This window comes from Paenibacillus sp. FSL K6-2859 (assembly GCF_038008265.1).
Classification (GTDB): Bacteria; Bacillota; Bacilli; order Paenibacillales; family Paenibacillaceae; genus Paenibacillus_AQ; species Paenibacillus_AQ nitricinens.
In genome coordinates this window covers 5,070,209-5,185,551 of the sequence record NZ_JBBOYU010000001.1, presented here as the reverse complement: position 1 = coordinate 5,185,551, position 115,343 = coordinate 5,070,209, and the positions used below count along the sequence as shown (strand labels likewise).

Sequence of the window (115,343 nt, the reverse complement as noted above, 5' to 3'; positions counted from 1 at the left end):
CCACGATTACCGATATTAACACCTTCACGGATGCGGGCACCGATGCCCGCGGGCTCAGACCCGGAACCTTTGGGGCTGAATATGCTCGGATGATCAAGCTGGCGAACGGGGATTGGCTGGCGGTGGCCGCCATTTACGACAACAACGGCTACACCAAAGTCTCCTGGGGCGGCACCCGGCTACAGGTCTTCCGTAGTACAGACAACTGCCGCACCTGGTCGCTGATGTCCACTCTATGGGAGGACGGGCGTGACCTGGACAACGGGCAGTTTGTACAGTTGGCAAATGGCGACCTTCTGCTGGCGATGCGTTCTGTCCGCTGGCAGGAATCGTATAAGCTCAGAGTGTATAAGAGTGTGAATGGAGGCGCGAATTGGAGCTTCTTGAGTACAATCGACGAGAATAACGGCACCGCAGGTTCTCTTGGAAACCCGGATAAGGGTGTATATGAGCCGCATATGCAGCTACTAAATGACGGCTCGGTAGCTGTCATGTATGCGAGTGAGAGGCATGTAACTGAGAATCCTTCCTACAGCCAGATCCTCTCCGAGAAAATTTCCACCAATGGCGGAGCCAGCTGGGGGAATGAGATTTATGTAGCCTGGGACCCATCTAACGCCGGAGCGCGTCCAGGTATGCCGGTTTGGAGCAAGATGACAAACGGACAGTATATTGTCGCTTTTGAAGTCTGCGGAACGCAGAACTGCAAAATTTTCACTAAGAAAAGTACGGACGGCAAGACCTGGTCCAGCGGCATCGGCACCCAGGTATCGACCAATCAGCAGGGCGGGCCTTATCTCCTCTCCTTAACTGATGGCCGTCTGCTGCTCAGCTCCAACTCCAATGTGCTGTCTTTAAGCAACGATTACGGCAATACATGGGTGGATAACGATGTACCGGCATTCGGGAATTCGTGGTGGACTGCAATGTACCAGACGGGTGCAAATGAAATTGCGATGGTTGATTCTGTGGAGCGGAGTGTCGGCGGGCATAATGTCCAGGTCCGTTTCGGTACACTCAGCGGTGCGTACAGCAATGATTTTTCTGCGAATGACAGCGGATGGGTTCGTTATGGGGGAACGTGGGCTGTGAGCGGCGGAACCTACAACCTGAGCTCGGTCAATGCGGATAAATCGGTCCTTACCCCATACCCTTCCAAAATGAACTACACGTTGGAGGGCGACATCAGGCTGAATAATGCGGGCCAGGGCAGTCTGATCTTCAATCTGACCAATCCGGGCACTGGAGCCGATTTGCAGAAAGGCTACGCCGCAGGTATTGATTCCGCAGGCCAGGTCTGGCTGGGACGCTTCAACAACGGCTGGACACCGCTGCAGACGGTAGCAACACCTATTGCAGTAAACACCTGGTATCATATGAAGGTGGTTGTGAACAGCGGGAACATTAAGTTATACGTCGGAGATATGACCACGCCTAAGATCAACATGAACGATGCAGTATATACCTCTGGTACCATCGGGGTGCGGGGCGGCTTTAACAACAGCGTCAGCTTCGACAATATTACAGTGAACTAATCTGAAAATTTTGGAGCCCTTAAGGGCTTCTTTTTTTTTGATAACGCAAGTCTATCTCTGCACCGTACGATTCTCCACCTGCCATACGATCGTCTACCTTTTGGGGTTCCCCTCGTTATTAATATCTTTCGTTTGTTCACCAATGAGCGGCGGTTTGTCGGTTCAACACATGCGGTATTCCCTGTAGAGTAAGAGTCAAGAAAGCCCTTACATAAACGCAGAGGGGCTCTCGCATACAAACTTTTTTGACGAGAGGGTTGTTCAAATGAGGATGAATAAGAAGTTCACAAGTTTGCTGTCGGCCGGGCTGACGCTGGCCCTGATCCTGCCGGGATGCTCATCCGGTAACAAAGAGAACGGTGAGCAGGCCAAGGCGGTAAATGAACCGGCAAAAACAGAGAATGCAGGCGGCAGTCCGGTAGAGATATCTTTCTGGAACATGTTCGGGGGCGGGGAAGGGGATTTCGTAGACCAGATCATCAAGGGCTTCAATGACTCCCAGCAGGAAGTAACGGTCAAGCAGCTCCGTCTGGAATCCAACGAGTATTATGCGAAGCTAAGTACGGCGCTGTCTTCCTCCAAAGGCCCTGATGTTGCCATTGCCCACGTGGATCGGATCTCCCCGTTCGTGAAGGCACAGCAGATTGTGTCTGTAGATGAGCTGGCTTCCAAGGTCGGCTTTGACCTGAAGGAGATCTCTGAATCCAATATTAAGAGTGTGACCTACGATGGTAAACCTTACGCTGTCCCGCTGGATACTCACTTCCATATGTTCTACTACAACAAGGATATTCTGCAGAAGGCGGATCTGCTGAACGAAGACGGCACCCCTAAGCTGGGCGAAATGACACCGGCGGGCTTCGAGCAGACGCTGGCGGATATTCAGGCCAAAGTGCCGGATGTTCAGGCGATGGCGATTAACACTCCTTATTTTCAAGAGCCGTTCCTGAATATGTACTATGAAGCCGGCGGGGATATCCTAAATTCGGATATGACCAAAGCAAGCATCAACAATCCGCAGGCACTGGATGTCCTCAAATTCTACCTGGACATCTATAACAACAAATACTCCGATCTTAATGATAAAACGCCTTGGGATACCTTCCATAACGGCAAAGCTGCCTTCTGGTTCGGAGGGGTATGGGAAGCGGGACTGTTACTAGGAGATGAGTCACTGCATATCGGCGCTATGCCGCTTCCTCCGATCTTCGGCAGCCAGACGCATTGGGCCAGCTCCCATACGCTTGTAATCCCGTCTTATGTAACTGCTGAGAAGCAGGAGGCCGCAGCCAAGTTCATGAAGTATTTCTCTGAAGTTGGTGGAGAGATCTGGGGACAGGCAGGACATGTGCCTGCGAATAGTAAAGTAACCACCGGCGATGCTTATAAGAGCCTGCCTTACCGCAGTGAATTCATCGAAGCGCAGAAGACCGTGAAATTTGCTCCGCCGACAGATAAATACACAACAATCATTACTACTATTTCCGAAGAACTGCAGAACATTATTTTCGGCAGCGAGACTCCCGAAGACGGGTTGGCAAAACTGGAGAAACAGATTAACGAAGTGCTGGAGAACTAACTCATTCTGCCGGAAAGGGGAGGTCCCTGCCCGTAAGGCGGGGGCTGCCTCCAGGCATAAGCGCCATTTTGATTGAAGGAGAGTATGACCGATGGAGCGGACTTTAAGAGAGAATAAGGCTGCTGCGCCTCTTCGCAGGGCAGAGCCTATACACCTACTGAAGGAACTGAAAGCCATTTTGTACCTGATTCCGTTCCTGGTACCATTTGCGGTGTTCTATCTGTGGCCGGTAATCCGCGGAGCCTGGATGAGCCTGCATGTTTGGGGCATTCAAGGGATGCAGAAGTACGCCGGTTTGGCTAACTATAAGAAAATTCTGGGGAATTCGGATTTCTATTCGTATTTGTGGAACTCTTTCTACTTTGTATTGCTATGCGCACCTACCGTACTCGTACTGGGACTCATACTGGCACTGATTATCAATCAGAGAATTTGGCTGCGGACCCTGATACGCTCCGTGTTCTTCCTGCCGTATGTCCTGTCGGTCTCCGTGGTCAGCTTCATCTGGCTGAAACTGTTCGACGCGAAGAACGGTCCAGTGAACGCAGCTCTGGATGTACTGGGCATCCATGCAGATATCAACTGGCTCACCGATCACAGATTTGTGTGGTGGGCGATTACGATTGCGACAGACTGGTGGAGCGTGGGATTTGTGATGGTGCTGTTCCTTGCCGGACTGCAGGAAATCCCCACCGATCATTACGAAGCGGCGAAGATTGACGGCGCCAATGCCTGGCAGCGATTCTGGAGCATTACACTGCCGGGGCTGTCGAGCGTAATGAAGATCCAGATCTTTTATCAGATTATCAACTGCCTTAAGCTGTTCGGACAGGTGCAAATTATGACCGGAGGCGGGCCGGGGGATTCCACCAATACCATGATCCGGTATATTTACGTTACAGGGTTCAAGAAAGACATGTTCGGCCTGGCCGCAGCGCAGTCGATGATCTTCTGCTTCATCATGCTGTTGATCGCCGTGGTTCAATTTAAAATCACAGACCGGAAAGACGGATAGGAGGGAGACATTCATGAAAAAGCTCGCTTTAAATATCGCTGCTGTTCTGCTTGCGCTGCTGTTTATTTTCCCGCTAATCTGGATGTTCCTCACCTCCCTGAAGCCTGATGGTGTGAACGTATATACGCTGGCTGATTGGGTGAAATGGTCAGATCTGAATACCGATAACTATGTCAAAGTCATCCGGGACTCGCAAATTCTGCACTGGACATGGAACAGTCTGGTCATTGGTGTCCTCACGACCGTAATCTCCCTTCTGCTTAGCTCGCTGGCTGCATTCTCGTTCTCCAAGCTGCCATTCCGGACACGGGGAATATTCTATGTGCTGATCGTTTCAGGTCTGCTGATTCCGACGGAAGCAATACTCATTCCGCTTTATGAAACTGCGCTGCATCTGCAGCTGATTGATAACATCTGGGCGATTGTCCTGCCTGGACTGACCAACCCTATCGGCATTCTGCTGCTGAAGCAATTCATGGACGGGGTACCCAAGGATTACATTGAAGCCGCGCAAATCGACGGTAGCCGCAGCTTCCGGTTATGGTGGAGCATCTGTCTGCCGCTTACACGCTCAGCCATGGTTTCTGTGGGAATCTTCTTCTTTATCCTCTCCTGGAATAATTTCCTATGGCCTTATCTGGCCATTACTTCTGAGGAAAATATGATTCTTTCGGCAGGGCTGCCCACCTTTTTGTCGAATAATAACATGTCGCTCAATCTGATTATGACGGCAAGTACAATCGCGGCGGTTCCGACAATCATTGTCTTTATTCTGCTGCAGCGGCATATTGTCCAGGGCGTGGCGATGTCCGGCGTCAAGGGTTAATCTTTAAGATTTCCAGTCTCAAGACTCTACAACGAGAAAGGATATAGGGCATGCTTAAATCTCCAGAGAGTACTGCCAGGCCCTTGCGCTTCCGCTTGATATCCTGGATCAAAATAATGAAGAGCAGCATGCGCTATAAGTGGATGCTGCTTCTCGTTCTCTTCTCCTTGACACCGCTGGTGGTCATGGGGATTATTTCATTTTCGATCTCCAAATCAACGATTAATCACAAAGTAACGGAGTATTCCGAGCATCTGCTGTATCAAACCGCCGACAATCTGGATACGCGGCTGGGTGTCTACAAGGACATGATGATGCAGGTGCTGAACAACAACGAGATTGTGGGTATGCTGCGGACTCTTGATCGGACAGACGCGGCCAGCTATGATGTGGATAGTCTGTCGCTGACGACAAAGCTGTCCACGATTGTAGCGATTAATCAGGATGTGCAGTCCATTTCTTTTGTATCCGGGAAACATTATATCAAGGGAATCTACCGCTGGAACAAGCGGATCCCTGCCGAGGTGGAGCCGTTCCTGCAGACCCTTGAGGGCGGCAGTAATTTCCGCTGGTATCCGACCCGTTACGGGACCTATGTGGACAGTTTGAATTCCCAGAGTACACACGTCTTCTCGGTAGCCAAGCAATTGTATAAAATATCCGATGACAGCCCACTGGGAATTGTTGCTGTCCTAGATATCCGTGAAGATGTCATAAAGGAGCTGATCTCGAAGGCGGTGAGCAACAACCGGGATCTGCAAAGCTTTGTAATGGACGGGCGCGGTATGCTGGTCTCGTATCCGGACAGCCGGCTGATCGGCAAAAGTGTGACTGAGGTGCTGGGTCAGGCGGGTTACGAGAGGCTCATTCATTCTGGACCGGAGGAAACGAGATTCCCGCTCACTTACAACGGCGACAGCCTGATCGTGAATGCCAAGAAGCTTCACACCAATGATTGGGTGGTTGTGAATGTCATTTCTAAGGCTGCGCTGTACCAGGATTCGAACCGTCTGCTGCAGATCTTTATCTTCGTCGGGCTGCTTTGTATATTTTTCTCGGTTATTGCCGCGCTTGTGCTGGCGAATTCCATCACCAATCCGATTCTGAAGATGATCCGTTTGATGCGGCAGGTGATGTCCGGCGAACTCAGCGTCCGCTACAAAGCCAAAAGCCGGCATGACGAATTCGATATCCTTGGTGATAATTTCAACTATATGGTTGCGCGGATAGATGAACTATTGAAAGCGGTATATCTAGAGCAGGACCAGAAACGGATGGCCGAGCTCAAGGCACTGCAGGCGCAGATTAACCCGCATTTTCTCTACAACACGCTGGATATTATTAAATGGACGGCCCTGATTCAGAAAGCCAACAACGCGGCAGAGATGGTCAGCTTATTGTCACGGCTGCTGCGGATCAGTCTGGGCAAGGGTGAAGAAACCGTTACGCTGGAAGAGGAAATTGAGCATGTGCAGTGTTATCTGGGCATTCAGAGATTCCGCTTCAATTTCAATATTGAGACATTCGTTGAAATGGACGATGAAGTCCGCCACCTGCGGACGCCCAAGCTGATCTTGCAGCCGATTGTCGAGAACGCGATTATCCATGCTTTTGGGGATATGGGGTCCGGCGGCAGCATCCGCATATCCTGCCGCAAAGCGCCGGGAAACCTTGTATGGTTCGAGGTGGCAGATAACGGTAAGGGGATGGACCCCGCATTTGCCCGCAGTCTGCTGACCGAGCAAGCGCCGGATGAGGATAAATCGGGAGGCATAGGATTGGCGAATGTGGATGAACGAATTAAGCTCATTTGCGGAAAAATGTACGGTATCGAGATCCAAAGTGAGCCCGGCACAGGAACGTCAATACGGATCAAGCTGCCTTTGATGACAAATGACATAAGGGGGAATCGCTGAGATGCACCGGGTCATTATCGTAGAAGATGAATTTATCGTGAGATATGGTATCCGGTCGATGATTAATTGGGAGACCATCGGGATGGAGGTCACCGGTGAAGCGTCGAATGGCCAGGAAGCGCTGGCGTTGATGGCAACCGGACTGCCTGATATCCTGATTACCGATATTAAAATGCCGGTGATGGACGGCATTGAGCTGATAGCCGAGGTGCGGAGGCTCTCAGCGGATATTAAGATCATCATCCTCAGCAACCTCGAAGATTTCCAGTATGCGAAGGAAGCAATTAAACACAGTGTATCCGAATATATGATCAAATCGGATATGATGCCCCGTGACTTTGAGTTAGTATTGCTTAAGCTGAAGGAAAGTCTGGAGGCAGTGCAGAAGAACACGGCAGTCCATTCTCAGGGTGTTCACCCGGAGCCGGTACATAAGGAAAGTTTCCTGATGGATCTGATTGATCGGGGGCCGGTTCAGGGTCAGATAGACAGACATAAACTCACGCAGGCGGGACTCACTGATTCACGGCCGCTGTATTTGCTACATATCAGCCTGAGCAGCGGCGTTGAGCCAAGGTATGGGCAAGGACAGACCGTGATCCGCAGTATGCTGGAGCAGATTTGGAATGAAAATACCCTCGGCTACGAAATTTTCCCTGACAGGCAGGGTGAACTCAATATTATAGTTACCACAGACCTCACGGCAAAGCCTGCAGTTGCTGATCGGATAGACCTCTTGCGCAGCCGCAGTGAAGAGCTTATTCAATGCTTATCCAGACGATGCGGCTGGACGGCGACTATAGGCATTAGTGGTGTAACCAGGCAGTGGACAGAGGTGAAGAATGCCTATGCTCAGGCCGTGGATGCAGCCAAGCAAAAGCTGTTTATGGGAAACGGGCGTGTCCTGATTCACGGGAGCGATGAGCTGCTGGCGCAGGTGGCGCCGCCTCATGCGCTCCAGATCAGCAGCCACCAGATTCAATCCATGGTGTACGCTTTCCAGTCCAGAGAGCTGACGGAATATCTGGAGCAGCTGTTCGGACAGCTTGCCGTGCGCAGGGATGCAGATCTTGTGCAGATTATTTCACTTGAGTTGCTGATGATATTAACGACCCTATGGCCCGATGTATCCAGGGATGCTGAGCAGGTTCTGGAGCTCAAGAAGCAGTATTTTGACGAGCTGGCGATGCTGGAAACGCTTGAACAGAGCCGGTTATGGTTCATGCAGGCGTTCGAAGCGCTGGTACAGCATATGAAAGATATGTATCATAGCGACCGGAACAGCATTATTAAGGCAACCCAGTATATCCAGCAGTATTACTATCAGGAAATCACGCTGCAGTCGATCAGCCGGCTTGTACATCTGAGCAAGAACTATTTCGCCAATCTGTTCAGGAAGGAGGTAGGGGAGAGCTTTCTGGAGTACCTGACCCGGATTCGGATTGAGAAAGCCAAGAACTTGCTTACTGGAGAACTGAAGGCAGGGGATGTTGGAACCTTAGTCGGGATTCAGGACCCAAAATATTTCTCCAAAGTGTTCAAAAAAATCACTGGCGTGTCCCCGTCGGAATATCGTGGGCTGGTTCGGAAGATCAGCAAATGAACTTCGTGGAAGCTTCTGTAAACGCTTACGTATATTAGCCGAACTGGATTTGAACTAAAGGGGGTGAAGTGGGATGAAAAATATGGGTCGGATGGTACCGGTTCTGCTACTGTGTCTGATCCTGCTGCCGGGCTGTGCGGATCTCTCTCCCGGGAATCAAAGCCTGCGGGAAAGTCCGGTACCTGTTGAAGTGTCCTTCTGGAATCCTTTTGGAGGCGGAGAAGGTGAATTCGTAGAGAAAATCATCAAGGATTATAATTCTTCCCAGGAAGAAGTATTTGTGAAGCAGCTCAGACTGGAATCTAACGAATATTATGCCAGGCTCAGCACTGCTCTGTCCTTCGGCAAAGGGCCGGATGTAGCCGTAGTCCATGCGGACCGGTTGTCGCCGTTTATTAAAGCCAAGCAAATCGTACCACTGAATGCTCTGGCGGAACAGGGCAGGCTCCAATTCAATAAAATCGGTGAACAGAACCTTCAGAGCGTCAGTTACGGCGGACAATATTATGCGGTACCGCTGGATACCCATTTTCATATGCTCTATTACAACAAGGATATACTGGCCAAGGCCGGATTGCTAACTCCCGAAGGAACGCCGAAGCTCGAAATGAACACCCCCGAAGGGTTCATCCGCTTGCTGCGGCAGATTGCTGCGCGGGTTCCGGGAGTACAGCCTATGGCGGTCAATACCCCTTATTTTCAGGAATCTTTCCTGGATCTGTATTATGAGTCAGGCGGGGAGCTGTTCAGTCCCGACATGAAACAAGCGGTGATTTATAATGAGAAGTCGGTGCGAGTCCTGACCTTCTACCAACAGCTGTTCGAAGAGGGATTAAGCGATCTGAATGACAATACGCCATGGGATTCCTTTTATAACGGCCAGGCTGGTTTGTGGTTTGGCGGGGTATGGGAAGCCGGGCATCATCTGAGCAATAATGCGCTTGACATAGGAATTATACCTATCCCGCCGATCTTCGGCAGCTCAGCCCACTGGGGAAGCTCACATACGCTGGTTATTCCGGCTTACGTCAGCGAAGAAGAGCAGGAAGGCGCCATGGACTTCGTGAAGTACTTCTCGGAGGTTGGCGGTAAAATCTGGGGGGAAGCAGGTCATGTCCCGGCGAATCTTGATATCGCAGAGAGCCGGGCTTACCGGGAGCTGCCTTATCGGGATCGGTTTATTCAATCTAGGGATCAGGTGAAGTTTGCCCCCAAAACCGATAAATACGCGACGCTGTTCACGGCAATGTCTGAGGAGCTTCAGAATATTGTCCGGAACCGGATCGAGCCGGAAGCAGGACTGAAAGTGCTGGAGAAGAGTCTGAATCTAATTTTGGCGAATTAATAGTTGGTGAATGGCGCCGTGCCTTCTTAGTCTCGATTCAGTATCTTTAGGTTTCCATTCTTTTATCTGTTTTTTCAGTATATGGTATATTGAATTAAATGAAAAAATAACTAAAGGAAGGTTCTCGAATAATGAATTCAGATATTAACAATTTGGTTATCGTAACAGAAAAATTAGAGCAATTCGGCATTAACTATTCCTTGGGTGGGAGTGGTTTATTACTAAGTTTGGGTCTAATCAATTCCGTTCATGACTGGGATATTATGACTGACGCACCTAAAGAAACTGTCATAGATGCTCTACGAAACTTCAAAGTTGAGGAACTAAAGAGTGGGGATTATCCTTTCGGAAGTGAGTATAAACTATTAATTCACAAAAGAAACCCTCCGGTTGAAATATTAGGAAACTTCTCGATTCATTCTACTAAAGGGCTTTGTAAAATGCCAACAGTTCCGACTTCGAGTTGGAATAGTGTTCAAGTGTCTGCTCCTGAAGTATGGTTTGTTGCCTATGCTCTAATGAATCGTACGGATAACGCAAACCTGCTATTCTCATTTTTGAAAAACAACGGAGCAAGGAATGAAATACTTAACAAACTAATGAAAGAGCCACTACCTGATGAATTATTGCACAACTTAAAGTCTCTTTTACATTAAGCGCAATGAAGGATTCCAATATGGAAAAAACTATTTCTCGAAGTGAATTTACTCATATTTATATTGAGCCAAACTTTTTAAGATCTTCAATAATCACGTATGAAAATACTCTTTTTCAGTGCTTGGCAATTCTCAAGTTCTGGAGAAGAGTTTTTTAATATGTAATATTTCATGAATCATCGTATATCGAATGGGACGTACAGTGGTGTGAGAGATTGGAGATCACTGTCGAATAACATCTTAATTTGTTGTATTATTGATTGAGCTAGTTTTCAAGATTCAAGGAGGGTTATAGTTTGCTTACACTGAGAAGAGCCGAGCCGCGTCAAAGTAAAAAGCTCAGTCTCACATCGCTGCTTACGGGCTTGGTTACGCTGGTGGTTCTACTAACCTCAAACATTCTTCTGATCGGTTCTTACGAGTCCAAGAAACAATCATTGATGGAGACTACGCTCCATTTGAATTACTACAATGCTGACCGAATGACCAAGACAATGGATTCCTTATTTCAGTCCATGCGCAGCAGTTTGGAATACAGCGCTGCCACACTTTCCGAAGACGGTGGCTCAACGCCGAAGCAAGTAGATGATAATTTGGAACTGATGCGCAATAGTAGCAATTACTTCAATTCTATCGCCGTGGTCGATGCCGACGGGCTGGTCCGCAACGTAGTACCGACTAGTTTGGGGACAACAGGCGACCATATTACTTCTAAAGTCGGTTTGGAAGCTCTGGCGTTCAAAAAACCTTACATATCCTCCCCCTATATGACCCAAACCACCAAGAGACTAATCGTTTTTATGAGTCAGCCTATCTTCAGCAACAAGGGTGCATATCGCGGTATTTTGAGCGGCACATTTTATTTGCAGGAGAACAATATTTTGTCTATGATTTTTGGCGACAACAACGTGGACGATTCTGGTTCTTATTATTATATTGTGGATGCAAGCGGGCATCTGTTGTACCACCCTGATAAACAGCTTATTGGGAAGGATGTCAGCAGTAATAAGGTTGTGCAGAAACTTATGAAAGGGGAAAGCGGAGAACAGCAAGCGCGCAACACCCGCAGCATTGAAATGCTTGCCGGGTACTCCAGCGTTCCGGCCAACGGATGGGGGATAGTAGTCGTTTCGCCGATTAGTGTCATCCATCATCAACTGATGGGCCACCTTCGGACAATTCTCGGGTATTCGTTATTTCCCTTCATTATACTCCTGATGGGCGTCATTCTCGTAGCGCGCAAGTTGGCCCGGCCTTTTGTCTACCTGGCAAACCTGGTTAGCAGGATGGGCAAGGAAAAAATTGTATTACCAGAAGCAAAGCCGCAATGGAGCCGAGAGGCAGATCTGCTGACCAAGGCTGTGTTGCTTGCCGTGACGGATATTCAGAAGCAGACGGATCAACTGACCCAAGAAGCAGTGACCGATGCTCTGACCGGTTTATTGAACCGTAGATCGTTAGAGTATACGATGAACCAGTGGATTGCCGCAGGTCAACCGTTTTCGCTCATTGTGCTGGATGTAGACAAATTTAAACTGGTGAACGATACCTACGGCCATCTCATTGGCGACGAAGTGCTGAAACATGTAGCCAAAGTTATCGTTGCCTCGTTTCGCCCAGACGATGTTTGCTACCGCTACGGCGGCGAAGAGTTCGTCATCTTACTGGCCCACACTAGACCTGAGGAAGCTTTCAACGTAGCTGAAAGAGTCCGGCGGGCACTGGAACAAAGCGGGGGTCCAATCCCGACACAGGTTACGATCTCCCAGGGAATCGCCCATTATCCTTTTCATGCATTGGAGCGGGAGGGGCTGCTGGAGAAGGCCGATCAGGCGTTATACCTGGCAAAGAGCAGGGGAAGAAACCAGACGATGGTCGCTGATGTTTGAAATAATTGCTTGGCAGCACAGTGAAAACCTTGAGAAATCAAGTTTTTTTGTTTTATATGGAGCATGTAGAAGTTGAAGTCCTGTAAAAAAATATTACTCTCAAGTATAGATTGAGGAGAAATTGACGAGATACAATAATAAAAGCTATAATTTCTCTAATGCGCAAAAAATTTCCTGAAGATAGGAGGGAGAGCAAATTAAACTAAAAGAAATTGCGAAAAAGGCAAACGTGTCAATTAGCACGGTGTCCAGGATCATGAACAATCAGGGGAATTTCAGCGAAGAGACACGCAGGAAAGTACTGGAAATTGTTAATGAACACCTAAAACCAGGTGTCGCTCCCTCCAAACTGGCAAACATATCTTATAATATAGTCGTCATCGTTCCAGGGAATAATGACTTCTTCGACAATGATCCGTCTACCTCTGCCGACTTAAATCATTTAAAGGAAGAATTTGAGGATTATGGTCATCAGATTCATATTGTGAAGCATAATACGGACTTGCAGTCCTCGCCAGCGTATAAGCTGTTAAGTGAGGAAAAAGTGGATGCAGCCATCATTTTTGATCCATTTGTTAATGACAAGGTGTTTGAAGAGTTTGAGAAACTCGGCATTCCGTATTTGCTTACGAATGGAAGAACCTATAAGATCGGTCATAACTATATTGACTATGATAACCGTAAAGGCGCTTATAATGTGATTCGATATCTGCATGAATTGGGGCATCAAAAAATTGGAATCATTGCCGGGCCTAAGCAACATCTGGTGAATTTAAACCGGCTGGACGGATGCAAAGATGCATTTCGCGATTTTAAAATGCCATGGTCCGACACTAATGTCCTAATGGGTGCATTTGATCCTGCACATGGATATGAGGCGGTGAAGCAATTGATGAGTGAGGATCCGTCCATAACCGCAATATTTACGTTTAACGACATCATTGCTTTTGGTGCGATGAAAGGATTGGCTGAGATGAACATCCGTATTCCAAAGGATGTCTCGTTAGTTGGTTTTGATGATTTAAAGCTATCGGAGTTTATGGTTCCGCCATTAACTACTGTCCGACGGTTTAGATACGATATTAGCTCTATCATTGTAAAAGTGCTGACCGAGCTGATTATGAACAAGAATATAGCGGAAGTCCAAATCAGCCTGAAGACAGAACTAATTGAGCGGGAATCATGCGCAAAAGTGGCAAATAGGGGGTAGAGGCAGGCACTCTACGCTCGATCTGAACTAGCCGTTCTTTAAATGACTACAATTTGAGGACGGCTATTTGGCGTGTCTAGAGCACACGAAAGTTGCGAAGTTGTTGCGCGAAAAATTGCCTTAAATTTTTATCCGAACGGAGGGGAACAAAGTTGGCGACGTGAAAGAAGACCGGCCTGCAGTTCTGCGAGCCGGTCTTCATAATATTACTTACTAGGATGTTTGAACATGTTGTGTGCCGTTTGGGGAGGTTGTTGTAAGAGATTGGCGGAAGAGCTTCATGTCTATAACGGCGCCCTCCCTTCGTCTCGATTCCTCAGCGGCGAAGGCCATGAGATGACTTTCCAGAGAGGCTTCCGCAGAAGTCAAGGTATTCATATATCTTTCATTTCGGAGGTCGGAAAGGAATTGTTGCATGATCCCATCGTCGCCTCCTTGATGACCACCGTCACTGGTTGGGGTATGAATGATAGACTGTGTCCCTGATGAAAATTCGAATAGATCGATACAGCCGCTTAGTAAATCACCGCGAATTTCCCCTTTGGTCCCCATGATTTGAATGGTGCGATTTATATCGCGCGTAAACCCGCACATGCTGAAAATCACGGTAACTCCATTCTCGAATTCCATATTTACCGTTTGATGATCCACTACATTATTATCCGTCCGATAGACACATTTTCCATAGGGACCATTCAATATCGCGTTCATTCTATTCGTTTCGGTAGGCGGATCTGTTATGAGTGCTGCAAAGTGATTTAATGTAGGGTCTTTCATATAAAAGCGTAATGCTGAATAAGGACAAGTGGATTCCACCTCGCACCCATCCGTACATCGGTTGGTTGATCCAGCAGGTGCATTTTCGACACGAAAGTGGCCTAAAGAACCAAAGGAACTAACTCTCTTGCAATCTGCATCGGCAATCCAACGGATTAGATCCATGTCGTGACAAGACTTGGCCAGTATCATTGGACTTGAGTGTACATCATTCCTCCAATTACCTCTGACAAAGCTATGGGCATAATGGAGGTACCCCACGTTTTCGTTATGTTGAATGGACATTAGGTTTCCGATGAAACCTTCATGAATGAGTTGCTTTATTTTTTTCCAAAAAGGGATATACCTCGAGACATGACAGATTGAAAGCAACCGCCTTTCTTCACGTGCGATCCTCTCCATTTCAATGCACTCAATCGGGTTGTTGGACATAGGTTTTTCCAGAAGAACATGATATCCCTTCCTGAGAGCGGCAACTGTGGGCAGGTAATGATTCTGATCCTGTGTGCAGATAAGGAGCGCATCACAAAGCTTAGGCCCGTTCAATAGATCTTCCCATGTTGAATAAATTTGCTCCGGGATTAGGTTGAATGCTTCCGCAAATCGCGTTCTTCTCTCGTCGTTTGGTTCGGCAACTGCGACTACCTCCGCCTCGTGGGGAAACCTCTGGACATAAGGCATGTAGGATAAAAAACCTCTTGCTCCTGCCCCTATTACAGCTAATTTGATTTTTTTCATAGAATTATCTCCTGAATGTAAGTATTTAGATTTTTCGATACCATGGCAATCGGGAAAGCGGGGCATTCACTTCGACCTGAGCCGGGCCTTCAACGATGCTTCCGTCATCACCCAGCCATTGGCCGTCCGGGAATTGTATCCTTCTAGCTGTTTGACCTTTATTCATAACTGGGGCTACCAGAATGGTCTCGCCAACCATGAATTGATCTTGAATCGTATGGAAGCCTTGATGCGGAAAGACGAATTCCAGACTACGCAGAATTGGAAGCCCATCCTCTGCAGCTTGGCTGGCAAGTCCGGATAGCAGAGGCCCTAACTCTGATCGTATCCGTACGGCGTCCATACACCAGGACAATTCAGCACCATTCAAAACCCGCCAGGGCGCCATAGAAAACTGCATCACGGGAAATAAAGCGGAGCATTGAACAAAACGGATAAAAAGTTCAGCATCAAAACGGAAATCGGGTGAATTAATGTCCCCATCCATTCCTCCGCCTACCATATCAGGGCAGTTGTAGGCATATCCCATCAGGCCCTGGGCAATAGCATTAGGGATAAGTCCGCCCAGCCCGGTCGTAGCATTCCATGTGTGCGTTTTATCGCGTTGCCGCTGAATGAGCGCCTGTCCCCCGAGTTTCCAGCACATGCGCAGTTCACTAAGCGCGTATCCGATTCCTAATCTGGCATATGACTCACAATCTTCCATTGGGCGAACAGGACGTGACCAAGCGATCTCTTTTGTAATGTCATCCATTAGGTCAGGTAATAGAGGTTCTCCTGCATCGAGTTTGAATCCGTCAACTCCATAATCTTCAATCAGCCTGTCTAACTGCTGCCTGAACCATGCCGAGCCTTCTGTGCTTGTATAGTCAACGATTGCGCTGTACCCATTCCACCATCTCCTCAGGACAGGGGCACCATCAGCATGCTTCATCAAGATGCCGAGTTCCAGTAATTGACGGAATTTAAGGCTATCGGGACTTACATACGGGCACACCCAAAGCATGATCTTAAACCCTAATTCGTGTAAGGATTTGATCATTCTAGCAGGATCGGGGAATCGGTGTTTATCAAAGTCCCATGTTCCATAGTCTTGCATCCAATTATCGTCAATGATTAACACACCAGGGGGCATGCCATTTTGAATAATGGATTTTGCGTAATTGAGGAGCTTTTCCTGTGTCGGTTCGTAAAACATTTCCACCCAGGTACAATATTGCGGTGCCGTGAAGGCTAGTTTGTCAGGTGTAACGCCGGAAGGGGGAAAATGGTTTTTAGATGCATGCTGGTACGCACCTTGAAGGGTTTCGTGTCCATCTTCAAGGCATAGCTTCTGTTTGTGATCGATGGTAAGACTGCTCTCATTAAACGAAAAGGCAAACGGCTCTTCGCACCAAATATACCTTCCAAGATTAGAAATTAATAAGGGAGAAGCTTGATTATCATCCGTCAAACGTAAGTCACGTGTATGTGGCTGGTCGCCAAATGGCATTAAATGCCCTTCGTTTATAACACCTCCCCACCAGAACTCTCCGGTTTTTTGAGGTAATACAGTAATTGTCATCGCAGACACTCCAATCTAAGTTATGAAATAATTTGCGCAATTATTTACTAACATTATGGATTAATCTATATTTCAATGCAAACCTTTTTTATCTTAATATTTAGGCATCAAATCTTTAAAATGAGGCATTTAAAGGGGAGGTAAGATTGAATTAAAATCAATATGTAGGGAGGCAAAGTGATTCGTAGTGAGAATTTACGCAAATATTTGCCTAAATAACTAATTAGGGGGATGTCATTATGAAGAAAAGAAACAAGTTTTCATTTCTGTTTCTAACTGTCTTAACTGTTTTTGCTCTGGTCACAGCTGCCTGCAGCAGCAATACTAACAATACAGCAGATAATAGTCCGAAAAGCAATGCTGGTAATGCTGAGAAAGCGACTGATAAGCCTCAAAAAAACGTAACGCTTACCTATTCCATATGGGATAAAATTCAGCAACCGGCAATGGAAGCCATTGCAAAGGAGTTTACGGCAGAAAATCCAAATATCAAGATCAAGGTCGAAGTTATTCCGTGGGGTGATTATTGGACAAAGATGTCCGCTGCCGCTCCTGCCGGTACACTGCCTGATGTTTTCTGGATGCATGGTGGTCAATTTGTCAAATATGCAACAGGTAAATTCATTGAACCGATCACAAGCAAGATACAGGCTGGAGAAATTGATCTAAATAATTATGCGGCAGACCTTGCTTCCATATATACACTGAATGGTGAAAATTACGGCATACCGAAGGATTTTGATACGATCGGTTTGGCGTACAACAAAGAGCTCTTCGACCAAGCTAAGATTCCCTATCCAGACGATACTTGGGATTATGCCAAGCTTGCCGAGGTTGCCAAGCAATTAAGTCAGCCTGATAAAGGCATCTATGGCTTTGGGGCGAAAATGGACACTCAGACCGGGTATTGGAACGATATGTTGGCTAATGGCGGGAGTATTTTATCGGCTGATATGAGTAAGTCAGGCTACGATGATCCGGCTTCCATTGAAGCTTTACAGGCCCGTTATCAAATGACTCTCGACGGCGCTTCTCCAACTCATCAGCAAATGACAGATACGGAAGCCACCGAAATGTTCAAGTCCGGCAGATTAGCGATGATTTTCGACGGATCCTGGCGGATCAGCGACATTGACAGCAGCGAAATTATTAAGGGCAAATGGGATTGGGCTAAATTGCCAAAGGGTAAAGTGAAACGAGCTAATATCATTAATGGTCTGGGCAATGTCATGTCCGCAAGTGGTAAAAACAAAGATGAGGCTTGGTTATTCCTCAAGTTCCTTGGATCTGAAAGAGCAGCGCAAATTACGGCGGAAATGGGTGCGGCTATACCGGCATTCAATGGCACTCAGGATGCGTGGCTAACTTCGAGACCTCACTTGAATCTGAAAATATTCACGGAACAGGTGGCTGATGCGACTCCGTATCCGAGCGGTTCGTTAGCTTACCCGGTATGGTTCGCGAAAGAGCCTGAGATTATGTCGCAAGCGTGGGGCGGAGCAATTTCGGTTGAGGAAGCTGCGAAGAAGGTCGCTGAGATGATGAATCAAGCGATAGAAGAAACGAAATAAGCCATTTATTTAAAATAAAGTGATTCAGGGGACGTTCTTGGAGATCAGGAACATTCCCTGATGAATAGGGAGTGGTCAGATTGAATTCCAGAAGCAGATATGTATGGGCTTATTTCATGATCGCGCCGACTCTTCTAGGCACATTGGTTTTCTGGGGCTGGCCGGTTCTTCAATCGATTCTGCTGGGATTCCAGCAGTCGGAGAATTTCGGACTCGTTAATCATTGGGTTGGATTTGATAACTATGTGAAGTTATTTAGTGATGGAGAGTTTTGGCAGAATCTGCGCAACACTTTATACTATGTAGTTCTGTTTGTACCAATAACACTTGCCCTTTCTACTTTTTTTGCTGTATTGCTAAATACGAAGATTAAAGGATTATCCGTTTACCGGGTCGTTTTTTTCTTGCCTCAAGTCACAATGCCTGCAGCGGCAGCGATGGTTTGGGTCGTCTTGTTCGCTCAGGACTTCGGGCTCATCAACCATATATTGGGAACTCGTGTAGCCTGGTTGTCTAATCCCAATTATGCCATGTTTGTGTTGGTTATCGTTGGCGTGTGGGGGGCAATTGGCTTGAATATGCTGTTGATTCTTGCAGGTTTGCAAGGGATACCTAAATCACTCTATGAAGCTGCCGAGATTGATGGTGCCAAGAGAATGGGGAAGTTTCGCTATATTACACTTCCCATGCTGACACCAACACTTTTTTTCACGAGCATCATCCTTTTGATTGGAGCAACGCAAATTTTCGACTCCATCTATCTGATTATCGGGAAGACGAATGTAGCACTTCCATCCGTTCGTTCACTTGTTTATGCCTATTACCAAAACACTTTCGTTTATTTTAATCCTAATTATGGCGCAGCAATTATCAATGTATTGTTGTTTATTAACGTCATACTGACAGGGATCCAATTTGCTCTTCAAAAAAAATGGGTCGTCTACGACTAAGAAGGGGGGAAGACAGAAGTGCAGATCACATCAGCGCGGAAGATTAACTCGATTGTTCATGTCATTCTAATGATTAGCGCTATTGCTATGCTCGTTCCATTTATATGGATGGTGCTAACTTCGCTAAAGTCAACGACGGAAGCCACGCAAATTCCGATCCGTTATTTTCCGGAGGCCCCCAACTTAAGAGGATATATAGAGGCGATCAAGCAATCGGCATTTCCGCATTATTACTTAAATACAATTTTTACGGCATTAATGAAAACCGTGTTTCCAGTTATATTTAGTTCGATGGCGGCGTATGCCTTTGCACGGATTAGATTTCCAGGAAGTTCATTTCTTTTTGCATTGATTATATCGGTCATGATGGTACCTAATCCTGTTTTCTATACGCCGCAATACATGATGATGAGTGACTTGGGCTTAGTCAATACGGTGACTGCTCTTTGGATTACCTCGCTGATCAGTCCTTTCGCAACTTTTCTTTTAAGGCAATTTTTCCTAACTATTTCTAAGGAATTGGAAGAAGCGGCAGTATTGGACGGTTGCAATCCATTTCAAATTTATTGGCATATCATGCTTCCTTTAGTCAAGTCGGCTTTAGTTGCGATTGTTATTATTCAATTGCAGTGGGCATGGAATGAACTGCAATGGCCCCTTATCATTAACAGCTCACCTGAGAAGATGACTTTGTCATCGGGTATTGCGACGTTAGTCTCCATGTTCGGAACGGATTACCCGGTATTGATGGCAGGCGCCTTCATGGCAGTGGTTCCGATGATCGTCCTCTTTTTTATATTTCAAAAGCAGTTTATCGAAGGAATTGCATTTAGTGCGCACAAAGGATAAACCGACTGTTTCCATTTGGCATTCTGAAATCGTTCACACTGATTGATAACAGCGTTAACGAGGAGGTTCTATGAATCTATTATCTGTTCAATATACTAGGAAGGCATCATTTAAAGTATTGCTCATCGTATGCTTGTTACTGAGTACGTTCTTTGGGAATGCTGCCGGCACAGTCAATGCGGACCCGGAGCAGGCGCGTGTACCCTCTAATCCATATCCCAGCCCTGCAGTGGATAGTACACTAACCAAGCATGACTTGATGTATGCCCCAAGTCCGCTCGACAATCCGTTGAAAGGGTTCGCACCTTTCTATCCTTGGGAAACGGAGACCTCATTCCCCCACAGCCTGGAATGGTATTATGTCCCTCTGAAAGCAGTGATGAACGGCCCTGATTCATACACATTTGATACCGGTATAGAGCCAGCGCTGAATGCGATTGCAGCAAGAGGGAATCAGGCAGCGATCAGGGTATATCTTGAATATCCGGGCAAAGAGGATGCAATACCGGATTTCATTCATGACAGTGGAGTGACAATGCGTCATAACGATACCTTTAACCAGATCGAGCCTGATTACGATGACCCTGCTATGGTAACTTATTTGACGAACTTTATCCGGGCTTTCGGTGCAAAATATGACGGAGATCCGCGTATCGGATTTATTCATATGGGCCTCGTTGGGCTATGGGGAGAGTGGCATACTTACCCTTATGATGAGGATGAAACGGATGGTTTGCCGAACTATATGCCTAATGCTGAAACCATCGGAACAATCTTCAATGCCTATGATTCTGCTTTCAATCAAACCAAGCTTGAGGTCCGGTATCCCGGCTTGCCGGGCGCATCGGAGTTCAATATCGGATACCATGATGACTCTTTCGGGTATAAGGAAGGTGATCCGCTGCAGAGTGTAACCCAGCCGGAGAGTATGGGCGGAACCTATTACTCGTTTTTGACCAAAATGCTGGGAGCTGGTTCGGAGAATAAATGGATCACGCAATCTGTTGGCGGAGAAGTACGGCCGGAAATTCAGAACAACTTCTTCAGCGGCGGCACTAATGTGGATAATGCAATGGATGATATTGAACTGACTCATGCAACGTGGATGATTAACCAAGGCGGTATCAGCAACTATAATGCCAATGATCCGGCCGTAGCCGCAGGCGTGAGAAAGATGGGCTACGATCTAAATGTGACGAGTGCCTACTATAATAATGTTGCCCAAGGTGCTCCGCTTAAGGTCGGAGTAGCCATTCAGAATAATGGCGTTGCTCCCTTCGCATATCCTTGGAAAGTAGAACTGGGAGTAAAGAATTTATCCGGGAAGCTTATTAAAGAGTGGGATACCTCATGGGATATGACAAAGGTCATGCCATTGCAAATCAGGACATATCCTGAATGGAATCTTCCTGGTGATCCTCAGTACACCCCATTTGGTGAACCCTATTATTTCGATACTTCTATTTCTGCTCCGGATTTGAATGATGGCTATTATTATTTAGTGATGAAGGTCGTTAATCCGTTAGAGGCCATTAGCAATAAGGCTAAAAAGGTGAGATTTGCGAATACGGACCAAGACACAGAAGGCTGGCTCAATTTGGGTCCCGTATTAATCGGGGAGAGTCATTCAACAACACCTCCGACTTCACCACCGCTGCCGCCAAAACGTCTGCTTGTGGATGATTATGATGGTACCCGGACGTGGTCCGGAAGCACCCAAAATGATCTGAATCAATGGACAGGTTCGAGCGGTTTCGCCAACGGGAACGGCGCTGGTGTTATCGAAGATGGCGCACTGGTCCTGCAGTATAAGAATATGTCACGGCTAGAAACCAACATCGGCCGGAATCTTTCAGATACGGGGAAACTGGTCATCCGCGTGAAGGGAGCTGCTGGCGGCGAGGAGAATCAGGTTAGTATCAGTATCGGCGGCGTAACAAAGACACTCGGCCAATTCAGTGGAGATACGATAACAACCAGCTATAAAGATATCGTTATCGACTTGGCTGCCCATGGAGTGGATTTATCGCAGACGATCTGGAGTGTGGCGATAGCACAAGCTACTTGGGATACTACAGGTACCATATATATTGATGAAATCTACTTCACTGATAAGTATGACTCAGATGATGATCCCGGTACTGGACCTGGAACTGACCCTGGTACTAATCCGGGTAATGGTACAGAAACACCAGGACTGATTGAGAATTTCGAATCTTATGGGGATAATGCTGCTCTTGGGCAAGCTTGGACAGAAGCGTGGAGCGATATGCCAGGCTCGGTTACACGGGCGCTGGGCCAAGCGAGCGGAAGCAAAGGCCTCAAGCTTTCGGTCGCAATCCCGGATTCGGATTGGTCGAATATCATTCATGCCATCCCTGCGGAGCTAAGAGATTGGTCCGCTTATGACGGATTAAGCCTCTGGGTGGACAATACAACAACGGATAACAAGAATTTCAGCTTAAACGTTGCGCTGCAGACGCCTGTAGCGAATGGAGAGTTCGGGCTGAAAGATGGCGGGGCTGCCTTGAAGATGGCTGCGGATGGAAGCTGGCATTCAGCGGCATTTAATGGAGGCTCGCTTAATGTTCCGGCCGGATTCAAAGGCGTTGTAAGAATCCCGTGGGATCAATTCGTACAATCTGCTTGGCAGTGCGATGGTGTTCAGGCCGACTGCGCTGCTGTGCTGGATCCTAGTGAAGTAACCGGGCTTCAGTTCGGATATCCGCCAGCAGGATATGTTCATAACGTGATCACAATTGATGACATCAGACTCTATCGCGCTGATAAAGTATTGGAGGATTTCGAATCGTACACAGATGATGCCGCTCTGCAGAACGTTTGGAGAATAGACTGGGAATCCGGTGAACCTTCTACACTTCGCACGCTTGATAAGGTTCATTATTCGAATGGCAGTCAGGCGATGAAATTCTCTGTTAAGCCTCCACCGGGCAAAGCTGCCTCCGACTGGGTCAATATCAAACGCGCAGCGTTTACCGGAACGGATTCGGATTGGTCGGTCTTTGATGGACTTACCTTCTGGATCAACCATACATCATCAAGCAATAAAAATATGGATTTGAATATCTCGCTTGTAACAGATGCGCCGAAAGGTGAGTTCTCGTTAAAAGCAGGAGGCGTCGTCAAACTCTACAATGCAGCAGAAGGCTGGAAGGCATCCACTCTTGGTGGAGGTTCCCTGTCGATTCCCCCAGGCTACACAGGAATGGTGAGAATCCCATGGAGCGCGTTTGCCCAGTCCGAGTGGCAAGGCTGCGTTGCCTGCGATGCATCGTTCGACGCAAGCAAGGTGCTGCAAATTCAGTTTGGTTTCGGTCCTGGCAATCAGGCTGATAATGTCCTCAGCATCGACCAGATTGGATTATATGCATTAGCGGGCAGAACAGGCGGATCTGGAGAAGGGCCGGAGAACCCTCCAGTTGATCATCCAAGTCAGCCAGATTGGGTAACATCGGCCGGAACTCATATCTTAAAGTATGCGCAGGCACCGGTTGATAATCCGCTCAAGGGGTTTCTGCCATTCTACGATGCTTCAGAGGAGGCTTATTTCAAAGTAGGCGATGATTGGAGAGATCGTCCTACACAGCTGCCTTACAGCTTGGAGTTCTTCTATTTGCCGCTTAGCAAGCTGATGAACAATCTGAATGACTTTGATTGGTCTGAGCTGGATAAACGGCTAGCAGCGGTAGCCTCCAGAGGTAATCAATCCGTGTTCAGGGTGTATTTGGACTACCCGAACAAACCTTCAGGTATACCGAAATTCCTGCTGGACGAAGGGCTGAAGACTTATGCTTATGATGAATTCGACAATGGCAAAGATGCCACGAGCTTAGCGCCTGACTATAATGATGAGCGTTTACTGGGCGCTTTGGATAATTTCATTAACGCGCTTGGAAATCGTTATGACGGCGACCCGCGGATCGGATCTGTGATGATCGGATTAATTGGCTTCTGGGGCGAATGGCATACGTATCCGTATGACGGGAATCTGAAATCGCCTAACCTGATGCCAACCGATGCTAACCTGAAGCGTGTTCTTACCGCTATGGACAATGCCTTCGACCAAACACAGCTCGTCCTAAGATATCCGATGGACAACAGCACACTTAAGACCAGAAATTTCGATGTCGGTTATCATGATGATTCTTTTGCCTTCCAGACACTCCCGCCAAGCCTGGGCGGACAGGGCTGGCATTTCTGGGGCAGAGTGAATGACGCAGGAGTGACTGAGTTCTGGAAGAACAACGTTATGGGTGGCGAGATGAGACCGGAAATTCAGGTGAAGATGTGGAATAATGATCCGCCAAAATACAATGAACCGTCAACTCCGATCGAAGGGGCGCAGGGAGAGGATTATTACACCAGCCTGGGCTTGACCCATGCATCCTGGCTGATTGCCCAGGGGATATTCCAGACTCCGTTGGATGCTGCATCTTTGGCGAGAGCCACTGAAGGTTCACGCAGGATGGGATATGAATATTATGTGCCCACCGCTTATCTGGACGCTTCAGATGGAAAGCTGAAAGTGGGAGTAGAGCTTGAGAACAAAGGAATAGCGCCGTTCTACTACAACTGGAAGGTAGAGCTTGCAGCCAAATCAGGAAATGACATCATTAAAATCTGGAATCCGGATTGGGATCTGAAAGACATTCTTCCGAATACGAATGGATTTGATAACAACAAGCTGTTTGTATCGGCTGATAATCCGCAATTAGGTAATGGAAGCTATGAAATATTGTTACGCTATGTGAATCCACTTGAGGAAATTAATGCTGATGCCAAAACATTCCGCTTCGCAAATGCTGAGATGGGTGAAAGCGGCTGGCTGAGCTTGGGCAGCGTAGATGTAGCGAATAGTTCTGCCCAAACCCCAGTAAGGGTTACAGGCTTAACGGCGAATACGCCGGAGCAGTTGCAATTGGCTCCAGGTGCAAGCAAGAAGCTTGAGCTCAGTGTAGTTCCGGCAGAAGCTAGTAATTCAAGGGTCGTATGGTCATCGGCAGATCCTAAAGTTGCTTATGTATCCGCCGCAGGCCTGGTCACAGCAGTAGGTGTCGGCCAAACCGTTATTACGGCGAAGTCTTCCGACGGCAATTTAGAAAAGCAATTTAAGCTGACGGTTACAGCGGATACGAACCCGCCTGCTGGAGGCGAACCGACGCCGACACCTGAAACGACTTTGACACCAGCCACATCAACACCGCCGCCAGCAGCGACATCAGCAGTACCTGTATCTGCGACGCCAGTTCCTGCAACACCAGCACCCGTAATCCAGAATAATGGAATCATTCTGGAGCTGGATGGGGCAACGTTTAAACGGACAACGAATAAGGATGGTGTAAGCGAAACAATAGCAGCCATTGATGTGAAGAAGCTACAGGATGCCTTCCTAGCCCTTCAGAACAATCCGGCTGCAGCCAAATCAGGATCAGTAATCATTAAACTGAGGAGTGACGGCGGAAGTGTGAAGGTTAACATTCCATCCTCTGCGTTTGCAGGTGTGGTGGATGAATTGCCGGAAGCATCCGTTGTGATTCAGACGGATTTCGGAAGCTACAAGGTTCCGGTCAAAGTTCTGGGAGTAGCGGCATTAGCGGCGAAGCTTGGCGTTAGCCCGGCAGATATGACCATAAGTATAGTTATAGACCGGGTTTCAGGCAGCACGGCAGAGCTATTGTCTGAGCAGGCCGGCAAAGAAGGCCTGACCTTGCTCACTCCAGCATTCGATTACAAAATCATTGCGCAAGTAAACGGTCTGTCGACTGAGCTGGACAGCTTCGGCAGCACCTATGTCGAATGCACCCTTACTCTTCCGGGATCAATTGATGCGAAGAAAACCACTGCACTCCTGTTCAGTCCGGATACAACGGCATTCAGCTTTGTTCCAGCCCTACTGCTGGATAATGGCGGGATTACCGAAGCTGTAATCAAACGGAACGGGAATAGTATTTATACGGTAGCTTCGGGCACTAAGACGTTCGCTGATCTTCAAGGCCACTGGGCAAAAGCAGACATCGAACTAATGGCCTCCAAGCGGATTATAAACGGTGTTGGAGCTAACAGCTTTTCACCAGATAATCCGGTAACCCGCGCAGAGTTCGCGGCTATTCTCGTCCGTTCCTTGGGACTTAATTCTTTAGGTAAGGTAGCCGGCTTTAAGGACGTATCTACAGGAGACTGGTATGCGGGGGCACTTGCAGCCTCGGCTGAGGCAGGAATCATTGAAGGCTTCAGTGATGGTTCATTTAGACCGGGTGAAGAAATCACCCGTGAACAAATGGCTGTCATGCTGTCCAGAGCGCTGGATTATGTGAACAAATCCGTCCCGGCAAGTGATGGGATTGACACTATTCTCAGGAAATATACAGATAACGGTTCAGTCAGTTCTTGGGCAAAACATCCGGTAGCCGCCCTGCTCACTGCCCAAATCATCCAGGGGAAATCTGCAACAATAATCGATCCAACTGCCCATGCAAGCCGGGCAGAAGCTGCTGTCATGATTAAACGGCTGCTGCAGTATGTCCAATTTATAAACTGAATAGTTGAGTGAAATACAGGAGCACATGATATGAAATTCATGTGCTCCTGTTCCAACTCAGAGGTATATACATATTGTATCCGCTTTCATATATTTAGTGTAGACTAGCAATGAGGCTCTATGGTGAAGGAGGTAGCGGTTCATGAAGAAGCCCGCTGTCACTATTATAATTGCGATCTTTTTTCTATCCATAATCTATATGTTGTACAGCGAATACTTCCGCCCGGACGTATCCGGTCCGCAAGGTTTACAGAATGCTATTGCAGTAAATGAGCTGACGTCAGATGCGCCGGCACCCTTCGTCACCTTAAAGGTGATTATGCCTGGCGATTTGTCGGCACGTATGGGTGATTTCGTTGAAAATGAATTGAATGAGAGACTTAAAAAAGATTTAAATATGAAGCTTGAATTGACTTATATCCCATGGTCCAATTATCAGCAAAAACTGGAGCTGGCCTTATCTACTGGAGAAAAATATGATCTTTTCTGGTATGGCGCACCCTTCGTCACTGTCTATAAAGGTTATATTCAACCTTTAGATGAGCTTCTGGATCGATATGGCCAGGATCTTATTGAACATATTCCCGAAGAAAACTTCAAGCAGAACGTAATCGATGGCAAGCTTTGGGCGATACCGTCTCAGGCATTTACGTCTGCGGGGAAATTCTCTTCAGTCATGGTCCGCCAGGATTTACTGGAGAAGGTCGGCATGTCAGAAATTAAGACAATCGCTGATTTGGAATTGTTTTATGAAAGAATGCAGGTGATAGATCCAAGTTATTATGGCTATCTGGAAACAGACCGAGGACATGAAATGTTGTGGCGTGAATTGACAGATCGAAACTACTCTTCTTTGGATGAGCGGCTGTTATTTATGGTTGATGAGGATTCTGGAGAAATTTTGAGTTATGTAGAGTCTGATTTATACAAAAAAGTAGCTCATTTACGAGAATCATGGGTGAAGAAGGGGATCATCGACAAGAATTTGGTGGGTAATCCGGCAGCGAAGATCGATCAGGAGAATGCAGGTAAGCTTCTTTTCCGGGTAGGTGCAGTCTCGAGGGCGATGGAGAACCTGCAAACAGTACGGAATGCCGATCCAAATGCGAGGCTCCGTGAGTATTATCTTGCTAAGGAGAAACCAAAGTTTATCACTACCCCAAGTAACGAAGCCTTTATGATTACGGCCGCAGCGGAAAATCCTGAACGCGCAATGATGTTTATGAATTGGATTCTGCAAACCCAAGAGAATTATAATTTTATTATTTATGGAGTAGAGGGAAAGGATTATGAACTGGAAAAAGGTAAAATCAAGCAATTAACCAACGACCAGCTGATGTACGAATGGATGTGGCGAAATAAGGACTATTTTATCGCACCTGCCAGTGTAGAGGACGATATTATCCATGACATGCTCAAGAATGACGAGAACTCCCGCATTTCCAAACTATTCGGATTTCATTTCAATGAGGCGTCTGTCAAGAATGAGATAGCGCAGGTAATGGCTGTCTATAAGGAAAAATTCGAGCCAATCAATTTTGGATTAGCCAATTATGAAGAATATTATCAAGATGCAATTACAGATCTTAAGAAGGCAGGTTTTGACATTGTCTTTACCGAATTAAAGAAGCAGTTCTCGGAATTTGAGCGTGGGCATCCAGATGCTGAACCCGGATTTGAGAGGACGATTGATCATGAGTAGATTCAGCATATTCACAAAACTAATTGCCACTTTGTTGATTTTACTTATCCCGATCCTGCTCCTGTTTGCAGTGTCGAATCGAACAAGCAAGGATGTACTGACGGAGGAGATTATTAAGGTAAAGCAATATCAGATTGAAACGTTCGCTAATCAGTTGGATCAGTTGTTTTTCCGGCTGGATACCTATAAGAAAATGCTGTATGAAAGTACAGATGTACGAAATTTGGCCTATCCTGATTTGCTTGATGATGTTCTGGATAAATACAGAACCAACCGAACTGTCTCTGAAGAGATAAACCGTCTTGCCGGTTATGGAGACTGGAAAGCAGTGATCGCAGTCCTCTATCCTCGTACCGGAATTGTCATCAAAAGTAACTCCAGCTTGAATGCACTCCCAAAAGTACTTCCTGCGCAGGATACATTTTGGCAATACTATTCCGATTCTAATGAGGATTATTTCCTAGGGATATTGTCTTATCCCGAAAAATCAGCGGAGTCAGGCGAGGCGCATATGAGAGTCGTGCTTAAATTTGGTGTAGCAGAATTGCGGAGAGCTCTATCTGAATTTAAAACGAATGGTTCGGGAGATCCGTTTCTGTACCATCCAGGAATGGATCCTATTTATAATTATTCCGTAAATGTTAATCAAATTGATGAATTTCTTCCCCGGCTTGGAGAGATCGACCACTCGTTGGAAAGTGGATACATGCTGCTAAAATCCGATAAGACGAGGTTTCAGGTTCATTATCAAAAACTGGAATCATTAGGGTGGTATCTTGTTGATTATGTACCTATCAGTGATATTATGGCACCTATCAGCCGGAACCAGACTATGTTTTATGTGATAAGCGGTATGCTTCTGTTTATGGGGGCATATCTTGCCTTTGTGATGTACCGGAATATTCAAATTCCATTCCGAAAACTGTTCAAGAACATGAACTTGATCGAGAAGGGCATCTATTCCGTAAGAATGTCGGACAAACCTGAAGGGGAATATCGGTTGTTGTATGAAAAATTCAACTCCATGGCGTCAAAAATAGAGGAGCTGATCGAGGATGTGTACAAAGAGCAACTCCGGTCAAAGGATGCGACGCTTAAGCAGCTGCAATCGCAGATCAATCCGCACTTTCTATACAATACCCTTGCTTATATCAAAAGTATGATTGAGTTAAATGAAGACAAGGCAGCGGTTTCGATGACTATGAATTTGAGCAAGTACTATCGTTACACGACTAAAACGGGGAATAAGATGGTACGGCTGAAAGAAGAGCTGGATTTGATTCATTTTTATCTGGAAATACATTGTATGTTAAGAGATGATTTTGAATTTCATATTGAGGTTGAGCCGCAGATGGAAGACTTGGAAGTTCCGCGGTTAATTGTTCAGCCGCTTGTCGAAAATGTAATCCTTCATTCGTTCAATAATCATTCCGACTATGGAATGATTCATATCCGCGTGTGGAGAGAGGAAGGCATGAATCATGTATCCGTTGAGGATACGGGCACAGGAATTGATTATTTAGTGATCGAATCTATCAGAATGAAGATTCAGTCCACTAACGAAGAAATAGAATCCGGACTCAAAAATGTCCATCAACGCCTGCGTTTGATGTATGGCGGTGACTCAGGCGTGCTGCTCAGTCAATCGAAGCTAGGTGGACTTTGCGTAGAATTATGTTGGAGCAGTAGGGAAGGTGAGTCTTAACCTAAGGAGGGGGAAGGGATGTACCAAATATTAATCGTAGACGATCATACCCATTTGGTTGACAGCCTGGCGATAGGACTTCCGTGGGAGCAAATGGGGATCACCAATGTCTATAAGGCATATTCCGGCGAGGAGGCCCTGGAGCTGCTGAATTACCATTCCGTTGATATTGTGGTCACGGATATTCATATGAACGGAATGACAGGGCTCGAATTGATCGCCCGAATAAATCAGAAATGGAAAAATACGAAGGCCGTTATTATAACCGGCTATGATGAATTTCAATATGCGAAGGAAGCTATCCAACAGCAAGTAGCTGAATATCTGCTCAAACCAGTCTCGAACGAGGAACTGGAGCAAACTCTTCGCAATATTATCGTTAAAATTACAGAAGAAGGAAATGAATTGTTAAATCAGCAAAAATTTGTTTACCGTTTCCGGGAGAGTTTGCCCAAATTAAGAGAAATGTTATTGTTTGATTTGATCTCCGGTAAAAATTATCCCTTATCTGTTTTGAAGGACAAGATTCAACTATACGGACTTCCCTTTTCTGTTGAGAGAGAGACCATTCTCTTATGTATGAGGGTGGAGGAGGATTACTCAAATACGGATCTTTATAGCCTCTCATTGATTGAATATGCTATGTATAACATCGTAGAAGAAGTTTTTTCGGAGAAATTTAATATCATGCACTGTAAAGATTCACATGATTATTTGATTTTTCTGGTTCAAACCAATCTGGAGCAACCAGACAAAGCGGACTCTGCGATCATAGAAGACTTGGCCAGACTCTCCCAACATCAGATCAAATTGTATTTAAAATCGAAGGTTTCCCTGGTCATAAGCGATTGGGGAGGTTTCCCAAAAGATATTCTATCCATGTACCATTCTGCTTTATCGATATATACCGATTATATTGGCTATCAAACGGAAAGCTTTTTTCATGTGACGCAAAAGAAAGAAATGTTTGAAATCCAGCCGCTGGCAGAGCTTTATCGCCCCCAGACTTTAATGGAATTAATCGATATCGAGCAATGGACGGCATTTGAGAGTAAGCTGAAACTGATATTCAGTGAACTTGAAGGGGCGGGAAGTGGAGCCCGTGAATACGGGATTGAAATATACGTTACCCTGCTGCAAGCATACGCTTATTATTTGCATAAGAAAGGTAAACGAATCTTTGAGGTGTTTGGAAGAGATATCGAAAAGATGCTGAAAATGGATGCCAGCTGGAGTGATGAACCGTTAAAAGAATGGGCCTTCAGCAGCTATGTCCAAATCAAAGCCTACAGTGACAGACGTTCGGACAATATACGCTCTGATCTGATGGAGCGAATCCGCCGGTTCATCCAAGGAAATATAAAAGATATAACTCTTCAAGCGGTAGCCGATAATGTTAATCTTCATCCCGTATACGTATCTAACCTGTTTAAACAGGAAACCGGAGAGAACTTTTCGAACTATGTGCTCCGCTTGCGAATGGAGAAGGCGGTTCAATTGTTGAAGTACAAGGATTTGAGAATCAGTCAAATTGCGCATGAAATCGGCTATCAGAAACCGCAGTATTTTATTAAGTTGTTTAAATCCCAATACGGGAAGACGCCGCAAGAGTATAAGAACAGTTTATAAAGAGGATTTATAGCGAGATAATCCTGCATGATTCTGAGGACTTTGTATTTTAGCTAATCTATCATGTTCATTTACAAACAAAGGAGCGACCATCCGGTTATTGGATGATCGCTCCTTTGTATAATCCACTTATAAAAATTCAATCAATGACCCATTCCGTGATTGTTAACGGTGTAAATGGTGGAACCCGAATCGACAGCAGAAGCACTTGCAGAGGCAATCATTAAGCTGGAACTAATCAAGACTACGACTGTCAGGAAGAACATTTTCATTTTCATTAGTAAACTCCCTCTCTATTATAGTTTTCATTATGTTGTGATGCACTTGAAGCTGTGATTGATTAGCCTTGTCTCTAAGGATCTCAAATAATGCCGCTGCTTTCTTAAAGCCTGTGTCATCTTTCAGCGTAATACTTAATAGTAAGGTTTCCAGAATTGTGTTTATCGCCTTACACATATTCTTCTGTTTGTAATGGTACATCGCCAGCAAGAATTTGTAATCCACAAAATATCTAATGCTCTCTTGAGTTCCTCGTGCTCCTATGTCATTAGCGTTTATTTCGAATTCTCTCAGAATCCAATCTACGGAATAGTTATATTTTATGGAGGATTCCAAGATGGTAATTAGTCCCGGTAGTAATTCTTCCTCAGCACTGTTTCTAATAAATTCAACATACTCCTCTAGGATTCCAGTCTCGCCTTCCAGAAGATCTAGCACGTAGGCATTGGCTTTTGCGATATTACGGTAATAGTTGACTTCATTATGTCCTTCTTCATCTAACCCTTTGATCCAGTCTAATTTAGAATATTCTAAGATACACATTCTAGCTTCAGAATACTTACCGAGCTTTTGCAGTGCGATTCCTTTTGAACATAAGCTAAATCCAAAATAATAAGGAACACTCCGCTTCAGGTTTTGTTCTCTCGTTGTGTCACTGCTTGTCTCATATATAATTGCAATCTGTGTGATCAGCTTGTCTGCAACTTCAATCATAGCATCCCAATTTTCCAATGAAAAAGATGCCTTAAGCATACACGTTAAGGAATCGGCATTTAATCCATCCAAATCCAACTTCAATGCGATCTTCCTTTCTTCAGCATATCATTCATCGGTTATTACTGTGACGTTTGTATCTTTAAATTATTCTTTATTTTACCAATATAGTAAGTGATTTTCATCACTGGAACAAGGAAACAAGAGTTTGTTTTAGGATTGTCCAAATATAACCAGGGTACAGTTACAGTGTTTTTACTAAGTTCCTTCGAATCGCAGGAATTATGTCTGTTATGCTGTTTATTTGCCCCTCTATTTTGGGGTTATTTGTACGTAAAATTCCGAAATGTACCTATCTTGGAAATCCATATTCAATTATGATCTTCCCGAAAGAAAGCGCTATCAAAGTAATTTTGACCACATTTCATGAGGGGGTAAGGATGATTTGAAGCGAATGGGAAAAAGATTGGGTATGAGTCTGCTAGTATTCATTATTGCAGCAGCACAGTTCGGATTTACAGGAATAAAAGGTAACGTGGCGCAAGCGGCGGAGAAGAGTATGGCTCAGAAGCCGTATATGGGCTGGAGCAGTTACAGTATGCAGGTGTATGATGGGGCAGGAAACTGGACATCGGCGGAGAGCGTTAAGAAGCAATCGGACGCGATGCATGAGAAGCTGCAGGCCCATGGATATGAATACATTAATATTGATGCAGGCTGGAATGGTGATATGGATGAATACGGTAGGCCTATTCCTAGTGACGTCCTTTATCCGAACGGATTTCAGGAGGTCATTGACTATGTTCATCATAATGGGCAAAAGATTGGGATCTATCTGATCCCGGGGGTATCTATCGATGCATATAACCGAAATCTTGAGGTGTATGGGACAGGCGGCGAATGTCGTATTCAGGATATTACAGCCAAGCCGCTTACCATTATGGATTATTGGAATTCCTACACCTATAAAATTGATTTCACGAATCCCTGTGCCCAGAAGTATGTGGATTCCATTGCAGACATGCTTGGCGAGTGGGAAATCGATTTCGTCAAATTCGACAGCGTAACCCCTGGGTCGGGGATTGACAACTTGAGCCGGGATGCACGCGGTGACGTAGAAGCTTGGTCCAAAGCCTTGGATAGAAATAACATCTGGTTTGAGCTGTCCTGGGCACTCGACCACAATTACGTAGAGTTCTGGAAAAAATATGCTAACGGTTGGCGAATTGACTGGGATGTTGAATCTTATGACGGCAGTGGGTTGACAGCATGGCCGAGTATTTCCCGATTATTCCCCAAAGCAGCACTTTGGTGGCGGGATGCAGGCCCTGGCGGTTGGAATGACTTCGATTCCCTGAATGTTGGTAACGGCTCAATGGATGGTCTGACCAAGGATGAGCGGAAGACTGCGATGACGTTTTGGTCCATTTCTTCCGTACCGCTCTATACAGGGAATGACATGACACGGCTGGATAGTTATGGACTAGAGCTGCTTACCAATGATGAGGTAATTGCCGTCAATCAGGCCGGACGTCCTGGACATCCAGTGTCGATGGATACCCAACAGCAGGTCTGGTACGCCAATAATGGAGATGGGACTTACAGCGTTGCTTTGTTCAATCTGGGTAGTCGGGGTGCGGAGGTTAAAGTCAAATGGAGTGATCTTGGCCTTGAGGGTCCGGCTTCAGTGCGCGACCTATGGAGCCATTCCGAGCTGGGAACCTTTGAGAAGGAATTCAGCGGTGGCATCCTTGAACCCCATGCCTCTCGTATGCTTAAAGTAACCGCATTAAGCGGCACATCAGCTGTCAATAACGATGATTCAGGGATGCGCTACAGCGGCGATTGGAAGCGAAATGGAGGCAAGGAGCTGCTTGAAGGGAAGCAGGATCTAAGCATTACGATAAAGGATTCCTCGGCTACTGCTACCAGTGCTCCTCAAGAGGATGCTCTCAACTCTGTGGCTGACCCTGCTACGGATTCAGCTTCAGCTTCGGCTTCGGCAAGCTATACCACCGTTACGGATGTGGTTTACATTAATGATAATGACAACGGCATTAAATACAACGGCACATGGCAGGTAAGCTCTGCCCGAGAACATGGAGATTATAATGGCGATGTGCATTATACCGAGAAAGATGGTGATTCTTTCGAGTACACCTTTACGGGAACGGGCATTGAGCTGCTGACGGAAAGGCATGAATCGCAAGGAGAAATGGTTGTTACATTGGATGATGAGACAGCACAGACTGTAAATGCGTATACAAGTGGACCGAGAGAGGTACAACAATCTCTTTATAGTGTATCAGGGCTTTCTAACGGTCCTCACACGCTTAAGGTGAGCAAGGGATCGGGAAATTATATGCTGCTCGACGCGCTGAAAGTGACAACAGAAAGTCCGGCTGGGGGTCAGAACAGTTCTATCACTCCGACTTCCGCTGGGTTTGATAAAGCAACGGAACAACAGAAGGATGTCACCGTCACGCTTAATCTGCAGGGTAATACGCTGAGTGCTATTGAAAATAATGGAGTGGCACTGCGCGAAGAAGATTATACGGTGACTAATGATAAATTGACCATCAAGAAGGAATATCTTGCGCAGCAACCTGCTGGCCTGGCAAGTCTAAACATCATCTTTAACACCGGTGATCCACAGACACTAGCGGTACACATTAGCGATTCCACAGGCATCCGTTATGTGATGGTTAATAACGACGATCCGGGAATCAAATATAACGGTACTTGGTCCCGCAGTAGTGGAAGAGGAATGGGCGACTACAATGACGATGTGCAGTATGCGGAGCAGAACGGTGATTCTTTCGAATACACCTTCAGAGGAACAGGGATTCAACTGTTCACTGAGGTAGACGAATCGCAAGGGGATATGGATATCTATGTAGACGATCAATTCAAGGGAACGGTAAGCGCTTATCGAAACGGGCGATTGTCACAGCAGATTTTGTACAGTATCTCTGGGCTTACAGATGGCCAGCACACACTTAAGGCTGTGAAAAAATCGGGCAGATTCATGCTGCTTGACATGCTCAAGGTAGAGATTCCGAATATGATCAATCCGATCGCAGCGAGCTTTGATAAATCATCTTCTGCTCAGCAGGACATTGAGATTACACTTCTACAACAGCCGGAAAGCTTCATTGGCATTACGAACGGATCAAATCATCTGGTTCCAGGGACCGATTATACGGTAGCTGGTGAGCATGTTACATTGAACAAATCTTATCTCGCATCACAGCCAGTCGGAAAGTTGACCCTCAGCTTTATTATTGGTGGCGATTATCTTAATGATGTGCATTCAACGACAGTAGATGGCGATTCCTTTGAATATACCTTCAAGGGCACTGGAATCCGTCTGATTACACCTACGGGTCCAGATCAAGGTGAAGTAGATATTTATGTGGACGGCCAAAGGATTCAGACCGTGAATACTTATAGTCAGAGCCGACTGACACAACAGGAGATTTATAGTATTTCTGGATTGGTAAGCGGCTTACACACACTTAAAGCTGTGAAGAAATCAGGTAATCTCATGCTGACAGATCAATTGAAATTCACAGTCCCAACCAGTGATGGCGGAACAACGAACCCTACAGAACCTCCAACACCGACAGCAACACCCACACCGACTGATGCAGGGGGGCCGTCTATACCCGCTCAGCCTTCATCCGCACCTACCCTGACGCCAACGCCAACTCCGGCATCTGGAACTGATGGGAAGGAGGATGCCGAGACAATGCGACATTCGGCGTATATCAACGGATATCCGGGCGGCTTCTTTAAACCCGATGCTCCCATTACCCGTGCTGAGATGGCAACCATCCTAGCGAAGGTTGCTGAGAAAGAGGCCACTGGATCAGGCGTAATATTCAGTGATGTATCCTCCAGCTATTGGGGGGCAGATGCCATTACCAAAGTAGCTAAGATGGGACTAATGAACGGTTACATCGATGGTGCTTTTAAACCTAATCAACCATTGACGCGTGCAGAAATGGCTAGTTTAACAGCCATGCTGAGCCCGGATTCTGCAACATCGGGCCGTGGCTTCTCTGACATTACCGGCCACTGGGCACAGGCGGCGATAAAGAAAGCCCAAGATATAGGCATAATGAAGGGCTACAGTGACGGAACTTTCCGCCCGAATTCCAAGCTTACTCGTGCGGAAGCCGTTACAGCTATCAACAGAGTTTTGGGCAGAGGCCCACTTATGGGTGTCACACAGCCAGGGTGGAACGATGTTCCAGTCTCCCACTGGGCATTCGGTGATATTGAGGAGGCTTCGACCGACCATATCTCGAAGCCTAGTACGCAAGGCGGAGAACAGTGGACAGAATAAGTTGAGCGATGAATGAACGGAGGGGCCTTCTTTGGCCCCTTTTTTCTGAATGATATGAGATGAGAAAAAGAAGGGGAGAAGAGCATGAATCTTCTAATTACCGGAGCAAGTGGATTTATCGGAACGGCTCTAGTCAAGCATTTGGCGGATAAACATACAGTGATTTGTCTGTCACGCCAAGCTCCGGAAGGGGCTTTTGCCTATGTTCAGGGTTCTTTTGATTCAGCGGAGGATTTGAGCAGGCTGGACTCGTATGATATTCAGGCGGTGATTCATCTTGCTGCTGTTACTGGCGGCTCTACTGAGGAGGACAGCCTTGCTGTTAATGTATTGGGAACAAGGAGATTGTACCGTTATCTGCTGGACCGCGGTTGCCAAAAGTTCATCACAGCGAGCTCCATTGCCGTGGTGGGTGGACTCACTGAGGATTTTATACCGCTTGAGCTGCCTATCCCAGATGATCATCCCTGCTTGGCGGCGGATGCCTATGGGCTAAGCAAGGCTATGGTCGAGGAGTTGACCCGGTATTTTCATCGCAATCATAAAGATACCGACTTTATCAATCTTCGCTTTGGAGCTGTAGCCTCCCAGGGCTGGATTTCTCCTGTCTTGGAAACTGGATCCAAGCCGACGCTCCCGTTCATCACACTGGGGCATGTCCACGCAGAGGATGTAGTGAAGGGTATTACTGCGGCACTGGAATCTCCACTCAAGCCGGGGGTAAGAACTCTTAATCTGGTTGGGCCGGATGCTAGCAGCAACTTGCCAGTGGCTGAGCTCCTTACCCCGTTGGTGGGGAATGATTATAATTTGGATTATTATCATTTTTCGGGTCAAGAATATATGCCTTTATATGCCATGGATCGTTTCAAAGAGGAATTCGGTTTTGTGCCTTCACATTCTACCCGCCATACGAGGGGTAAAGCGTAGAAGGGTTTACATGCTGGAAAGATAAAAAAATTCGGATGGTGAATAAAAAGCAGTGATAACGGCGTATATCGCTGCTTTTTAGGTTTAACATCTGCAAAATTGGTTTTGCACACTTGACTATTAAGTAAAATGTTTTAATCTATGGTAATGATAGCGCTATCGAAATGATATTAGGGGAGGGGTCACTACGCTTAAATATTCCAATATCTTTCGTAAATTCTTAATCTCCTATGTAGTCATTTTGGTCATTCCCAGCATTGGCGGATATATGTCCTATCTGACTTCGATTTCTGTGACAGAGTCTATCTCTATTGAGAACGGGGTCACCCAGCTCCAGAAAAGTCAGGAAATATTGGAGCGCCGCATGGCGGAAGTAGAAGGGTTTACCAGGCAATTGGCAGTCAACCAGGAGCTAAATGTTCTGATGAATGAAAGAGACAATGAGACGAACGTGTATGGCATTTGGAGAACGATGCGGAATGTCCTGACTTTCGGTCAGACGAATGATTTTTTGCAAAACTATTATATTTACCTCGCCAATTATAATCTTATTCTAACCCCAGGTTCTTCTTACCGACCGGAACATTACTACTCTAATTTCAACTATAAGGATCTTCCGCTACAGGATTGGACCAAAGAAGTGCTTGAGAAAACCCATCGCAGTGAAATCAAGCCACTCAGTGACTATGTTAGCAGGGGCATGCAAACCTCCGTTATTACCTATATGCAGTCACTCCCTCTGGATAGTTTCAACGATTCCTCACCAGCTGTCGCGGTAGTGATCATAGACGAGAAAATCATTTCTAGTCTGTTATCTGGTTTAACTGAGCGATACGGAGGCTGGGTTCATATCAGCGATGCTGAAGGAAATACGATTGTCCTGCAGGGAAGTGATGAGCAGAAAATGGCCCATATGACCGCTGATTCGGATTTTGATAAAACCAAGGTTAGTCAGTTCTATGAAGACGATCTAGTGATCACGACTCGTTCTGATTCGAACGGCTGGGTATACCAGACAGGGATTCCCCGGCCTATTTTGATGGATAATGCTAACAAGATCAAGCAAATGTCCATACAAATTACGGGAGGAACATTACTCATCGGCTTGATAGTCGGACTAATATTAGCTTACCGTAACAGCGCTCCAATCAATCGTATGCTTAGCGTCATGAAGGAGCAATTTGGCAAGGAAGAGGCCTCCGCCAAGAATGAATTTGACTTTTTAAGCGGAAATATTGCCAATATGATCACTAAGAACAAGTTGCTGGAAACCGAACTTAATCGTCAGCTTCCGTTGGTCAGGGATGCATTTCTGAAGCGGCTATTAGCAGGGGAATTCAAAACGCATGATGAGATTCTCACAGCCGCTGAGCAGGTGGGGATTAATTTGAAACAGAACACTGGGTATGTAGGAATTGTTCAGATTAACGGCTATGCCGGTATGGACAGCGTTGAGATTCTCAATGAGCTGAATGCTTCCCGGTTGCTGCTGAAGCAGTCCCTATCGGATCTCGGAGTGGAAGTACTAATGACGGATATGGGCTCCGACAAAGTGGTAACTCTGTTTTTCTCCAAGGAAGAAGAGAATGACAAAGCGTATGAGGCAGAGAATATCACCAGCATTCTGGAGAATTTGGCGCAGTACGTTTTTAATGAGTATCGTATTACTACTCAGGCGGGCTTCGGAGATCTTTTTACAGAAATAACGGAAATCGGCCTTTCCTTTGACCAAGCCAAGCAAGCTCTGGAATATGCCGTCTACATGAATAAAAAAGGAATTGTATGGAGTAGCGAAGCCCAAAATGAGAATACGACCTACTATTATCCGCTGGATACAGAGCAACGTCTGATCAGTACCATCCGGGCTGGAGAGTTAGAAGAGGCTAAACGGATTGTCCGTGCGATTGTTGCCCAGAACATGGAACAGCGTGAATTATCCATGGAAATGAAGCAACAGCTTGTTGGAGAAATAAAAGGGACGTTTCTTAAGCTTCTGGATCAAAAGGCTTTTACAGAATACCCGGACATCGAGAGTGTGAAGCGGAGGGTCATAGACATTGGTTCATCGGAACGACTCGAAATGATTCAGACCGAATTTTTTGTTATTATGGAAGAACTGTGCGGACTTATTGCAAATAAAAAGAAGGATGTTCATATTCAGATTATTAAGCAGATCAAGGAATATACAGCAGAGAATTATTCGGATACAGAGCTGAGTCTGTACCGGGTAGCCGAACAGGTCGAACGGCCTGAAAAATATATTTCTCAATTGTTTAAAGAGGTTACAGGTGTCAATTTCTCCGATCATCTGATAAAAGTGAGAATGGATCAGGCTGTGATTTTGCTCAAAGATAGTCGGTATACGGTTGATGAGATTGCTATTCGGGTGGGCTACAATAGTTCACATTCTTTCAGACGGGCCTTCAAGCGGTTAATCGGCGTTTCACCGAGCGCTTATAGACAGTCTATTGATGAGTAAACAGTTGTTTGGCAAAAATTAAGTATTAGACTGATCCAGTAAAAGAAGCAGCGGCGGACCAAGACTTGATAAATAAAGTCTTAGACTGCCGCTGTTGTCGTTCAAATAACGTTCCCGTTAGCTTGTCACCGACGGTCTATGCATCCTACTTTACTTTATTTAATAAGTTTGTCACCATTCTGCTCAATGTCCCTTGATCGACGAAAGGAGCAAGACTTGCCAGCAGATCTGGGCTAAGATGTTCAGCTTCGACTCCACTAATCAACTTCTCGAGATTTTTACTGTCCAGAAAAGGTGCAAGGCCTATGATCTGATCCGCATCGATAGTGCCGTCTTCAACCCGGTCTACCAAACGGTTTAATGTTTCTCTGCTAATAAAGGGTGCCAGCCCTTGAATGGAATGCCAGCTCAAGCTGCCCTCTTCTGCTTGTTGTACTAACCGATCTACATGTTCTCTTCCAAGAAACGGGGCAATCCCAACAAGATTGTGCACTTCTAAGGAACCGTCAATCGATTTATCTACCAGTCGGCTTAATGTGTCGCTGCTGACGAACGGAGCGAGTCCAGTAATGGTATTCCACACAATTTCGCCCTCTTCTGCCTGACGAACCAGTTCATCCAATGTGCCTGTTCCAAGGAACGGAGCCAGCCGCATGATCACGTCTAACTTAAGGACGCTGCTGTCTAATCGTTCTGTAACCTTATGCAGAGCGCTTGCTTTTACAAACGGCGCTACTTCTACAAGCTCCTCCACCTCCGCCTCTCCGGTATTGACCATCTCTGCAACTTGTTCCGGCCTGTTCTCTGCGATCTCCTCAACGATCGTTCCTAGGTGCGGGTGCTCCCGATTTTCTGTATTGTCTCCTGCATTTAAAATGTCGTCTACCGTTTTGCCGAATAACCTTGCAAACTGCGGAAGCGTTCCGATATCCGGTAGCGATTCGCCCCGTTCCCATTTCGATACCGCTTGATGACTTACATTCAGTTGATCGGCAAGTTCCAATTGGGTAAGATCCTGGTCTTTGCGAAGCTTCGAAATATAAGCTCCAATTTTACGCAAGTCGAGCATTGTATACCTCCAATAAAACAAAATGTACAGTGCGCACTGTCAAAAACAGCATAGCATTTCTGCAAACGCAATCCTATCAAGAGTTGGTTGAATTGTCTCATGGGCTTTATTCAACTGCCGGTAGAATTGTCCAGATTGGAAATCTCCAGAGAGGGTCCTCGAAAGGTGAAAACGGCTGCTGCTGATGCCTATCTATTGGAGAGTTGTACTACAGAGAAGGGAATTAAATCTGTGTGCGAGTTAAACATCTATGGAGAAGTTGACCGTTTTGATCATCCGAAGAAACTACTTTACTGGTAATCTTGACAAACTATTAGCTGGTATAGCTTAATGAAGCATCGTCAGTCTAATACTTTTTTCGGAGTCCGAACCCTGTTTCCGGAAAAATGGCCGTTCTACAGCTATTTTGTTCTCCCTGAACAGGGTTATTTGTACGCTGAAATGCCTAAGTGTACCTTTTCTTTGGGGATAAAAGTCAATTATGATCAACTCGTAGAAAGCGCTATCATAAACTACTGGCGGTTGCTTAGGGGGGATTGTTCTGGAGAAAGAAATAGTATTACACCACAAGTCGTTACCGAAGCGTAGGGGCTCTGTATTTTTACAAAATGCTCGCAGAAGTATGAAAAAGCACTGGCAGCTACATTTGCTCGTAATTCCACCTCTGTTATTTTTCCTCATTTTTAAGTATTATCCGATGCTGAATGCGGTTCTAGCCTTCAAGGACTACAACGTGATTAAAGGAATATGGGGAAGTCCATGGGTTGGATTTCATAATTTTCGATTATTTTTTGATAATCCGCAGTTTTGGACGCTGCTCAAGAACACCATCATGCTTAGTGGTTACCTGCTGCTGGCGGGATTTCCAATTCCGATTATCCTTGCGCTCATGATTAATGAATTGCGCGGGGGAAGGTTCAAAAAGTTCGTCCAGCTGGTCTCTTTTGCGCCTTATTTCATCTCGACGGTTGTCATGGTGTCCATTATTATGCTATTTATGGCACCTCGTCTTGGATTTGCGAACATCGCTCTCAACTTCTTCGGTTTGGAGTCGATCAATTTCCTTGGAGAACCGGGAATGTTTCGTTCGATTTATGTCTGGTCTGATATTTGGCAGACTGCGGGCTACAGTGCCGTTATCTATTTAGCAGCGCTTGCCGGTATAGATCCTACGCTTTATGAGGCAGCCAAAGTCGATGGCGCTTCACGCTTTCAAAAAATTCGTTATATTGATCTGCCAGGTATTGTGCCTACCATCGTCATCATCCTGATTTTGAATGTTGGGAATGTCATGGCTATTGGCTTTGAGAAGGTTTATCTTCTGCAGAACCCGCTCAATCTGGCGAATTCCGAGATCATTGCCACTTATGTCTACCGGGTCGGTTTGCTGAACGCCAATTATAGCTTTGCAACTGCGGTTGGTCTATTCAACTCGGTAATCAACCTTATTTTGTTGCTTACGGTGAATGGCTTGGCTAAACGCATCACAAACAACAGCATCTGGTAGGAAAGGAGCAACCACATGGCAGCAGTTCAACAAAAAATTAAAGAATCAACTGGCGATAAGCTATTTCTGACCACTATTTATATCCTACTCAGCCTCGTGGTCATCGCGGTGATTTATCCGCTAATTTTTATCATCAGTAGCTCGATTAGCAGTCCAGCAGCGGTTACCTCCGGCCGAGTCTGGTTATGGCCTGTAGATATTTCCTTCAAAGGTTTCAAGGTTCTGCTAAATACACCTGAGATCATTACAGGCTACGGCAACTCTATTTTTTATACAGCCGCAGGGACGCTCATCAGTGTTGTGCTTACGATCATGATCGCGTACCCTTTATCACGCAGAGGTTTCTTCGGACGCAACACTTTGATGATGATCATCACCTTTACGATGATTTTCAGCGGCGGGCTGATTCCGACCTATATGGTCGTGAAGGAACTCCATTTGATTGATACCCGCTGGGCACTGCTGATACCAAACGCGATTTGGGTATGGCAGGTCATTATTGCCCGGTCATTCTTTCAATCCTCCATTCCGGAGGAGCTGCTGGAAGCCAGCGAAATCGACGGTTGCAGTGATATGCGGTTTGTCTGGAGCGTTGTTATTCCGTTATCGAAGCCTATTATTGCGGTGTTAGTCCTTATGTACGCGGTAGGACAGTGGAATGCCTACTTTGACGCTTTGATTTATTTGAAATCAGCGAATTTGTTTCCACTTCAGCTTGTCTTACGAAGCATCATTATCCAGAACAACAGCGCAGGTACTATGGATGCAATGAAAATGGTGGAGCGGCAGCAGCTTGCTGAGCTACTCAAATATGCACTTATAGTTATCGCTACGCTGCCTGTACTTGTTATCTATCCATTTGTTCAGCGTTATTTTGTCCAAGGAATGCTGGTCGGTTCAGTTAAAGGCTAATTCACAGCTTTCAGAATCTGGAGAGGGGGAGAGGCACGCAGTGAAATGACAGAAAGATATCGTACCTGCCTAAATTATAAAAGGGAGTGATCGGATTTGAAGAAAAGTATGATGACCTTGTCATTGGTGCTGGTATTAATTCTTACGGTGGTGTTAAGCGGATGTGCTAATAAAAATACAGATAACACATCCTCCGCACCTGCTGACTCAGGTAACTCGGAATCAGCAAGCAAACCGGTGGAAATCAGCGTGTTCTCGGTTCAGGAATCCGGGATCGATGTTCCTACCAATAAATTTTCGAAATTTGTGGAAGACAAATTCAATATTAAATTCAAATGGGAAATCAACCCTTCAGACGGAGCCAAGGAAAAGCGCCAAATCTCACTTGCTAGTGGCGATTACCCTGATGCTTACCTGCTCACTCACTATATCGATCAGTTCTCACAGGCAGATCTTCTGAAGTATGGCAAACAGGGCGTACTAATTCCTCTGAACGATCTAATTGATAAATATGCTCCAAATATTAAAGCGGCTATGGAAAAGAACGATAATTTGAGAACGCTTAACACAGCACCTGATGGTAATATCTACGGGCTTGTCGCTTACACAGAGTGCTTTCACTGCTCCTATCCGAGCAAAATGTGGCTCAATACCGAGTGGCTGAAGAAGCTGAATCTGGAAATGCCGAAGACAACCGAAGAATTCAAACAAGTGCTGGAAGCTTTCAAAACACAAGATCCGAACGGGAATGGAAAAGCAGATGAAGTGCCGCTGAGTGGCTCCATTGAGGAGTTTGGTGTACGCATTGTACCATTCCTCATGAATGCATTTGTATACGATGATGACCGCAATTATCTGAATATGCTGGATGGAAAAGTTCAATCGGCGGCTGTCACACCGGAGTGGAAGGAAGGCCTGACTTATATCAAATCTCTGTTTGACGCAGGTTTGATTGATCCAGGGGCATTCACACAGAACGCGGAAGCCTTCAAGAAAATCGGTGAAAATGCCGATGCGGAAATTCTGGGCGCCGGTGCGGGCATGCACCCTGCGATTTTCGTTAATATTGATCCGGGCAATAGAAGCTCGGCACACTACAATCCTGTACCACCGATTAGCGGACCGGAAGGTATCTCCTATGCGACTCATGATGCAGGTGGCGTATCCCCGGGAGCGAAGTTTGTCATCACCAACAAAGCTAGCGAGGAAGCGCAGATCGCTTTAATTAAAATGGTAGACTATATGTTTACTTCTGAAGGACAGACCAATGGTGGCAGCGGTATGAAGGGCATTGATTGGACGGATCCAGAAGAAGGCGATGTAGCGCTGGACAAAGATGTTAAACCAGTAATCAAGACCATTCCTATGGCAGAGGGCGAAGCGCCGCGCAATGCGGGATGGAGCGGCATGGGTCACTTCTATATGCCAAAAGAGTACCGTGATACTTTCGTTCAAGCTACTGACATCTACGCTTCCAGCGGTTATGAACGCAGATTGTATGATGCGACTCTGCTGTATGAAGGACATGAGCCTAAAGAATTATTCCCAATCTGGTCGATTTGGATTGATCCAAGCGAAATCGATGAAGCGAGCTTACTGCAAACCAACATTAAGAATTACATTGAGCAAAATCAGCTTCAATTCATCACGGGCAACAAGGATCTTACTAAAGATTGGGATGCTTATATAAAAGGTCTGAAAGACTTGAAGCTAGATCGTTATCTCGAAATCTTGCAAAAGGCTTATGAAACTTCTAAAAAATAAAATATTGAAATCAGAATCAGGTGCTGTAAGATATACCCCAGCACCTGATTTCTTGATTTCAAGGAAAAATATACATTTTTATTTACGGAGGATCAGTCATGACAGAAGAGAAACATTGCAATCATCAATTTGTAGCTCCAAGACGAGGACTACCGAATACAAGTGTAAGACTTGCAGGAAAGGAGCGGGTGACGGTCGCCTTTTTGGGTGGTTCCATTACGGAGGGGGCGGGTGCTTCCGATGCGGACATATTTAGCTGGAGAGTGCTGACTGGTAAGTATCTGCAGGAGCGATTTGCGAATCATGAATTCCGCTTCATCAATGCGGGAGTGGGTGGAACGAATTCCACGCTGGGCGCTCACCGATTACAGTCACATGTCCTGCAATACGACAAGATTGATCTACTATTCGTTGAATTTAGCGTCAATGACGGCAACGACCGGGAAGAATCCATTAGAGGTATGGAAGGCATTGTACGCCAGTGCAGACGGTTGTCGCCCGGCACTGACATTTGCTTCTTGTATACGGCAGCAGAGAAGAATCTGTCGGGGAGCAACCCCTTTAACATTGCCGTCCACGAAGAAGTAGCTGAGCATTACGATCTTCCATCAGTTAATTTTGCAGCTAGAGTCTATGCACAGACCCAGGCCGGACAAATGGAGTGGACCAAGATGGCTCCGGATGGATATCATCCCAATGATGACGGACATGCGCTGTATGCTTCTTTCTTACAGGAATATTTGGATGCAGCTCTTGTGCTTGACAACACATATTCAAATACCGGAAGCGCGTTAAGTATTGCTCCTCTGGAGGAGCGGAATTATGAATATGGTAACTTACTGGATTTCAGAGGCGCTGATCATGCAGATGGGTTCGAGCTACGCGAGCTTACCCCTGATGATCCACTGATGAACTGGCGATTTGGAACGGAGCATTTATATACAGACAGCAAAGAGGCATCTTTTTCTTACACAGTAACCGGACAGAGTGTGGGGATGCTGCTGCTTTACGGCCCGGATAGTGGAATATTCGAATATTCACTCAATGACGGTCCCTTTCATGCGGTTCACTTATTCGATGAATGGTGTCCGCTTGCGTTTCGGCCTATTATTGCTATGTTCGGAATCGAGGAACAACGTCAGGAATTGCAAGTAACCGTGCGAATTACAGGGGAAAAGGATGAACAGAGTAAAGGCACCAGTCTGCGTATTTTGAAGCTAATGTACAATTAATTATTTTAACCGAAAGGATTATACTGCCTCTTATTAAGCGTTTACAATACTAAGAAAGTTGGTGTTGATCATTTCTTTTACAGAACACAGCGTCGATTCTTCTCCTATCGTAATCCGCCTGACTGATTATGGTGTTCTGCCGGATTCCGGGTTGGATGCTCAGCCAGCCATGACAAGAGCTATTGAGGCAGCTGCCGAAATAACTGGGCCGGTCCTGCTGGATTGTCCAAAAGGCTGTTATCATTTCTATCCGGAAGAGGCCATCCGGAAACCCTACTACATCTCCAACACTACCAGTGAAGAAGAGAATCCTGATGTCACCAAGACTATAGGAATTCTCTTAAAAGGGCTGCACAATTTAATATTTGAGGGAAATGGCTCTCTATTTATCTTCCATGGCAAGCAGACGATGTTCTTGCTGGATGGCTGCAAAAATGTAGAGATTCGTAATTTGCATACCGACTACGCCCGGCCGACTGTGTCAGAGATGACGATTATTGAAAGCGGTACTCATTATTTCGATGTCCAGGTTCACCCCGATTCGCATTATGAGATCAGGGACGGCAAGCTGGTCTGGATCGGTGAGGGCTGGAGCTTCTCGGAAGGACCGATGCAGACCTATGATCCACTCAGCAATACGACTTGGCGGATGGACAACTGGTCGGAGCTGGCTGATTCGGTTGAAGAGCTGGAGCCGATGAAGCTCCGCTTGCATTTTGATCATCAGCCTGAGGTTGTCCCCGGGCATGTTCTGCAAAGCCGTGATGGTATTCGCGATCAGGTAGGTGTCTTCCTTGTGGAAAGCTCTAACATCACCTTCGGCGATGTGGGGCTGCATTTTTTACACGGACTTGGTGTTGTAGGGCAGTTCAGCGACAATCTCACCTTTCAACGCATGGATATTTCGCCGCGCCTGGAGACAGGCCGAACGGTTGCTGGCTTTGCGGATTTCATCCACATGTCCAGCTGCCGAGGTGAAATAACTGTTGCAGACAGCCGTTTTGCCGGTTCTCATGATGACGTCGTCAATGTCCATGGTACCTATCTACGGATCGTTGAGCAGCTGTCTGCGAATAGGGTGAAGGTTCGCTTCATGCATCCGCAGACCTACGGATTCCTGGCCTTTCATCCGGGAGACGAAATTGAATTTGTTCGTTCTGGCTCTCTGACTACCTATGCGGCTAATGAAGTGATAGAGGTTACGCGTCTCAATCCACGCGAGCTAATACTGACTTTAGCACATCCGATTCCTGAGGGGATTGGCAGCCATGATGTGATCGAGAATGTAACCTGGACACCGGAGGTTGAAGTCGTAAATAATCACCTCGCGCGGGTACCGACCCGCGGTATCCTTGTGACAACCCGGCGTAAAGTAGAGATTAAGGGGAATGTTTTTGATCGGATGCAAATGAGTGCAATTCTGGTTGCCCTGGATGCGGAGTCTTGGTATGAGTCTGGCAAGGTGGAGGATGTAACCATCGCCGAGAATCATTTTATTGAATGCGGGGGCATCGAGCATCCGGTTATTTTCATTTCGCCAGAGAACACAGAGGTTGGTGAGAGCACTCCTGTTCATCAGGGCATAGTTATTAAGAACAACAGGTTCGAGACTGGTAAAACGTTAGTCCTTAGTGCCAAGAGTACCCGCAGACTGGCCTTCAGTGCTAACGAAATTGTCATGGGTGGGGAAAGTATGAACTGTCTTTCCAGTGTTGAGGCTGCGATATGTTTAACCGCTTGTAGCGAGGTCGGCATTCAGGATAATTTGTTCAATGAGTTAGGGTAGGTTGTGTTAGATCGCGATATGGATCGGTAGATCGATGTATAGAAAACGCTTTATCTGATCTTTATAATGAGGGCAGACTTGGGGGAATACATTATTTGATTCATGACAGATCGTGAGGGAGAGAACCAATGAAACTTCAATATGACAAGCCAGCAAATGTATGGACCGAAGGGCTTCCGATTGGGAATGGCCGTCTGGGTGGTATGATCTTCGGCGGTGTGGAACAGGAGAAAGTCAGTCTAAACGAGGATACATTATGGTCAGGGTTCCCGAAGGATGGGAACAATCCCGGTGCTAAGGAAGCTCTGCCAAAGGTTCGAAAGCTGATTCAGGAGGGCCGGTATTCAGAAGCGGACACCCTGACTAGAGAGATGCTAGGTCCGTACACCCAATCGTATCTGCCTTTTGGAGATTTACTACTTCGTTTTGAGCATGGTGGTGTTTATCAATCTTATCGGCGGACATTAGATATTGAACATGCGGTTCACCGCATTGAATACAAGATTGGTAATGTTACTTATACCCGTGAGATGTTCGCTTCACATCCTGATCAGTTGCTTGTGCTGCGTCTGACTGCAAGTGCACCGGGAGCGCTGAATGTGCATGCTACGCTAGATAGTTCGCTTCGGCATAGCCTTCACGCTCTGGGTGATAACTTTGTACTCTCGGGAACTGCACCGGAGCATGTTGATCCAAGCTATTTTTGGAGTGACAATCCGATCCAATACGGAGAACCTGGCAAGAGCAAGGGCATGGCCTTTGAAGGACAACTCTCCGTAGTAGCAGAGGATGGGGAAGTTACCGTTGACGGTAGTGGAATTCATCTGTTGGGAGGAACGGCTGCAACCTTCTATTTCAGCGCGGCTACAGGCTTTAATGGTTTTGACAAAATCCCGGGAGCTGAGGGGAAAGATGCTTCTGCTATTGCAGCTTCTTACTTGGCAGATGTGAATGGAAAGTCTTACGATAGCTTGCTTCAAGCGCATGCCAAGGATTACCGATCGCTTTTTGACCGAGTGAAGCTCCAATTAGGTAAGACACTAGCCCCGGATTCGATGTCCACGGAGCAACGGATTACGACATACGCGGCACAAGACCCTGGACTTGTCGAGTTGCTGTTTCATTACGGGCGCTATTTGATGATCGCAAGCTCGCGCCCTGGAACGCAGGCTACTAATCTGCAGGGAATATGGAATGCGGTTACCCGTCCGCCGTGGAGCAGCAACTATACGCTGAACATCAATACAGAGATGAATTATTGGCCAGCTGAAATTTGTAATCTGGCGGAATGTCATGAGCCGCTGCTGGATATGATCGGAAACTTGGCGAAGATGGGTGCGGAGACTGCTCAAGTCAACTATGGTACCCGAGGCTGGGTGGCTCATCATAATACGGATCTTTGGGCACAGACAGCACCGGTGGGGGATTATGGTGACGGAGATCCAAGCTGGGCTTACTGGTCGATGAGCGGCGTTTGGCTGACACAACATCTCTGGGAGCATTATGCTTTTGGCGGCGACGAGGAATATTTGCGGACTTCCGCTTATCCTGTGATGAAGGAGGCGGCTCTGTTTGCACTGGACTGGCTTATTGACGATGGTAACGGAAGGCTTGTGACCTCTCCATCCACTTCACCAGAGCATAAATTCCGGACTGCGGAGGGCTTGGCTGCAGTCAGTGCAGGTGCTACTATGGATATTTCGCTCATCTGGGAGCTGTTTACGAATTGTATCGAGGCCTCGGAAACGCTTGGAACGGATGAGGATTTGCGTGCAGAATGGGTAAGCGCACGTGAACGTTTATTGCCGCTGCAGGTTGGTAAGTACGGACAATTGCAGGAATGGTCCTTAGACTTTGAGGATGAGGATATGTATCACAGACATACTTCACATTTGGTCGGTATCTATCCGGGCCGGCAGTTGTCAGAAGATGAGACCCCTGAGCTGTTCGCGGCCGCCAAAACTTCGCTTGAACGGCGTGGGGACGAGAGCACGGGCTGGAGTCTGGGCTGGAGAGTTGCGCTCTGGAGCCGCTTCCGGGACGGCAACCGCTCACTACGCCTGCTCTCAAACATGCTGCGGCTGGTGAAGGACGGGGAGTCCGAACAGTATAGTCACGGCGGGGTTTATGCCAATCTGCTTGGCGCACATCCACCGTTCCAAATTGATGGTAACTTCGCCGCTTCTGCCGGAATTGCTGAGATGCTACTGCAATCTCACCTCGGCTATCTCGATCTGCTGCCTGCACTGCCAGATGAATGGCAGGGGGGAGGTGTAGCAGGGCTACGTGCCCGCGGTGGCTTTGAAGTTAGCATTCAGTGGGATAGAGGCCATCTCGTGGAAGCACAGATTACCTCCCTTCAAGGCAATGAATGTGTGATCCGCACAGATGCTTCGCTTATGGTGAGTAATGGCGGTAATGAAATGAAGTGTGACCGTTCCGCAGATGGAATGGTGAGCTTTCCAACGACCGCAGGCCAAACCTACAAGCTTATAACTGGTAAGCAATAATAGTTAGTTTCATACGAATATGGACAGCAGCAGGGACCTGAAATACAGGCCCTGCTGCTGTTTTTTTGTACGAATATAAGAATTCACAAAATGATCTATAGCGGCAATGGAAATATGTGGACCCGTGTGGCAACTGAAAAACACTATTATCGCAGAGTGAGTAAGAGGGAAACGGAGTGTGGATACGAAAGATGCGAAATGGTTAAGCGTAAGCAGTATTTTTAGCATAGGCGCTTCTTCTTGTTCAGCCTGAATATTTCTTGAGTAAATGCTTACCGTCCTTATAAGGATACCGAAGGCGGTTATGCTTGAGATGTGTTAGATCGCGGTATGGATCGGAAGATCGTTGTATAGAAAACGCTTTATCTGATCTTTATAATGAGGGCATACTTGGGGGACACAGGTACAGAGCCTGCCGCCTTCAAGGTCCAAAATGCAGTAACAAGGAGGCAAATCATGCTAACTGATAGTGCTACAACGGTAAAAGTGAATACGGACACAGCATCTCTTATCCGTGTAACCAATGATGAGGTGAATCTAGAGATTGATCTCGGGACGGGTGAAGCATCCGTTGCCCGCGGAAACACTTCTCATATAAAAGGGATTCGCAGCGCATTCCGCTGGCAGGGCCGGGAATACAATACAGAACATTATCAGAGCCACACACTGAAGTCTCAGGAAGTAGTAGTTCGTGAGGGCTTTGGAAAAGGTGTTCACGTAGTCATTTTGCACGAAACGTCCCTGCTGCCACAGCTGGAGCAGCATTTCTATATTTATGAATCTTCATCATTTGTGTTGATGCAAATCGTAATCACAAGCGCAAGCGACAAGGAGATCAAGGCAAACCGGATGGCAGTCCTTCAGACCCAATCGGTGTCACTTGGCGGGGAGTCAGGGCAACCCGAAGAACCAAGCATTCTGCGTGTGCCGTACGACAACGACAAGTGGGTCAGATATACAGTAGTGAAGCCGCCGATGGATACGGAAAGCTATGAAGTAACTGCATTGTTCGCGCCGGAAAGCCGGCAGGGAATTATTATGGGTTCTATTACGCACAAGGTGTGGAAGACAGGAATTCATATCAAAAGCGAACGGAGCGGAGGGATCGAGGAGCTGGATCTTTACGGCGGCGCTGTAAGTGAAATGACCCGTGATTCCCAGCCACATGGTTATGTGAAAGGAACACGAGTAGAGTCACCGCTCGTTTTCGTAGGGTTCTATGATGATTATAGAAAAGGGCTTGAAGCATACGGTCAGGCTAATACCTGGATAGAGGCTCCTCTGTCATGGGATGGCGGGGTTCCTATCGGCTGGAATAGCTGGTCTGCGGCAATGGCTGAGCTTGATTACGATCTGTATACGTCCACCAGTAATTTTCTGAAAAATGAAGTGCAGCCGCTAGGATTCCAGAATGAGGACACACTGTACATCAACTTTGATGCTTTCTGGGACAATTTCACACCAGAAGAAATGAAGAATGCACTGGACCTGGTTCGGGAGAACGGTCATAGACCGGGAACTTACTGGACGCCTTTTGCCTTCTGGGGAAGTCCGGCTCAGTTTGGGGATCTCGTGGAAGGTACAAACGGCAAATACACTTATGGTGATATCTTGCTGCGAGACAGCGAAGGAGAAATTTTGCCGGATGTTGATGGAGGGCTGGCCATTGACCCGACACATCCAGGCAACCTGCAAAGAATAGATTGGTATACGAATAAATTCATCTCGGAAGGCTTCGAGTATGTCAAGCTAGACTTCTTGGCGCATGGTGCACTGGAAGGGCAACATTACAATCCGGAGATTACGACGGGAATTGCGGCATATCACTATGGGATGACTTACTTGCAGAACAAGCTCTCACCAGAGGTGATCGGTCGGCCGTTCTTTATCAATCTATCCATCGCGCCATTGTTCCCTTATGCCTTTGCACATAGCCGCCGGGTATCCTGTGACGTCTTCGGTACACTGCACGATACAGAATATTTGCTGAATTCGTTGACACATGGCTGGTGGATGAGCCATACCTTATATCGTTACAATGACCCGGATCATTCCGTGCTGTACAAGAGCCATAACCAAGATGCCACGGGCTGGCATGAAGGTCGGAGTCGGCTGACCGCTTCAGTCATCGCTGGAACGGTGCTGCTGTTAGGAGATGATTTCCGAAAAGAAGAAGCAGCCACCCGGGCCAAAGCGTGGCTGGGCAATAAAGAGATTATGAATATCGCCCGCCTAGGGAAGACCTTCCGCCCTGTCGAAGGGGATCTTGGCAAGCAAGCTTCCAATGCTTTCGTACTTGAAGATGCGGAAGACAATGTATTCTATCTTGCGGTCTTCAACTATGATGCTGCGAATTCCGCTCATAAATCGATCTCTTTAGAGCGTGCAGGACTGAATAGTCAAGTAGCTTACCAACTGCTTGATCTATGGGAAGGCACACAAGGGGAAGCAGCGGGAGAGCTTGCGGTTACGCTCGAACCGGCAGAGTCCAAAATCTTCAAATTAACGGCAAAGTAGAACTGATTATACACATTGAAAAAAGAATACGCGCAACCGCTTCTCGCGGGTAGCGCGTATTCTTTTTATTGAAGTCTTACATTCGTATTCGGCTTTGTGGATGAAGGCGGTACCGTGTGGGATTAATGCCGTAGCAGTTACTGAAATGTCTGGAGAAGGGGTGGATGGAAGGATAGCCCAGCTTCTCAGCAATCGCAGTCACACTAAGCTCACTTTCCAGAAGCAGCCCTGCCGCCCGCCTCATGACTAAATGATGATGATAGACACGTGGCGTCATTCCGGTCTCCCGTAGAAATAGCTCATGGAAATATGTCCGCTTGAGCCCGCAGAACTGTGCCCAATCTTCGATAGATTTACCACGCTCGGGGTGGGTGTTCAAATATTCGAGCAGGCGGACAATACGATAATCACTTGGCTGATGCTGATGGAGGGCGTTATACCAGCTCAAGATCCAGCCGTACAGATAGCTATTGGCCGTCTCATTACGATAGAACAGCGCGTCATTGTAAGACTTGGCAATCATCACAAGACTATCGTATAGCAGGGGATATTTAGCTAGTGGAAATACACAAGGCAACTCGTTCAGCTCGGCACAGGGTGCTTCGGTGGCTTTTTTTTCAAAATGTAAGCCTTCAGGGGCGTGGATAAATGAAAGGTTATTAGATACTGGAGTGTGGTTGTCCCATAAATCAAAATAGATGTTGTAGGACGACAGTGGATGAGAAGGCATGATATGAAAAGCATGGGGTTGACCGGGACGGAGAAAGACAAGCGTCCTCCGTTCAATCGGATAACGTATTCCGTCGATCTCCATCTCACCAGGGCCATCAGTAAACAAGTGGAACGCGTATGCATTACCGACTCTCAGATGCTCATTGCTGCTGCCGTCGTACACATAAGGCATGATTGCGCCGACATACGGAGTTATTTCAGATAGTTTATTCATGTGGCCCCTCTTTTCTTATCTTACCGTACAAATCGTCAAATAATCGAACGGGTCAACAAAGACAGTGGTTCATCCAAATGGTACGATAAATACAATGAATCCGCAACATATTGGATAGGTTTTAGAAAGAATGATTCATCATGAAAGAGATGGAATTATGAATAGGTTTACACTATTTAGCGGATTATTTAACAACGTTTTTAGAGGGTTAACGCGATTGCACAGATTCTACTATGGACAGGAGAAAATAAAATGGGCGATTTTAGATTATGGTATTCTACCCCTGCAACGGATTGGTCACAAGGATTGCCACTGGGAAACGGAAGAATAGGTGCAGTAGTGATAGCTGCTCCGTATCGTGAGGTATGGAACATGACCGAGGTTACCTACTGGTCGGGTCAAGCGGAGTCAGAGCCTGCTCCTTTCGGAGGCAAAGCTGCGCTGGAAGAGATGCGGAAGTACTTCTTTGCTGGCGATTATAACGAAGGTGACCGTCTAGCCAAACAACATCTGCAGCCGAAGAAACGAAATTTCGGTACGAACCTTGGTTTATGCGAGGTTGTCATTGACTTTGCAGAACAGGACACGGATTCCGGGTCAGCAGCGGCTATCGAGCGAGAGCTGAATTTGACCTGTGCTGTGGCTCAGACAGTGGTTCACAGTAGAGGGACAACGCTGCATCGTGAGATTTTTGCCTCTCATGCTGATGATCTGGTGGTCTCAAGAATTTGGAGCGATGAACCGGGAGGTGTATCCTTTACGATTGGTCTGGAGGGTGGTTCAGAGTCGTTTACGACTCAAGTCGTGAATGACGACATTATTGAATTTAGAGGACAAGCCACAGAGAATGTGCATAGTGACGGCACTTGCGGGGTATGGGCAAAGGGACAAATTAAGGTAAGCATTTCCGGTGGTACGATGTACAGAGGGGAAGGTCAATTGAGAATTGCCGGAGCCAATGAGGCGCGAATTTATTTTGCCGTCAGCACCGATTACAACCGTAGTAACTCGGAGTGGGAAATGGAGAGCAGCAGCACATTACAGCAGGCTTTGATTAAAGGATATGCGCAGTTAAAAGAAGATCATATCAAAGATTATGAGCAAGAATATGGGAAGGTGGATATCCAATTAGGTACCACTGGGAAGGTGAATCTGCCGACTGACCAACGTATTCGATTACTGGCACAGGGTCAGGAGGAGGATTCGCAGTTGTTCGCGTTGTTCCTGCAGTACGGACGTTACCTGACTATTGCTGGAGCTCGGGCAGACTCCCCGTTACCGCTGAATTTACAGGGAATATGGAATGATGGCGAGGCTTGCCGTATGGGGTGGAGCTGTGACTATCATTTGGACATCAATACACAAATGAATTACTTTCCGACAGAAGTCGTAAATCTTGGGGATAGTCATTTACCATTAATGCGCTATATTGAGGATTTGTCTCAGGCTGGAAAGTCAAGCGCTCGCGATTTCTATGGCAGCAAAGGCTGGGTAGCACATGTGTTCTCGAATGTCTGGGGCTTCACGGCTCCGGGCTGGGAGACATCTTGGGGGCTGAACGTTACAGGTGGACTATGGATTGCGACGCATCTGATGGAGCATTATGAATACAGTCAGGACCGTGTATTTCTGGAGCAACAGGCCTATCCAGTGCTAAAAGAAGCCGCAGCATTCTTCCTGGATTATATGACCATTCATCCAAAATACGGCTGGCTGGTGACCGGACCTTCGAACTCGCCGGAGAATCATTTCTATCCTGCGGATAGCAGCGATGGCGCACAGCAGCTATCTATGGGTACCACTATGGATCAGATGCTGGTGAAAGACCTTTTTGAGTTCTGTTTGAAGTCTGCGAAACTACTGAATACGGACGAGGAACTACAGGAGCAGCTGGAGCAAGCGATATCCAAGCTGCCACCGTTTCAGATCGGCAAGAGAGGGCAGCTGCAAGAGTGGCTCGAGGACTACGAGGAAGCGCAGCCGGAGCATCGGCATTTGGCCCATTTGTTCGCGGTATATCCAAGTAATCAGATTACACCAGGTAAGACACCTGAACTTAGCGCTGCGGTGAGAGTAACACTTGAGAACCGGATGGTTCAGGAAGAACTGGAGGATGTGGAATTTACCGCCGCATTGTTCGGTCTCGGCTTTGCCAGATTGTATGACGGGGAAAAGGCCTTTAATCATATTTCTCATTTGATTGGTGGACTCAGTTTCGATAATTTATTCAGCTTTTCCAAATCGGGCATTGGAGGAGCGGAATGTAATATTTTTGTGATCGATGGGAATTTCGGGGGGGCGGCTGTTATTGCCGAGATGCTGCTGCAAAGCCATGAGGGTGAGATTCATCTGCTGCCTGCGCTTCCAAAGGCATGGGGTACAGGATCGGTATCAGGACTGCGGGCCAAAGGAAATGCTGAGGTTGATGTAGCTTGGGACACTGGTCAATTGGTGGAAGCAAGGGTCCGTACCTACTCGCCAGGAACCGTGACACTTCGGCTGGGAGATAGAAGAGCTACTGTTCAAGGCGAAATAGGAGGAAGCTACTATTTTAACAGTCAGTTAGAGTTGGTATAATGATTCAGCGGGGGGGATATGAACCCCCGCTTTAATTATGCTGGGTGATTAGCGCATGATTAAAGGGCTATCCGGTCTGTTATGGACCGGATAGCCCTTTTGCCGATATCTGCAAATTAACGATTCATGCCTGAAAATAACTTTCATTTATTTGGACCATAGTAGCCTAAGGGGAAAAGAATATAATAGAAGAAACAAAAAGCAGACAACAAAGAGGAGGGGACATCCGTGTATAGTATTTTTCTAGTTGATGATGAAGAAATAGGCCTTGAGATGATGAGAGATTATATCCGCTGGGAAGAAATGGGTATTTATGTGGTCGGAACTGCGAGTAATGGTAGAGAGGCTCTAGAGAAGATAGAGGCCATTAGACCTGATATTATTCTTACAGATGTCCAGATGCCGATTATGAACGGTATTGAAATGGCTAAAAAAATACATGAGAGCTATGACTGGATGCAGTTAATGTTCCTGACTGGGCATGACGAATTCGACTATGTAAAATCGGCACTAAATGTAGGTGCTGTTGGATATTTACTGAAGCCCCTCGACTTGAATGAAATTGGAAGCGTTATCGCGAAGGTGAAGCAGCGCTGTGAGGAAGTTCAAATGAAGAAGCGTTCCATGGAGGCGGCTAAAACGAACCTTCTTAAGGAGCTTTCCTATGAAAAAAATGCGGAACATGCCGCTGATCTGGCGACCAGCTATTGCAAGCTTACCCGTGAGTCTGAGAGGAATCGCTACACAATGGCGCTGTTCAGTATCGATCCGATTGAGGCAGAGGGAGAACAGCAGAGTCTGGAAGATTGTAAGAACCGGTTGGTAGCTTTTCTGGATCATTTCTTCAAGTCAAAGAATATAGAGACGGTATTTGTGCCCTACAAAGATGGGGAGGTAGGTGTATTTATGGAAGCACGCCAACAGCCTGGGTATTATGCGTGGGAGGATTTGGCAACGGCTATCCGAAGCGGACTGGATTTCACAGTGACGGCGGCAGTCGGTGCGCAGGAAACCGAATTAACAGAGTTACATTGTCTGTATAAGCAGACGCGTGAAATCCTGAATGAGCGTTTCTATAAAGGGACGGGTTCAATTATTCATGCCTTGGCGATTTCAAACCAGTTCGATAGTGAGCATGTGCCACCTTTTAATAGAAAAGAGTGGTTTGAAGCTATCAATCAGCTAGATTTCGAGCAAGCTGCACAGAAGTTGCATCAGTATTTCGAGGGACTAGCCCAACTAAGAATCAAGAAAAAAAATATCTGCGAATGGGCGATTGATCTTGTCGATGAGCTGCTGGAGCAACTGCATCAACCAGTTCCTGAAGGGGTTAAACGGGCGGAGTTATATCATTCCATCTATAATGCATTGACTTTAAATGAGATTGAGGATTTGATCCTGGGCACTGCCGGCAATGCCATGAGCTTGCTGGGTGAGCGTCTTATGGACAAAAACACGAAATTAGTTCACAAGGTCCGCAGTATGATCGACCAGAATTTTGATCAGCCGATTACGATCAATAGCTTATCTGATCAGGTTTATTTGTCGCCCAACTATTTACGCTCCATTTTCAAAGATAAGACGGGTATCACGATTCATGATTATTTAACACGTATCCGGCTCGGTAAGGCTACAGAGTTGCTGGCTGACGGCTCGCTCAAAATTCAGGATATCGCCCAAAGAGTCGGTTACGAAAGCACGTCTTATTTTATCTCCCTATTTCTGAAGAACCAAGGCGTTACACCTAACGAGTACAGGAAGAGTCTATGATTGTGTAGCGCTTCAGTTCGGCAAATAGGAAATAAAGTTACTTTCCCTTACGAATAGTAAACTTGCGATATGGATATTAATCCCTCTGCTTTTTACAATTAAGCATGTATTATAACTAGCACATGTGAGGGGCTTCATTCATCAAGGCAATCAAAGGAGTTTTAGTTCATCGAAAATCGGTAGCGCTTTCAAGATGCTTCTTAACCAACTCCTTTGATGACTTGATGGACAGATATAGCCCGAATATCACAAAAGTGCAAGGAGACCTACAAACGGAGGGATTAAATGTTTGGGAAAGCAATGAAAAGAGGATTTTTGTTCTTTGTCATCATCTGCTTGGTAATAGGCAGTGGCGGTCAGTTTGTCAGTACGGTTTATGCCGATGATACGGAGAATACTACCTATGAAGCTGAAGCTGATGGAAATGCTATGACTGGCAATGCTTCTATTTCTGAACACCCAGCGGCTTCCGGGGGGCAGAAAGTCGGAGGCATGTATCAAGGAAGCACTTTGCAGTTCAATCATGTGACTGTAAGTGAGAGTGGGAATTATAAAATTACAGTATACTATTTTTCTGGCGATTCGCGGCCATTCAATATCAGTGCCAATGGCGGCGATAAGCAGTTTGAAGAACCACCCAAGACAGTGGATTGGGATACGGTGGGAGCTTATGATGTGACACTTCCGCTGAATGCTGGAGAGAACAGTATCCTGATTGATGACAACAACTGGTATTCTCCAGACATCGACAAGATCGTAATTCGTGGACTGGACGACAGCGACCTAGGTGAAGGATCTGGAGGCGACTGGAAGGAGAAGCTGCATGGTGCAATCATAGAAGCCGAAGCGCCTGAAAATATAATTACAGGCAACGCCAAAATAGCGGACAGCAGCGTTGGTTCCGGTGGCAAAATTGTAAAGGATATGAATAAAAACAGTACTTTACAGTTCACAAATGTCACTGTGCCGGCAGCGGGAACGTATTTGATCCGTATTTCCTATATTTCCGGTGACCAGCGGCCTGTCTATATACAGGTGAATGATGGACAGGATGAATTGGTTGATCTGCCAAAGACAGCAAGCTGGGATACGGTAGGGACTTATGATGTAGAAGCCTCCCTGCAGGAAGGGTTGAACACGATCATTTTCTCGGATCATGACTGGTACTCTCCAGATTTCGACCGGATTGAAGTCATTCCGTATACGATCAGTTATGAAGCGGAGTCTCCGGTCAATGATTTAACTGGAGAAGCACGAGTTGGTGATAGCCCGAATGCTTCCGGTGGACAGAAGGTAGGGTATCTGAATGGCGGCAGTTCCTTAACTTTCAATAAGATTACGGCTCCGATGACAGGGGATTATCGGATCACGTTAGCTTATTTCTCAGGTGACCCGCGTAGCTTATACGTCAGCGCTAATGGTGGAGCAGAGCAGTATTATGAACTGCCAAAGACACCAGACTGGGATACGGCTCTCACATATGAGCTTACCCTGCCCCTGAACGAAGGCGAGAATACAATCAAATTCTCAGACGGCAACTGGTATGCGCCAGATCTGGATCGAATTATTGTAGAACCGGCATTGGGTACAGATCCTAATCCTCCAGTTGAAGAGGATGGGGATCTGGGGACACCAGGGGCTTCGGATAACTACGGGGCCATCACCGTTACCGAATATACTTATGGAACGCTCGTATCGAATGGGCAATATGAGGTTTCCTTTTATACTAAGTCTGGATACGCAAGCTACAAGTGGACGGATGGTCAGAAGCTGCAAGGAATCTATAGCAGCATCAAACTCGGTGATACGCTCGTTGAGACTGCAAGCTATGAGAATCATGCAAGTGCTGGTGCTCCAGCAGAAATTCAGGATGGCTTCGGCAAAGGAGTGGAGCTTACTTTTGTTCACACCTCAGCTGGACAGCCAACGCTCAAACAGGTTTACAAGTTTTATGACGATCAGAAGTATTTCTTAACTCGTCTGGATGCCATTAGCGACACGGCGTTACAGACGAATTATATGTCACCTATTACCGTAAAACGTTCAGGTGGAGTGGATATCGGTGCCAGTGCAGATAACCGGGTACTGACCGTTCCTTTTGACAATGATGCTTGGATTCGTTATAAATCTCAATCTATGAACCGAGCGGATACCAGCTATGAAATGACGACTATCTTTAATAACTCGACACGCAGCGGCCTTGTGCTCGGGTCGGTCACTCATGATACGTGGAAGACCGGGATCGACTGGAAAGGATCTTCTAATCGGCTGAATGAGCTGGCGGTTTATGGCGGAGCAGCCAGCGACGTTACACGGGATACCCAGCCTCATGGCATCCTTACAGGCGCAGAATTGTCCTCGCCGCTGATTATGGTGGGGGCATTCAGTGATTACCGCACAGGACTTGAGGAATACGGAAAAGCTAATGCGATCATCACACCTCCACTGTTGCTGAATCCTGAGTTGCCGCAAGGCGTGCCGGTTGGCTTTAACAGCTGGGGAGCTTACGAAGGTACACTTTCATACCAAGACGTTGTGGATGTCTCCAATTATTATAAGGAGCACCTAAATGATTTCAATAATAACGGTAATGTATTTATTAATATGGATTCCTATTGGGACAATTTGAATGATAAGCAGCTTGCTGACGCTGTATCAGTCATTAAGGGTAATGGTCAGCATGCAGGTATTTATTGGGCACCATTTGTATATTGGGGCAACAATATGAGCCAGCCGGTAGAGGGTACCGACAATAAGTATACGTATGGCGATATTGTCCTCAAAGATGCTGAGGGTAAACCGCTGCCGACGCTGGATGGGGCTTTTCCTCTGGATGTGACACATCCAGGTGCTAAGCTGCGCATGAATTATTTTTTGGACAAATTTAAGGCTCTGGGCTTTACCTTCATCAAATTGGATTTCTTGACGCACGGTTCGCTTGAGGGACAACATTTCGATTCAACCGTAACGACAGGGATTCAAGCTTATAATGAAGGAATGCGTTATGTGAAAGATCGTTTGGATGGAAAAATGTTCATTAGCGCATCTATTGCGCCAATCTTTCCAAGTCAATATGCACACAGCAGACGTATTTCCTGCGATACCTACGGTAAGATCAATGAAACGGAGTACATGCTGAATTCGTTGACTTATGGCTTCTGGCAAAATGGCACGATCTACACCTATACGGATCCCGATCATTTGGCGTTGGCCCGTGCTTCCAGCTTAACTGAAGCTCGCAGTCGAATGAACTCTGGCGTCATCGCCGGTACCGTACTTCTCGGCTCTGATGATGTTAACGATCCAAAGGCACAGGAGTACATGACTGCCTTATTTAACAACAAGGAGGTTCTCGAATTAGCGTTAAAAGGAAAAGTGTTCAAGCCGCTGGAAGGGAATACGAATGCAAATGCAGCGGATACTTTTGTAATGAAAGAAGGCAACGATTATTATCTGGCTGTATTCAACTACAGCGCCAATGCTTTTGCAGACAAAACGGTGAATCTTGGTAGAGCCGGATTGGACGCAGCGGATTCGTACACGATGCAAGACCTATGGACGGGAGAGGTTTCGACGATTTCAGGAACACTTGCATTGTCCATGCAGCCGGCTGAATCGAAGCTGGTAAAATTAACAGCTGCACCTAAGAAAGTTACAGGTGTATCGCTAGATAAGACAGAGCTAACATTAACTGCTGGTTCAACCGGAAAGCTGACGGCTACGCTATCTCCAGAAGAGGCGGCGAATAAAGCAGTACACTGGACTTCAGGCGATACGTCTGTAGCTACCGTAGTGTATGGAACAGTAACGGCTGTAAATGCTGGGAAAACCACAATTACGGTGGAAACAGTAGACGGCGGCTTCAAAGCTACGGCAGAAGTTACAGTCAAAGCAGCCTCTACTGTAGAACCGGGAAATCCTGAAGTGCCTGCGAATCCGGGTAACCACAACGGTACTCCTGGTAGCATTGTAGACCAAGAGAATGGCGCGGGCACTCTAATCCTTACACGAGAGATGCTGAAGGTGGATAGTGCATCTGGTAATGTCATCGTGGAGATTAAGGGAGATACACAGCAGATACAATTATCCTCTGATGTTGTTCGCCAGCTGGCGAATCACACGCTGGTTCTGAAGTCCGGTAAGTTCTCCATGAAGGTGCCTGCGGATCTGCTCCGCCAGTTGCAGAGCAAGCTACCGGAAGGTCAGCGGGAAGATAGCACGATAACCCTGAAATTAGCACCACTCAGCAGCAAGGCTAATGAGATCATTGCTGCAGCGGAGGGAACTACTCATGCACAGGTTAGACTCATGGGTGATATCTATGAGTTCAGTCTGTCGGTGACCCCGAAAACTGGCACAACAGAAAAGCTTTCTGCGTTCGATCAACCCATTACGCTAAGCTTGTCAGTGGGAGAAGGTTTTGATTTGAGGCGTGGAGGCATTTACTATATTGCGGATAACGGTAAGCTGGAATATATCTCTGCGAATTATGCTGATGGTGTATTGACAGCACAAGTTAATCACTTTAGTAAATATGCTGTGCTGGAGCTTAAACGGAGCTTTGTCGATGTGCCAGCCCATCACTGGGCTAGTCCTGCAATCCAAGAACTGGCGGCCAAGCTGTATGTTCAAGGGACTAGCAAAGACAAGTTTGAACCAAACCGTGCGATTACACGTGCTGAGTTCACCTCTATGCTCGTTCATTCCCTTGGGCTGACCACAAGAGGAGATGTTAGCTTTGCTGATGTTGCACCGTCTGCTTGGTACGCGGAGTCCATTTCTATCGCTTACAAGGCGGGCATCGTGAGCGGCAGAAATGCAACCAAGTTCGAGCCGGCTGCACAGATTACCCGTGAAGAAATCACGGTCATGTTAATGAAAGCCTATGAGCTGAAGAATGGCAAAGTAACTGTTGCTTCAGCTGACGTGGCATTCACCGATATGAAGCAAGTCTCCTCTTGGGCAGCATCTTCTGTAAAGGGAGCAGCCAGCCTAGGACTGGTTCAAGGCCAAAGTGAAGGTCTGTTTGCACCAAAAGGGATCGCTTCCCGAGCAGAAGCGACCCAAGTGATCTATAACTTGATTATGAAGTAAAACATTGCAAATATACAAATGAACGAAGGAGTTAAGCGATCTCTAGATGCTTAGCTCCTTCGTTTTTGGTGTTCACTGAAGCTTTATTAAGTAGCTAGCGTCCTAATGATAATGGTTATATCGAGGGGCTCGTGGCAACTAGGCTAGGTGAGAGCGATTAGGGAAAATCTCCCTAAAAATAGCCGGAAAATTCCTGGATGCAATGTAATTAGGGAAATCCTCCCTAATAATCGGGCGAATTTCCCTAATTGTTAATCAATATTTCTGATTTCTCAATAAGCTTTGCGATTATTCAGATGCGTCATTCCTTACAGTTCCTTTTGCGGCAAGCGAATTTGCACAGTGGTACCTATTCCGAGTCTGCTAAACACTGTGACGCCGTAATGCTCCCCAAATCTCAGTTTTATCCGTCGATCTACGTTTGAAATCCCATAACCTCGTCCGGGCTTATCCTCAAGTAAAGCGTGAAGTGTCTCACGGCTCATCCCCATACCATCATCAATCACGGATAGAAGAATATCATTATCTTTTATTAGTCCTTTGATATGAATATTTAGCGGGCTTTCCTGATTCCACACAGCATGAAGCACCGCATTTTCTACAAAAGGCTGCAAGGCTAGCTTGACTGTAGAGTAAGGTAAGATCACTTCATCAATATTGTAGGTGATGTTCAATTGTCCTTTGAATCGGATCAGCTGAATGGCGTTATAGCTTTGCGTCAGCTTCAATTCTTCATTAATAGTTAAGATGCTCTTCCCTTTATTCAGGGAAATGCGATAAAACTTGGCGAGATGAAGCACCAAATCCTGAATACGGGTATCTTGATGTTTTAGGGCAAGAGACGAAATGGAGCCCAGTGTATTGTAGAGAAAATGGGGGTTGATCTGAGCCTGAAGCAGGTCAAGCTCTGCCTCCTTATTCTGTAGCTCCTTCTGATACACTTCGGTGATTAGGCTCTTTAAGCGTGTAGTCATTTGCTTGAAGGCAAAATGAAGCTGGCCAATCTCATCATTACCTAAATATTCATCATTCGTAGGGTTGAAGTCACCACGTTCAAGCCGCCGGATCATTCGGATTAACGTGCGAATACGTTTACTGAACAGCGATGCCGTTATATATATCAGTATTAATGCTACGACTATAAAAGCTAAAGAAATTTTGATGATGAGCTCGGACAGTGATTTGGCATCCTGAATGATACTGTCATAAGGAAAGATAGATACGGTTTTCCATCCGTTTTTTAGCGTATTGTAGACGGCGAATGCTTTTACCCCATTATATGTAGTATCAAATCGGCCAGATGGCGATTCATCAAAGCTCTGATCAAGCATTTCCGGCAGACTTGTATTTAATAAGTGCTTGTCAGCAGCTGATAATATAAGGCCCTTGTCATTAACAATAAAAATATCTTTGCCACCCGTCTCTTCCTCCATTAAAGAATAGATCACCGATTCGGATATTTCGAAAACCAGAATACCGTAGGGATATTGATTGCGATTATTGTTCAGTAACCTGGCTAGTGTAAACATCGCGGGATTATCTTGTGACTGCGGTGAGGATAGATGAATAATATTCCCGTGAGATTGCATCAGCTGCTTGTACAGCGCTGTATTTTTAACCTCAGGTGTCACCGGCTTGATATAATAATCATCTTTTGGAAGTGATTCATTTTCCGAATAAATGAAAACGCTACCAAAATCGGGATAAGCGGCCAGTACCGTGTCTATACGATTGCCAATATATTGATAGACGTCTAGATAGGATGGATCATCCTGGTATTCGCTTGTGAGATAAGTGGCCAGTCTGTTATCCAAGTAAATGGAAGCGGAAATATGCTCATAACTGTCCAGTTTGTTCTCCAGGTTCTTATTGATCTGCGCCGTCGAATTCATCATATTGCTGTAAATCTGATCTGTTAATTTTGATTTTGTTAACTCGTAGGAAAGGTAGGCTAATAACATCATTGGAATAATGGTGACCAGAACGAACACAAGGAACAGCTTGGAGCGAAAGCTAAGGTCAATAAAAGGCATATAAATATACTTTTTGTAGAAATGACGCATCGTAGAAGTCCCTTCTTTACTGTAAATTCACGGAAAGCCAAGTTTATCATATCAGACTGAATATCGAAATCCAATGCTCGAATGTTAAGAAACTCCTTTAAAAAGCGCTATCATTCGGAGGATTGAAGTATAGAAAGGAGTTCTATACGGACTTAAGATAAATAGGAGAGAAGTTGAATCGAGATGTAGCAAGGCATGCTGCACGAAATAAAAAGGGAGGGTATTTGATGCATAAAGCAAGCGCTATCAAAACAGTCAGGGGCAATAATTTTTGGTACAGATTAAAAGAGCAGAAATGGTTATTTTTGCTAATGCTCCCTGCCATAATTGCGACATTGCTATTTTCCTATGGACCTATGTTTGGTATGTATATGGCATTTACAAACTATCAACCGGGTGGAGGAACATTTTTTCAACAATTTTTCCATGCCGACTTTGTTGGCTTTAAGTGGTTTGAATATTTCTTTACCACAGGAGACTTCTACCGTGTAATGCGTAATACGCTTGCGACAAGCCTCTTGACCTTGTTATTCGGGTTTCCGGCGCCGATCATACTCGCGCTTGTGCTGAATGAAGCAAAACAGGGATTTTTCAAACGCTTTACGCAGACGGTTTCTTATCTGCCGCATTTTATCTCATGGGTTATCGCCGCTAACATTGTAATTACACTGCTAGCTTCCGATGGGATGTTCAACAATCTTCTAGTAACGCTCGGGATTGTGGACGAACCCGTAGCTTTTCTACAAAACGGACCTTTATTCTGGTGGATTATCGCCTTATCTAATATGTGGAAAGAAATGGGTTTTAGCGCCATTATGTACCTTGCTGCAATATCCGCTATTAATCCGGAGCTTTACGAAGCCGCAAGAGTAGATGGAGCTAGCCGATTCAAGCAAATGTGGAATATTACGCTCCCTGCTTTACGTCCAACTATCGTGATATTGGCGATTCTTGCAGTCGGAGGTATTTTGAATGCCGGCTTTGAACAACAATATCTGTTGCAAAATAACACTGTGCTTGAGTACTCGGAAGTTATCGATATTTATGCATACAAATACGGGCTGCAAAACAGCATGTTCTCATACGGGGCTGCCGTGGGGGTATTCAAATCCGTTATTGCCTTCATTCTTGTTGTAATCGTGAATCGAATTTCTAGAAAAGTGAACGACCAAGCGTTGTTCTAAATAACAAAATGGAGAGGAGCGCTTGAGATGTTTTTGAACAGATACGGAGATCATATCTTTAAGTGTTTTGTATATTTGATTCTTATCCTTGTATTGCTAGTTACCTTCTTACCTTTTTGGAATATTCTCGTGCTTTCATTAAATGCTGCTGAGGATACTGTTCGTGGTGGCGTCTACTTTTGGCCAAGAGATATCACCTTTGATAGCTATAACCAAATTTTGAAAGATACCGAAATTATGAATGGGATATGGGTAACGGTTAAACGGACCGTAATTGGTGCACCACTGTCGGTTCTTGTGATTACGATGCTTGCTTATCCGCTAAGCCGGCGGAATTTGATGGGACGCAAGGGCTGGAACCTTTACTTCATCTTTACGATGTATTTCGGAGGCGGTTTGATTCCTTATTACATGGTGCTTAAAGCCCTGAATATGATCGACACTTTCTCCGTTTTTATTCTGCCAGGCTTGATGAATGTCTTCTATATGATTATTGTCCGTACTTTTATGGAGGGATTGCCTGGTGAGATTGAGGAATCAGCGAAAGTAGATGGAGCGAACGACTTAATGATTTTCTTCCGGATTGTGCTGCCGTTAACAACACCAGTACTCGCGACAGTGGGCCTCTTTCAGGCAATATCACATTGGAACTCGTGGTTTGACTCTTATGCCTTTACTTACAGCTCAGACCTGAAGACCTTGCAAGCTGTACTCGTCAAAATACTGAGTCAATTCCAGACCGGAGGTATGGTATCGCAATCGCAAATGCTGGCTAACTCTGCCAAACGAAATGCGGTTTCAAGCGATACGATCCGGATGGCAGCGACGATGGTTGCAACATTGCCTATCGTTCTAGTGTATCCGTTCCTGCAAAAGTATTTTGTTAAGGGTATGACTTTGGGAGCTGTTAAGAGTTAATATGATTAATAACCGAACGCCAGCCGGAGAGGAATTGTCCAACTGGCGGCCCTGAAGGGGGGTGAGCGGACAGACTTGCTTGGTTGCTTGATAGGCTTGTGACGTAACTTAATTAATGGGAGGAATTAGGGTGTCTATGATAAAGAAAAACAAATTGTTGAGCGTAAGTATGACTGCTGCATTATCTGTGGGTCTATTAGCGGGCTGTGGCTCTAATGATGGAACAGACAATACAAACAAAGCGGCTGGAGACAATACAAAACAAGAGCCGATTACACTTACATGGTTTGATTCAAATACTAAGGGAGAGCCTTTTACTGATGCTGTCGCCCAAGAAATCACTAAAAAGACTGGCATTGAGATCTCCATTCAGCAGCCAACAGGAAATCCGACAGAGAAGCTAAGCTTGATGCTTGCCAGCGGCGACTATCCAGATGTGGTCGTGATGAGCCGCGGGGATGCTTCACTTGATAAATACATCACAAGCGGTGCCTTCATTCCACTCGATGAGTTGATTGAGAAGAATGGTCCTGATATCAAGGAAATGTATGGCGACACACTGACCAAGACGCGTTATAAAGACGGAAAGAACTATTACTTGGCTAACTGGTATGGATTAGATAGTGACCCAGTCTTTGGGATGCTGATGAGAAAAAATCTGCTTGCAGGTCTGGCTCCAGACAAAGCAGATGGCAAAGCACCGCTTACAACAGATGAATTAGAAGCAATTTTGAAGGATTTTAAAGCAAAAAACAAGACGATTGATGGAAAAGAATCTGTTCCAATGACCATGAACGGTGAGAATATGGGCGCCAACCTTGGAACGTTCAAGGGCATGTGGGGGCTGAAAACCTACTACGATAATAATGGGAAATTGCAATATGATGTTAAGGATCCTAAGTATCGTGAAATGCTGCTCTATGTGAACAAATTATACAGAGAAGGTCTGATCGAAAAGGAATTTGCCATCAGTAAAACACAAACCTGGATTCAAAAGCTGGCTACCGGCGCAGTATTCTCTACTCCAGGCGCATATTGGGACCCAGGTAACGCGAATGGTACTTTGAAGAAGGATGGCGGCGAAGATAATCAATTCTTCCCTTATAAGGTTGTGGCACCAGGCACAGACCCTACCCAAACGACATCTGGACCAAGAAGCTCACTGGGATGGGATGCCATCGCTATCACTAAGAATAACAAGCACCCTGAAGAAACAATGAAGCTGTTCAATTTCTTGGCGAGTGATGAAGGGCAGCATTTACTGCTGTGGGGTCAAGAAGGCGTTCAATACACCATGGTGGATGGCAAGAGACAACCAGACCCTGCATTCTTGGATAGCTTCAAGGAAAATTGGGATGACACAGTGAAGAAAAGCGGTGTCCGCAAATGGTTATGGTTTATTAAAAATGGTCTGGATGCCAATGAACAGCCTTACGATATGGCGGTTAAATATCAACGCAGTGAAGTAGATCAGTTGGCGATCAAGAGCCTTGGGGACTCCGTATGGGATACAGCGGAATATGACAACCTGACCCCTGACGGGGGAACACCTGAAGCCCTGACTGCACAGAAGGTAAAAGATATTATGGATCAAAGCATTACGAGAGTGATCATTGCTCCATCGGAAGCCGAAGCTAATTCCGTATTTGACAAGATGCTTGCGGATATGAAAAAGGCTGGGGATGAGAAAGTAGAAGAAATTATTAACCAGAAGTACGCAGAACGTATGGAATTGTGGAATTCAAAATAATTAATGTAAGGGCTTCCTCTCTGCATTCAGGCAGAGGGGGAGCCTTTTGTTATGGCATGCGTATTTTTGCGGAAATCTAGCGGGGCCTGATGATAGTATTTTTTGAATTGATGATAGAAATGGCTGACATTCTCAAAGCCGGATTCCAGGGCGATTTCGACCACACGCAGTTCAGTAGTAAGTAATAGATTACGTGCCACGTTGAGCCTAAGTTGATTGATATATTCTGTTGGTGTCTGGTTCAAATACTGGCGGAAGGCCCGGTTGACATGACCGGCACTTCTGCCCGACAACTCGTACAGGGTATGAAGACCTTTGTTCAGGTTTTCTTTTAGATGCATCTTGGAAACGGCATGTTCGAGCCACAATGGGAATTCTGGCTGCTCGATGGTTTCTGGAGAGAAAAAATGCTGGGTAAGTGTATCTACGAGTATTCCTTTCAGATAAATCCTGGACTTTACTTTGTCTAAGGTAGAGAGCATTCGGATGCGTTCAAAAGAACGAATGAAATCATCCATCTCCAGTTGAGATAGCATGGCGATTCTAGGAAGCGGAGTATTTAATAGCCCGTGCAGGAATTCTTCTTCATTCAGATAACTAAAGGCATCATTAATGAGGCTTTTTCGGCAGGGAATATTGAGAAAGCGGCAATCGTTATCCCCGTCAGCTTCATAGTGATGAGTATCATCGGGCCGGATGAAGACGAGGCAGCCAGATTGAAGAAGCTGGGTAGCCCCGTTGACAATATGCCGGCATCGGCCTTCAGTGAGTATAAAAAATTCATAAAAATCATGCGTATGTTCTGGGGATACCTGACTCAGAGATTCTACCCAGAAGGGATCAGCTAGCAATTCGGGGTTGATGTGGCTTGCCTCGGTGTATTTGATCATGCTCTTCCTCCAGCGTTTGATGATGTTAAAATAGCACACTATTTTTGCGAACACAATAGAAGAAATGTATACATATTACTGTTAAGATTTTAATACAAGAAGTTAAAATAGCACATCTGTGGAGGCGAAAATATGCAACTTATCGATCTAAATGGAAAATGGAAAATGAAACGGCTTGATGAATCAAATTGGCTGGAAGCCAGTGTACCAGGCTCTGTCTACCATGATATGTTGAACGCCGGAGCAATGCCAGATCCGTTCTACCGCGAGCAGGAGCATGAGGTTCTGGAACTGTCCAATTATGATTACGAATATCAACGTAGCTTTCAACTAGAGGCTGAAGTTCTAGAGCATGACCGCATATTTCTGCTGTGTGAAGGGCTCGATACGCTTTGTGGGCTTTACCTGAATGGAACGAATATTCTGAACAGTGACAACATGCACCGGACCTATGAAGTGGATATTAAGTCTGTATTGACGACTGGTGATAATACTATTCATGCCATTTTTCGCTCCCCAGTAGAATTTACTCTACGGAAGCAAGCAGAGCTTCCGCTTAGTGGATGTGCGGATGCGGTAGAGGGGATATCGCATCTGCGCAAAGCGCACTCCATGTTTGGCTGGGATTGGGGTCCGAAGCTGCCCGATCTAGGAATCTGGCGGAGTCTCTCTATTCAGGGTTATAACAGCGCCCGCCTTGAGGATGTTTATATTACACAATTTCATGAGAAGGATAAGGTCACGCTGGATGTTCGAGTTAGGACAGCGAGCTGGCTGGAGGCTGATCGGGAGATTGTGGTTAAAGTTCATTCACCAGCGGGTCAAATTCTGGAGCAACGTGTAATTGAGACTATTGGAACAGATCATCATATTACACTGGAAATTACCGAGCCAGAGCTGTGGTGGCTGAATAATCTCGGTGCTCAGCCGCTGTACAATGTAGAGGTTGTACTTGAGGAAAAGGCGCAGGAGTTAGATCGCAGAGAACTGCGGATTGGACTCAGAACCATTACGGTGAAGCAGGAAGAAGACCAGTGGGGAGAATCATTTGCATTTGAAGTTAACGGTGTGCTTATTTTCTCTACAGGTGCTGACTATATTCTGGAGGACAATCTTCTGCCGCGTGTGACTAGGGAGCGTACAGATCGCTTGCTTCAAAGCTGTGTGGCTGCCAATTTCAATACGATTCGTGTATGGGGTGGCGGATATTACCCGGATGATTATTTCTATGATCTCTGCGATGAATATGGTCTTATCGTCTGGCAGGATCATCTCTATGCGTGCGGCATCTATGCCTTGACCGAGGCTTTCGAGGAGAATATCACGCACGAGACCATCGATAACATGAAACGTCTTCGCCATCATGCATCGCTAGGCTTATGGTGTGGCAACAACGAGCAGGAGCTGGCCTGGGATGAATGGGACTGGGAGAAGCATTATTCTCTGCAGCTAAAGGCAGATTATATTAAGCATTATGAGGTGCTTCTACCGGCAATCGCAAAAGAAATTGATCCGAACACCTTCTACTGGCGGGCTTCACCATCCTCCAAAGGCAGCTTTGACAAGCCAAATGACGAGAATTATGGAGATATGCATTACTGGGGAGTCTGGCATGGAAAAGAACCCTTTACCGATTACCGGAAGCTATATCCGCGCTATATGTCTGAATTTGGGCTACAGTCCTTCCCAGGCCTGAAGACCATCGAATCGTTCACACTGCCGGAGGATCGTAATATCTTCTCTTATGTCATGGAGTCCCATCAGAAGAACAATACCGGGAATGAGAAAATTCTCTATTATATCGGGGAGACCTACAAATATCCGAAAGATTTTGAGTCTGTGCTATATGCCTCGCAGCTGATTCAAGCAGAAGGGATGCGCTGCGGCGTTGAGCACTGGCGCAGACATAGAGGTCGCTGTATGGGGGCATTGTATTGGCAGTTGAACGACTGCTGGCCGGTAGCTTCTTGGTCCAGTATCGACTATTATGGCCGGTGGAAGGCTATGCATTATGCGGCTAAACACTTCTTCGCACCGATCCTTGTTTCTGCCCATGAGGAAGGAACGAAGGTCTCCCTTCATGTCTCTAACGAAAGCAGAGAACAAGTTATTGGTGAACTGAGTTGGAGACTGCTCACTGCGACATCTGAGGTCTTACTGGAAGGCACAAAGCCAGTGGAGATTGCCGCATTAAGTACTGCTGAGTTCGAACAGCTTGATTTCGGTCACATATTGGATACGAAAGGGAAGAAACGTGAGACTTATCTGGAATACGCTTTTGAGGTAGACGGGGAGAGGAAGAGCGGCGGAACGGTCCTGTTTGTTAAGCCGAAGCATTTTAGCTTCGTTGACCCTGAGCTTGATGCGGTGCTTACCGAGGAAGAAGAGCAATTCATAATTACTGTGAAGGCCAAGACCTATGCTCGTTTCGTCGGCTTAGACTTCAAGGAAAGAGATGCCATCTTCAGCGACAATTATTTTGATATGTCGGGTGGTACAACTAGGAGTATTACCATCGCTAAAAAAGATCTCGACAAGCCAGCTACGGTGGAGGAACTTCGTGCACAGCTTACTGTACGCTCCGTATTTGATATTTAAATAGGAGGATTCGCAGGAAGTAGGCCCTTAACTTGGGCCTCTTTTTTTATGTATTTTTTTTACTATAGCCGCTAATAATCATTTATTGTTTTGCAAAGCTTAATAACATGAAATTGAATTTTTTATAGATCAATATTTTACTAATGAAGGTATAGATATTCAGATTGTATCCCCTTCCAATTATCTTTAAAATAGACTTCAAACAGCAAGATCTGAAAAGAAGAGTAGGAGGATATTATGAGTATTTATTATGATGACAGCCGCAAGGTATTTCATTTACAGTCTGAGCAATCCAGCTACATTATTGAACTCGTCAGAGGTGAGCTTCCAGCGCATGTTTATTGGGGTCCTAAATTAGAGGGAATAGTGCAAGCGCTGAATTTGGTGGAACGTTGCTCCTTTAGCCCGACCTACACGATGGAGGATAAAAAAATCTCCCTCGACACCCTTCCAAGTGAATTTCCGTCTTATGGAAACGGCGATTTCCGTGAACCCGCGCTTGAGGTTCATTTAGTAGATGGTACGAGCGTTACAAATTTCCTGTATAAGAGCCATAAGATTAATAAAGGAAAACCTGCATTAAAGGGTTTGCCATCCACCTATGTTGAAAACGAAGCAGAAGCAGAGACACTGGAACTGTATCTTCAGGATGACAAAACGGGATTGATTGCTGTATTAAGCTACACTGTATTTAATGATCAGGATGTAATCACACGTTCCGTGCGAATTGAGAATCAGGGTAAGGATAATGTAGTACTGAAACGTGTATTAAGCGCAAATGTCGATTTCCATGATTCGGAATATGACATGTTGCAATTATCTGGGACTTGGACGAGAGAACGCCATATCTATAAAAGACCACTTGTACCTGGTATCCACCGAATTGACAGTAAACGCGGTGCCAGTAGTTCCACGCAGAATCCGTTTATGGCCTTGCTTGCAAAAGATGCAACAGAGGATCATGGTGAAGTATACGGGTTCAGCCTTGTGTACAGTGGAAGCTTTCTTGCGCAAGCGGAAGTGGATCCATACGGGATTTCCAGAGTGGGCATCGGCATTCAACCGTTTAATTTTCAATGGTTGCTTGAACCGGGAGAATCTTTCCAGACTCCTGAGGCAGTGCTGGTAAGATCCAGTCAAGGACTTGGTGGATTATCAAGAACATACCACCGTCTGTATCGGACCCGGTTATGCAGAGGTGAATTCCGTGATCGGAAGCGCCCTATTCTCATCAACAACTGGGAAGCGACCTATTTTAATTTCAACGCAGATAAAATCAAAGAAATTGCTCAAGCAGGCAAAGACCTTGGCCTTGAACTGTTTGTCTTAGATGACGGGTGGTTTGGGAAACGAGACAATGATGATAGCTCCCTCGGAGATTGGGTAGAGGATCGCAACAAGCTTCCGGAAGGTCTCGGAAAACTCGGGAAAGACATTACGGCAATGGGCATGGAATTCGGATTATGGTTCGAACCGGAAATGGTATCGCCAGAAAGCGATCTTTATCGTGAGCATCCGGACTGGTGTCTTCATGTACCAGGTCACACAAGAACGTTAGCTCGCCAGCAGCTTGTACTGGATTTATCCCGTAAGGATGTATGTGATTATATTGTGGATTCGGTTAGCTCTGTGCTGTCATCGGCTCCGATTACTTATGTGAAATGGGATATGAACCGGAATATGACGGAGATTGGATCTGCTCTTCTTCCTGCAGAACGTCAACGCGAAACAGCTCACCGTTATATTCTTGGACTTTATGATGTGCTGGAACGTATCGTCACCCGTTTCCCTCATATTCTGTTCGAAAGCTGCTCTGGCGGTGGCGGACGATATGATCCAGGAATGCTGTACTATATGCCACAGACCTGGACCAGTGATGACTCGGATGCGATTGAAAGATTGAAGATCCAATATGGAACAAGCATGGTGTACCCTGCAAGCTCTATGTGTGCTCACGTATCGGCTGTTCCTAACCATCAGGTGCACCGTATCACCCCATTGGAAACACGAGGTCATGTTGCGATGTCTGGTAACTTCGGCTACGAACTAGATATGACCAAGCTCACTGAAGCTGAACGCGAAGATATCCGTAAGCAGGTTTCTGAGTACAAAGAACTGAGAATGCTGATTCAATTCGGAGATTTCTATCGACTGCTTAGTCCATTTGAAGGCAATCAGACGGCGTGGATGTTTGTTTCGGAGGATAAAAAAGAAGCTTTTGCCACATATTTCAGAGTTCTGGCTGAGCCTAATGCTCCTCTCCGCAGATTGCGGTTGAAAGGACTCGACCCCGCTAAGAATTACAAACTTGAGCTTAATGGTGAAGTGTATAGAGGGGATGAGCTGATGCACTTCGGACTCACTCTTCCACAGCTTGAGGGCGATTTCAAAAGTTTGCTATTTGTACTCAAAGAGGTTTAATAAAAAGAGGAGCAAGCCAAGGGTTTGCTCCTTTTTTATATGAATTAATTTTCGAAAAATACATGTTTGGTGAGGAACGCTAGATCCTGTTCGCGGTAAGTCGAAGGGTTGACCCCAAAATAGGACCGGAAAACCTTTCCGAAATAGCTGGCATTATCAAATCCGGTTTCCGTCGCAATCTGGTTGATACTCAAATCTGTTGTTTTAAGTTTAGAAGCTGCTAACTCAATCCGCCGTCTTTTTAAATACTCAAAGGGTGAAAGATTGATGTTTTTTTGAAACAGTCTGCAAAGATGATGCTTGGAAACGCCAATATGAGCCGCAACATCGTCTAAGCTTAGATTATTATTATGCAAATTATCCTTCATGAATTGAATTGCGGCGTGAAGCTTGTCATTTTTTATATAGGTAGTTAACAAATTTGGTTTCCTGAGATATTTCTCCATGGACAAGATCCACTGAAAGACTTTTCCCGTTAAAAGATGCAAATCTCTTTCTTCATGAACCTGAATGTCCTTGAATGTATTCCACAATAAATCTATTGAAACCGATTCCTGAGGGAGTTCTACAATGGGACCGCAATGAGCAGCGAGCTGGTTCCAAAGTGAAATCGCTAAAGGCCCCCGTAGATTGAGCCATAAAACTTCCCAAGGCTCGGTGCCTTCTTCCGGATAATAGTACCTGTGTATGCTGGGGACAGTCACTAAAAAAGCTTTGCCCTTCGTTAACCGATGAACAACCCCATCTATTTCAATTCTACCTTCTCCCGATAATGTGTACTGAAAAATAACACAACTTCTCTCCGTCCGGTTCTGGCCGTTGAATGAATAGGCAGGTGAATCGAGTAGTTCCCAGCCGATAGAATCAAACAGAAGCATGGAAGCTTCTTCTTCCGAGCGAAAGGTGTAGGAGGAACGGTACATTAGCAACTTTCCTTTCTAAAAAAAGCTTTTGAGAACAGATCAATAATTTACTACTGTTGTTTACTCTATCAAAGTGTAAGCTTTTTTCGTTCTCTGTTCAATCTCTGTTGAATACGCAAGCCTCAGCTCTAAAAAATAAGAGCTGGTGTGGTGGGGGAAATTACCTCACCTTTTTTGTTGCTTAAAATTCCCGATTACGCATATAATACAAACAAGTGTTCTTATTTTTATGGAGGCGATCGCATGCAAATCAGCATCGGCCAAATAATTGAAATTATATATCTGGATAAAGCGAGAAATATCAGCCAGCGAAAAATTGAAATACACAGTATCCGTGACGGCCGCATACGAGCAAGCTGTCTGACTACAGGGACGCCCCGCATGTTCTTGGCAGCAAATATTCTTTCATGGCAACCCGCGCAGGAACAACATCATGCCTAAGAATCGCGTCATTCTACTGTCTGATTGCCAGGCGTTTTACGCCTCTGTGGAGAAAGCTGCCCACCCTGAATATCGAGATAAACCTGTTGCAGTAGGGGATCCAACAAGAATGAACGGGATTGTGCTGGCAGCCTGCCCGCTTGCAAAAGCGAAGGGGGTAACAACGGCCTCGCGTGTAGGTGAAGCTTTAGCAAAATGCCCGGAGCTAATCGTAATAAGGCCCCGCATGGGGACTTACATTAAAGTATCACTCTTGATATCAGAGATTTACCGAACATATACCGATCTGGTAGAACCCTACAGTATCGATGAGCAGTTTCTGGATGTCACAGGATCCCTTGCGTATTTCGGAGGATCGCTGCAGGACATGATTCATAAAATTCAGCACCATGTATTACTTTCGACGGGAGTCTGGACACGGGTAGGTATTGGATCTACTAAGGTTATGGCAAAGATGGCGACAGATAACTACGCCAAGAAGATGAAGGATGGGATATATGAACTTTCTTTTGACCAATTAGAGACGACCCTTTGGAAACTTCCGGTGCAGGATATGTTTATGGTAGCGGCTAGAATGACCAAGAATTTTTGGCGTATGGGTATATCCACAATTGGAGACATTGCGCGAATGGAACTGTCAGAGTTTAAGCAACGAATGCGAACCACCATGGGTAAGCAAAGTGATATTCAAGCGGAATATTATTGGCAAACTGCGCGCGGGCTGGATCCTAGTCCAGTGGTCACAGGAATGCGCCATCAGATCAAATCTGTGGGACACGGCAAGGCTCTTCGCTGGAATTTATACACCCGGCATACAGATATTGAGGTTGTGCTGCTTGAACTCGTCATTGAAGTATGCCAGCGAGCCCGGCGGTATGGTTATATGGGATCGGTAGTTTCTATTTCAGTTTTAGAGACGGACGGAGAGCGTTCAAACGCTTACGAGCGTCAGATGACATTGCCCGAACCGACATCACTAACACACGAAGTAGCTGCTGCTGCGCAAAAATTATTTGCAGACAACTGGTCTGGCCTTCCCGTAGGTCGATTAGCGATTTCCTTGTCTAACCTATCAGATGATAGCGTCATCCAACTTACACTCTTTGATGACAGGGTTCGGGCTTACAACAAAGAACGTGCAATCGATCAAATAAAAGCCCGTTATGGCAGTAAAGCTCTAATCAGAGCTTCATCTATGCTGGAATCCGGTGTTGCCCTAGAAAGAGCTGAACAGATTGGAGGTCACTATAAATGAGTAAACTTGAGGGTAATGAGCGCTGGAAAACGAAAATGATCATGACCGAACATGTTGAGCAGTACGAGGAACAGCAGCGTGTGAACCCAGATAAAATGATAACTATGGAGGAGCGTACGATGGTTCGAGATCTCATTTTGCTTCCCTATATAGATACCATGGTTAGCAAGAGCTTGAAAGAGATCGAGCCCTCCAGCAACATTCTTAAACGCGCCTATTTGATGGCTGGGCAAGCCATTCAACGCCGGATCATGCAGGATACTTATCGGCTGCAAAAAGAGCTGAAACAGCGGAATATCAGGGTGCTGGCAGATGAACAGGAGGAATTCTTGGTGTATTACAAAATCTTTTGCCGGGGATATCAGGAACGCTTTGGATTAACCCGAGATGTTATGCGTACAGAGATAAGCTTAAGGTTGACGAAATACACTGCTGAACTAGGAGCAATATTAAAAGATCACTTGAAATAAAACAAGGCTTTGTCAGGGATTATTACTGGCGTGGTCTTGTTTTATGTGAACCAGAAATTAATCCCGGAGATCTTCTTCTGATGGAATAATCGCCCAGGGATATGATAAGCTCATGTAGAGTTATCATATCCCTAAACAGAGGAGGGAAATCTATGAGCCGTTTGATCACAGGGAACACTTATTATGGATTTCAGGTCGTTAATGAGGAATTTATCCGGGAGAACGAATCCAACGTATTCACGCTGGAGCATCTGAAGAGCGGCGCCAGGCTGCTGTTCGTGCAGAATCAGGATGACAACAAGGTATTTAGCGTAAGCTTCAGGACCCCGCCTGAAGATAGTACGGGGGTCTTTCATATTTTGGAGCATTCCGTATTATGTGGTTCAGAGAAATATCCGGTCAAGGAACCTTTTGTAGAACTACTGAAAGGTTCAATGCAGACGTTCCTGAATGCATTTACGTTTGGGGATAAGACGATGTATCCAGTAGCGAGCCGGAACGATCAGGACTTCTCCAATTTGGTGGAGGTTTATCTGGATAGTGTTTTTCAACCGAATATTTATAAGCAACAAGAAATTTTTGAGCAAGAAGGCTGGCATTACGAGCTTCAGCATCCCGAAGATGAGTTAATCTATAAAGGCGTGGTTTATAACGAGATGAAGGGTTCATATTCCTCGCCGACTACGGTTTTGATGGACCGAATCAAAAAATCATTATATCCGGATACGATTTACCGCCATTCCTCAGGTGGAGATCCACAGGAGATTCCTGCGCTAACGTATGAGCAGTTTCTTAAAGCGCATAGCAATTATTATCATCCGTCCAACAGTTATTTTTATCTCTACGGAGATGTTAATATTGAAGAAAAGCTGCAATTTATAGACCAGGAATATCTCAGTCATTATGAACATAACAGCTTCGATACTTCCATTCCCCTACAACAGCCCATTGGAATGACGGAGCTGGTAGCGGATTATCCGATTCTGGAAGCAGAAGCAGCCACAGACAAAACTTATTTGAGTCTAAATTATGTGATTGGAGAGTCTACAGATCGGGAGCTGAACCTCTCCTTTGATATTTTAAAAAGCATGCTGATGGACAGCAACGCAGCTCCGCTCAAGCAAGCCTTGCTCGAAAGCGGACTGGGCAAAGACGCGTTTGCTTTTTATTCCGACAGTATGGTTCAACCGCTGCTTGGTATTACGCTGACGCATTCCAATGCTTCCTCCAAAGATGCCTTCGTGGAGCTGGTGAAGACTACATTAAAGCGTTTGGCGGAGGACGGACTAGATGAGAAGCTGGTGCTGGCAGCGGTCAACAGTAAGGAATTTGAACTGCGGGAAGCGGACTTTAACCAGTATCCGAAGGGTCTTACTTACAATATCGAAGTGATGAAGTCCTGGCTCTATGACGGTCAGCCGACTACTCACATGCGCTATGAAGAGGTGCTCACGGCCATTCGGGAAAAGCTTGCGGACCGTTATTTTGAGAAGCTGATTGAGGACTATTTACTGAACAGTGATCATTGCAGTGTGGTGGTACTGAACCCGTCCAAGACGATCGCAGCGGAAAAGGAAGCAGCTACTCAGCATCAATTGAATGAATACAAAGCGTCACTGAAACCCGATCAGCTGGAGCAGCTTGTTCTGAGTACACAGCATCTTCTGGCGCGGCAGAGTCATGCGGATGCAGCTGAAGACTTGCAGAAGCTACCGAGCTTGTCTTTACAGGATATTAACCGCAGCGTAGAACCACAGGTGCCGACCCATGAACAAATCCATGAGGGCATTAAGGTGATCCACCATGAGGTAGCTACCCATAAGATTGCTTACTGCAAACTTTATTGGAATACGGATGTTGTAGCTCCTGAACGAATTCCTTATATGGTGCTACTGGCAGAGGTATTGGGCCAAATGGAGACTGCCTCTTACGCTATTAAAGAGCTCACCAGTGAAATCGGGATCAAAACCGGAGGCATATATTTCAGAAATGAGCTGTTTGGCGCTGCAAAAGCTGCGGGGGCGGGTTATCAGCCTAAATTCTCTGCGCTGGTGAAAGTGATGGCGGGGCATATCGGTGAATCACTGGACCTACTGCGAGAGATACTCTATACAAGTGCGCTCGATAATCTGACCAAGCTACAGGAAATTGTCCGCCGGGAAGCCTCGCAGATGGAATCCATTCTGAATCAAAGAGGGAATGAGATTGCGGCTAGCCGTCTGATGTCCTATTTCTCGGATATGGGTGCGTATCAGGAACAACAGGGCGGCGTTACTTATTACCGCTTTATACGGGAGCTTGCCGAGACGTTCGATCAGCAGGGAGCTCAGGTAGCAGACATACTGAAGGGCATTTGTGGGGATTTGTTCAATAAAAACAATCTGATTATCAGCGTGACGGGAACACCTGACTTGTATGAAGAATTCGTCGCTAATGCAGCGAAGCTGGGTATCCAGGATCGACCAGTAGTAAATAGGCCTAAGATTACGGCGCAGGGACATGCGGACAATGAAGGATTCATGTCTTCCAGCCAGGTGCAATATGTGGTTAAGGGATACGACTTCACTAAACTAGGATTCACATATTCAGGGAAAATGCAGGTGCTCAAGAAAATCATGAGTCTTACCTATCTGTGGAATGCCGTGCGTGTGAAGGGTGGTGCGTATGGCGGGAACCTGGTTCTGCGCAGAGATGGGATGATGATGTTCACTTCCTACCGTGATCCGAATTTGCAGGAGACGCTGGAGGTTTATGATCAGGCGTACCGCTTTGTTGAGGGATATGAAGCAGATTCCGACGAGATGACCAAAGCAATTATCGGCACCTTGTCCATGCTGGATCAGCCGCTGAGTCCCAGTGCACAGGGACGGCGGGCGGACAGACATTATTTTGAACAGGTGATAGAGGCCGAGATGCAGCAAGAACGGGATGAAATCTTGTCGACAACACCGGAAGATATCAGACAGTACACCGATTTACTTAAGGCTGTGACGGAACAAAATTATTTCACGGTGGTCGGCAATGCTTCAAAGCTGAAATCGTCAAAAGCATTATTCGGAAGTTTAGAGGAGCTTGTGAAGTAACGCTCTCTAATGACTCCTCTTCAGAACCTGTCTACTCGACAAGGGCTGGAGAGGAGTTTTTTTATGTTGGACTAAAAAACATTTTTACAAGGAATAGTGGCGTAGGGGAATTTTGGAACTGTAGGAGCGTTAGTGACCGCCTTTGTCACCGGATTTCAACTGTGGAGCGGTATACAATCCGGAAATTTGGGGACAACAGCGGCCGGAAGTCCAAACATTCACCATAGTCACGTACTCACCTTGTTGGAAAAAAATTAAAGTGAACTCATTTAGTTAGAACCTTGACAGTTAGGGTTCTAACTATTATGATAATGATGTTACTTAGAGTTCTAACTAATGCGAATGCGGAGGAAATAACAATGAGAAAACCCGTTGAAAACACACCATTTTCTAATTTGATTCGAGAGATCGGGATGAAACTAAAAAGTACAGCTGATGCCAGGCTGAATGAGCTAGGGCTGAATTCTCAGCAAGGACGCATGATTGGCTATATTTTTGAGCATCAAGAAAAAGGTGTGATCCAAAAGGATTTGGCGGAAGTCTTTAATCGAAAAGGAGCGAGTATCACCAGTATGCTTCAAGGGTTAGAAAAGAAAGGCTATATCAAGCGTGTCACACCTGAGAATGATGAACGGCAGAAGAGTATTTTTGTTTTGGAAAAGGGTGCTCTTTTGGTCGAGGAGTTCAATGAGATTTTCTCTGAGGTAGAAGCAAGTATTACAAAAACACTCAGTCCGGAAGAAACAGCAAACTTAAAGTCTTTACTACAAAAAGTTAACTCAAGTCTATAAACGTTCGGAGGATTAATCATGAAAACCGAAGTCTCCAATCAATATTATTTAGAATCGGCGCCGATCAAGAAGGCAATAGCTCATTTATCCATTCCTATGATGATCGGGATGTCTGTAGGTACCATCTATAATGTAATCAATGCTTATTTCATTGGGTTACTTCACAATACTAGTATGCTGACTGCCATTACGCTGGGTCTACCCATTTTCACAGTCTTAATGGCCTTTGGGAATATGCTTGGCGTAGGTGGTGGAACATTTATTACAAGGCTCGTGGGGCAAAAGGATACGGAGAAGGGAAAGAAGGTTGCCGGATACACTTTTTATGGAAGCATTATAGTGGGTATTCTTATTGCTCTACTAGCGATGTTAGCGATGGATCCAATTACGCGATTACTAGGCGCAGATGCTGCTACTCTAGCCTTTACTAAGGCTTATGCTTTGACTCTTTTCGCCGGTGGATTCGTCATTGTGCTTAATTTTGCCTTGGAACAGCTAGTCCGTTCCGAAGGTGCCTCCAAAGAATCGATGTACGGGATCTTCATCAGTACGGCTTTAAGTTTAATTTTCGATCCACTCTTTATTCTTGTGCTGAAGTGGCATGTGGCAGGTGCTGCGTTGGCGATGGTTTTAGCGAATGTGGGTTCCGCGATTTATTATGTGTATTTTTTAGAAACGAAAAGTGAGCATTTAAGGGGATTTTTGAAGCATTTCAAGATATCTGTACGAGATCAATTAGAAGTATACAAAATAGGAGTATCGGAGTTATTGCAATTTAGTTTTGTGATTGTGAGCACGCTTTTGTTAAATAACTTCGCAATTCAATATGGAGAGAATGTGGTTGCTGGATTTGGTGTGGCCTTAAGAATTGTGCAAGTTCCGGAATTTTTATCCATGGGCTTATTCTTAGGTTTGATTCCACTATTTGCATTTAACTTTGCTAGTCAAAATATGGCGAGACTTAAATCAACGATTAAACATGCTTTTGCCTATATCGGAGGCATTGCATTTGTCTTTGTAGGTCTAGTGTTTTTGTTTAGAGGAACGATCTTGCATTTCTTCTCTAATGACCCTTCCGTGTTAAGTATGGGAACTTATATTTTGGTAGCCATGTTAATCTCTGCTTTATTTAATGGTTTTACAGGTTTGTTTATGAGTGTTTTTCAAGCGACCGGACAGGGGATACCAACTAACATTATGGCCATCACACAAGGCGTATTGTTTATCCCTATGATTATCGTGTTACATTCTGTCTTTGGACTTCATGGCGTGATCTGGTCAATGACCATAACAGAAGTTATAACGAGCTTGATGGGTGTCATCTTGTTTATCATTTTTAGTAAAAAGCTTAAAAGCACGGGTGGGGATGGAAAAGATATTGTAGAGGTTGCGTCGGTGTAACAAAAGCTTTGCTTTACGTAAAAGCATAGAAATATAGTGGATGGCGGGAGCGTGGCTCGCGCTTTTTTTGCAAATATAAAAAAGTATAAGTTTTACAATATACTTTATGTCTTATATTTCTCGTATAAACACCTTTGGCGTCCTTATAAGGACGCTAAAGGTGTTTATACTTGGTTATCTAGAAGGTTTCATGACCGAAGGATCGGTAAAATTAGTTCCAAAATGAACAATTATAGTTCTTATGATCAATGCTTACTTTTTCTACAATTAGGGATAAGTAAAGGAGGAGAATTATGATACGAAAATTTCATCTTAAAATGGATACGCGCGAAGCGATCGCTGGGTATTTATTCGTCACTCCACTAATGTTGGGGCTGATCATCTTGACCTTGATCCCTGTCCTGGGTTCACTATTATTAAGCTTCACGAACTGGAACTTTGTAGCTGGTCTAGGGGGGATTAAGTTCGCGGGTTTCGATAATTTCATAAGGCTGTTTCATGATGATGCCTTTATGAAAAGCTTGCTGAACAATTTGCTCTTTATTATTACAGTACCGGTTACGATCATCGTTGCTCTGCTGTTAGCTATCCTGATTGATAAACAGGTTTTCCTGAAGGATTTATTTAAAGTGATTTACTTCCTTCCCTACATTTCCAGTGTAGTTGCCATCGCTATGGTTTGGCAGGTTATGTTTCATCCTTCCCTAGGGCCTGTCAATCAATTTCTGATGTCGCTGGGATGGGATTCTCCACCCAAATGGCTGGCTGATATCCATTATGCGCTGCCGTCGCTGATGATGATCCAGATTTGGATTCAGCTCGGGTACAACATTATTATTTTTATCGCGGGTTTACAGAGTATTCCGAAGGATCTTTATGAAGCGGCTGATATTGACGGTGCCAATGTCTGGCGGAAATTCCGCAATATCACGGTTCCCTGCATTTCGCCAACTACCTTTTTCCTGCTGGTTACAGGGGTCATCGGCTCCTTTAAAATCTTTGATCTCATACAAGTACTGACACAGGGCGGACCGGCTAACTCCACGACCGTTATTGTCTATGAGCTGTATGACACTGCCTTCAATCAATTGAAGACGGGTTATGCTTCTAGCATGGCACTTGTCCTGTTCCTCATCTGCCTGATCATTACAGCCCTGCAGATGTTAGCGCAAAAAAAATGGGTCAATTATTAAAGGCGGAAAGGAGAAATTACAGTGAGAAAAGAGCTTCTATCCAGAACCATCTGGACAATCGCAATGGGACTGCTAGGTATCGCATTTCTTTTACCCTTTCTATGGATGTTATCCACTTCCTTTAAACTGGAGAAAGATGTGTTTAATTTTCCAATAGAATGGTTGCCTCAGCAGTGGAATCTTATTGAAAATTACAAACAGGTTTGGTCCGGTGATTTCGCTCGTTATTACGGAAATTCCATTTATATTACGTTGGCTACGACTATAATTAATGTGCTGATATGCGCATTGGCGGCTTACGGGTTCTCCAAGCTGCGTTTTCCGGGTAGAGATGCAATGTTTATAGTTGTATTGGCCCTTTACATGGTTCCTCCACAGGCTTCGCTGGTTCCGCAGTTTCTGCTGTTTAACTGGTTGAATCTGATTGATACACATTTAGGGTTGATCTTAATTAACAGTTTTAGTATTATTGGTGCGTTTATGCTCAAGCAATTTTTTATGGGGGTAAACAACGAGTATCTTGAATCCGCGCGGATAGATGGAGCAGGTCATTTTCGTTCGTTTCTACAAATTGCCTTTCCGCTGATCCGTCCTGCTGTTGCTACTTATGCTATTCTACGTTTTATCTGGACCTGGAACGACTATCAGTATCCACTCATTTTTTTGAAGTCTAAAGAACTGTTTACTATTCAGTTAGGTATTCGGTTGTTTGGGGACCAATACGGGGATGTCTATTCCCTTATGATGGCTGGTGCGGTGTCCGCAATACTGCCGCTGCTGATTATTTTTGCTCTTGGTCAGAAGCAGGTTATTGAGGGGATTGCCCTCGGCGGTGTGAAAGGATAATAAAAGTCAAAATAGTTTCTCTTCGGTAGAATATGAGAACTTTCCTCATCTATCCTGCATGTTAGGATGTTCTTGTAAGCAGTTACATAGCACTAGCTGTAAGACGAGGTATGCCCAACACATTTATAGGAGGGTCTATATGAAAAAGAAATTATTATCCGTGCTTATGATCTCATCAATGGCGTTGTCACTCACCGCATGCGGTGGAAATGCGAAAACAAATAATGCAGGAGCGACAAATGCGCCTGACACTGGTGGAAATAAGGAGCCTGCAGCAGAGAAGGTTACGCTGAAGCTGAGCACCTGGCAGACAGAAGCTAAAGCGAAGTGGAGCACGATTATTGCGGAGTTTGAGAAGGCGCATCCCGACATTCATGTAGAAGTGGATCTGCTAAATGAAAAAGGCGACTCTGTTGCCTCCATGCAGAAGCTGGATTTGATGGCCGCTGCAAGTGACCCGCTGGATATTGTCGAATTGCCGTATACCAACTATTCGCAGCGTGCAGATATCGGTGTGTTAGCACCGATGGACGAATATATTCAGAAAGAAGGGTATAAGCTCTCCGATGAATATCTAGTGGATACTACGGTCAATGGCAAAGTCTATGCGTTACCGTCATCTATGCAGCGCTGGTTCGTGCTTCTTAACAAAGAAATGCTAGATGAGGCGGGCCTGCCGGTTCCGACCGACTGGACTTGGGCGGATTTCGAAGAGTATGCCAAGAAATTGACTAAGGGTGAGGGTGCAACGAAGCGTTTTGGCGCATATCTGCATAATTGGCCGGATTATTTCCAGCTCCAGCTAATGAGTAAACCAGAGGATAATACTTTCCTGAAATCTGACGGAACCTCCAATGCCCTGGACCCGCAATTTAAGGCTAATCTGCAGATGATGAAGAAAATGATGTACGAAGATAAGAGTGCTACTCCTTACGAGGATATTATTTCGCAGAAGCTTGCCTACCGGAATCAGTATTTTAACGGTTTAGCAGCGATGCTTCCGATGGGTGACTGGATGGTTGCGGAATCGGGTGGAACGGATGCCATTCCAGCAACTTTCGTTACCGCGTTTGCGCCGATCCCTCGACTGGATAGTGAGAGCAAACATTACTCACCTGTTCAGCCAACCTATATGGGGATAGCTGCTAAATCCAAGCATAAGGAAGCTGCTTACACCTTTGTACGCTGGTATACCTCAGAAGGGCTGGAAATCGGCGGACGTGTCTTCTCTGGCTGGGCGAAATCGGACACGAACAAATTGGTCGATACGATTGTAAGTGGTTCTAAGGATCCATCTAAGATAGATGTTGATTCATTGAAATTTACAATGGAGAACTCGAATCCTGGTGCGACGCAAGTTCCGGCTAAATATGCGGATGAAGCTAAGAACAACGTTATTCCAGAAGCGGAGATGTATCTCCTTGGCCAACAGGATCTGGATGTCACTGTTACCAATATCGATAAGAAAATTTCGGAGGTCGTTCAGAACAACAGCGGAAAGTAGGCGGAGACTGATTGTACGCTTCCCCAAGGGGGCTTATAATGTGGGGGCAGGAAAGCATCTCTGCCTCCTGCTCCAAATTTAAAACAGATATGGGGCCTGTCATCCGTGTTTAGAAAGCATCAATCACTTCGAATGAAACTTGTCTGGTCTTCAATGATCTGCGTACTGATCCCGCTAGTCTGCATTTACATGGTTACAGATTACTTAACCCGGGATCTGATTCTGGAGAAGGCCGTTGGCAGCGCAAGAGAGTCTCTCAATGCGTCCAGTGCCAATATGAATGCCATTTTTGAACAAACGCTGGAGCAGTCCAATTTTGTGCTTCAGAACAGCGAAATTAGGCAGATGATGTCTGCTGATCCAGAGACACTCCGTTCAGCGAAGCATATCATCCAGTATAACCGTATGTCACGGATGCTGGATGATATGTTCGTTCTGACAGAATATTTGAAAGTAACGCTAATCGGAAAGAATGGATTTATTTATACCAGCTATCCTTATAGTGACTTTAATCCTTCAACCTTTTATAACGAGCAGTGGATGTCGCTTCTGAAAAAAATTCAACCTATCTCGACCTATTGGAAAGCGGAACACGATACTTACTATAATTACTCGGATAAGAGTTCAGTGGATTGGGTAACCATTGCAAGACCCATTCAATCAACCTCCAGCAGCACGATCGGATATATGATTATCAACATCAATGAGCGCAAACTCCGCCCTTACCTGAACAATGACAATGGCAAAGAGATGATGCTTTTGGATGACAAGGGAACTGTAGTCTCGCATGCTGACAAGGCCCGAATAGGTGAAACGATGACGTGGCGGAAAAAGGATGGCGAGCTTGATACTGTCGAAATTAACGGGGAGAAATTCTTATATGTAGACCAGGAACTGAGCAGTAACAAATGGCGGATGGTAAGCATTATTCCATTGAAGGATGCCTTATCGAAGAATAAGCAGATTTTATTTATCAGCTTAGCCGTGCAAATTCTATTCTTTACCTTGTTTTCCGTTCTCTTAACTGTTCTAATCTCTAAGCTGACTCAGCCCATCGTGAAATTAAGTGCTTTTGTAAAGCGAATAGGCCGTGGTCAATTGGATGAACGTTCACTAATCCGTGGGAATAATGAGGCGGCACAGCTGGCCCGTACCATTGACCAAATGCTAGATCGAATCGAGTCCATGATTGAACAGATCACCTATGAGCAAACAGGAAAAAGAAAAGCTGAACTGGAAATGCTGCAGGCACAGATCAATCCGCACTTTATGTTTAATCTGTTGAATTCGATCCGGTTAAATATTCTGATGCAAGGAGACAAGGAGAACGCCGAGTTAATTGGTTCGTTGTCGTCTTTGCTCCGTATGACCTTTAACAGAGACAATGAGTTTATCCCGCTTCGTGAGGAGACAGATACGATATCTCATTATGTGACTTTGATGAATTTTCGCCATGCCAATCAGGTCAGGCTGGAAATGGATTTAGCAGATGGAACTGCTGAAGCACTGGTGCCTCGGTTTATGATTCAGCCTATGATCGAGAATGCGATCATCCATGGTTTCGAGCAATTTGGTGGTGAGATCTTTATTGAAGCTCATATTGTGGCAACTTCGGGAATGCTGGTTATCACGATTAAGGATAATGGCATCGGCATGTCGGCGGAGAATTTAACAAGACTTCGTGAAACCGCATACAGCAGCGAACAAATTGCAGATGAGGACAGAAGAGGGTTCTCCGGCATAGGCTTACGCAATGTGGCCCAACGCCTCAGTATGATTTACGGCGCTGCTTTCAAGCTGAATATTCAAAGCGAACCTGATGTGGGGACGGAGATTTGTTTGGAGTTTCCTCTGGATGATGGAAAGGTGGGTGTGGTGAATGCTGACGGCAATTTTGGTGGATGATGACTATCCGGTGATCCGTTATTTGTCGCAGGCTGTGCCTTGGAGTGAGCTCGGGATTGAACTCATCGGGTGTTATTATAGCGGTCTCGAGGCTTGGGAAAAAGCACAGCAGAATCCACCGGATCTGATTATTACCGATATTGGAATGCCCAAGATGAACGGACTAGAGATGCTTGAGAAATTCAGAGCGGTGAACCCTGGAATCCGTGCGATCATTCTCTCCTGCCACAACGAATTCAAGTACGCTCAGCAGGCACTTAAGCTTAACGTGGGGGAATATATTTTAAAGGAATCTCTGGATATCGATCAGCTGCAGCATGCCCTTAGAACCCTTGTAACGGAAGTGGGCCTGAACAGGCAGCGGCATACGGAGATGCTGGTATATAAGCAAAAACAGTCTCAAAACCGCGCCGCGCTGAAGGAAAAGTTTCTAAAAGATACCTTGTACCAGTCCTGGGACAAGGAGGCTTGGATCGAGCAAGCCCGGTCAAACGGAATTATGATCCATGCTAAGAACTATATTCCGGTGCTTATTGTGATTAACCGCCCTGAGGAAGTTTCGAGGGTACGCCGAATGAGTGAATATACGATTTCTTTTGCAGTTGAGAATATCATGCAGGAAGTGCTTGAGGCTGATCACAGTCTGTTTATTTCGAGATATAGTCATAAGGAAATTGTCATTCTTTTTTGCAGTGACAAGCCTTCTAAAGACCACCAAGTGATCTATCATTCAATGCAAAATGCAGCTGCAGCCGTGCAAAAATATCTTAAGCTGTCTGTCTCCTGCCTATTTGGCGCTGAGGCGCGCAGTCCTGAAGAAATTCGTGGGACATTACAGCGGATGCTAAGGGAGAAGACCCAACGCTTTTATCTGCCAACAGCAGGAATTCACCGTTTTGAAGAGATTTGCTTTTCAAAGGAAGATATTTATGCCCAATATGGAAGCATTTACGCTGTTATCAATGATGATATTGCCTTGAACAGGGAAATAGAGCTTCGTGTTCATATCAAGGAATGGAGAGAATGGGTGGCCTCGCAAAAGTTCCATCCCAATGAAGTTAAGGAATGTGTGCTTCGCTTGCTGATGGACTTGCAAATGAAGACGAAACAGCTGTTGCAATCTCCATTGCCTATGGCTGAAGAGAAGCTGTTTAATGTGGTGGGTGACATTGAAACCCTGGAGCATTTGGAAGATTGGCTGGTTCAGTACTTGGAGGAATTAGCACGGAAAATAAGTATGTTCTCCATCAAGTCCAAACGGAGTGAGGTCATCAAAGCCCAGCAGTTCGTGATTAGTCATGTAACGGAGAAAATAACGCTAGAGGACATGGCAGGACGCTTGAACTTGAATGCCAGCTATTTCAGTCGCCTCTTCAAAAGGGAAACGAACCAGAATTTCATTGAATATGTAAATATGCTAAAGCTTCAGAAGGCAAAAGAACTGCTTAATCAGTCTGGAAAGACTGTAGAAGAGATTTCCGAATATCTGGGATATGCGAACAAAAGTTATTTCATCAAGCTGTTTAAGCGAGAAATGGGCATGCGGCCTAGTGAATATGCGGCTTGGCATTGAGTTTGGATTGGGAGGGACCATTACTGTGGAACTGAAGGGTACTAAAAATGAATTACAGCTGTTCTTAAATGATCTGTATGCTCCGCTAGAGCAACGATTTACTGCTGGTCATGCAGGAATCGAGATGGGAGCTACAGGATCTATATATAATGAAGCGACTGCGCTTATGGAAGCCTTTGCCCGTCCTTTATGGGGGCTTGTTCCCCATGCCAGCGGTGGAGGAGAAAGTGCGCTCTGGCCGATGTTTCTAGAGGGGATCATTAACGGGACTGACCCGGAGCATGAAGAATATTGGGGTGAATTCTCGACCAAAGACCAGCGTATGGTGGAACAAGCCGTCCTGGGACTGGGGCTTGCTCTTGCGCCGCATAAGCTGTGGGAACCATTGAGTGATGTTCAGAAAATGCAGGTATATAACTGGTTGAACCAGATCAATCATGTGGATCGCTCGAATCCGAATAACTGGCTGATGTTCACGGTTCTTGTCAATGTGGGCTTTAAGAAAGTCGGATTGCCCTACGATCAAGAGATCATGGATGATTATCTGGAGAAGATTGACACCTACTACTTGAGTGATGGATGGTATTCCGATGGGCTGACCGATCAGAGAGACTATTATATTGCTTTTGCTATGCATTATTATACGCTGATATATGCTAAATTGATGGCGGAGGATGATCCTCAGAGGGCTGCAGTTTACCGGGAAAGATCCGCGCAATTTGCCAAGGATTTTATGTATTGGTTTGCTGAGGACGGAAGTGCGATTCCTTTCGGACGTAGTCTGACCTATCGTTTTGCACAGGTCTCTTTCTGGAGTGCGCTGGTGTATGCCGAGGTGCTTCCTTTCTCATATGGCGTTCTCAAAGGAATTATAATGCGTCATTTTCGTTGGTGGTTTGAGAAGCCTATTGTGGGAATAGACGGATTACTAAGTATCGGATATGCTTACCCGAATCTGGTAATGACGGAGAACTACAATGCCCCCGGATCACCGTATTGGGCCTTTAAAGCTAATCTCATTCTAGCCTTGCCGGACGATCATCCTTTCTGGCAGGCAGAGGAAGAGCCGCTACCTGAATTGAAAGAGCTACGGGCTCTCCAAGAGGCGCGTATGCTGGTGAGTCGTCCGGAAGGAAATAAGCATGTTATTGCCTATACCTCTGGTCAGATGGCGAACTTTGATATGGCCCATAGCGCAGCTAAATATTCCAAGTTTGCTTACTCTACGCTGTTCGGCTTTAGTGTACCGAAGGCGGGTTACGGGTTGGTTCAAGGCGCTTACGACTCTACGCTGGCACTGTGCGAATGCGATGAACATTACCGGGTACGCAGATTTTGTGAAATGTGGGAAATTGGAGAGCGTTATGTATATTCCCGCTGGCATCCCTGGAGTGATGTACAAGTGGAGACATGGATTATTCCGGCAGGTTTATGGCATGTCCGTATTCACAGCATTCATAGTGCTCGGCATCTAGATCTAGCAGAAGGTGGATTTGCTATTGGCCAGTCTGCTGGCTTCTCACGTAGTGAACGGGAAAGCATTAATGTAACTAACACGGCCGTTTCCGTGCAAATGCCTTGGGGAATAAGTGCTATACATATGCTAAACGGCTTTGACCGGGCAGAGTGCGTGTATCCTGAACCCAATACCAACCTGCTGAAGCCGCGGACACTTCTTCCTAGCTTGTGTACTCGATTGGAGCCCGGAGATCAGGTATTGATGTCTGCTGTCTTCGGAGCAACGAATACGCCAGAGAACCAGTCAGCACTAGCTTTGCCACCAATTATTAAGCAGCATTCGGATGGAAGGATTTCTGTATACGATTCCTGTAACGGTGAACTGCTCTATACTGCTGACTTATCGGAAAGGAGAAACAAAGATGTGGAATAAGGCGATTGAGGATGCGATTCACAAAATTAAGAGAAATATTGCTAACCATCCGGGCAAACTGCCTCATATAGCAGAGGGACAACAGTACGAATGGGGAGACAATGATGATTGGATAGAAGGATTTTATGTAGGGATGATGTGGCTTGCTTATGAATATAGCAAAGATCCAAGCTATAAGGAGGCGGCAGCCTCTTGGTTAGGTGACTTCAAGCATCGTTTGGATCATCATATTGCGTTGGATCATCATGATATAGGTTTCTTATATTCACTTACTGCTGTAGCGGAGTGGAAAATAACAGGCAGCGAAGCGGCACGGGCTGTCGGTCTACAAGCTGCGGATACGCTATGCAAGCGCTGGCGTGAACCAGCCGGGATTCTTCAGGCATGGGGCTTGGAGAATGACCCGGAAAATGCGGGACGCATTATTATTGATTGCTTGATGAATTTGCCGCTGCTGTTCTGGGCGACAGAGGAAACGGGGGACAATCGCTATTATGATATAGCTCTCCAGCATGCGCTAAAGAGTCAGAAATTTCTTGTGCGCGGCGATGCTTCCTCTTACCATACGTTTTATTTTGATCCGGTCACTGGAAATGCAATTCGTGGAGGAACACATCAAGGCTATGAGGATGGGTCGACTTGGACACGGGGGCAAGCCTGGGGAATATATGGATTTGCTCTAGCTTATCGTTATACACGAGAGGAAGACTTTCTTAATACCTCTAAAAGTCTGGCCCATTACTTTATCAGCCATCTTCCAGAGGATAATGTGGCGTATTGGGATTTTGATGTGCCAGTGGAAGCGGGTACGCCTCGCGACAGCTCGGCTTCGGCCATTGCGGCTTCCGGTCTAATAGAGCTGTTGGATCTTCTAGATGCAGATGACCCGGACCGTGCTGTTTATGAAGATGCCTTACTCCGCAGCATGAAATCCTTGGTGGAACATTATGCGACCTCTGGAAATCCGGAGGCGGAGGGGCTTCTAAAGCATGGTTCTTATCATGTCAGAGGTGGACGTGTGCCGGATGGTCACATGATTTGGGGAGACTATTATTATTTGGAAGCACTGATCCGTATGCAGACCGGAATCCGCGGGTATTGGTAGTAGAAGAATGGAACAACGGTTCATTCACGTAGTGACCACAACGAGCGTCAACATACATCCTAATCTGAGAATAAAGGGAGAGTTCCACAGCCGTTTCATGGCTTGTGGGACTCTCCCTTTTTGTGATGTGCGTATATTATTCTCCATACAACATTCCTGTCTATAAGAACTGATTATGTATTTGGATGTTGTGTGGATTCCCTAATGATCAGATGGGTAGGAAGGAGAATTTCTATGAAAGGCTCCTCGGGATGATCGATGCGCCAGAAGAGCTGTTCTATAGCTTTTCGTCCAAAGTAAGACAAATCTACATCCATCGTTGTAGTCAAAGGAGTTGTTATCCGTGATAACTGTCCATTATCAAAGCTCACAATAGATACATCTTGGGGGATCTGATACCCAAGCTTGTACATCACGGAATTGATCAAGAACCCCAAGCCGTCATTGACACAGAACCAAGCCGTAGGCTGCTTATCCAACTTTTGTACAGCGTTGAACACATCATCCATTTCTTCAATGGCATGATCGAACACCCATATTGGGTTGTATTCAATGGCAGATTGGTATAGAGCCAGGCGATAACCTTCTAAACGCTCGTAATAGCTTGGTGAGAATTGAATATTGCCGATGAATCCAATACGGGTATGTCCCAATCCAATTAAATGCTGCACCGCTGTATAAGCGGCATAACGATTATTGGTGAGAATACTATCGGCCTTAAGATCAGGGTGATGATGATCAATTAACACGGTGGGAATCCCTGTGCCCGTCACTGCTTGAATATACGGGGTCGTAATATGGGACAAAATCAAGATTCCTTCTACAGAAGGATCAAATAATATAGGAGGCAGAATCAATTGTTCGGAAGCGTGATGATCAATAGATTGAATAACCATACGCTTATTCCGCTTCGCTGCTTCCTTCTCAATACTCAAATAAATTTCTCCGAAAAAATTACGTTTGGAAAATGCAAATTCTGATGCCAAAATGACAAAGGTTCCAGCTTCTTCTTCTGTGCTTTTGCGCCCTCGCGAATAGGTGTAACCCATTTCATTCGCAGTATCGATAATTAATTGTCTCGTTTCCTCACTCACACCGTCTTTACCGGACAGAGCCTGAGAAACAGAGTTCTTTGATATATTCAATCGATCGGCGATATCTTGCATTGTCACCTTCACCTTCATGCGAAGATACGTCCTTTCTAATTAGAAGTGTAATGAATATTCTTCCATACTGTCTCTCATAATACTAAAGATTATGCTGTAAAACTACATTACAACAATAAATTATTTTAACATTACAAACTATATAAGTAAAGGTAATTTGTAATGTAGTTAATTGTGTATTTTTCATTAACACTCGAATAACAGGTTGACATTTTCGCTAAAAACTATAATAATAGCAATTGTAACGCTTACAAAGCTGCTTACAGGTATATATTTGTTTAGTTTTGTAACGTTACAAAATTATATCTAGGAATTACAAAATGCTGCACTGATGTGCATCGATACTCAGGGAGGGTTTATTTTATGAAGAAGAAGCTTTCAGTAATGCTTGCACTTACGCTTGTATTCACGATTCTTGCCGGTTGTGGATCAAAGAGCGGTAATTCAGGCACTTCAGCTGATGGAGTAACAACTATTGAGTTCTGGGCTGCACCTAACCCGACTCAACAAGCATATTGGCAGAAAATCGCCAAAGAGTATGAGACTGTTAACCCTAAGGTGAAAATTAACGTAAGTGCGATCAAGGAGTCCCCTACTTCTGAGGCAAGTATCCAAGCCGCAATCGCGGGTGGAAGCGCTCCGACGATGACTGAGAATATTAGCCGTGGTTTTGCAGCACAACTTGCGAACAGCAAAGCGTTAGTTCCATTGGATACGATTGCTGGCTTCAATGATATTGTGACAAAACGTAATATGACCAAAACGATTGAGCCTTGGGAATTTGCCGATGGCCATCAATATGTTCTTCCAATCTACTCCAATGCAATGTTGTTCGGATGGAGAACGGATATTTTGAAAGAAGCTGGTGTGAACGAAGTTCCAAGAACATACAGTGAAGTGATTGAGGCAACGAAAAAATTAAAAGCAAAATACCCGGATAAATATCTTTGGGCGAAACCTGACTTAGCAGACCCTACCTCTTGGAAAAGATGGTTCGACTTCTTTATGCTGTACAATGCAGCTTCAGATGGCAACAAATTCATTGAAGGCAGCCAATTTGTTGGCGATGAAAAAGCTGGTGTAGACGTTCTTACTTTCGTGGACAATCTTCGTAAGGAGAAAGGGCTGTTGTCTCAGAATGTAACAGAACCTTTTGAAAATGGAGTGGGCGTATTTACGGATGTAGGACCTTGGACATTCAGCACATGGGCTGAGAAATATCCAGAGCTTCAGTACAAGGAAAACTTTGAAGTAACATTGCCTCCTGTTCCTGACGGTATGGATCCAGCGCATGCAAAAACATTTGCGGATGCTAAAGGAATTGTTATCTATGCTTCGGCAAGTCCAGCGCAACAAGCTGCTGCAATAGAATTCATCAAGTGGGTTTACTCGGATGACCAAAATGATGTTGCCTTTTTCCAAGAAACTAACTTGCCTCCAGCACGTGATGATGTAGGTACAAATGAAGTATTTAAACCAGTATTTGAAAAAACGCCTGTATTGCAAGAGTATGCAAAAGCAATCCCGAATGCTGTTCCATCCATGGACAATCCGAAATTCAACGAATTGCAAACCTTTATTGGTCAAGAGGCCTTTAACAAAATCGTTCGTGGTGAGATTGATCCAAAAACGGGTTGGGACAATATGAAGAAGGCGATTGAAGGGGAACTTCAATAATGATTGAAAAAAATAATAATCGGTTAGGCTGGCTTTTTGCCAGCCCTTACCTTATTTTTTCGACTGTGTTTTTCTTGGGCCCGCTTATCTGGTCTTTATATTTGTCTTTTACTAACTGGGACTTGATTTCACCAACTTATGATTTTGTTGGATTCAAAAACTTTACCAAAGCATTAGGCACACCAGGGGTAAGATCGGCATTTTGGGTAACGTACAAATTTATGATCGTATTTGTACCGATTGTCACAGCCATGTCGCTTTTTGTAGCGGTAATTGTAAAAGGCTTGCCTAAATTAAAAACGGTATTTCTTATTGGATTCTTCTTGCCTTACCTATCCTCAGGGGTTGTTGCATCCCTTATTGTTAAAGGCTTTTTGTCACATACAAGTCCTGTTCAGACGTTTCTAAGGGAACGGTTAGGTCTTGATATTGACTGGCTCGGCGGATCTTTCTCGGCATTGTTCGTCGTTGCGATGATTATGGCTTGGAAATTTACCGGTTACTATGCGTTAATTCTTACTTCAGGTTTAGAAAGCATTGATCAGGAAGTATATGAAGCAGCGGCAATTGATGGCGTGAAGGACAGCCAAAGGTTCTGGAAGATTACGTTGCCTTTGCTTTACCCTGCGATTTATACAACCTTAATTTTATCCTTCGGTGCAACATTCGGTATCTTTACTGAGGTCTACCAATTAACAGGCGGCGGACCAAACTACGCAACGAATACATGGCAAATGGAAATATACAGTCAAGCATTTAAGAACCTGCAGGCAGGTTACGCGTCAGCTATCGCGATTATGGCTGCGGTTGCGACATTTATATCTATATTCGTAATCCGAAAAATTCTGGAAATGTGGGGTAAGCGCAATGGTTGGGTCTAATTCAAACATCAAGCTCCGGCTGTCGATCCGCTATCTGATTGCGATCGTACTGCTTGTGATTATGGTATTCCCCTATTTATATATGGTATTGAATTCACTTGCAGATTGGTCACAGGTAGACCGGAAGCTGATACCGACGAAATTTACGCTGCGCTCGTATCAATGGCTCTTTACAGGTGGTGAGACCGGGATTACAAGACCATGGATTCACGCCTTCTTTAACAGTGTGTTCGTTTCTTTGGTATCTACAGCCTTAATGATGATGTTCGCGATTATGGTAGCTTATGCGTTGGCGAAGCTGAAATTCCGCGGGAGAGACTCTATTAACAACTTTGTGTTGTTTCATATGTTCTTCCCGGCAATCATTCTGATCATCCCTAACTTTTTGATTATTCAAAAAGTAGGACTGTTCGATACGTATTGGGCGCTCATTATTCCCAAGGCGATGAGTTTATGGGGGATCTTCATGTACACCAACTTCTTTAAGGCGGTGCCCGACGCCTTCATTGAAGCCGCCAAGCTGGATGGGGCATCCGATTTCAAAATCCTGTATAAGATTATGATGCCGATGTCGAAGTCCATTACGACCGTTGTATTCCTATTCCTGCTAATGGAACGTTGGACAGAGCTCCTATGGGATATGATCGTCGTCCGAAGTGACGGCATGCTAACATTGAACGTTTTATTATCTCAGATGTTTGGTCCGTATCAATCGTATCCGGGTCCGATGTATGCCGGTGCAGTGATGCTCACCTTGCCAATCATTATTTTGTTCATTATTTTCGGCAAGAAGTTCCAGGAAGGCATGCAATTTAACTTGAAATAGGTCTGCACAGGAGGGGTATCGGTTGGAACAGCCGTGGTGGAAAGGGACGGTATTCTATGAAGTGTATATGCCAAGCTTCTGTGATAGCAATGGGGATGGGATTGGTGATTTCGAAGGTCTTACTTCCAAGCTGGATTATTTGCGGGAACTTGGCATCGGGGGGATTTGGCTAACGCCGTTCTATAAGTCTCCTAAAGTAGATAACGGGTATGACATTGCAGATTATTGTCAGATTGATCCAGACTTTGGAACGATGGAAGATTTCGAACGGTTTATTCAGGAAGCGAAGGCTCGCGGGATCAGAGTGATTGCCGATCTTGTCCTGAATCATACGTCTTCAGAGCATGCATGGTTCAAGGAATCGCGATCTTCAAGGACGAACCCGAAGCGGGATTGGTACATTTGGAAGGACGCTGTGAACGGCGGCGTACCTAATAACTGGGAATCGTTTTTTGGTGGAACCGCGTGGGAATGGGATGCTGCAACAGAACAGTATTACTATCATGGGTTTGCGAAAGAACAGGTCGATTTGAACTGGGCAAATCCCGAAGTTAAAGAAGCGATGAAGGATGTTATGGCTTATTGGCTGGGCAAAGGCATAAGTGGCTTCCGGTTAGATGTTATCAACTTCTTATCGGTGTCCGATCAATTCCCGGATAACCCGATGGATGAAGTAACGGGTGAGCAGAAGCATGTACATGATCAGAATCAACATGGAATTATGGATGCCATCGAGGAAATTAGCAGGTTTGTTCATGCGCATAGCGGAATGTTCATGGTAGGTGAAGTCGGCTCTGAAGATATGGACATGCTGAAGCGTTACAGCGGAACGGGTAAGTTTGATGTGGTCTTTAATTTCAATCTGGGAAGCCAGAAGGAATTTAGTCCAGAGAATTTGTTCGCCGAGCTTAAGACGATGGAGAAGATGCACCGTGCAGATCAGATTCCAACGTTATTCTTCGGTAGTCATGATATGGACCGCGTAATTTCGCGTTTTGGTGAAGGGGACGCGGAGATTGAGGAAGAACGGGCCCGCCTTATGGCAACGTTGGCCTTGACCGCAAAAGGGGTACCTTTCTTATATTTCGGTGAAGAGATTGGGATGCGGAATTTCGTAGCCCATAAGCTGGAAGATATGCGGGACATCCAAGGATTGAAGGCATATGAAATCGCACTACAGCGGGGGACAACTCCAATGGAAGCCCTGGAAATTGCGAATGCAAAGGGAAGAGATGCATCTCGCTCCCCAATGCAATGGAACGCAAGTCCACATGGCGGGTTTACGTCAGGAACACCATGGATTGGCCTGGGTCCAAATTATCAGCAATTAAACGTGGAGTCCGAAAGCAATCAACCGAATTCATTATTACATTATTATAAAAAGCTTCTCCACTTGCGCAATACACAGGATGTATTTCAATTCGGGGATTATGACGTGCTGGAACGCAGAGGCAATCTTATTTTATATGTAAGAACATTGAAAGAAACCAATACCAGAGCGCTCGTAGCCTTGAATTACGATAATCAGAGCATACAGATTGATCCTAGTGAGCTGCTGGATGGGCAAGCAATTAATATATTATCGAGCCGCCGAGAGATAGTGAGCGGCACAGACTTGGTAACGCTGTTGCCGAATGAAGCCGCAATATGGATGCGTGCGCCGCTATTATTTGACTAGAGAGGAATTTTATTATTATGAAACTGCTCAAGAATGCTGTGAAGACATGTGAACAACTGCTTATGGAATACGCGATGAAGGACGTATCCGTAACCAATACACAGAAGTTAACATTCACAGGTGTAGATCATAAAGATGTCTACAATATTACAGCTCCATTCCAAGATGAGGGTGAGTGGGTGATCGCGGGTCGGGTTGAATCCCGTGACAGCGAGCATTCCGATGTCGTCTTTTTTGTCGAACGTGATGGACAATGGATACCCCGTGAAGGAGCGCCTACCCTTGAACTTCAAGATCCTTTTTTTACGAAAATTAATGGCGAATTGATAGTTGGCGGCGTTCAAATTTATCCACATCCGGTAAAGGCTGATGCCTTAATGTGGCGTACAGTATTCTACCGCGGGAAGAACATCGCGAGCTTAGAACCATTCTTTAAAGGACCGGATGGCATGAAAGATCTGCGCCTAGTGGATCTGAAAGATAGCATCGGAGTACTGACCCGCCCTCAAGGAGATAAAGGAGGACGCGGTAAAATCGGCTTTACCCGCATTGCATCGTTAGAAGCGTTATCCATTCCATTGATCGAAGAAACACCGTTATTGGATGGACAGTTTGTTGATGAAGAGTGGGGCGGTGCGAATGAAGCACACTTGCTAAAGAACGGACTGCTCGGTGTTCTTGGGCATATCGCTTCTTTTGATGATGCGGGCGATCGTCACTATTACCCGATGGTATTCGCTATCGATCCGGCAACGGGTGAATATTCAGATATTCAATTAATCGCTGTACGCAATCAGTTCTTGCCAGGTGCCACGAAACGGCCTGATTTGGAGGATGTTGTATTCAGCGGCGGGCTCGTACGTCATGAAGACGGTACAGCTAACATATATGCAGGAATCAGCGATGCGGAAGCACAACGTGCGACAATCCCTGATCCATTTGCTCAATTTGAAATTTTGTAAACATGAAATCCATTTGGTTAAGGGAGTTATTACAACATGAAAATCTATCGTTATGAACAAAATCCACTTATTACACCGGCAGACGTTAAGCCGTATCACGATGACTTTGAAGTGATTGGTGCATTTAATGCCGGTATTGCTAGCTATAATGGTGAAATATTAATGTTTCTCCGTGTAGCAGAACGCCCAATTAGCAAGGATCCAAAAATTGTGAAAGCTCCGATTTATAATCCGGAGACCAATGAATTGGATATTTTGGATCTGGATACAGATGATGAGCGCTTCGACTTCTCTGATCCGCGTGTGATCAAAAATAAATCCGCTAGTGCTACATTTCAGTACTTGACTTCATTATCTTATATCCGAATCGCTCGAAGTAAGGATGGACATCATTTTACGGTGGATGAGAAGCCATTTGTGTACCCTTCCAATTCACTGGAGACCTTCGGGGTAGAAGATCCTCGGGTAACCCAAATTGGGGATACCTATTATATTTATTTCTCGGCAGTCTCCCCTGTGGGCGTTGGAGAATCGCTGGTATCCACTAGAGATTTCGTGAATGTAACTCACCACGGCATGATCTTTGGGCCGGATAATAAAGACGTATTGATTTTCCCGGAGAAAATTAACGGCAAATATTATGCATTGCACCGTCCAACAACGAAAAGCACGGGAGATCCGGAAATATGGATCGCAGAATCGGACAACTTATTATATTGGGGTAACCATAAGCATCTGATCGGTTTGCGTGAGGGGATGTGGGATAGCGGCCGGATTGGCGGCGGTGCGGTTCCATTCAAGACTGATAAAGGCTGGTTGGAGCTGTATCATGGAGCCACACTGGAACATCGTTATTGCATGGGGGCAGTCCTATTAGATCTCAATGATCCCTCGAAGGTGATTGCACGTTCCAATGCTCCTATCATGGAGCCGGAAGCGGATTATGAGAAGAACGGATTCTTCGGCGATGTTGTATTCTCTTGCGGTGCACTCGTGGAAGACGATGTTGTAAAAATGTATTACGGAGTCGCGGATACATCAATGGCTTGCGCAGAACTTAGTGTACAAGAAATTTTAGATAGCTTGATATACGTATAACAATAAAACGTCAAAACCGAAGTGGTTTTGGCGTTTTAATTTGGGAGAGAGGATGAAGAGAATGAACATTAAATTAACTGAAAACTGGAAACTTCGTGATTTTCATGTGGGGGAAGCCCGGGATCTTGAAGTTGCATCGCCAGAGTTTATTGATTATTTCTGGATGACCACCTCAGTGCCCGGTGACATCCATACGACGCTTCGGGAGAAAGGCATTATTGATGATCCTTTCTTTGGCCACCAAGATCAGAAATGTCGTTGGATTGAAGAAAAGGTATGGTGGTATCGTACGGTCTTTTCATACGATTCTGATCTTAAACCTGGTGAGAAGATGGAGCTATTATTCGAAGGGTTAGATACCTATGCAACCGTATATCTCAACGGTGTGGAGCTTGGATCAACAGATAATATGTTCATTAGCCATTCATTTGATGTAACCCGTGAATTAAATAAAGGGAAAAATACGCTTGCCGTAAAATTTGATCCTATTCATGTACATGCAGGTGATAAGGTTCAATATTATTGGTCAGGCTTTAGTAAGAAACGGATCTGGACACGTAAAGCACAGAGTCATTTTGGCTGGGACTGGGGTCCGCGTCTGGTCTGTGCAGGCATTTGGAAAGAGGTGCATTTGATTAAACACCGTCATGCACATTTAGATCATGTGTTTGCTCGAACAACTTCGGTAGAGGGTCAAGTGGGTGTTGTTGATGTGGATTTATGCGCACATGCCTTTGATCGCGGATGTTCGTATACGGCGCGTGTGGAACTTTTAGAAGGTACAGAGCGTGTTGCGGAAGAACATGTCTCTTTGGATAAGATTGGAGGGATTACAGTTGACGGTGCGATTACAGCGCGTACGCTTCATCATTCAGTTACCTTGCAAGTGACGGATCCGAACTTATGGTGGACCCATGATCTAGGAACGCCTTTCTTATATCATCTACGCGTTACGTTATTTGCTGATGGGGAGCAAATAGATACCTATGAGCAGCCATTTGGGATTCGAAAGATCGAGTTGATGCAGCTGGATGAAGAAGGGCGCCATGCTTTCACTTTTGTATTGAACGGGGTTAAGGTTTTTGCTAAAGGTGCAAATTGGATCCCTATTGATAGCTTTATTGCGACCGTGCCAGACAGCCGCTATACACATCTGCTTCAGATGGCCAAGGATGCCAATATGAATATGATTCGCGCTTGGGGTGGAGGCATTTATGAGCGGGATATCTTCTTTGATGAATGTGATCGGTTAGGAATTTTAATCTGGCAGGACTTCATGTTCGCTTGTGCGTTGTATCCAGATTACAATCGTAATTTTATGAATAATGTTCACCGCGAAATTGAGCAGGTCGTAAAACGTCTTCGCAGTCGTACGAGTCTTGCTCTATGGTGTGGGAATAACGAGAATGATTGGTTGTATGAGGCACTGTCCTCTAACGGCGAGATCACACATCCCTTTTATGGAGAAAAAATTTATCATGAGCTCATGCCCGCAGTACTAGAGCAACTTGATCCATCGCGAACGTTTTGGCCTAGCTCGCCTTTTGGCGGCAATGATCACAATTCACGTGAGGTGGGCGATACCCATAACTGGCAAGTCTGGCATGGGAATAATGAGCCGCGTCAGTTTGGTGAACCGCAGACACAGGATTATAGTGTTGAAGGGATATCGTTCAAACGATTCAAGTCAGACTTCACGAAATTTGCCAGTGAATTCGGGCTGCATGCCGCTTCCAATCGTTACACCTTAGCAAAGAACATGCCGGACAATCAGTTCTATTGGGATAGCGATGAAATGAAGTATCGTAATAAAGATGTCCATTATCCTAAGGGCATTATGCTCATGGAAGGTTATACAGGCGTTCCGAAGGATATCAATGAATATATTCAATTCTCCATGCTGACCCAGGCAGAGGGATTGAGGTATGGCATTGAGCATTACCGCCGTAATAAGCCGGATACAAGCGGGGCTTTATTCTGGCAGTTCAATGATTGCTGGCCGGGAACAAGCTGGTCTGTTATCGATTATTATGGTTTACCAAAGGCGAGCTACCACTATGCGCGTAAATTCTTTGCACCGGTACTCTTATGTGTGGATCATGATCCGAATGGACTGCTGCAGTTATGGGCTCTCAATGATCGCTGCGAAGCTTATCAGGATGAGGCGGAATTAACGATCTATCGGATGGATGGTACAATTGTATATCAGCGTACATTCGATGTTACCGTTGATTCGAACAGTAAAGTTAATTTTGCCAAGTTAACTGAAGCTGAGGTACTGCAGCAACATAGCGCTGGCGAGGTTGTGGTCGTACTTCGTTCGAAGAAACGGGTAACAGAAGATTATGTACTCTATTTAAGAGACTATAAGGATATGGATTATCAACCCGCACATGTTCAGATCTCCGTGGATGAAGCGAAAGGACATATCCACTTGATCTCAGATCGCGTTGCCCGGATGGTGATGATCGAACTGGATGCACCTTGGGTGATCATGGACGATAATTTCTTTGATCTGATTCCGGGTGAGGAGAAGACAGTTCGTGTGCATCATGTGGATGCCGGGGCACTGCCTTGGGAGACTTTACGTGTAACGGCAATGAATGATGCGGGTTAACAAAAACTTGGATTTAAGGAGATGAGTTAAGATGAAGGCGGCTGTATTTCAAGGAACTAAGCACATTGAATTTAAGAACTGGGAAGCTCCGGCTGTGGGCTCCAAAGAAGTTAAACTTCGTGTGAAATGCTGCGGGATCTGTGGTACAGATCAGCATATTTATCATGGATACCCAGGGTCTGCTGAAGTGACAGCTCCGATTGTGTTAGGACATGAGCTTGCGGGCGAAATAGTGGCTGTGGGTGATGAGGTTACGACCTTGCAAGTGGGGGACCGTGTATCGGTTGATCCGAACATCTATTGTGGAAACTGTTATTTTTGCCGGAATGGAAAGGTACATTTATGCGATAACTTGCAGGCTGTTGGGGTGACTCGTGACGGTGGCATGGGCGAGTATTGTGTTGTTCCTGTAGCGAACTGTTACTTGCTACCTGATGAAATGAGCTGGATCGAAGGAGCAATGATTGAACCTCTAGGTTGTGTGCTTCACGGTTATAAGAAGCTGGATATTCGTCCGTCACATCAAGTCCTGATTATCGGCGGAGGTTTTATTGGTCAATTGTTCTTGCAGCTCGTCAAAGCTGCGGGTGTTAAAGGGATTATTGTCAGTGAGCCAGAGGTGTTCAAACATGACCGATTAGTCGAATTAGGCGCGGATGAAGCCGTATCTCCTACAGCAGAAGGTGTGATGGAAGCTCTCCATCATCAATTTGACATTGTCATCGAATGTGTCGGCCGGGCGGATTCCATGGAGCTGGCGGTTAAGGCATCACGTAAGGGTGGACAAGTATTAATGTTTGGTGTTGCTTCCCCGGACACGTTGATTCAAGTCTCACCATTCGAAATTTTTACAAAAGAGTTGAACATCATGGGCTCGTTCATTAATCCATATACCCACGAGGAATCGATTGCGTTAATTGAAAAGGGGATCGTTCAGATTGAGTCGTTGATTAGCCATCAGTTTTCGCTGAAAGATATACCGGAAATCATGGGCGAATATCCAAAACTGCGTGTTTCTAAAGGGGTTATTATGCACGAGAGGTAGTATTGAATCATAGTAAGCGTACAAGAACGATGACTGTTGGCTATTTGCCATAGGTCATCGTTTTTTTGTGCGATTTAAGCGGGTCCCCGATAGAAGGAGTTAATAAATATTTAATAGATAGCGAGTAGAATGGCAATACAACCTCAGACATAAAGCTTTGATAAATGTCATACATGGAGAGGAAGCCTATGAACAAAATACTATTGATAGAAGAAAAGCAGAGTTCAGCTAAATGTATGGAACTGAAGTTGTCACATGAATCGTACTCCATCACTGTTACGCACGACGGACTTCAAGGTCTACAATTAGCTCGAGAAGAAGAGTGGGATATAATTTTATTGGATGTAATGGTTCAAGGCCTTAGTGGCGCAGAGATGTGCAAAAGGATAAGGGAAACTAAACAAACACCAATCATAATCCTTGCAGAGGAAGCGGGGCTCGCGGATAAAGTCAGAGGTCTGGATAGCGGAGCGGATGATTACATTCTGAAACCATTCGCTATGGAAGAGCTGCTGGCACGAATGAGATCACTGTTAAGAAGGGCAGGTACTTTTAACACAGGACGGATGCTAATATTTCGCGATTTGGAGATGGACATTGACGGCCGAGCGCTGAGAAAGAAGAAGATATTTGTTAATTTAACGAAACGGGAATTCGAAATACTATTAGTGCTAATGGAGAATAGGGGCAGAGTAATGACCCGGGAGATGCTGCTCGAAACCGTATGGGGATATGATTCCGAGGTGGATATTAAGGTAGTCGACGTGTATATCAGCTACCTTAGGAGTAAAATTGATGAGGTGGGACAACCAAGCATTGTGCAGACGATGCGCGGCCTCGGATATGTGATTCGTAAATGAGTTACTCCGTAGATTTGATGAACGAGAAGACACTTCCATAGGTCCCTGTATATACGGGCTGCCCGAATTTTTGTGACCATTCATTAAAAAGCTTATGTGAGACTCCATTGCCGGTAATTACATAATCGGGATGATCATAGTCTACAATTTCAGGAAGATACTCAGAGAACCCGTACATGGAACGCTCAAAAGCAGTCCAGCCCAATGTACCAAGTGAAGCCTGCGTAACGAAGGGGTCCTGTCTGCCATCACACAGCACATCTCCACCTCGAAACATCACATACCCGGATGAACCATAGCGGGCAAGAACCTTTGGACGAGTACCTTCAGGGGTATGCTGCATAATATAGTTCATTTCATTCACAGGATAATTATTTGCATCAATAACAGGGGGTACAAAGAATATATACACAATATTTAGGAGTAGTCCTATCGCAAGCCATAGTCGTAAGGTGCTTTGACGGAACAGAACAACGGGTTTACGGAAGTAAGGAAGCGCATCAAAGAACACGGCCGCAAAATAAGGAACAAATAGCCACATAAACAGGTTCTGCTTGAAGTTCGATACGCCGAGATAGAGAATCCCAAGCATGAGAAAGAAGCGGAATGGTTTACGTTGGAGTGCGAAAGGAAGCGTACAGGCAAAGAACAGAAGCAAGAGTAGAATGGGTAGATTCTCCAAGCTATTGAACTGAATAGGCTGCCATTCGTTGATCAGCAGGTTAAAGTTCTTTTTCGTAACAGTCAAAATAAATAAGAGGCTTTTTGCACCTCCAGGATTTAGAAGGCCAGCTAACCAGACTAGAACAAAGACTGTGATTTTACGCCAATGGAGCGTTTTATTAATCAAGGATTCTAGCAGAGCCATTCCTGTAAATACAGCTGTTACAAGCCATACCCCTGCATGAAAGTTGGCGATAGCTATAGAAAGTGCAACCATTGCAGCGGCGTATTTCTTATGAGCTGTCATCTGGTATTCCCGTAAATAAACGAAGAACCAGACAATCATAAACGAGGAGATCATCTGCGGACGACCCTTGAAATAATTGTAGTAAATCCAGCAGGTAATTAGCAGTACAAATGGGAGCATCAGCACATGGTCTTGTTGAAGTCCTAGCTCTTTGCGGGACACTTTCCCTAACCGAAGCAAACCGAGTACTAAAAAGAACAAACAAACAGCGGTCAAAATATACACCCCTGGCCATCCAAATGCAGCATAAAGCGGAGCAACGAGTAGTTGGAATCCGAATTCATGAGGGACATAGGGCAGCTTATCTCCGTAAAAAGTATGTATGGCATGATGCAGGATTTGTCCGTGCTCTATCATATATTGTCCTAGCTCTATGTGCCAGAAAGTATCAGGATCATTATAAGAGAATTTGGGAATCATCAGCAGTATAATAGCTATTACGAATAGACCATATAAAAACTTAGGTGATTGTAATTTTTTCATTATGGTACTTCCCCCGACTTTTAGTTCAATTATAGCGTTACATTCTTAAGGAATAGTAAAATTTATGAAGCGGAGTGAACACTCATGCATCAATTATTAACTTGGATATCTGAAACTGCGCTCCACCTTGTCAATACGATGGGAATTTGGGGCATATGGTTAGGGATGATCCTAGAGAGTGCCTGTATCCCGATTCCCAGTGAAGTGATAATGCTCAGCGGCGGTTGGCTGGTTGCGCAAGGCTCACTTACTTTTATGGAAGTTGCTGTCGCTGGGATATTTGGAAATCTAATAGGTTCCATCATTGCTTACTATATTGGGAAAGCCGGAGGTAGGCGGTTATTAGAGAAATACGGTAAGTATATTCTCCTGAATGAGCATCATCTGGAGCAATCCGAGCGATGGTTCGACCGTTATGGTGAGAGTACTGTGTTTTTCACACGTATGTTACCCTTTATCCGAACATTTATTTCACTACCCGCAGGAATTGCTGGAATGAAGGCATGGAAATTCATTGTATTTACAGCGTTGGGCTGTATTCCATGGAATCTGGCGTTAATCTATCTAGGTTACCGATTAGGAGACAATTGGAGTATTGTAGAACAATATATACGTCCGATTAGTTATACCATTTGCGGTATTGTGCTTCTCCTGCTCATATGGTGGTTAGTACGGAGATATCGTACGATAAGCTCATCAAGAAACAAGAAGAGGTAGGGTGAGTATTGCATTATGTCTATACGTTGGAAATTTCTTCTATCCTATGCGGCTATGCTTGTAGTTCCACTTCTTCTCCTTATCATTACGGCTATGTTAATGAGCATTGTCTATCATGGGGATGTGCAGAGCTTAAAGAGCACGTATGAAAGTAAATTTGAAGGAATGGAAGAGAACGATATCCGCAATCTTATTAAACATACTTTTTTGCAAAATACAGATTTACTTACAGATACTGCTTTCCTGAATGAATTATCCGCTGATATGACCAAGAGAAATACGTCTGTCTATATTCGTTCGGAGGACCAGATCCTGTATGCTTCAGAGGATCTGAAGCTTAAACAAGGATTAACCGATCATTTGCCTGGATACAAAGGAGACAGATCGCATATAGAACCTATTAGACAGCAATTTAATAATGAATGGTATCAAGTAGGCCAGTTTGATCTGTTATCCAAGGATGCCAAGCCAGTAAGTATATTTTTTCTGACGCCAATCGATCCTCTTGTCCAATTTGTGCGAACGTTCTTTCCGACGCTGTTTTTGATTACGTTGGTTATTCTGGTGCTGACACATACATTGCTGACAAAATATATGTCCAGACGGATAATCCGTCCCTTGCTGGAACTTCGTAAAGCGACAAAACGAGTCACCGAAGGGGATTTGGATTTTCAGGTGGAGATTAGTGGTAAAGATGAGCTGGGCCAGCTAGGGATGGCTTTTGAGGAAATGAGACACAGGCTTCAACAGTCTATCCTTGTACAGCAGCAATATGAGACGAACCGGAAGGAGCTAATCACCAACATTTCACATGATTTGAAGACACCGATCACTGCCATTAAAGGATATGTGGATGGAATTTTGGAAGGGATAGCGGATTCTCCGGAAAAAAATGAAAAATATATGCGAACGATTGCTGCCAAGGCTGGAGAAATGGATCATCTAATTAATGAATTGTTTCTATACTCCAAGCTGGATATGCAAAAGCTGCCATTTTCTTTTGAGTCCGTAAGAATTATACCCTTCTTAAATGATTGGGCAGAGGAACTAAAGGTAGAGCTGGAGAAGCAAGAGGTCGCCCTTAACATAGAAATGACAGGTGGCGAGGAAGTATGGGTCTCTGTAGATCGTGATTCCTTTAAGCGCGTTCTTGGCAACATTATTCAGAACAGTCTCAAATACATGGATAAGCTTGAAAAGAAAATCACAGTACACAGCTGGCAGGAAGAAACACAGTTTATTCTGGCTATTGAAGACAATGGACCAGGAATTCCGCCAGAAGCAACGGAGCATATTTTTGAACGCTTTTACCGTGGGGAGCAGTCCAGAAACACACATACTGGCGGAAGTGGATTAGGTCTGGCGATTGCTAAACAGATTATCGCTGGGCATGGGGGAACGATTTATGCGAATAGCACGGAAGGAATAGGAACTATTATATATATTGCCTTGCCGATCGTGAAAGGAGACATCAGAGATGAACCGAAGCATACTGATTGTTGAAGACGAGCCTGTTATTGCTGAGCTGCAACGTGATTATTTGGAGATGAGCGGGTATCAGACGGAAATTGCAAAGGATGGAGAAAAAGGCTTGGAGATGGGCTTAACAGGAAAATTTGATCTGATCGTGCTGGATGTGATGCTACCCAAGTTGAATGGATTTGAGGTCTGCAAGAAAATTCGTGAGGAGCTGGATATTCCGGTTCTTATGGTCACCGCCAGACTAGAGGATATTGATATTATTCGTGGGCTGGGCCTTGGCGCAGATGATTATATCACAAAACCATTTAAGCCAGCCGAGCTTGTTGCCAGAGTGAAAGCACATCTTTCGCGTTATGATCGGCTGAAGGGACGTGGTTCCTCAACTAACGAATTGGAAATCAAGGGGCTGCGTTTAAATCCTGATTCTAGACGTGCCTTTGTAAGAGATGAGGAGGTAAGCTTAACGACCAAGGAATTTGATCTGCTGTATTTCTTGGCGCTGCATCCCAATCGCGTGTTCAGTAAAGATCAGCTCTTTGAGCGATTATGGGGGATTGATTCTCTGGGTGACACGCAGACAGTGACGGTCCATATACGTAAGCTCCGCGAGAAAATTGAGGAGGACTCTGCAAATCCACTCTATATCGAAACCCTTTGGGGTGCCGGCTATCGCTTTCATGTTTAGAACCACTCCAGCGATCACGTCTATTCTGACCCAACTACTTGAGGTGTCTCAGTTAGCCATTTTAATGGCTTCTGGGACATTTCTTTTTTTAATTATAAGAAAGTATAAGTTTCACGCTATATTTTATCCTTATATTTCCGCATAAACGCTTACCGTCCTTAAAAGGACGCCAAAGGCGTTTAAGCTTGTAAAAATACAAGGAGTTAAGAATTATTTAAGGGTCTGTTCACGGGCATTTTAGATTTACGACTTAGTCTAATATTGCAGGGAAATGGAGTTGTTAAATGGAGGACAAGAATTGAAGTAAAGGGGGAACTGAGATGGAGAGCATAATCAAGCTAACAGGAGTGACCAAAGAATTTCGTAATGGCAGCGGGATTAGCGGGGTTTCTTTGGAGCTTCGAAAGGGGGATATCTACGGATTACTTGGACCGAATGGTGCAGGGAAAACAACACTCTTAAAAGTAATAACGGGTCTGATTTCACCCAGCTTCGGCAGTATCTCACTGTTCGGGCAAGATCTGGGTTCATCCTATTCATCTAGTATGAGGAAAGTAGGCTGTATGATCGAATCGGCTGATTTCTACGACTATCTTACACCTGTACAATATTTGAAGCTGACAGCCAGCTTTTATCCGAATATTCGTCCAGAACGGATCACCGAGGTATTGGAGGCGGTAGGTCTCGCCTTGTTCTCCAAAGAAAAAATCAGACATTTCTCTACGGGAATGAAGCAAAAGCTCGCCATGTCTGCCTCTATCATCCATCACCCAGAGCTAGTGATTTGGGATGAGCCGACTAACGGGCTGGACATTGAGGGGGTTGTTCATTTTCGTGCTTTAGTTAAAGAGCTTTCTGCTAATCAGGGAATTACCTTTCTCATCTCCAGCCATATGATTCATGAATTGGAACAGCTATGTAATAGAGTAGGGATTCTGAATCAAGGTGTTCTGATTCGTGAGGGGGAAGTACAGGAGCTACTGACCGACAGCTTATCCCTTGAGGAGTTTTACATTACGGAGCTAAAGAAAGGAAAGGAGGTGCTTGAGAATGGAGGGATTAAGAGCGGGAATTAAAAATGAGCTTCTACTGATGATTTACCGCAAAAAGACCCTAATGTTCTTCATTGTTTCTGCCTTTATTCCACTATTATTGATGTTATTATTTCAGGCGCTTCACCCTATTCTGGGCATTGTGGCTGTTGGTTCCACGTATCCAGTCCAGATGCTGGGAATCTGCACAACATTCTTAATTCCATTGTTTATGTTCTTAGAGATCTCTGAGCTATTTCCACAAGAGGTGTCCTCTCGTACCTTGAAGCTGACGTTACTCAAACCGATTACGCGATTAGGAGCGTACACCGCTAAGTTCCTTGCGCTAGGGTTTGCGATCGGAGGACTACTGTTTCTATTAGGGATAGTGAGCACGTTATGTAGTATTCTGTTTGGAACTATCCATATGGGGAACGTAGGTATTATTAGCTTGATAAAAGCTTATACAGCAGCATTTCTCTCGATGTGTTCACTGGCAGCCTTGTTTGTGTTCATCGCTCAATTTTTTCGCAGCACAGGTGGGTTTCTAATGTTCTCGATCTTTGTCTTCGCCGGAGGTAAGGCTGTGCCTTACTTTATAAGTGGATTCTCATCCTTTTCTATAATTTCTTATACGAATGGGTACTCTCTATGGTTAAGTCATGCAATTTCCGCAGGCAGGCTTGCCACAACTACCTTGTTCTTACTTTCAGGATTATTGTTATTTCTATCAGTGGGCTATTTCTTCTTTGATCGGAAAGAGGTTTAGCCTGGGCGCTACTTTTGCTTCTCGGAGTATCAATTGTGTTGCTAAAGGAAGGGGAAATGATTGGTGAAGGAAACCAGTTCATTATTATCGGAAGATCGGAATGTATGGAATAAGGTGCCACAGGTGACTGTTTTTTTCTGGATCATTAAGATTATGGCGACCACTGTTGGAGAAACTGCTGCGGATTTTCTTAATTTCAACCTCTTTTGGGGGTTATCTAATACAACCTTGGTGATGAGTGGACTGCTGATTGCAGCACTATACTTCCAGATGTCAGCATCAAAATATGTACCTGCTCTTTACTGGCTTGCTGTTGTATTAATCAGTGTCGTGGGTACGCTCATCACTGACAATCTGGTGGACAATCTTGGCGTATCACTGGAGGCGACCACTATAGTTTTTTCTATCCTCTTAAGCCTGACCTTTGGAGTCTGGTATGCCAGTGAGAGGACATTATCTATCCATTCGATTATTACCAAAAAGCGCGAGATGTTTTACTGGCTAACCATTCTATTTACCTTTGCCTTAGGCACAGCCGCTGGAGATTTAGTTGCAGAAAGTCTGAACTGGGGATACCTGCTCTCAGCAATTATTTTTGCCGCTCTGATAGGCGCGATAACACTCGCTTACTATCGCTTTAAGCTAAATGCAGTAACTGCCTTCTGGCTTGCATATATTCTGACTCGGCCATTAGGAGCATCACTGGGTGACTATCTTTCACAGGACCGGAGTGAAGGCGGGTTAGAACTGGGCACGACGGGAACAAGTATTATTTTTATTGTTATTATTCTCGGGTTAGTGATCTATTTAACCAAGACAAAGAAAGACGAGGTAGCACTTTAGAAAATATTGAAATTAATACTCAGTTAAGACTCCCATCACTATCCGTTTACGATTCAGAGTTAGAGTTAAAGGAGGCCATGAGAAAAGGAGCTTTGTCATGAACACAGATCCTAAAGTACTTATTGTTACTTCGGCATTTGGAGACGGGCATATGAAAGTAGCCGAGGCCATCGAACATTCATTTCGACGTCAGGGCATTAGCCGGATTACCACCTTGGATCTATTCGCTGCAGTCCATCCTACCTTGAATGAGCTATCCCGAAGATTCTATTTGAACAACACAGGGTATACCCAAGAATTTTATGGATTCTTGTACACAATGACGAGTAAGATGAGGCCAGAGCAGTTCATGGGTAGACTCATCCATTCTATGGGCAAACGAAAAGTGCAAAGGATCATCGACGTGATACAGCCGGATATTATTATTCATACCTTTCCTTATTTGGCTGCAGCTGAGCTAGCATCAACAATAGGAAGTCGGATGCCTCTATTCACGGTTATGACGGATTATGTAGTTCATGGCAGGTGGCTTCACCCACAAACGACGAAATATTTTATCGCTTCAGAAAGCATGAAGGCGACTCTGATGGCAGCAGGGATTGCTGAAGAGAAGCTTGTGGTCAGTGGGATCCCTATTCGCGAGGCTTTTGAACAGACTCAGGATCGTGGAGCACTTTTACGCAAACATGGGTTACATGGAGATCGCCAATATCTATTACTAGCGGCAGGGGCTTACGGCGTATTAAGTGATATTAGCAGTTTAATAAAAAGAGTACTGCTTCAATCAAGCTTCGATGTCATTGTATTATGCGGGAATAATCATAAGCTTCGAACAGCTACGGTGGAGCTTTTTCAAGAGAACCCTCGTGTTCACATTTTGGGCTATACGGAAGAAATGCAGGAGCTGATGTGCATAGCTTCCTGTCTATTGACCAAAGCAGGCGGGATTACCTTGACTGAGGCGATGGCTCTAGCACTTCCAGTTATCGTCTATCGACCACTCCCCGGTCAGGAGGCAGGCAATGCAGAATGGTTATCTGGGCACCATTTGATAGAGATCGCACGAAATGAGGAGCAGTTAATAGAGCAGCTTCAGCGATTGGAGCATATGGCGTACAGAGAGGAAAGGGAACAGCATATGAGGGTCTTTTCGCGGAAATCAGCCTCGGATGCTATTGTTACCGAAGCCTTAGAGGCTATTAAATTGCGTCAGTCCTCTGTTCCCGCAGTAAAATCCATGCTTGTTGAAGGGCAGGCGAAGACGATTCATGGATATTATTAGGAAGAAAGAAA

The 115,343-nt window shown here is 45.4% G+C and carries 76 protein-coding genes (1 of these 76 cut by a window edge); 66 read left to right on the top strand and 10 right to left on the bottom strand.

Features of this window, described 5'->3' with window-relative positions:
• Window positions 1-224: 224 nt before the first annotated feature.
• From MHB64_RS23155 to MHB64_RS23110, 10 genes are all read left to right on the top strand, one after another.
• On the top strand, window positions 225-1,535 hold the full coding sequence (locus tag MHB64_RS23155; RefSeq protein ID WP_341135463.1) for a family 16 glycoside hydrolase: 1,311 nt from the start codon (window positions 225-227) through the stop codon (window positions 1,533-1,535).
• Between the two features lie 265 nt (window positions 1,536-1,800).
• Window positions 1,801-3,114, top strand: coding sequence for an ABC transporter substrate-binding protein (locus MHB64_RS23150; protein ID WP_094869514.1), 1,314 nt, complete (start codon window positions 1,801-1,803; stop codon window positions 3,112-3,114).
• 91 nt (window positions 3,115-3,205) lie between these two features.
• Window positions 3,206-4,129: a carbohydrate ABC transporter permease gene (locus MHB64_RS23145; RefSeq protein ID WP_094869513.1), complete on the top strand. Its 924-nt coding sequence runs from the start codon at window positions 3,206-3,208 to the stop codon at window positions 4,127-4,129.
• Window positions 4,130-4,142: 13 nt separating this feature from the next.
• A complete protein-coding gene (locus tag MHB64_RS23140) occupies window positions 4,143-4,955 on the top strand; it encodes a carbohydrate ABC transporter permease (protein WP_094877402.1) in 813 nt (270 codons plus the stop codon).
• A 116-nt stretch (window positions 4,956-5,071) separates the two neighbouring features.
• Entirely contained in the window at window positions 5,072-6,871 is a 1,800-nt protein-coding gene (locus MHB64_RS23135) for a sensor histidine kinase (protein ID WP_179281558.1), read from the top strand.
• A 1-nt stretch (window position 6,872) separates the two neighbouring features.
• Window positions 6,873-8,474: a response regulator gene (locus MHB64_RS23130; protein ID WP_341135462.1), complete on the top strand. Its 1,602-nt coding sequence runs from the start codon at window positions 6,873-6,875 to the stop codon at window positions 8,472-8,474.
• 73 nt (window positions 8,475-8,547) lie between these two features.
• Window positions 8,548-9,819: an extracellular solute-binding protein gene (locus MHB64_RS23125; protein WP_341135461.1), complete on the top strand. Its 1,272-nt coding sequence runs from the start codon at window positions 8,548-8,550 to the stop codon at window positions 9,817-9,819.
• 131 nt (window positions 9,820-9,950) lie between these two features.
• A complete protein-coding gene (locus MHB64_RS23120) occupies window positions 9,951-10,475 on the top strand; it encodes a hypothetical protein (RefSeq protein ID WP_341135460.1) in 525 nt (174 codons plus the stop codon).
• A 296-nt stretch (window positions 10,476-10,771) separates the two neighbouring features.
• Window positions 10,772-12,364 (top strand): sensor domain-containing diguanylate cyclase, encoded by a 1,593-nt coding sequence (locus tag MHB64_RS23115; protein ID WP_341135459.1) that lies wholly within the window; start codon window positions 10,772-10,774, stop codon window positions 12,362-12,364.
• 196 nt (window positions 12,365-12,560) lie between these two features.
• Window positions 12,561-13,574 (top strand): LacI family DNA-binding transcriptional regulator, encoded by a 1,014-nt coding sequence (locus MHB64_RS23110; protein ID WP_256989775.1) that lies wholly within the window; start codon window positions 12,561-12,563, stop codon window positions 13,572-13,574.
• Between the two features lie 213 nt (window positions 13,575-13,787).
• Here the strand turns inward: MHB64_RS23110 and MHB64_RS23105 are convergent, their stop codons facing one another.
• On the bottom strand, window positions 13,788-15,089 hold the full coding sequence (locus tag MHB64_RS23105) for a Gfo/Idh/MocA family protein (protein ID WP_341135458.1): 1,302 nt from the start codon (window positions 15,087-15,089) through the stop codon (window positions 13,788-13,790).
• 25 nt (window positions 15,090-15,114) lie between these two features.
• On the bottom strand, window positions 15,115-16,653 hold the full coding sequence (locus tag MHB64_RS23100; RefSeq protein ID WP_341135457.1) for a glycoside hydrolase family 31 protein: 1,539 nt from the start codon (window positions 16,651-16,653) through the stop codon (window positions 15,115-15,117).
• Between the two features lie 239 nt (window positions 16,654-16,892).
• Between MHB64_RS23100 and MHB64_RS23095 the strand changes: the two genes are divergently transcribed.
• The 7 genes from MHB64_RS23095 to MHB64_RS23065 all read left to right on the top strand — a co-directional run bounded on the left by MHB64_RS23095 (window position 16,893) and on the right by MHB64_RS23065 (window position 31,618).
• Complete coding sequence (locus MHB64_RS23095) at window positions 16,893-18,224, top strand: ABC transporter substrate-binding protein (protein ID WP_280786730.1); 1,332 nt, start codon at window positions 16,893-16,895, stop codon at window positions 18,222-18,224.
• A gap of 80 nt (window positions 18,225-18,304) precedes the next feature.
• Complete coding sequence (locus MHB64_RS23090) at window positions 18,305-19,174, top strand: carbohydrate ABC transporter permease (protein ID WP_094869502.1); 870 nt, start codon at window positions 18,305-18,307, stop codon at window positions 19,172-19,174.
• An 18-nt stretch (window positions 19,175-19,192) separates the two neighbouring features.
• Window positions 19,193-20,023, top strand: coding sequence for a carbohydrate ABC transporter permease (locus tag MHB64_RS23085; RefSeq protein WP_373455836.1), 831 nt, complete (start codon window positions 19,193-19,195; stop codon window positions 20,021-20,023).
• Window positions 20,024-20,093: 70 nt separating this feature from the next.
• Entirely contained in the window at window positions 20,094-26,582 is a 6,489-nt protein-coding gene (locus MHB64_RS23080; protein ID WP_341135456.1) for an S-layer homology domain-containing protein, read from the top strand.
• A gap of 142 nt (window positions 26,583-26,724) precedes the next feature.
• Entirely contained in the window at window positions 26,725-28,284 is a 1,560-nt protein-coding gene (locus MHB64_RS23075; protein ID WP_341135455.1) for an ABC transporter substrate-binding protein, read from the top strand.
• The gene (locus MHB64_RS23070; RefSeq protein ID WP_179281557.1) at window positions 28,277-29,989 is read left to right on the top strand and encodes a sensor histidine kinase; all 1,713 of its coding nucleotides are present in this window, start codon (window positions 28,277-28,279) and stop codon (window positions 29,987-29,989) included. The genes MHB64_RS23075 and MHB64_RS23070 overlap by 8 nt, the downstream gene beginning before the upstream one ends.
• Window positions 29,990-30,007: 18 nt before the next feature.
• A complete protein-coding gene (locus MHB64_RS23065) occupies window positions 30,008-31,618 on the top strand; it encodes a response regulator transcription factor (RefSeq protein WP_094869498.1) in 1,611 nt (536 codons plus the stop codon).
• A gap of 234 nt (window positions 31,619-31,852) precedes the next feature.
• Here the strand turns inward: MHB64_RS23065 and MHB64_RS23060 are convergent, their stop codons facing one another.
• Window positions 31,853-32,695: a DNA-binding protein gene (locus MHB64_RS23060; protein ID WP_341135454.1), complete on the bottom strand. Its 843-nt coding sequence runs from the start codon at window positions 32,693-32,695 to the stop codon at window positions 31,853-31,855.
• A 370-nt stretch (window positions 32,696-33,065) separates the two neighbouring features.
• Between MHB64_RS23060 and MHB64_RS23055 the strand changes: the two genes are divergently transcribed.
• The 3 genes from MHB64_RS23055 to MHB64_RS23045 all read left to right on the top strand — a co-directional run bounded on the left by MHB64_RS23055 (window position 33,066) and on the right by MHB64_RS23045 (window position 40,371).
• Window positions 33,066-36,962, top strand: a complete 3,897-nt coding sequence (locus tag MHB64_RS23055) for a X2-like carbohydrate binding domain-containing protein (RefSeq protein WP_341136115.1) — start codon at window positions 33,066-33,068, stop codon at window positions 36,960-36,962.
• 84 nt (window positions 36,963-37,046) lie between these two features.
• Window positions 37,047-37,892: an NAD-dependent epimerase/dehydratase family protein gene (locus MHB64_RS23050; protein WP_094877390.1), complete on the top strand. Its 846-nt coding sequence runs from the start codon at window positions 37,047-37,049 to the stop codon at window positions 37,890-37,892.
• Between the two features lie 268 nt (window positions 37,893-38,160).
• A complete protein-coding gene (locus tag MHB64_RS23045) occupies window positions 38,161-40,371 on the top strand; it encodes a helix-turn-helix domain-containing protein (RefSeq protein WP_341135453.1) in 2,211 nt (736 codons plus the stop codon).
• A 145-nt stretch (window positions 40,372-40,516) separates the two neighbouring features.
• On the opposite strand, the gene MHB64_RS23040 is transcribed toward MHB64_RS23045, so the two are convergent.
• A complete protein-coding gene (locus MHB64_RS23040) occupies window positions 40,517-41,440 on the bottom strand; it encodes a helix-turn-helix transcriptional regulator (protein ID WP_341135452.1) in 924 nt (307 codons plus the stop codon).
• Between the two features lie 99 nt (window positions 41,441-41,539).
• Between MHB64_RS23040 and MHB64_RS23035 the strand changes: the two genes are divergently transcribed.
• The 8 genes from MHB64_RS23035 to MHB64_RS23000 all read left to right on the top strand — a co-directional run bounded on the left by MHB64_RS23035 (window position 41,540) and on the right by MHB64_RS23000 (window position 53,668).
• Complete coding sequence (locus MHB64_RS23035; protein ID WP_341135451.1) at window positions 41,540-41,740, top strand: hypothetical protein; 201 nt, start codon at window positions 41,540-41,542, stop codon at window positions 41,738-41,740.
• Window positions 41,741-42,062: 322 nt separating this feature from the next.
• Complete coding sequence (locus MHB64_RS23030) at window positions 42,063-42,947, top strand: ABC transporter permease (protein ID WP_143759569.1); 885 nt, start codon at window positions 42,063-42,065, stop codon at window positions 42,945-42,947.
• Between the two features lie 15 nt (window positions 42,948-42,962).
• On the top strand, window positions 42,963-43,859 hold the full coding sequence (locus MHB64_RS23025) for a carbohydrate ABC transporter permease (protein WP_341135450.1): 897 nt from the start codon (window positions 42,963-42,965) through the stop codon (window positions 43,857-43,859).
• A 108-nt stretch (window positions 43,860-43,967) separates the two neighbouring features.
• Complete coding sequence (locus MHB64_RS23020) at window positions 43,968-45,623, top strand: extracellular solute-binding protein (protein ID WP_445671645.1); 1,656 nt, start codon at window positions 43,968-43,970, stop codon at window positions 45,621-45,623.
• A gap of 98 nt (window positions 45,624-45,721) precedes the next feature.
• Window positions 45,722-46,855, top strand: coding sequence for an SGNH/GDSL hydrolase family protein (locus tag MHB64_RS23015; RefSeq protein ID WP_341135448.1), 1,134 nt, complete (start codon window positions 45,722-45,724; stop codon window positions 46,853-46,855).
• Window positions 46,856-46,919: 64 nt separating this feature from the next.
• The gene (locus MHB64_RS23010; RefSeq protein WP_341135447.1) at window positions 46,920-48,641 is read left to right on the top strand and encodes an alpha-1,3-galactosidase-related protein; all 1,722 of its coding nucleotides are present in this window, start codon (window positions 46,920-46,922) and stop codon (window positions 48,639-48,641) included.
• A 128-nt stretch (window positions 48,642-48,769) separates the two neighbouring features.
• Complete coding sequence (locus tag MHB64_RS23005) at window positions 48,770-51,151, top strand: glycoside hydrolase family 95 protein (protein ID WP_341135446.1); 2,382 nt, start codon at window positions 48,770-48,772, stop codon at window positions 51,149-51,151.
• A gap of 456 nt (window positions 51,152-51,607) precedes the next feature.
• The gene (locus MHB64_RS23000) at window positions 51,608-53,668 is read left to right on the top strand and encodes an alpha-galactosidase (protein WP_341135445.1); all 2,061 of its coding nucleotides are present in this window, start codon (window positions 51,608-51,610) and stop codon (window positions 53,666-53,668) included.
• Window positions 53,669-53,744: 76 nt separating this feature from the next.
• Here MHB64_RS23000 and MHB64_RS22995 read toward each other — a convergent pair whose 3' ends face one another.
• On the bottom strand, window positions 53,745-54,614 hold the full coding sequence (locus tag MHB64_RS22995) for an AraC family transcriptional regulator (protein WP_341135444.1): 870 nt from the start codon (window positions 54,612-54,614) through the stop codon (window positions 53,745-53,747).
• A 252-nt stretch (window positions 54,615-54,866) separates the two neighbouring features.
• Between MHB64_RS22995 and MHB64_RS22990 the strand changes: the two genes are divergently transcribed.
• The 3 genes from MHB64_RS22990 to MHB64_RS22980 all read left to right on the top strand — a co-directional run bounded on the left by MHB64_RS22990 (window position 54,867) and on the right by MHB64_RS22980 (window position 64,055).
• Complete coding sequence (locus MHB64_RS22990) at window positions 54,867-57,191, top strand: glycoside hydrolase family 95 protein (RefSeq protein ID WP_341135443.1); 2,325 nt, start codon at window positions 54,867-54,869, stop codon at window positions 57,189-57,191.
• Between the two features lie 228 nt (window positions 57,192-57,419).
• Window positions 57,420-58,961, top strand: a complete 1,542-nt coding sequence (locus MHB64_RS22985; RefSeq protein WP_341135442.1) for a response regulator — start codon at window positions 57,420-57,422, stop codon at window positions 58,959-58,961.
• Between the two features lie 300 nt (window positions 58,962-59,261).
• Entirely contained in the window at window positions 59,262-64,055 is a 4,794-nt protein-coding gene (locus MHB64_RS22980) for an S-layer homology domain-containing protein (RefSeq protein ID WP_341135441.1), read from the top strand.
• A 308-nt stretch (window positions 64,056-64,363) separates the two neighbouring features.
• Here the strand turns inward: MHB64_RS22980 and MHB64_RS22975 are convergent, their stop codons facing one another.
• Complete coding sequence (locus MHB64_RS22975; RefSeq protein ID WP_341135440.1) at window positions 64,364-66,118, bottom strand: cache domain-containing sensor histidine kinase; 1,755 nt, start codon at window positions 66,116-66,118, stop codon at window positions 64,364-64,366.
• Between the two features lie 227 nt (window positions 66,119-66,345).
• Between MHB64_RS22975 and MHB64_RS22970 the strand changes: the two genes are divergently transcribed.
• The 3 genes from MHB64_RS22970 to MHB64_RS22960 all read left to right on the top strand — a co-directional run bounded on the left by MHB64_RS22970 (window position 66,346) and on the right by MHB64_RS22960 (window position 69,970).
• Complete coding sequence (locus MHB64_RS22970) at window positions 66,346-67,302, top strand: ABC transporter permease (protein WP_094876932.1); 957 nt, start codon at window positions 66,346-66,348, stop codon at window positions 67,300-67,302.
• Between the two features lie 27 nt (window positions 67,303-67,329).
• Entirely contained in the window at window positions 67,330-68,220 is an 891-nt protein-coding gene (locus MHB64_RS22965; protein ID WP_094869482.1) for a carbohydrate ABC transporter permease, read from the top strand.
• A 136-nt stretch (window positions 68,221-68,356) separates the two neighbouring features.
• Complete coding sequence (locus tag MHB64_RS22960; protein WP_179281560.1) at window positions 68,357-69,970, top strand: extracellular solute-binding protein; 1,614 nt, start codon at window positions 68,357-68,359, stop codon at window positions 69,968-69,970.
• Between the two features lie 26 nt (window positions 69,971-69,996).
• Here MHB64_RS22960 and MHB64_RS22955 read toward each other — a convergent pair whose 3' ends face one another.
• Window positions 69,997-70,860: a helix-turn-helix domain-containing protein gene (locus tag MHB64_RS22955; RefSeq protein ID WP_094869481.1), complete on the bottom strand. Its 864-nt coding sequence runs from the start codon at window positions 70,858-70,860 to the stop codon at window positions 69,997-69,999.
• A 132-nt stretch (window positions 70,861-70,992) separates the two neighbouring features.
• Between MHB64_RS22955 and MHB64_RS22950 the strand changes: the two genes are divergently transcribed.
• A complete protein-coding gene (locus tag MHB64_RS22950; RefSeq protein ID WP_341135439.1) occupies window positions 70,993-73,458 on the top strand; it encodes a beta-mannosidase in 2,466 nt (821 codons plus the stop codon).
• A gap of 237 nt (window positions 73,459-73,695) precedes the next feature.
• Window positions 73,696-75,879, top strand: coding sequence for an alpha-galactosidase (locus MHB64_RS22945; RefSeq protein ID WP_341135438.1), 2,184 nt, complete (start codon window positions 73,696-73,698; stop codon window positions 75,877-75,879).
• Between the two features lie 44 nt (window positions 75,880-75,923).
• Here MHB64_RS22945 and MHB64_RS22940 read toward each other — a convergent pair whose 3' ends face one another.
• On the bottom strand, window positions 75,924-76,802 hold the full coding sequence (locus tag MHB64_RS22940; RefSeq protein WP_094869478.1) for a helix-turn-helix transcriptional regulator: 879 nt from the start codon (window positions 76,800-76,802) through the stop codon (window positions 75,924-75,926).
• Between the two features lie 243 nt (window positions 76,803-77,045).
• Here MHB64_RS22940 and MHB64_RS22935 point away from each other — a divergent pair, with 243 nt between their 5' ends.
• From MHB64_RS22935 to MHB64_RS22875, 13 genes are all read left to right on the top strand, one after another.
• On the top strand, window positions 77,046-77,243 hold the full coding sequence (locus MHB64_RS22935; RefSeq protein ID WP_341135437.1) for a hypothetical protein: 198 nt from the start codon (window positions 77,046-77,048) through the stop codon (window positions 77,241-77,243).
• Window positions 77,236-78,498, top strand: a complete 1,263-nt coding sequence (locus MHB64_RS22930) for a DNA polymerase IV (protein ID WP_094869476.1) — start codon at window positions 77,236-77,238, stop codon at window positions 78,496-78,498. The genes MHB64_RS22935 and MHB64_RS22930 overlap by 8 nt, the downstream gene beginning before the upstream one ends.
• Window positions 78,495-78,968 carry a hypothetical protein gene (locus MHB64_RS22925; RefSeq protein WP_094869475.1) on the top strand — a complete coding sequence of 158 codons (474 nt, stop codon included), beginning with the start codon at window positions 78,495-78,497 and terminating at the stop codon, window positions 78,966-78,968. Before MHB64_RS22930 ends, MHB64_RS22925 begins: the two co-directional genes overlap by 4 nt.
• Before the next feature lie 152 nt (window positions 78,969-79,120).
• On the top strand, window positions 79,121-82,051 hold the full coding sequence (locus tag MHB64_RS22920) for an insulinase family protein (RefSeq protein WP_341135436.1): 2,931 nt from the start codon (window positions 79,121-79,123) through the stop codon (window positions 82,049-82,051).
• 359 nt (window positions 82,052-82,410) lie between these two features.
• On the top strand, window positions 82,411-82,842 hold the full coding sequence (locus MHB64_RS22915) for a MarR family winged helix-turn-helix transcriptional regulator (protein ID WP_341135435.1): 432 nt from the start codon (window positions 82,411-82,413) through the stop codon (window positions 82,840-82,842).
• An 18-nt stretch (window positions 82,843-82,860) separates the two neighbouring features.
• On the top strand, window positions 82,861-84,243 hold the full coding sequence (locus tag MHB64_RS22910; protein ID WP_341135434.1) for an MATE family efflux transporter: 1,383 nt from the start codon (window positions 82,861-82,863) through the stop codon (window positions 84,241-84,243).
• A 293-nt stretch (window positions 84,244-84,536) separates the two neighbouring features.
• A complete protein-coding gene (locus MHB64_RS22905; protein WP_094869471.1) occupies window positions 84,537-85,436 on the top strand; it encodes a carbohydrate ABC transporter permease in 900 nt (299 codons plus the stop codon).
• 63 nt (window positions 85,437-85,499) lie between these two features.
• Window positions 85,500-86,282: a carbohydrate ABC transporter permease gene (locus MHB64_RS22900; protein ID WP_094869525.1), complete on the top strand. Its 783-nt coding sequence runs from the start codon at window positions 85,500-85,502 to the stop codon at window positions 86,280-86,282.
• A 139-nt stretch (window positions 86,283-86,421) separates the two neighbouring features.
• Entirely contained in the window at window positions 86,422-87,786 is a 1,365-nt protein-coding gene (locus MHB64_RS22895) for an ABC transporter substrate-binding protein (protein WP_094869470.1), read from the top strand.
• A 132-nt stretch (window positions 87,787-87,918) separates the two neighbouring features.
• Entirely contained in the window at window positions 87,919-89,691 is a 1,773-nt protein-coding gene (locus MHB64_RS22890; RefSeq protein ID WP_094876952.1) for a cache domain-containing sensor histidine kinase, read from the top strand.
• Window positions 89,666-91,264 (top strand): response regulator transcription factor, encoded by a 1,599-nt coding sequence (locus tag MHB64_RS22885; RefSeq protein ID WP_094869469.1) that lies wholly within the window; start codon window positions 89,666-89,668, stop codon window positions 91,262-91,264. The genes MHB64_RS22890 and MHB64_RS22885 overlap by 26 nt, the downstream gene beginning before the upstream one ends.
• Window positions 91,185-93,155 carry a DUF2264 domain-containing protein gene (locus MHB64_RS22880; RefSeq protein ID WP_341135433.1) on the top strand — a complete coding sequence of 657 codons (1,971 nt, stop codon included), beginning with the start codon at window positions 91,185-91,187 and terminating at the stop codon, window positions 93,153-93,155. Before MHB64_RS22885 ends, MHB64_RS22880 begins: the two co-directional genes overlap by 80 nt.
• Complete coding sequence (locus MHB64_RS22875; protein ID WP_341135432.1) at window positions 93,145-94,260, top strand: glycoside hydrolase family 88 protein; 1,116 nt, start codon at window positions 93,145-93,147, stop codon at window positions 94,258-94,260. The genes MHB64_RS22880 and MHB64_RS22875 overlap by 11 nt, the downstream gene beginning before the upstream one ends.
• 173 nt (window positions 94,261-94,433) lie before the next feature.
• On the opposite strand, the gene MHB64_RS22870 is transcribed toward MHB64_RS22875, so the two are convergent.
• Complete coding sequence (locus MHB64_RS22870; protein ID WP_094869466.1) at window positions 94,434-95,444, bottom strand: LacI family DNA-binding transcriptional regulator; 1,011 nt, start codon at window positions 95,442-95,444, stop codon at window positions 94,434-94,436.
• 345 nt (window positions 95,445-95,789) lie between these two features.
• Between MHB64_RS22870 and MHB64_RS22865 the strand changes: the two genes are divergently transcribed.
• From MHB64_RS22865 to MHB64_RS22825, 9 genes are all read left to right on the top strand, one after another.
• Window positions 95,790-97,103, top strand: coding sequence for an ABC transporter substrate-binding protein (locus tag MHB64_RS22865; RefSeq protein ID WP_341135431.1), 1,314 nt, complete (start codon window positions 95,790-95,792; stop codon window positions 97,101-97,103).
• Between the two features lie 2 nt (window positions 97,104-97,105).
• Window positions 97,106-97,984: a carbohydrate ABC transporter permease gene (locus MHB64_RS22860; protein ID WP_179283670.1), complete on the top strand. Its 879-nt coding sequence runs from the start codon at window positions 97,106-97,108 to the stop codon at window positions 97,982-97,984.
• On the top strand, window positions 97,971-98,810 hold the full coding sequence (locus MHB64_RS22855) for a carbohydrate ABC transporter permease (RefSeq protein WP_076284699.1): 840 nt from the start codon (window positions 97,971-97,973) through the stop codon (window positions 98,808-98,810). Before MHB64_RS22860 ends, MHB64_RS22855 begins: the two co-directional genes overlap by 14 nt.
• A gap of 22 nt (window positions 98,811-98,832) precedes the next feature.
• On the top strand, window positions 98,833-100,488 hold the full coding sequence (locus tag MHB64_RS22850; protein WP_341135430.1) for an alpha-glucosidase: 1,656 nt from the start codon (window positions 98,833-98,835) through the stop codon (window positions 100,486-100,488).
• Between the two features lie 17 nt (window positions 100,489-100,505).
• Window positions 100,506-101,450, top strand: a complete 945-nt coding sequence (locus MHB64_RS22845) for an MTP-1 family protein (RefSeq protein ID WP_445671620.1) — start codon at window positions 100,506-100,508, stop codon at window positions 101,448-101,450.
• Window positions 101,451-101,486: 36 nt separating this feature from the next.
• Entirely contained in the window at window positions 101,487-102,548 is a 1,062-nt protein-coding gene (locus MHB64_RS22840; RefSeq protein WP_094869462.1) for a BtaManbiosPhlase, read from the top strand.
• Window positions 102,549-102,615: 67 nt separating this feature from the next.
• Window positions 102,616-105,165 (top strand): beta-mannosidase, encoded by a 2,550-nt coding sequence (locus MHB64_RS22835; protein WP_341136113.1) that lies wholly within the window; start codon window positions 102,616-102,618, stop codon window positions 105,163-105,165.
• Between the two features lie 31 nt (window positions 105,166-105,196).
• Window positions 105,197-106,210 (top strand): zinc-dependent alcohol dehydrogenase family protein, encoded by a 1,014-nt coding sequence (locus MHB64_RS22830; RefSeq protein ID WP_094869461.1) that lies wholly within the window; start codon window positions 105,197-105,199, stop codon window positions 106,208-106,210.
• A 188-nt stretch (window positions 106,211-106,398) separates the two neighbouring features.
• Window positions 106,399-107,070, top strand: a complete 672-nt coding sequence (locus MHB64_RS22825) for a response regulator transcription factor (protein WP_094876944.1) — start codon at window positions 106,399-106,401, stop codon at window positions 107,068-107,070.
• A 1-nt stretch (window position 107,071) separates the two neighbouring features.
• On the opposite strand, the gene MHB64_RS22820 is transcribed toward MHB64_RS22825, so the two are convergent.
• On the bottom strand, window positions 107,072-108,523 hold the full coding sequence (locus MHB64_RS22820; RefSeq protein ID WP_094869459.1) for a hypothetical protein: 1,452 nt from the start codon (window positions 108,521-108,523) through the stop codon (window positions 107,072-107,074).
• An 84-nt stretch (window positions 108,524-108,607) separates the two neighbouring features.
• Between MHB64_RS22820 and MHB64_RS22815 the strand changes: the two genes are divergently transcribed.
• From MHB64_RS22815 to MHB64_RS22780, 8 genes are all read left to right on the top strand, one after another.
• The gene (locus MHB64_RS22815) at window positions 108,608-109,240 is read left to right on the top strand and encodes a DedA family protein (protein ID WP_094876945.1); all 633 of its coding nucleotides are present in this window, start codon (window positions 108,608-108,610) and stop codon (window positions 109,238-109,240) included.
• Window positions 109,241-109,255: 15 nt separating this feature from the next.
• Window positions 109,256-110,743 (top strand): sensor histidine kinase, encoded by a 1,488-nt coding sequence (locus MHB64_RS22810; RefSeq protein ID WP_094869457.1) that lies wholly within the window; start codon window positions 109,256-109,258, stop codon window positions 110,741-110,743.
• Window positions 110,718-111,407, top strand: a complete 690-nt coding sequence (locus MHB64_RS22805; protein WP_094869456.1) for a response regulator transcription factor — start codon at window positions 110,718-110,720, stop codon at window positions 111,405-111,407. The genes MHB64_RS22810 and MHB64_RS22805 overlap by 26 nt, the downstream gene beginning before the upstream one ends.
• 320 nt (window positions 111,408-111,727) lie before the next feature.
• Window positions 111,728-112,483 carry an ABC transporter ATP-binding protein gene (locus tag MHB64_RS22800; protein WP_341135429.1) on the top strand — a complete coding sequence of 252 codons (756 nt, stop codon included), beginning with the start codon at window positions 111,728-111,730 and terminating at the stop codon, window positions 112,481-112,483.
• On the top strand, window positions 112,458-113,207 hold the full coding sequence (locus MHB64_RS22795) for an ABC transporter permease (RefSeq protein WP_341135428.1): 750 nt from the start codon (window positions 112,458-112,460) through the stop codon (window positions 113,205-113,207). The genes MHB64_RS22800 and MHB64_RS22795 overlap by 26 nt, the downstream gene beginning before the upstream one ends.
• 60 nt (window positions 113,208-113,267) lie before the next feature.
• Complete coding sequence (locus tag MHB64_RS22790; protein ID WP_373455901.1) at window positions 113,268-114,050, top strand: COG4705 family protein; 783 nt, start codon at window positions 113,268-113,270, stop codon at window positions 114,048-114,050.
• Window positions 114,051-114,147: 97 nt separating this feature from the next.
• Complete coding sequence (locus tag MHB64_RS22785) at window positions 114,148-115,332, top strand: MGDG synthase family glycosyltransferase (RefSeq protein WP_341135427.1); 1,185 nt, start codon at window positions 114,148-114,150, stop codon at window positions 115,330-115,332.
• A protein-coding gene (locus tag MHB64_RS22780; RefSeq protein ID WP_094872889.1) for an MFS transporter crosses the window boundary here: on the top strand, window positions 115,319-115,343 show its start. Its footprint extends 1,187 nt past the window's final position; the window shows 25 of its 1,212 coding nt (coding positions 1-25); the start codon lies at window positions 115,319-115,321; its stop codon lies off the right edge, out of view. The genes MHB64_RS22785 and MHB64_RS22780 overlap by 14 nt, the downstream gene beginning before the upstream one ends.

Coding starts and splice junctions, on each gene's coding strand:
- MHB64_RS23155 (WP_341135463.1), top strand. CDS start 225: ATGTCCACTCTATGGGAGGACGGGCGTGACCTGGACAACGGGCAGTTT.
- MHB64_RS23150 (WP_094869514.1), top strand. CDS start 1,801: ATGAGGATGAATAAGAAGTTCACAAGTTTGCTGTCGGCCGGGCTGACG.
- MHB64_RS23145 (WP_094869513.1), top strand. CDS start 3,206: ATGGAGCGGACTTTAAGAGAGAATAAGGCTGCTGCGCCTCTTCGCAGG.
- MHB64_RS23140 (WP_094877402.1), top strand. CDS start 4,143: ATGAAAAAGCTCGCTTTAAATATCGCTGCTGTTCTGCTTGCGCTGCTG.
- MHB64_RS23135 (WP_179281558.1), top strand. CDS start 5,072: ATGAAGAGCAGCATGCGCTATAAGTGGATGCTGCTTCTCGTTCTCTTC.
- MHB64_RS23130 (WP_341135462.1), top strand. CDS start 6,873: ATGCACCGGGTCATTATCGTAGAAGATGAATTTATCGTGAGATATGGT.
- MHB64_RS23125 (WP_341135461.1), top strand. CDS start 8,548: ATGAAAAATATGGGTCGGATGGTACCGGTTCTGCTACTGTGTCTGATC.
- MHB64_RS23120 (WP_341135460.1), top strand. CDS start 9,951: ATGAATTCAGATATTAACAATTTGGTTATCGTAACAGAAAAATTAGAG.
- MHB64_RS23105 (WP_341135458.1), bottom strand. CDS start 15,089: ATGAAAAAAATCAAATTAGCTGTAATAGGGGCAGGAGCAAGAGGTTTT.
- MHB64_RS23100 (WP_341135457.1), bottom strand. CDS start 16,653: ATGACAATTACTGTATTACCTCAAAAAACCGGAGAGTTCTGGTGGGGA.
- MHB64_RS23095 (WP_280786730.1), top strand. CDS start 16,893: ATGAAGAAAAGAAACAAGTTTTCATTTCTGTTTCTAACTGTCTTAACT.
- MHB64_RS23080 (WP_341135456.1), top strand. CDS start 20,094: ATGAATCTATTATCTGTTCAATATACTAGGAAGGCATCATTTAAAGTA.
- MHB64_RS23075 (WP_341135455.1), top strand. CDS start 26,725: ATGAAGAAGCCCGCTGTCACTATTATAATTGCGATCTTTTTTCTATCC.
- MHB64_RS23070 (WP_179281557.1), top strand. CDS start 28,277: ATGAGTAGATTCAGCATATTCACAAAACTAATTGCCACTTTGTTGATT.
- MHB64_RS23065 (WP_094869498.1), top strand. CDS start 30,008: ATGTACCAAATATTAATCGTAGACGATCATACCCATTTGGTTGACAGC.
- MHB64_RS23055 (WP_341136115.1), top strand. CDS start 33,066: ATGGGAAAAAGATTGGGTATGAGTCTGCTAGTATTCATTATTGCAGCA.
- MHB64_RS23050 (WP_094877390.1), top strand. CDS start 37,047: ATGAATCTTCTAATTACCGGAGCAAGTGGATTTATCGGAACGGCTCTA.
- MHB64_RS23045 (WP_341135453.1), top strand. CDS start 38,161: ATGTCCTATCTGACTTCGATTTCTGTGACAGAGTCTATCTCTATTGAG.
- MHB64_RS23040 (WP_341135452.1), bottom strand. CDS start 41,440: ATGCTCGACTTGCGTAAAATTGGAGCTTATATTTCGAAGCTTCGCAAA.
- MHB64_RS23035 (WP_341135451.1), top strand. CDS start 41,540: ATGGGCTTTATTCAACTGCCGGTAGAATTGTCCAGATTGGAAATCTCC.
- MHB64_RS23030 (WP_143759569.1), top strand. CDS start 42,063: ATGAAAAAGCACTGGCAGCTACATTTGCTCGTAATTCCACCTCTGTTA.
- MHB64_RS23025 (WP_341135450.1), top strand. CDS start 42,963: ATGGCAGCAGTTCAACAAAAAATTAAAGAATCAACTGGCGATAAGCTA.
- MHB64_RS23020 (WP_445671645.1), top strand. CDS start 43,968: ATGATGACCTTGTCATTGGTGCTGGTATTAATTCTTACGGTGGTGTTA.
- MHB64_RS23015 (WP_341135448.1), top strand. CDS start 45,722: ATGACAGAAGAGAAACATTGCAATCATCAATTTGTAGCTCCAAGACGA.
- MHB64_RS23005 (WP_341135446.1), top strand. CDS start 48,770: ATGAAACTTCAATATGACAAGCCAGCAAATGTATGGACCGAAGGGCTT.
- MHB64_RS23000 (WP_341135445.1), top strand. CDS start 51,608: ATGCTAACTGATAGTGCTACAACGGTAAAAGTGAATACGGACACAGCA.
- MHB64_RS22995 (WP_341135444.1), bottom strand. CDS start 54,614: ATGAATAAACTATCTGAAATAACTCCGTATGTCGGCGCAATCATGCCT.
- MHB64_RS22990 (WP_341135443.1), top strand. CDS start 54,867: ATGGGCGATTTTAGATTATGGTATTCTACCCCTGCAACGGATTGGTCA.
- MHB64_RS22980 (WP_341135441.1), top strand. CDS start 59,262: ATGAAAAGAGGATTTTTGTTCTTTGTCATCATCTGCTTGGTAATAGGC.
- MHB64_RS22975 (WP_341135440.1), bottom strand. CDS start 66,118: ATGCGTCATTTCTACAAAAAGTATATTTATATGCCTTTTATTGACCTT.
- MHB64_RS22970 (WP_094876932.1), top strand. CDS start 66,346: ATGCATAAAGCAAGCGCTATCAAAACAGTCAGGGGCAATAATTTTTGG.
- MHB64_RS22965 (WP_094869482.1), top strand. CDS start 67,330: ATGTTTTTGAACAGATACGGAGATCATATCTTTAAGTGTTTTGTATAT.
- MHB64_RS22960 (WP_179281560.1), top strand. CDS start 68,357: ATGATAAAGAAAAACAAATTGTTGAGCGTAAGTATGACTGCTGCATTA.
- MHB64_RS22955 (WP_094869481.1), bottom strand. CDS start 70,860: ATGATCAAATACACCGAGGCAAGCCACATCAACCCCGAATTGCTAGCT.
- MHB64_RS22950 (WP_341135439.1), top strand. CDS start 70,993: ATGCAACTTATCGATCTAAATGGAAAATGGAAAATGAAACGGCTTGAT.
- MHB64_RS22945 (WP_341135438.1), top strand. CDS start 73,696: ATGAGTATTTATTATGATGACAGCCGCAAGGTATTTCATTTACAGTCT.
- MHB64_RS22940 (WP_094869478.1), bottom strand. CDS start 76,802: ATGTACCGTTCCTCCTACACCTTTCGCTCGGAAGAAGAAGCTTCCATG.
- MHB64_RS22935 (WP_341135437.1), top strand. CDS start 77,046: ATGCAAATCAGCATCGGCCAAATAATTGAAATTATATATCTGGATAAA.
- MHB64_RS22930 (WP_094869476.1), top strand. CDS start 77,236: ATGCCTAAGAATCGCGTCATTCTACTGTCTGATTGCCAGGCGTTTTAC.
- MHB64_RS22925 (WP_094869475.1), top strand. CDS start 78,495: ATGAGTAAACTTGAGGGTAATGAGCGCTGGAAAACGAAAATGATCATG.
- MHB64_RS22920 (WP_341135436.1), top strand. CDS start 79,121: ATGAGCCGTTTGATCACAGGGAACACTTATTATGGATTTCAGGTCGTT.
- MHB64_RS22915 (WP_341135435.1), top strand. CDS start 82,411: ATGAGAAAACCCGTTGAAAACACACCATTTTCTAATTTGATTCGAGAG.
- MHB64_RS22910 (WP_341135434.1), top strand. CDS start 82,861: ATGAAAACCGAAGTCTCCAATCAATATTATTTAGAATCGGCGCCGATC.
- MHB64_RS22905 (WP_094869471.1), top strand. CDS start 84,537: ATGATACGAAAATTTCATCTTAAAATGGATACGCGCGAAGCGATCGCT.
- MHB64_RS22900 (WP_094869525.1), top strand. CDS start 85,500: ATGGGACTGCTAGGTATCGCATTTCTTTTACCCTTTCTATGGATGTTA.
- MHB64_RS22895 (WP_094869470.1), top strand. CDS start 86,422: ATGAAAAAGAAATTATTATCCGTGCTTATGATCTCATCAATGGCGTTG.
- MHB64_RS22890 (WP_094876952.1), top strand. CDS start 87,919: ATGAAACTTGTCTGGTCTTCAATGATCTGCGTACTGATCCCGCTAGTC.
- MHB64_RS22885 (WP_094869469.1), top strand. CDS start 89,666: ATGCTGACGGCAATTTTGGTGGATGATGACTATCCGGTGATCCGTTAT.
- MHB64_RS22880 (WP_341135433.1), top strand. CDS start 91,185: ATGCGAACAAAAGTTATTTCATCAAGCTGTTTAAGCGAGAAATGGGCA.
- MHB64_RS22875 (WP_341135432.1), top strand. CDS start 93,145: ATGTGGAATAAGGCGATTGAGGATGCGATTCACAAAATTAAGAGAAAT.
- MHB64_RS22870 (WP_094869466.1), bottom strand. CDS start 95,444: ATGAAGGTGAAGGTGACAATGCAAGATATCGCCGATCGATTGAATATA.
- MHB64_RS22865 (WP_341135431.1), top strand. CDS start 95,790: ATGAAGAAGAAGCTTTCAGTAATGCTTGCACTTACGCTTGTATTCACG.
- MHB64_RS22855 (WP_076284699.1), top strand. CDS start 97,971: ATGGTTGGGTCTAATTCAAACATCAAGCTCCGGCTGTCGATCCGCTAT.
- MHB64_RS22845 (WP_445671620.1), top strand. CDS start 100,506: ATGAAACTGCTCAAGAATGCTGTGAAGACATGTGAACAACTGCTTATG.
- MHB64_RS22840 (WP_094869462.1), top strand. CDS start 101,487: ATGAAAATCTATCGTTATGAACAAAATCCACTTATTACACCGGCAGAC.
- MHB64_RS22830 (WP_094869461.1), top strand. CDS start 105,197: ATGAAGGCGGCTGTATTTCAAGGAACTAAGCACATTGAATTTAAGAAC.
- MHB64_RS22825 (WP_094876944.1), top strand. CDS start 106,399: ATGAACAAAATACTATTGATAGAAGAAAAGCAGAGTTCAGCTAAATGT.
- MHB64_RS22820 (WP_094869459.1), bottom strand. CDS start 108,523: ATGAAAAAATTACAATCACCTAAGTTTTTATATGGTCTATTCGTAATA.
- MHB64_RS22815 (WP_094876945.1), top strand. CDS start 108,608: ATGCATCAATTATTAACTTGGATATCTGAAACTGCGCTCCACCTTGTC.
- MHB64_RS22810 (WP_094869457.1), top strand. CDS start 109,256: ATGTCTATACGTTGGAAATTTCTTCTATCCTATGCGGCTATGCTTGTA.
- MHB64_RS22805 (WP_094869456.1), top strand. CDS start 110,718: ATGAACCGAAGCATACTGATTGTTGAAGACGAGCCTGTTATTGCTGAG.
- MHB64_RS22800 (WP_341135429.1), top strand. CDS start 111,728: ATGGAGAGCATAATCAAGCTAACAGGAGTGACCAAAGAATTTCGTAAT.
- MHB64_RS22795 (WP_341135428.1), top strand. CDS start 112,458: ATGGAGGGATTAAGAGCGGGAATTAAAAATGAGCTTCTACTGATGATT.
- MHB64_RS22785 (WP_341135427.1), top strand. CDS start 114,148: ATGAACACAGATCCTAAAGTACTTATTGTTACTTCGGCATTTGGAGAC.